At 51.6% G+C, this 111,982-nt stretch carries 121 protein-coding genes and 16 pseudogenes (1 of these 137 cut by a window edge); 64 read left to right on the forward strand and 73 right to left on the reverse strand.

Annotated features, from left to right (window positions below; all coding sequences use genetic code 11):
* From repA to ACQG03_RS22530, 3 genes are all read left to right on the forward strand, one after another.
* Nucleotides 1–1,053 (forward strand): plasmid replication initiator RepA, encoded by a 1,053-nt coding sequence (gene repA, locus ACQG03_RS22520; protein ID WP_045617600.1) that lies wholly within the window; start codon nt 1–3, stop codon nt 1,051–1,053.
* Between the two features lie 1,075 nt (nt 1,054–2,128).
* Nucleotides 2,129–2,572, forward strand: a complete 444-nt coding sequence (locus ACQG03_RS22525) for a ProQ/FINO family protein (protein ID WP_157843898.1) — start codon at nt 2,129–2,131, stop codon at nt 2,570–2,572.
* Nucleotides 2,569–3,186 (forward strand): DUF2913 family protein, encoded by a 618-nt coding sequence (locus ACQG03_RS22530; protein WP_032650436.1) that lies wholly within the window; start codon nt 2,569–2,571, stop codon nt 3,184–3,186. Before ACQG03_RS22525 ends, ACQG03_RS22530 begins: the two co-directional genes overlap by 4 nt.
* A 44-nt stretch (nt 3,187–3,230) precedes the next feature.
* On the opposite strand, the gene ACQG03_RS22535 is transcribed toward ACQG03_RS22530, so the two are convergent.
* Entirely contained in the window at nt 3,231–3,836 is a 606-nt protein-coding gene (locus ACQG03_RS22535) for a hypothetical protein (protein ID WP_032650439.1), read from the reverse strand.
* Between the two features lie 275 nt (nt 3,837–4,111).
* On the opposite strand from ACQG03_RS22535, the gene ACQG03_RS22540 reads away from it, so the two are divergent.
* The 10 genes and pseudogenes from ACQG03_RS22540 to msrA all read left to right on the forward strand — a co-directional run bounded on the left by ACQG03_RS22540 (nt 4,112) and on the right by msrA (nt 9,213).
* Nucleotides 4,112–4,642 carry a hypothetical protein gene (locus ACQG03_RS22540; RefSeq protein WP_045617579.1) on the forward strand — a complete coding sequence of 177 codons (531 nt, stop codon included), beginning with the start codon at nt 4,112–4,114 and terminating at the stop codon, nt 4,640–4,642.
* 11 nt (nt 4,643–4,653) lie between these two features.
* Nucleotides 4,654–5,358 (forward strand): IS6-like element IS26 family transposase, encoded by a 705-nt coding sequence (locus ACQG03_RS22545; RefSeq protein ID WP_001067855.1) that lies wholly within the window; start codon nt 4,654–4,656, stop codon nt 5,356–5,358.
* Nucleotides 5,359–5,378: 20 nt separating this feature from the next.
* Nucleotides 5,379–5,729: pseudogene (locus ACQG03_RS22550) on the forward strand (IS110 family transposase); the annotation flags it as partial.
* A 373-nt stretch (nt 5,730–6,102) separates the two neighbouring features.
* Nucleotides 6,103–6,369: a YdgH/BhsA/McbA-like domain containing protein gene (locus tag ACQG03_RS22555; protein ID WP_001567383.1), complete on the forward strand. Its 267-nt coding sequence runs from the start codon at nt 6,103–6,105 to the stop codon at nt 6,367–6,369.
* A gap of 96 nt (nt 6,370–6,465) precedes the next feature.
* Nucleotides 6,466–7,023 carry a TetR/AcrR family transcriptional regulator gene (locus tag ACQG03_RS22560; RefSeq protein ID WP_001567382.1) on the forward strand — a complete coding sequence of 186 codons (558 nt, stop codon included), beginning with the start codon at nt 6,466–6,468 and terminating at the stop codon, nt 7,021–7,023.
* Between the two features lie 212 nt (nt 7,024–7,235).
* A complete protein-coding gene (locus ACQG03_RS22565) occupies nt 7,236–7,496 on the forward strand; it encodes a DUF1471 domain-containing protein (RefSeq protein ID WP_001567381.1) in 261 nt (86 codons plus the stop codon).
* Nucleotides 7,497–7,526: 30 nt separating this feature from the next.
* Nucleotides 7,527–8,033, forward strand: a complete 507-nt coding sequence (locus tag ACQG03_RS22570) for a DUF417 family protein (RefSeq protein WP_001567380.1) — start codon at nt 7,527–7,529, stop codon at nt 8,031–8,033.
* Between the two features lie 73 nt (nt 8,034–8,106).
* The gene (locus ACQG03_RS22575) at nt 8,107–8,244 is read left to right on the forward strand and encodes a hypothetical protein (protein WP_021243014.1); all 138 of its coding nucleotides are present in this window, start codon (nt 8,107–8,109) and stop codon (nt 8,242–8,244) included.
* Between the two features lie 23 nt (nt 8,245–8,267).
* Nucleotides 8,268–8,729 carry a peptide-methionine (R)-S-oxide reductase MsrB gene (gene msrB / locus ACQG03_RS22580; RefSeq protein WP_001567378.1) on the forward strand — a complete coding sequence of 154 codons (462 nt, stop codon included), beginning with the start codon at nt 8,268–8,270 and terminating at the stop codon, nt 8,727–8,729.
* Complete coding sequence (gene msrA, locus ACQG03_RS22585) at nt 8,719–9,213, forward strand: peptide-methionine (S)-S-oxide reductase MsrA (protein WP_001567377.1); 495 nt, start codon at nt 8,719–8,721, stop codon at nt 9,211–9,213. The genes msrB and msrA overlap by 11 nt, the downstream gene beginning before the upstream one ends.
* Before the next feature lie 721 nt (nt 9,214–9,934).
* On the opposite strand, the gene ACQG03_RS22590 is transcribed toward msrA, so the two are convergent.
* The 5 genes and pseudogenes from ACQG03_RS22590 to ACQG03_RS22610 form a co-directional block, all read right to left on the reverse strand.
* A complete protein-coding gene (locus ACQG03_RS22590) occupies nt 9,935–10,939 on the reverse strand; it encodes an IS110-like element IS5075 family transposase (protein WP_000427614.1) in 1,005 nt (334 codons plus the stop codon).
* 78 nt (nt 10,940–11,017) lie between these two features.
* Nucleotides 11,018–12,790: pseudogene (locus ACQG03_RS22595) on the reverse strand (Tn3 family transposase); the annotation flags it as partial.
* 275 nt (nt 12,791–13,065) lie between these two features.
* A pseudogene (locus ACQG03_RS22600) lies at nt 13,066–13,993 on the reverse strand (IS110 family transposase).
* A gap of 99 nt (nt 13,994–14,092) precedes the next feature.
* Nucleotides 14,093–14,406: pseudogene (locus ACQG03_RS22605) on the reverse strand (Tn3 family transposase); the annotation flags it as partial.
* 26 nt (nt 14,407–14,432) lie between these two features.
* On the reverse strand, nt 14,433–15,185 hold the full coding sequence (locus ACQG03_RS22610) for an alpha/beta hydrolase family protein (RefSeq protein ID WP_004729622.1): 753 nt from the start codon (nt 15,183–15,185) through the stop codon (nt 14,433–14,435).
* Nucleotides 15,186–15,425: 240 nt separating this feature from the next.
* Here ACQG03_RS22610 and ACQG03_RS22615 point away from each other — a divergent pair, with 240 nt between their 5' ends.
* Together ACQG03_RS22615 and ACQG03_RS22620 are read left to right on the forward strand one after the other, a co-directional pair.
* Nucleotides 15,426–16,295 carry a DMT family transporter gene (locus tag ACQG03_RS22615; protein ID WP_001567390.1) on the forward strand — a complete coding sequence of 290 codons (870 nt, stop codon included), beginning with the start codon at nt 15,426–15,428 and terminating at the stop codon, nt 16,293–16,295.
* Between the two features lie 133 nt (nt 16,296–16,428).
* Nucleotides 16,429–16,623 carry a hypothetical protein gene (locus ACQG03_RS22620; protein WP_001567389.1) on the forward strand — a complete coding sequence of 65 codons (195 nt, stop codon included), beginning with the start codon at nt 16,429–16,431 and terminating at the stop codon, nt 16,621–16,623.
* Nucleotides 16,624–16,755: 132 nt separating this feature from the next.
* Here the strand turns inward: ACQG03_RS22620 and ACQG03_RS22625 are convergent, their stop codons facing one another.
* Complete coding sequence (locus tag ACQG03_RS22625) at nt 16,756–17,406, reverse strand: TetR/AcrR family transcriptional regulator (protein ID WP_223168447.1); 651 nt, start codon at nt 17,404–17,406, stop codon at nt 16,756–16,758.
* Between the two features lie 110 nt (nt 17,407–17,516).
* Here ACQG03_RS22625 and ACQG03_RS22630 point away from each other — a divergent pair, with 110 nt between their 5' ends.
* The 6 genes from ACQG03_RS22630 to ACQG03_RS22655 all read left to right on the forward strand — a co-directional run bounded on the left by ACQG03_RS22630 (nt 17,517) and on the right by ACQG03_RS22655 (nt 23,130).
* Complete coding sequence (locus tag ACQG03_RS22630) at nt 17,517–17,783, forward strand: DUF1471 domain-containing protein (protein ID WP_001567387.1); 267 nt, start codon at nt 17,517–17,519, stop codon at nt 17,781–17,783.
* Between the two features lie 92 nt (nt 17,784–17,875).
* Nucleotides 17,876–18,352: a DM13 domain-containing protein gene (locus ACQG03_RS22635; RefSeq protein WP_001567386.1), complete on the forward strand. Its 477-nt coding sequence runs from the start codon at nt 17,876–17,878 to the stop codon at nt 18,350–18,352.
* Between the two features lie 338 nt (nt 18,353–18,690).
* Nucleotides 18,691–19,251, forward strand: a complete 561-nt coding sequence (locus ACQG03_RS22640; protein WP_021242984.1) for a recombinase family protein — start codon at nt 18,691–18,693, stop codon at nt 19,249–19,251.
* Nucleotides 19,235–20,896 (forward strand): IS481 family transposase, encoded by a 1,662-nt coding sequence (locus tag ACQG03_RS22645; RefSeq protein ID WP_033488203.1) that lies wholly within the window; start codon nt 19,235–19,237, stop codon nt 20,894–20,896. Before ACQG03_RS22640 ends, ACQG03_RS22645 begins: the two co-directional genes overlap by 17 nt.
* Complete coding sequence (locus ACQG03_RS22650) at nt 20,829–21,854, forward strand: ExeA family protein (protein WP_370375586.1); 1,026 nt, start codon at nt 20,829–20,831, stop codon at nt 21,852–21,854. Before ACQG03_RS22645 ends, ACQG03_RS22650 begins: the two co-directional genes overlap by 68 nt.
* Before the next feature lie 199 nt (nt 21,855–22,053).
* Nucleotides 22,054–23,130 (forward strand): MalY/PatB family protein, encoded by a 1,077-nt coding sequence (locus ACQG03_RS22655; RefSeq protein WP_020277916.1) that lies wholly within the window; start codon nt 22,054–22,056, stop codon nt 23,128–23,130.
* Nucleotides 23,131–23,315: 185 nt separating this feature from the next.
* Here ACQG03_RS22655 and ACQG03_RS22660 read toward each other — a convergent pair whose 3' ends face one another.
* The 3 genes from ACQG03_RS22660 to ACQG03_RS22670 form a co-directional block, all read right to left on the reverse strand.
* The gene (locus tag ACQG03_RS22660) at nt 23,316–24,089 is read right to left on the reverse strand and encodes an SDR family NAD(P)-dependent oxidoreductase (protein ID WP_020277917.1); all 774 of its coding nucleotides are present in this window, start codon (nt 24,087–24,089) and stop codon (nt 23,316–23,318) included.
* Nucleotides 24,090–24,154: 65 nt separating this feature from the next.
* On the reverse strand, nt 24,155–24,856 hold the full coding sequence (locus ACQG03_RS22665; protein WP_020277918.1) for a DsbA family oxidoreductase: 702 nt from the start codon (nt 24,854–24,856) through the stop codon (nt 24,155–24,157).
* Nucleotides 24,857–24,921: 65 nt separating this feature from the next.
* The gene (locus ACQG03_RS22670) at nt 24,922–26,028 is read right to left on the reverse strand and encodes an alkene reductase (RefSeq protein WP_006687059.1); all 1,107 of its coding nucleotides are present in this window, start codon (nt 26,026–26,028) and stop codon (nt 24,922–24,924) included.
* Nucleotides 26,029–26,241: 213 nt separating this feature from the next.
* Here ACQG03_RS22670 and ACQG03_RS22675 point away from each other — a divergent pair, with 213 nt between their 5' ends.
* On the forward strand, nt 26,242–26,571 hold the full coding sequence (locus ACQG03_RS22675; protein WP_426726160.1) for a thioredoxin family protein: 330 nt from the start codon (nt 26,242–26,244) through the stop codon (nt 26,569–26,571).
* Nucleotides 26,572–26,600: 29 nt separating this feature from the next.
* Here the strand turns inward: ACQG03_RS22675 and ACQG03_RS22680 are convergent, their stop codons facing one another.
* The 6 genes and pseudogenes from ACQG03_RS22680 to ACQG03_RS22705 form a co-directional block, all read right to left on the reverse strand.
* The gene (locus ACQG03_RS22680) at nt 26,601–26,939 is read right to left on the reverse strand and encodes a carboxymuconolactone decarboxylase family protein (protein ID WP_020277919.1); all 339 of its coding nucleotides are present in this window, start codon (nt 26,937–26,939) and stop codon (nt 26,601–26,603) included.
* Nucleotides 26,940–26,943: 4 nt separating this feature from the next.
* Nucleotides 26,944–27,525, reverse strand: coding sequence for a TetR/AcrR family transcriptional regulator (locus ACQG03_RS22685; protein WP_020277920.1), 582 nt, complete (start codon nt 27,523–27,525; stop codon nt 26,944–26,946).
* 141 nt (nt 27,526–27,666) lie between these two features.
* Nucleotides 27,667–28,224, reverse strand: a complete 558-nt coding sequence (locus ACQG03_RS22690; RefSeq protein ID WP_000108589.1) for an OsmC family protein — start codon at nt 28,222–28,224, stop codon at nt 27,667–27,669.
* A gap of 184 nt (nt 28,225–28,408) precedes the next feature.
* Nucleotides 28,409–28,888 (reverse strand): annotated as a pseudogene (locus tag ACQG03_RS22695) (recombinase family protein); the annotation flags it as partial.
* A 52-nt stretch (nt 28,889–28,940) separates the two neighbouring features.
* Nucleotides 28,941–29,645 carry an IS6-like element IS26 family transposase gene (locus ACQG03_RS22700; protein WP_001067855.1) on the reverse strand — a complete coding sequence of 235 codons (705 nt, stop codon included), beginning with the start codon at nt 29,643–29,645 and terminating at the stop codon, nt 28,941–28,943.
* Nucleotides 29,646–30,518: 873 nt separating this feature from the next.
* Complete coding sequence (locus ACQG03_RS22705; RefSeq protein ID WP_009486461.1) at nt 30,519–30,806, reverse strand: thermonuclease family protein; 288 nt, start codon at nt 30,804–30,806, stop codon at nt 30,519–30,521.
* 292 nt (nt 30,807–31,098) lie between these two features.
* Here ACQG03_RS22705 and ACQG03_RS22710 point away from each other — a divergent pair.
* From ACQG03_RS22710 to ACQG03_RS22720, 3 genes and pseudogenes are all read left to right on the forward strand, one after another.
* A pseudogene (locus ACQG03_RS22710) lies at nt 31,099–31,535 on the forward strand (IS66 family transposase); the annotation flags it as partial.
* A gap of 189 nt (nt 31,536–31,724) precedes the next feature.
* Complete coding sequence (locus ACQG03_RS22715; RefSeq protein WP_001348195.1) at nt 31,725–32,099, forward strand: cupin domain-containing protein; 375 nt, start codon at nt 31,725–31,727, stop codon at nt 32,097–32,099.
* Between the two features lie 23 nt (nt 32,100–32,122).
* A complete protein-coding gene (locus tag ACQG03_RS22720; RefSeq protein ID WP_001097412.1) occupies nt 32,123–32,686 on the forward strand; it encodes a chlorite dismutase family protein in 564 nt (187 codons plus the stop codon).
* 250 nt (nt 32,687–32,936) lie between these two features.
* Here the strand turns inward: ACQG03_RS22720 and tnpC are convergent.
* The 5 genes and pseudogenes from tnpC to vapB all read right to left on the reverse strand — a co-directional run.
* Nucleotides 32,937–34,034: pseudogene (tnpC, locus tag ACQG03_RS22725) on the reverse strand (IS66 family transposase); the annotation flags it as partial.
* Nucleotides 34,035–34,087: 53 nt separating this feature from the next.
* Nucleotides 34,088–34,792, reverse strand: a complete 705-nt coding sequence (locus tag ACQG03_RS22730; protein WP_001067855.1) for an IS6-like element IS26 family transposase — start codon at nt 34,790–34,792, stop codon at nt 34,088–34,090.
* Between the two features lie 64 nt (nt 34,793–34,856).
* A pseudogene (locus ACQG03_RS22735) lies at nt 34,857–35,075 on the reverse strand (AAA family ATPase); the annotation flags it as partial.
* Nucleotides 35,076–35,148: 73 nt separating this feature from the next.
* Nucleotides 35,149–35,565, reverse strand: a complete 417-nt coding sequence (locus ACQG03_RS22740; RefSeq protein ID WP_016236302.1) for a type II toxin-antitoxin system VapC family toxin — start codon at nt 35,563–35,565, stop codon at nt 35,149–35,151.
* Nucleotides 35,562–35,792, reverse strand: coding sequence for a type II toxin-antitoxin system VapB family antitoxin (vapB, locus tag ACQG03_RS22745; protein ID WP_001261282.1), 231 nt, complete (start codon nt 35,790–35,792; stop codon nt 35,562–35,564). Before vapB ends, ACQG03_RS22740 begins: the two co-directional genes overlap by 4 nt.
* Between vapB and ACQG03_RS22750 the strand changes: the two are divergent.
* From ACQG03_RS22750 to ACQG03_RS22775, 6 genes and pseudogenes are all read left to right on the forward strand, one after another.
* Nucleotides 35,749–36,219, forward strand: a pseudogene (locus ACQG03_RS22750) (hypothetical protein). The gene vapB and the pseudogene ACQG03_RS22750 sit on opposite strands and share 44 nt — an antisense overlap.
* A gap of 149 nt (nt 36,220–36,368) precedes the next feature.
* Nucleotides 36,369–36,698, forward strand: a complete 330-nt coding sequence (locus ACQG03_RS22755) for a hypothetical protein (protein ID WP_032650498.1) — start codon at nt 36,369–36,371, stop codon at nt 36,696–36,698.
* Between the two features lie 31 nt (nt 36,699–36,729).
* The gene (locus tag ACQG03_RS22760; protein WP_032650499.1) at nt 36,730–37,059 is read left to right on the forward strand and encodes a hypothetical protein; all 330 of its coding nucleotides are present in this window, start codon (nt 36,730–36,732) and stop codon (nt 37,057–37,059) included.
* A gap of 29 nt (nt 37,060–37,088) precedes the next feature.
* Nucleotides 37,089–37,820, forward strand: a complete 732-nt coding sequence (locus tag ACQG03_RS22765) for a hypothetical protein (RefSeq protein ID WP_032650500.1) — start codon at nt 37,089–37,091, stop codon at nt 37,818–37,820.
* Between the two features lie 10 nt (nt 37,821–37,830).
* Nucleotides 37,831–38,178 (forward strand): hypothetical protein, encoded by a 348-nt coding sequence (locus ACQG03_RS22770; RefSeq protein WP_032650501.1) that lies wholly within the window; start codon nt 37,831–37,833, stop codon nt 38,176–38,178.
* Nucleotides 38,175–38,954, forward strand: a complete 780-nt coding sequence (locus ACQG03_RS22775; protein ID WP_032650502.1) for a site-specific integrase — start codon at nt 38,175–38,177, stop codon at nt 38,952–38,954. The genes ACQG03_RS22770 and ACQG03_RS22775 overlap by 4 nt, the downstream gene beginning before the upstream one ends.
* A 97-nt stretch (nt 38,955–39,051) precedes the next feature.
* Here the strand turns inward: ACQG03_RS22775 and ACQG03_RS22780 are convergent, their stop codons facing one another.
* Both ACQG03_RS22780 and ACQG03_RS22785 read right to left on the reverse strand, forming a co-directional pair.
* Nucleotides 39,052–39,330, reverse strand: coding sequence for a hypothetical protein (locus tag ACQG03_RS22780; RefSeq protein WP_032650503.1), 279 nt, complete (start codon nt 39,328–39,330; stop codon nt 39,052–39,054).
* Nucleotides 39,330–39,968, reverse strand: coding sequence for an AAA family ATPase (locus ACQG03_RS22785; RefSeq protein WP_032650505.1), 639 nt, complete (start codon nt 39,966–39,968; stop codon nt 39,330–39,332). The genes ACQG03_RS22780 and ACQG03_RS22785 overlap by 1 nt, the downstream gene beginning before the upstream one ends.
* Nucleotides 39,969–40,206: 238 nt before the next feature.
* On the opposite strand from ACQG03_RS22785, the gene parM reads away from it, so the two are divergent.
* A complete protein-coding gene (parM, locus tag ACQG03_RS22790; RefSeq protein WP_032650507.1) occupies nt 40,207–41,178 on the forward strand; it encodes a plasmid segregation protein ParM domain-containing protein in 972 nt (323 codons plus the stop codon).
* Between the two features lie 4 nt (nt 41,179–41,182).
* The gene (locus tag ACQG03_RS22795; protein ID WP_032650508.1) at nt 41,183–41,572 is read left to right on the forward strand and encodes a plasmid partitioning/stability family protein; all 390 of its coding nucleotides are present in this window, start codon (nt 41,183–41,185) and stop codon (nt 41,570–41,572) included.
* Nucleotides 41,573–41,575: 3 nt separating this feature from the next.
* Here ACQG03_RS22795 and ACQG03_RS22800 read toward each other — a convergent pair whose 3' ends face one another.
* Both ACQG03_RS22800 and umuD read right to left on the reverse strand, forming a co-directional pair.
* Nucleotides 41,576–42,847 (reverse strand): Y-family DNA polymerase, encoded by a 1,272-nt coding sequence (locus tag ACQG03_RS22800; RefSeq protein WP_032650509.1) that lies wholly within the window; start codon nt 42,845–42,847, stop codon nt 41,576–41,578.
* Entirely contained in the window at nt 42,847–43,275 is a 429-nt protein-coding gene (gene umuD, locus ACQG03_RS22805; protein WP_032650510.1) for a translesion error-prone DNA polymerase V autoproteolytic subunit, read from the reverse strand. The genes ACQG03_RS22800 and umuD overlap by 1 nt, the downstream gene beginning before the upstream one ends.
* A 378-nt stretch (nt 43,276–43,653) precedes the next feature.
* On the opposite strand from umuD, the gene ACQG03_RS22810 reads away from it, so the two are divergent.
* A complete protein-coding gene (locus tag ACQG03_RS22810; protein WP_032650511.1) occupies nt 43,654–44,427 on the forward strand; it encodes a hypothetical protein in 774 nt (257 codons plus the stop codon).
* Nucleotides 44,428–44,747: 320 nt separating this feature from the next.
* Here ACQG03_RS22810 and ACQG03_RS22815 read toward each other — a convergent pair whose 3' ends face one another.
* Entirely contained in the window at nt 44,748–45,329 is a 582-nt protein-coding gene (locus ACQG03_RS22815) for a serine acetyltransferase (protein WP_050489293.1), read from the reverse strand.
* A gap of 479 nt (nt 45,330–45,808) precedes the next feature.
* Between ACQG03_RS22815 and ACQG03_RS22820 the strand changes: the two genes are divergently transcribed.
* From ACQG03_RS22820 to ACQG03_RS22835, 4 genes are all read left to right on the forward strand, one after another.
* The gene (locus ACQG03_RS22820; protein ID WP_032650512.1) at nt 45,809–46,276 is read left to right on the forward strand and encodes a hypothetical protein; all 468 of its coding nucleotides are present in this window, start codon (nt 45,809–45,811) and stop codon (nt 46,274–46,276) included.
* A 513-nt stretch (nt 46,277–46,789) separates the two neighbouring features.
* On the forward strand, nt 46,790–47,482 hold the full coding sequence (locus ACQG03_RS22825) for a DNA methylase (RefSeq protein WP_022650030.1): 693 nt from the start codon (nt 46,790–46,792) through the stop codon (nt 47,480–47,482).
* Entirely contained in the window at nt 47,479–47,700 is a 222-nt protein-coding gene (locus tag ACQG03_RS22830) for a hypothetical protein (RefSeq protein WP_032650513.1), read from the forward strand. Before ACQG03_RS22825 ends, ACQG03_RS22830 begins: the two co-directional genes overlap by 4 nt.
* A gap of 55 nt (nt 47,701–47,755) precedes the next feature.
* Nucleotides 47,756–48,178 carry a DUF1380 family protein gene (locus ACQG03_RS22835; RefSeq protein ID WP_032650515.1) on the forward strand — a complete coding sequence of 141 codons (423 nt, stop codon included), beginning with the start codon at nt 47,756–47,758 and terminating at the stop codon, nt 48,176–48,178.
* Here ACQG03_RS22835 and ACQG03_RS22840 read toward each other — a convergent pair.
* Nucleotides 48,148–48,522 carry a hypothetical protein gene (locus ACQG03_RS22840; protein ID WP_210114635.1) on the reverse strand — a complete coding sequence of 125 codons (375 nt, stop codon included), beginning with the start codon at nt 48,520–48,522 and terminating at the stop codon, nt 48,148–48,150. The genes ACQG03_RS22835 and ACQG03_RS22840 overlap by 31 nt on opposite strands.
* Nucleotides 48,523–48,540: 18 nt before the next feature.
* Between ACQG03_RS22840 and ACQG03_RS22845 the strand changes: the two genes are divergently transcribed.
* Nucleotides 48,541–49,320 (forward strand): hypothetical protein, encoded by a 780-nt coding sequence (locus ACQG03_RS22845; protein ID WP_047642125.1) that lies wholly within the window; start codon nt 48,541–48,543, stop codon nt 49,318–49,320.
* Nucleotides 49,321–49,472: 152 nt separating this feature from the next.
* Here ACQG03_RS22845 and ACQG03_RS22850 read toward each other — a convergent pair whose 3' ends face one another.
* Nucleotides 49,473–49,718, reverse strand: coding sequence for a hypothetical protein (locus ACQG03_RS22850; RefSeq protein ID WP_032623563.1), 246 nt, complete (start codon nt 49,716–49,718; stop codon nt 49,473–49,475).
* Between ACQG03_RS22850 and ACQG03_RS22855 the strand changes: the two genes are divergently transcribed.
* The 11 genes and pseudogenes from ACQG03_RS22855 (at nt 49,711) to ACQG03_RS22905 (ending at nt 58,382) form a co-directional block, all read left to right on the forward strand.
* Entirely contained in the window at nt 49,711–50,211 is a 501-nt protein-coding gene (locus ACQG03_RS22855) for an antirestriction protein ArdA (protein WP_045617594.1), read from the forward strand. The two genes, ACQG03_RS22850 and ACQG03_RS22855, sit on opposite strands and share 8 nt — an antisense overlap.
* Nucleotides 50,212–50,253: 42 nt before the next feature.
* Complete coding sequence (locus tag ACQG03_RS22860) at nt 50,254–50,445, forward strand: hypothetical protein (RefSeq protein ID WP_022650025.1); 192 nt, start codon at nt 50,254–50,256, stop codon at nt 50,443–50,445.
* Nucleotides 50,446–50,606: 161 nt separating this feature from the next.
* On the forward strand, nt 50,607–50,861 hold the full coding sequence (locus ACQG03_RS22865; protein ID WP_022650024.1) for a DNA polymerase III subunit theta: 255 nt from the start codon (nt 50,607–50,609) through the stop codon (nt 50,859–50,861).
* A 697-nt stretch (nt 50,862–51,558) separates the two neighbouring features.
* Entirely contained in the window at nt 51,559–51,804 is a 246-nt protein-coding gene (locus tag ACQG03_RS22870; RefSeq protein ID WP_032623592.1) for a DUF905 family protein, read from the forward strand.
* A 68-nt stretch (nt 51,805–51,872) separates the two neighbouring features.
* Nucleotides 51,873–53,858, forward strand: a complete 1,986-nt coding sequence (locus ACQG03_RS22875) for a ParB/RepB/Spo0J family partition protein (protein ID WP_045617592.1) — start codon at nt 51,873–51,875, stop codon at nt 53,856–53,858.
* 42 nt (nt 53,859–53,900) lie between these two features.
* Entirely contained in the window at nt 53,901–54,323 is a 423-nt protein-coding gene (gene psiB / locus ACQG03_RS22880) for a conjugation system SOS inhibitor PsiB (RefSeq protein ID WP_022650021.1), read from the forward strand.
* Nucleotides 54,323–55,054, forward strand: a complete 732-nt coding sequence (locus ACQG03_RS22885; RefSeq protein ID WP_032650522.1) for a plasmid SOS inhibition protein A — start codon at nt 54,323–54,325, stop codon at nt 55,052–55,054. Before psiB ends, ACQG03_RS22885 begins: the two co-directional genes overlap by 1 nt.
* Entirely contained in the window at nt 55,045–55,275 is a 231-nt protein-coding gene (locus ACQG03_RS22890; RefSeq protein WP_218834430.1) for a hypothetical protein, read from the forward strand. Before ACQG03_RS22885 ends, ACQG03_RS22890 begins: the two co-directional genes overlap by 10 nt.
* A gap of 223 nt (nt 55,276–55,498) precedes the next feature.
* A pseudogene (locus ACQG03_RS22895) lies at nt 55,499–56,862 on the forward strand (IS3 family transposase).
* 179 nt (nt 56,863–57,041) lie between these two features.
* Nucleotides 57,042–58,073 carry an ISNCY family transposase gene (locus tag ACQG03_RS22900; RefSeq protein ID WP_426726161.1) on the forward strand — a complete coding sequence of 344 codons (1,032 nt, stop codon included), beginning with the start codon at nt 57,042–57,044 and terminating at the stop codon, nt 58,071–58,073.
* A gap of 160 nt (nt 58,074–58,233) precedes the next feature.
* Nucleotides 58,234–58,382: pseudogene (locus tag ACQG03_RS22905) on the forward strand (hypothetical protein).
* Nucleotides 58,383–58,767: 385 nt separating this feature from the next.
* On the opposite strand, the gene ACQG03_RS22910 reads toward ACQG03_RS22905, so the two are convergent.
* The 7 genes and pseudogenes from ACQG03_RS22910 to ydfV form a co-directional block, all read right to left on the reverse strand.
* Nucleotides 58,768–59,058 carry a hypothetical protein gene (locus ACQG03_RS22910; RefSeq protein WP_426726162.1) on the reverse strand — a complete coding sequence of 97 codons (291 nt, stop codon included), beginning with the start codon at nt 59,056–59,058 and terminating at the stop codon, nt 58,768–58,770.
* Nucleotides 59,059–59,060: 2 nt separating this feature from the next.
* Nucleotides 59,061–59,348, reverse strand: a complete 288-nt coding sequence (locus ACQG03_RS22915; RefSeq protein WP_426726163.1) for a hypothetical protein — start codon at nt 59,346–59,348, stop codon at nt 59,061–59,063.
* Between the two features lie 135 nt (nt 59,349–59,483).
* Nucleotides 59,484–59,756, reverse strand: coding sequence for a hypothetical protein (locus tag ACQG03_RS22920; protein WP_426726164.1), 273 nt, complete (start codon nt 59,754–59,756; stop codon nt 59,484–59,486).
* Nucleotides 59,757–59,984: 228 nt separating this feature from the next.
* The gene (locus ACQG03_RS22925; protein WP_426726165.1) at nt 59,985–60,590 is read right to left on the reverse strand and encodes a hypothetical protein; all 606 of its coding nucleotides are present in this window, start codon (nt 60,588–60,590) and stop codon (nt 59,985–59,987) included.
* A 10-nt stretch (nt 60,591–60,600) separates the two neighbouring features.
* Entirely contained in the window at nt 60,601–61,098 is a 498-nt protein-coding gene (locus tag ACQG03_RS22930) for a hypothetical protein (RefSeq protein ID WP_426726166.1), read from the reverse strand.
* A 157-nt stretch (nt 61,099–61,255) separates the two neighbouring features.
* On the reverse strand, nt 61,256–61,690 hold the full coding sequence (locus ACQG03_RS22935) for a hypothetical protein (RefSeq protein ID WP_426726167.1): 435 nt from the start codon (nt 61,688–61,690) through the stop codon (nt 61,256–61,258).
* Nucleotides 61,691–61,892: 202 nt separating this feature from the next.
* Nucleotides 61,893–62,000 (reverse strand): annotated as a pseudogene (gene ydfV, locus ACQG03_RS22940) (protein YdfV); the annotation flags it as partial.
* 24 nt (nt 62,001–62,024) lie between these two features.
* Between ydfV and relB the strand changes: the two are divergent.
* The 7 genes from relB (at nt 62,025) to ACQG03_RS22975 (ending at nt 65,533) form a co-directional block, all read left to right on the forward strand.
* Nucleotides 62,025–62,264, forward strand: coding sequence for a type II toxin-antitoxin system antitoxin RelB (gene relB / locus ACQG03_RS22945; protein ID WP_000534858.1), 240 nt, complete (start codon nt 62,025–62,027; stop codon nt 62,262–62,264).
* Nucleotides 62,264–62,551, forward strand: coding sequence for a type II toxin-antitoxin system mRNA interferase RelE (relE, locus tag ACQG03_RS22950; protein WP_000323025.1), 288 nt, complete (start codon nt 62,264–62,266; stop codon nt 62,549–62,551). The genes relB and relE overlap by 1 nt, the downstream gene beginning before the upstream one ends.
* Nucleotides 62,552–62,622: 71 nt before the next feature.
* Complete coding sequence (locus ACQG03_RS22955) at nt 62,623–62,781, forward strand: type I toxin-antitoxin system Hok family toxin (RefSeq protein ID WP_014063856.1); 159 nt, start codon at nt 62,623–62,625, stop codon at nt 62,779–62,781.
* Between the two features lie 853 nt (nt 62,782–63,634).
* On the forward strand, nt 63,635–63,907 hold the full coding sequence (locus tag ACQG03_RS22960) for a hypothetical protein (protein ID WP_032650601.1): 273 nt from the start codon (nt 63,635–63,637) through the stop codon (nt 63,905–63,907).
* A 45-nt stretch (nt 63,908–63,952) separates the two neighbouring features.
* A complete protein-coding gene (locus ACQG03_RS22965; RefSeq protein WP_032650535.1) occupies nt 63,953–64,312 on the forward strand; it encodes a hypothetical protein in 360 nt (119 codons plus the stop codon).
* 87 nt (nt 64,313–64,399) lie between these two features.
* Nucleotides 64,400–64,663 (forward strand): hypothetical protein, encoded by a 264-nt coding sequence (locus tag ACQG03_RS22970; RefSeq protein ID WP_022650015.1) that lies wholly within the window; start codon nt 64,400–64,402, stop codon nt 64,661–64,663.
* A 39-nt stretch (nt 64,664–64,702) separates the two neighbouring features.
* Nucleotides 64,703–65,533, forward strand: coding sequence for an N-6 DNA methylase (locus ACQG03_RS22975; protein WP_032650540.1), 831 nt, complete (start codon nt 64,703–64,705; stop codon nt 65,531–65,533).
* A gap of 18 nt (nt 65,534–65,551) precedes the next feature.
* Here ACQG03_RS22975 and ACQG03_RS22980 read toward each other — a convergent pair whose 3' ends face one another.
* Entirely contained in the window at nt 65,552–65,848 is a 297-nt protein-coding gene (locus tag ACQG03_RS22980) for an XRE family transcriptional regulator (RefSeq protein WP_426726168.1), read from the reverse strand.
* Between the two features lie 714 nt (nt 65,849–66,562).
* On the opposite strand from ACQG03_RS22980, the gene ACQG03_RS22985 reads away from it, so the two are divergent.
* Nucleotides 66,563–66,805 carry a hypothetical protein gene (locus ACQG03_RS22985; protein ID WP_047642136.1) on the forward strand — a complete coding sequence of 81 codons (243 nt, stop codon included), beginning with the start codon at nt 66,563–66,565 and terminating at the stop codon, nt 66,803–66,805.
* A gap of 83 nt (nt 66,806–66,888) precedes the next feature.
* Entirely contained in the window at nt 66,889–67,455 is a 567-nt protein-coding gene (locus ACQG03_RS22990) for a DUF5983 family protein (protein ID WP_050489295.1), read from the forward strand.
* A gap of 91 nt (nt 67,456–67,546) precedes the next feature.
* Here the strand turns inward: ACQG03_RS22990 and ACQG03_RS22995 are convergent, their stop codons facing one another.
* Entirely contained in the window at nt 67,547–67,855 is a 309-nt protein-coding gene (locus ACQG03_RS22995) for a hypothetical protein (protein ID WP_047625726.1), read from the reverse strand.
* Nucleotides 67,856–68,085: 230 nt separating this feature from the next.
* Here ACQG03_RS22995 and mobA point away from each other — a divergent pair, with 230 nt between their 5' ends.
* From mobA to ACQG03_RS23015, 4 genes are all read left to right on the forward strand, one after another.
* On the forward strand, nt 68,086–68,421 hold the full coding sequence (gene mobA / locus ACQG03_RS23000; protein WP_032650554.1) for a plasmid mobilization protein MobA: 336 nt from the start codon (nt 68,086–68,088) through the stop codon (nt 68,419–68,421).
* Between the two features lie 21 nt (nt 68,422–68,442).
* Nucleotides 68,443–71,142 carry a relaxase/mobilization nuclease domain-containing protein gene (locus ACQG03_RS23005; protein ID WP_045617586.1) on the forward strand — a complete coding sequence of 900 codons (2,700 nt, stop codon included), beginning with the start codon at nt 68,443–68,445 and terminating at the stop codon, nt 71,140–71,142.
* A 428-nt stretch (nt 71,143–71,570) separates the two neighbouring features.
* Complete coding sequence (locus ACQG03_RS23010; RefSeq protein ID WP_032650368.1) at nt 71,571–72,062, forward strand: type III toxin-antitoxin system ToxN/AbiQ family toxin; 492 nt, start codon at nt 71,571–71,573, stop codon at nt 72,060–72,062.
* A gap of 64 nt (nt 72,063–72,126) precedes the next feature.
* Nucleotides 72,127–72,876 (forward strand): hypothetical protein, encoded by a 750-nt coding sequence (locus ACQG03_RS23015; protein ID WP_032650370.1) that lies wholly within the window; start codon nt 72,127–72,129, stop codon nt 72,874–72,876.
* 90 nt (nt 72,877–72,966) lie between these two features.
* On the opposite strand, the gene ACQG03_RS23020 is transcribed toward ACQG03_RS23015, so the two are convergent.
* The 28 genes and pseudogenes from ACQG03_RS23020 to ACQG03_RS23155 all read right to left on the reverse strand — a co-directional run.
* On the reverse strand, nt 72,967–73,236 hold the full coding sequence (locus tag ACQG03_RS23020; protein ID WP_032650372.1) for a hypothetical protein: 270 nt from the start codon (nt 73,234–73,236) through the stop codon (nt 72,967–72,969).
* Between the two features lie 73 nt (nt 73,237–73,309).
* Nucleotides 73,310–75,610, reverse strand: coding sequence for an F-type conjugative transfer protein TrbC (gene trbC / locus ACQG03_RS23025; RefSeq protein ID WP_063613185.1), 2,301 nt, complete (start codon nt 75,608–75,610; stop codon nt 73,310–73,312).
* 3 nt (nt 75,611–75,613) lie between these two features.
* On the reverse strand, nt 75,614–76,870 hold the full coding sequence (locus ACQG03_RS23030; RefSeq protein ID WP_108695864.1) for a thioredoxin fold domain-containing protein: 1,257 nt from the start codon (nt 76,868–76,870) through the stop codon (nt 75,614–75,616).
* Nucleotides 76,851–78,059 (reverse strand): hypothetical protein, encoded by a 1,209-nt coding sequence (locus ACQG03_RS23035; protein WP_032650374.1) that lies wholly within the window; start codon nt 78,057–78,059, stop codon nt 76,851–76,853. Before ACQG03_RS23035 ends, ACQG03_RS23030 begins: the two co-directional genes overlap by 20 nt.
* 320 nt (nt 78,060–78,379) lie before the next feature.
* On the reverse strand, nt 78,380–79,012 hold the full coding sequence (gene excA, locus ACQG03_RS23040) for a plasmid IncI1-type surface exclusion protein ExcA (protein ID WP_032650376.1): 633 nt from the start codon (nt 79,010–79,012) through the stop codon (nt 78,380–78,382).
* A gap of 61 nt (nt 79,013–79,073) precedes the next feature.
* A complete protein-coding gene (locus ACQG03_RS23045; protein WP_058673439.1) occupies nt 79,074–81,233 on the reverse strand; it encodes a DotA/TraY family protein in 2,160 nt (719 codons plus the stop codon).
* A gap of 57 nt (nt 81,234–81,290) precedes the next feature.
* Nucleotides 81,291–81,833: a conjugal transfer protein TraX gene (gene traX / locus ACQG03_RS23050; RefSeq protein WP_058673440.1), complete on the reverse strand. Its 543-nt coding sequence runs from the start codon at nt 81,831–81,833 to the stop codon at nt 81,291–81,293.
* A complete protein-coding gene (gene traW, locus ACQG03_RS23055) occupies nt 81,830–83,032 on the reverse strand; it encodes a conjugal transfer protein TraW (RefSeq protein ID WP_032650382.1) in 1,203 nt (400 codons plus the stop codon). The genes traX and traW overlap by 4 nt, the downstream gene beginning before the upstream one ends.
* 12 nt (nt 83,033–83,044) lie before the next feature.
* Nucleotides 83,045–83,617 carry a conjugal transfer protein TraV gene (locus tag ACQG03_RS23060; protein ID WP_154816375.1) on the reverse strand — a complete coding sequence of 191 codons (573 nt, stop codon included), beginning with the start codon at nt 83,615–83,617 and terminating at the stop codon, nt 83,045–83,047.
* Nucleotides 83,614–86,667 (reverse strand): conjugal transfer protein, encoded by a 3,054-nt coding sequence (locus ACQG03_RS23065; RefSeq protein WP_032650385.1) that lies wholly within the window; start codon nt 86,665–86,667, stop codon nt 83,614–83,616. Before ACQG03_RS23065 ends, ACQG03_RS23060 begins: the two co-directional genes overlap by 4 nt.
* Nucleotides 86,668–86,753: 86 nt before the next feature.
* Nucleotides 86,754–87,479, reverse strand: coding sequence for a hypothetical protein (locus ACQG03_RS23070; RefSeq protein ID WP_065189124.1), 726 nt, complete (start codon nt 87,477–87,479; stop codon nt 86,754–86,756).
* A 183-nt stretch (nt 87,480–87,662) separates the two neighbouring features.
* Nucleotides 87,663–88,067, reverse strand: a complete 405-nt coding sequence (locus tag ACQG03_RS23075) for a DUF6750 family protein (RefSeq protein WP_022649996.1) — start codon at nt 88,065–88,067, stop codon at nt 87,663–87,665.
* Nucleotides 88,068–88,101: 34 nt separating this feature from the next.
* Nucleotides 88,102–88,626 (reverse strand): conjugal transfer protein TraQ, encoded by a 525-nt coding sequence (traQ, locus tag ACQG03_RS23080; RefSeq protein WP_032650389.1) that lies wholly within the window; start codon nt 88,624–88,626, stop codon nt 88,102–88,104.
* Complete coding sequence (gene traP, locus ACQG03_RS23085) at nt 88,626–89,399, reverse strand: conjugal transfer protein TraP (protein ID WP_426726169.1); 774 nt, start codon at nt 89,397–89,399, stop codon at nt 88,626–88,628. The genes traQ and traP overlap by 1 nt, the downstream gene beginning before the upstream one ends.
* The gene (gene traO, locus ACQG03_RS23090; protein WP_032650391.1) at nt 89,380–90,687 is read right to left on the reverse strand and encodes a conjugal transfer protein TraO; all 1,308 of its coding nucleotides are present in this window, start codon (nt 90,685–90,687) and stop codon (nt 89,380–89,382) included. The genes traP and traO overlap by 20 nt, the downstream gene beginning before the upstream one ends.
* Entirely contained in the window at nt 90,687–91,667 is a 981-nt protein-coding gene (locus ACQG03_RS23095) for a DotH/IcmK family type IV secretion protein (protein WP_032650394.1), read from the reverse strand. Before ACQG03_RS23095 ends, traO begins: the two co-directional genes overlap by 1 nt.
* A gap of 10 nt (nt 91,668–91,677) precedes the next feature.
* Nucleotides 91,678–92,295 (reverse strand): DotI/IcmL family type IV secretion protein, encoded by a 618-nt coding sequence (locus ACQG03_RS23100; protein ID WP_179297403.1) that lies wholly within the window; start codon nt 92,293–92,295, stop codon nt 91,678–91,680.
* An 89-nt stretch (nt 92,296–92,384) separates the two neighbouring features.
* Nucleotides 92,385–92,735 carry a hypothetical protein gene (locus tag ACQG03_RS23105; protein ID WP_022649990.1) on the reverse strand — a complete coding sequence of 117 codons (351 nt, stop codon included), beginning with the start codon at nt 92,733–92,735 and terminating at the stop codon, nt 92,385–92,387.
* 1,283 nt (nt 92,736–94,018) lie between these two features.
* Nucleotides 94,019–96,295, reverse strand: a pseudogene (locus ACQG03_RS23110) (LPD7 domain-containing protein); the annotation flags it as partial.
* A 71-nt stretch (nt 96,296–96,366) separates the two neighbouring features.
* Nucleotides 96,367–96,654: a hypothetical protein gene (locus ACQG03_RS23115; RefSeq protein WP_022649988.1), complete on the reverse strand. Its 288-nt coding sequence runs from the start codon at nt 96,652–96,654 to the stop codon at nt 96,367–96,369.
* Nucleotides 96,651–97,796: a plasmid transfer ATPase TraJ gene (gene traJ, locus ACQG03_RS23120; protein WP_032650567.1), complete on the reverse strand. Its 1,146-nt coding sequence runs from the start codon at nt 97,794–97,796 to the stop codon at nt 96,651–96,653. Before traJ ends, ACQG03_RS23115 begins: the two co-directional genes overlap by 4 nt.
* A gap of 27 nt (nt 97,797–97,823) precedes the next feature.
* Nucleotides 97,824–98,630, reverse strand: a complete 807-nt coding sequence (locus tag ACQG03_RS23125) for a type IV secretory system conjugative DNA transfer family protein (RefSeq protein ID WP_032650398.1) — start codon at nt 98,628–98,630, stop codon at nt 97,824–97,826.
* Nucleotides 98,627–99,100, reverse strand: coding sequence for a DotD/TraH family lipoprotein (locus ACQG03_RS23130; protein WP_032650400.1), 474 nt, complete (start codon nt 99,098–99,100; stop codon nt 98,627–98,629). Before ACQG03_RS23130 ends, ACQG03_RS23125 begins: the two co-directional genes overlap by 4 nt.
* 70 nt (nt 99,101–99,170) lie before the next feature.
* Entirely contained in the window at nt 99,171–99,587 is a 417-nt protein-coding gene (locus ACQG03_RS23135) for a hypothetical protein (protein WP_127348461.1), read from the reverse strand.
* A 108-nt stretch (nt 99,588–99,695) separates the two neighbouring features.
* A pseudogene (locus ACQG03_RS23140) lies at nt 99,696–100,902 on the reverse strand (conjugal transfer protein TraF).
* Nucleotides 100,903–101,007: 105 nt separating this feature from the next.
* Entirely contained in the window at nt 101,008–101,844 is an 837-nt protein-coding gene (locus ACQG03_RS23145; RefSeq protein WP_050489291.1) for a hypothetical protein, read from the reverse strand.
* 146 nt (nt 101,845–101,990) lie between these two features.
* Nucleotides 101,991–102,467, reverse strand: coding sequence for a hypothetical protein (locus ACQG03_RS23150; RefSeq protein WP_052686698.1), 477 nt, complete (start codon nt 102,465–102,467; stop codon nt 101,991–101,993).
* A 19-nt stretch (nt 102,468–102,486) separates the two neighbouring features.
* A pseudogene (locus tag ACQG03_RS23155) lies at nt 102,487–103,068 on the reverse strand (tyrosine-type recombinase/integrase); the annotation flags it as partial.
* 50 nt (nt 103,069–103,118) lie between these two features.
* On the opposite strand from ACQG03_RS23155, the gene ACQG03_RS23160 reads away from it, so the two are divergent.
* Nucleotides 103,119–104,266 (forward strand): IS3 family transposase gene (locus tag ACQG03_RS23160; RefSeq protein ID WP_085949497.1). Its coding sequence is split into 2 segments (ribosomal slippage): nt 103,119–103,356 and nt 103,356–104,266, totalling 1,149 coding nucleotides; the frame shifts between segments, so codons are not numbered across the junction.
* 4 nt (nt 104,267–104,270) lie between these two features.
* Here the strand turns inward: ACQG03_RS23160 and ACQG03_RS23165 are convergent.
* From ACQG03_RS23165 to pilP, 8 genes and pseudogenes are all read right to left on the reverse strand, one after another.
* Nucleotides 104,271–104,879, reverse strand: a pseudogene (locus ACQG03_RS23165) (tyrosine-type recombinase/integrase); the annotation flags it as partial.
* Nucleotides 104,880–105,918: 1,039 nt separating this feature from the next.
* Nucleotides 105,919–107,115, reverse strand: coding sequence for a shufflon system plasmid conjugative transfer pilus tip adhesin PilV (gene pilV / locus ACQG03_RS23170; RefSeq protein ID WP_052682659.1), 1,197 nt, complete (start codon nt 107,113–107,115; stop codon nt 105,919–105,921).
* Nucleotides 107,112–107,786, reverse strand: coding sequence for a prepilin peptidase (locus tag ACQG03_RS23175; protein WP_032650404.1), 675 nt, complete (start codon nt 107,784–107,786; stop codon nt 107,112–107,114). Before ACQG03_RS23175 ends, pilV begins: the two co-directional genes overlap by 4 nt.
* Nucleotides 107,771–108,328 carry a lytic transglycosylase domain-containing protein gene (locus ACQG03_RS23180; RefSeq protein WP_032650405.1) on the reverse strand — a complete coding sequence of 186 codons (558 nt, stop codon included), beginning with the start codon at nt 108,326–108,328 and terminating at the stop codon, nt 107,771–107,773. The genes ACQG03_RS23175 and ACQG03_RS23180 overlap by 16 nt, the downstream gene beginning before the upstream one ends.
* Before the next feature lie 9 nt (nt 108,329–108,337).
* The gene (locus ACQG03_RS23185; RefSeq protein WP_032650407.1) at nt 108,338–108,952 is read right to left on the reverse strand and encodes a type 4 pilus major pilin; all 615 of its coding nucleotides are present in this window, start codon (nt 108,950–108,952) and stop codon (nt 108,338–108,340) included.
* 13 nt (nt 108,953–108,965) lie between these two features.
* Nucleotides 108,966–110,060, reverse strand: coding sequence for a type II secretion system F family protein (locus ACQG03_RS23190; RefSeq protein ID WP_032623575.1), 1,095 nt, complete (start codon nt 110,058–110,060; stop codon nt 108,966–108,968).
* Nucleotides 110,053–111,612 (reverse strand): GspE/PulE family protein, encoded by a 1,560-nt coding sequence (locus tag ACQG03_RS23195; RefSeq protein WP_032650411.1) that lies wholly within the window; start codon nt 111,610–111,612, stop codon nt 110,053–110,055. The genes ACQG03_RS23190 and ACQG03_RS23195 overlap by 8 nt, the downstream gene beginning before the upstream one ends.
* 2 nt (nt 111,613–111,614) lie before the next feature.
* On the reverse strand, nt 111,615–111,982 hold the 3' portion of the coding sequence (pilP, locus tag ACQG03_RS23200; protein ID WP_080298886.1) for a type IV pilus biogenesis protein PilP. 148 nt of this gene lie beyond the right edge of the window; 368 of the gene's 516 nt are visible here — the last part of the coding sequence; its start codon lies off the right edge, out of view; its stop codon occupies nt 111,615–111,617.

Genomic DNA, 111,982 nt, shown 5'->3' on the forward strand with positions numbered 1-111,982 from the left:
GTGGTTAAGCATACTTCAGACAAAACTACATTTTATCGCCAGGTAAATAATTCCGGACAGCACTGGAGCCAGTTAGATCCCCAGGAACAAATTCGATTCTGGCAGGATGTTGATAACGGCAACAACAGCTCTTTCCTGGTTCCCGCAGAAAAGAAGCAAACCAGGCGTCGCCGTGGCGAGCATCCCACAAAAGCAAAATGCGAGAAACCAGTATGGTTCCGACCGGCACATTATAAAGCGCTGGGAGGGCAACTGGGTTATGCCTACAATCGCCTTGTTAAAAAAGATAAAGAGACCGGGCAGATCAGCCTTCGCATGCATATTTCACGACATCCTTTTTATGTGAAGGAACGTAAACGTGCAGGCCGTAAGTATGCATTCCGTCCTGAGAAGCGTCGTCTTCTTGATGCTTTCTGGCCTCTTGCTGTCAGTTTCTGTGATGCAGGGAAACATACTTCAGTGATATGTGTTTCCAGGCTTGCAGCGGAACTCAGCCCGAAAGACAGTAAGGGGAGGGTGATCCCTGAAACGGAAGTCACCGTATCCCGTTTGTCCCGTCTCATCGACGAGCAGGTCAGGTTTGGTACGCTGGGCGTTTCAGAAGAAAAACAATGGGACCGTGAAAGCAAATCCTGGCTGCCAAAATATGTCTATATCACGCTTGTTGGTTTTCAGATGCTGGGCGTTGATCTCGTTAAACTGGAAGAACAGCAGCAGAAGAAACTCAAAGAAAGTGAGGAACGCCGCGCACTTATCCGGGAGGGGTTACTGCGTGAGGATGAAGAGCTGTCCGTACATGCGGCCAGAAAACGCTGGTATGAACAGAAAAGTCTTGAGGCCCTGCGCTACCGCCGGCAGCAGGCTGCGGCGCGCAAGCGTGCAAACCGTCTCGAAAGGTTGCCGCGCGATCAGCAAATAGAAGATATCTCACAGTGGCTTCTGAAGACCATGCCGGCAGATGAAGCCTATTACTGTTCAAGTGAACGCCTTGAAAAACTGGCTGTTCAGCATCTTTACCAGCTGAGACTGGCGCTGGAGGCCCCGCCTCCCTGACAGGTAAGCTCTTTTTTCATTTTATCTTTCTTTCAGCCCCCCCCCGGGGCTTTTTGTGCTGGAACCCATCCGACACTCATGTCTGCTTTTTGACCACTCCCGCCAGTTCTTGTCCCCTCAACGATAATATTCACTTCTGAGCATCCACGCTTTCATCTTTATCCACAAAAATCCGCAAATGAATAACTGAGAGAATCAGCAAATGAAAAATATGAAAGCCGCATAATCTTCTTAAACATAGTTTTTATTCCCCTGCATTCTTCGCTGCAGGAAGATCCTTTATCCCTGAAACATCTGTGAACAAAACAATGAGGCCTTCGCTTGCAGCGGCCAAAGCCGCGCCGCTCAGAAAATATGTACCTCCCGTCACTCTGTGACGGGCCCCGTTCAAAATTCCTCAGCAGCAGTAACCTCTGCATTCACAAAGCCTCCCACCACTGAAAAGCGCCGCCGCCCGGGCCGAAGGCCCGGAACAACATCGCTTTTAATGATGGATGTTGTAACTAGGTTCCAAGTCGCTTTAATTCATACTGCGGCAGGTCCTGTGTAACACGCCCGTAAGCGGTCCTGACGGCCCGCTAACGCGGAGATACGCCCCGACAGCGGCTACGCCTTGTCGTGACCACTCCGACGGCGCACATCATTTCCTCTGCCACCTGTCAGCGGGTTATGGCTTAGCAGGGCGAAGGGGTGGATTGGTGGAATCTATCAAAACTGTAACCGGCTGCGCCGGGCTACGGCGCCATTTACACGAGAGCAATATTCAGCGACAGAGGGCGCCTTCATGCGCCTTCGGCGCATTTATTGAATGCCTGCGCGCTGCTCGGCATTCTCACCCCAGACATCAAATCTTATTACCGGTTACACCGGGCGATCCGACGGAATAACCCCCGGTGATTATTCCAACACTCTTTCTGCCGTCACCGTCATGTGCCTGGCGGCACATAAAGAATGTCCGCTGAATCGGGCCTTCTGGGTCATATTATTAATATAAAAAACCTTATTTAACATTCAGTTAAAAACATAAGCGCGCTATAATTAAACAGATACAGATACCTTTAAGATGAGGTCCTTCATGAGTATTCCCGGGCAACCATCCTCACCTGAAAAGATGACAAAGAAAGAGCGAAAAAAACACGAGCTCAGCCAGATGCTGAAAAAAGTGTGTTCCCGCTGGCCCGGGCTGTGGCCAGAATGGAAAAAACGGAAGTTCCGTCCAGTAGCTCTTGGCGTGGGTCAGGAGATGCATGACCAGCTGAAGGCGAATCCCGATCCTGACCTGACCCATCAGGATATTGCCAGGGTTATGTTTTATGTCACGGGAAGTCTGAGTTACCTGGAGCAGGTTAAAGCAGGTTCCTACCGCTATAACCTGGACGGCCACCCCGTCCAGCAAGTGACGGCAGAGGACGAGAAATACTCTCTTCTGCGTATCAAGGAAACGCATCAGCGTATAAAAGCGCGCGCCGCCAGGAAAGCTGCTGATCAGAGGATTTCTGAAAGGACAGGTTCACCATGACAGAACCCACCTCACTGACGACCCTGGCCGGCAACATGGCCTGGTGTGCCCTGGTTGCCCTCCATCTCGCTCGTATGGACGGCGTGGTTAAAGGTGAGTCACAGGAAAACCTGTTCCTGACACGCTGGCTTGCCACTGCGATGAAGCAAAAACGTTTCTCGCGTGAAGTGGCGCCGGATATAGAGTGGCTGCTGAAACAGGGGCGCCTCTACGGTGTCAGGGCGAAGCTTGCCAGTAAACTGGAATACCTCTGGCACGCCTGTACGGGGGAAATTTCAGCGCAGAGCGATCTGTTCCGGCTGACCTACGCCATTGAGACCGCAAAGAGCATGCAATGGACATACCGGCTGCTCAGCGAGCGCGAATGGAGTGGCCGCCGTGCCTTGCCGCTGAATCACGTTATAAACTGCCTTTATCTGTCTAAATCTTCTCTCGATGCAGCGTTTGATGAAGACGGCAGACAGGAAGGTGAGCTTCTGGCCAGAATCACCGGTAATATCGCCGGTCTTTCAACTCTGCTGTTACGCTTTGGCTGGAAAGTGGTACCCACAGAGACCGCAGGGACTGACTTCCTTTTTCATTTCCGTGCCGAAACGCGCTGCACGTTTGAATAAGGCTGGAGGCGGGTGATGCCTGAAGGATAACGCTGTTGGATATTTCAGCTCTGACATTGTTCATTCTCGTGAATTTCTATGCCGACTGAGTCGGTAAGCAGGCTTTCCTCTTTTTCGTCATTAACTACCGGTACGATCGACATGTCCATTGACCAGTCATGGCGGTTGACGATACCTTTACACAGGATTGATTTTTTAATCAAATGCCGGACATCCGGACTGAGTGTATCCCAGTGAACCAGCGTTATTCCCAAACTTTCGTAAGTCGCCCCCTTCTTGCGTAACATGCTGTTTTCTTTCGTTGTAGTAATGTTGATAGCTGACCAATTTTTTATGGACTCTTCAAATAACTCAAAATTCCACTCACCGGTTTCACGCATCCTTTTAACCAACTGAGTCAGCTGTGCCTGAATCCTGTGGGGGTGTTCCCGGATAACGCGGTGACCCTGATAGCTCCCCTTCATATTTTCGAGTGCTTGCGCAGCTGATTCGGAAACCATTCCAGTAAACCGGGTATAGGGGTGGAGTGTGCGGGGAAACAGGTGCGTAACCATTCCCCGCATATCTGTGTCAGTGACCTGGGGTTTGAGCTGAATGCATACCTGAATCAGTTCAAAAACATCTCTTAGTGTCATTTTTTTGGCTGTCATGTCCGCTCCGGTTCTGCATGTGCTTGCGTGGAATTATAGACCTCCTTATCCCTGAAGTCGGTGTCAGTTCTGATGGCGCTTTGATGCGAATGCGGCGCATTTTCTGAACGTCTGCATGCTGCTCGGCCTTCTGACATCCGAAGCTGGTCGCTGCGTTACCGGCTGTGTCGGGCGGCGGCGCCACTGACCTTTATTTTCATAGTTAACATCCGCTGGCTCCTTCAGGTGGCCAGGCGGCATAATGGTTCATACGTTTATGATCGGAGATATCATTAATGCAGCTTTTTCACGGAACAAGACAGCGTTTTGATAAGTTTGATGTGGCATACAAAGGAACTGGTGAGTCTGGAAACATCGCTGCCAGCTGGTTTACGGATAATTTTAAAGGGGCCAGCAATCATGCGTTATTAAAAAACAGAAATCCCGGACTGCCACTGGTTTATCGGTGTGAACTGAAAGCCGGGGCGATTATCGCTAATCACCGCCAGCCGCTCACAGAGCAACCCGAAATTGTGGATCGTTTTAAATCAGGATTACCTGTGGACATCGAGTTCGGAAATGGACTAAACCGATTTGTCCTAAAAAAACCTTGTTATACAAAGTACAAAGGGAAGATGGTTTACTCCGGACACACTCCTGTGGAAACTGATGAACTTATTCGTCTTTATCTTACCTGCGGTATTCAGGGGGTTTATGACTGGGAGGGGGAGTTTACGGACAGCTATCTCCACGGGACAACTACAGTGATATTTGAGGCACTGTTGCAAATAGTCGGTGGTGATAAACTTATCATCCCCTTTTGCTGATGGAGCTGCACATGAACCCATTCAAAGGCCGGCATTTTCAGCGTGACATCATTCTGTGGGCCGTACGCTGGTACTGCAAATACGGCATCAGTTACCGTGAGCTGCAGGAGATGCTGGCTGAACGCGGAGTGAATGTCGATCACTCCACGATTTACCGCTGGGTTCAGCGTTATGCGCCTGAAATGGAAAAACGGCTGCGCTGGTACTGGCGTAACCCTTCCGATCTTTGCCCGTGGCACATGGATGAAACCTACGTGAAGGTCAATGGCCGCTGGGCGTATCTGTACCGGGCCGTCGACAGCCGGGGCCGCACTGTCGATTTTTATCTCTCCTCCCGTCGTAACAGCAAAGCTGCATACCGGTTTCTGGGTAAAATCCTCAACAACGTGAAGAAGTGGCAGATCCCGCGATTCATCAACACGGATAAAGCGCCCGCCTATGGTCGCGCGCTTGCTCTGCTCAAACGCGAAGGCCGGTGCCCGTCTGACGTTGAACACCGACAGATTAAGTACCGGAACAACGTGATTGAATGCGATCATGGCAAACTGAAACGGATAATCGGCGCCACGCTGGGATTTAAATCCATGAAGACGGCTTACGCCACCATCAAAGGTATTGAGGTGATGCGTGCACTACGCAAAGGCCAGGCCTCAGCATTTTATTATGGTGATCCCCTGGGCGAAATGCGCCTGGTAAGCAGAGTTTTTGAAATGTAAGGCCTTTGAATAAGACAAAAGGCTGCCTCATCGCTAACTTTGCAACAGTGCCGATTGGCGACGGGAAGCAGTACGCCAGCAGCCGTGACTTTGCGGCGGCAACAGGGCTTGTACCTCGGCAGTACAGCACGGGAGGTAGGACGACATTGCTGGGAATTAGTAAGCGAGGTAATAAAAAGATCCGAACTTTGTTGGTTCAATGTGCCAGGGTATTCATACAAAAACTGGAACACCAGTCTGGCAAATTGGCCGATTGGGTCAGGGATTTACTGTGCCGGAAAAGCAACTTTGTCGTCACTTGTGCTCTGGCAAACAAGCTGGCCAGAATAGCCTGGGCCCTAACGGCACGACAGCAAACTTATGTAGCATAACGGCAGAAATACACCGGTTTAAAGAATTACTGATCTGGTTTTGCGAATACTGATATTGATGATACTAACGGCCCACCGGCCTGTTGAGGAACCTGTAAAACGGAAAGGCTCATTGAAGCCGTATATTTTCTGGAGGTTCATCAGGCGCGGAACTCATCAAGGCGCGGGAATAAAATCCCATTCAGACGCCGGATAGATTCAAGCAAGCCAACTTGTCGTCAAAATCGGTGTTGCAAAAACGGGAGTGACCATAGATTCGTTTTCCAAGCGGACCCCAATTAACACTTGCCAACCTATCTACTGGTTGGTATATTTGATTTTAACAACACGACACACAAACAAAAACACACAACAGAACATCAGGAGCGTCATCATGAAAAACATCATCAAAACCACCCTTGCCATCATCGCCCTGTCCGCCAGCGCACTGAGCTATGCCGCCAGCCCGCAAATGGTTTCCCGCAGCGAAGCAGCATCGCTGCAAAAAATTGGGGTGGTCTCTTCCGGTGGCTTCACCACCCTGGATGACCTGGTGGCCTCACTGGATATGAAAGCCGCTGATGCCGGGGCCACACACTACCGCATCACCAGTGCCACCGGTATGAATAAACTTTCCGGTACCGCTGTCCTGTATCGTTGAATACCCGTTACCCTCGCAACTGCGCCCGGAACCCTTCTGGTTTCCGGGCGCAGTTGTGTCTGAATAACAGGCACCCGCAGGTGCCAGGAGAACATTATGTCCACCCATGACAGTCTGATTGAACTGACTGATACCCTTATCCAGCAGAACGGCTACCAGGGCTTCAGCTATGCTGATCTCGCTGACGGTCTGGGAATACGGAAGGCCAGTATCCATTACCATTTTCAGACCAAAACCGACCTCGGGCTTGCCTATTGTGAATACAAGGAGGCCAGCCTGCTGAAACTGGAAGCTGCCCTGTTACAGCTGCCACCGGGTAAAGCCCGTCTGCAGGGTTATATGGACGCATTTCTCAAATGCGCCGACAGCGGCCAGATGTGTGGCATTCACGCCATGCTGTCCGACAGCGCCCTGTTTGAAGAACCTCTTCAGAAAGCCACCTCACGACTGGCACAAACCGACCTGCGCATCCTGACCAGTGTGCTGGTTTCGGGTCGTGAAAGCGGTGAACTGGCTTTTACTGCTGAGCCGGCTGACGTGGCCATTATCATCGGCAGCGCCATTAAAGGGGCCCTGATGCTCAATCGGATCCCTCCTCATGATGCCTGTTCCCGCACCATGAGCGCGCTTATTCAGCTACTCTCCCGCCCGTAAAGCCACGCCTGTGGCTGCCCCGGTTTAACCGGGGCAGCCAGCACTCAAAAAAATCACCGCTGACAACGCCTGTATTCCGGGGGCCTCAGAAGACATTAAGACTTTCCTTGCGTTTAATTTCCAGTTACCCCTTGCCAATCTATCTACTGGTAGGTAGAATAAATATTAACAACACGACAACACAATAAAACAGACATGCAGGGGGCATCATCATGAAAGCACTTATCAACGACGTTATCGCTGTCTTCACCCGTAAAGCCCATGGACCGGTCATCATCAAATCCGATCTTACTGAGGAAGAAAAAGCAGCTCTGGTACCGGTCCGTACACTCTCTGTTGGCTGGGTGTCTTCCGTGGATGAGCTGGAGCGGGAGGTTATCCGCGAAGCCCTTGAACATGGCGCTGCCGCTTATCTGATTTCTGAGCTTGAGCAGGCCCGTTTCGTTCATGCCCGCGCCACGCTGTTTGCATAAACACAAAACGAAAATAAAAGGACACACACCATGAAAAATAACGTCGAGACACAACTGCGCCGGTTACTTCGTAAAACGTCAGGCCTGGACATTATGGTTCTGCGGCTGTCAGTGATTTTCATCTTCGCCCTGTTTGGCACCTACAAATGGTTTGCCTTCGAGGCCAATGCCCTTCACCACCTGCTGCCAGGCACCTGGCTCGGTGCGCTGTATCCGGCTCTCGGCGTTCAGGGGCTCAGCTACGCACTCGGCGTGGTGGAAAATATCACCCTTCTGGCCCTGATTGCCGGATTTTTCCGGCCGGCAGTGGGTGCAGCAGGCGCCCTGATGGTGGCAGGCACCGGCATCGTCACCCTGAGCCTTCTGCCGCAGCTGGGTCGCATTGACAGCTTCATTATCAAGGATGTTCTTCTGATTGGGGCTGGACTGGTGCTGTTGCGTCATGACCTGCGACGGACACTGATTAACCGGAGGGCGAAGCAACTCAGCGCCGTGCACAAACCCCGCTCGTCTGACGCATTGTCAGCCATGGGGTGACCCTGAATTACGCAGCAGCCTGATATTTCTGGCCAGCAAATATGACACCACTCCCGGGTTCATGGTGAGAGGCATGGAAGCCGCCTTTCGGGCGGGGATCACTCCCCGCTACTTTTTAGAGCGCTACCTGGAAAATAAGTCGCTCCCCGCCAACCCGGACTTTGAAAAACACTATCTGGATCTTATTCATGAGCAGGACCCGTCCCGGTGAGTGAGATTTGTCAGGAGAGCGATATGAACAAACCGTATAAAAAAGACCCACAGACCATTCAGGCACTGACGGAACTGCAGTTCAGCGTCACCCAGAAAAGCGCCACTGAGCGCCCGTTTACCGGAGAATATGACGACCACTTTGAGGACGGACTGTACGTGGATATCGTCTCCGGTGAGCCACTGTTCTCGTCGAAGGACAAATTTGATTCGGGCTGTGGCTGGCCGGCATTCAGCAAACCAGTGGAAAACAACGTCCGCAACCTGAGCGACCTCAGTCACGGCATGGTGCGTACTGAAGTGCGTTCCCATCACGGTGACAGCCATCTGGGACACGTCTTCCCTGACGGGCCACAGGATACCGGTGGATTACGTTACTGCATTAACTCGGCTTCACTGCGTTTTATCCCGAAAGGCGCTCTGGAAACAGAAGGATACGGTGAATTTCTTCCCCTGTTTGAGAAAGGAGATAAGCATGAAAACTGATGTGGCAATCCTTGCCGGTGGTTGTTTCTGGGGTGTCCAGGAGCTGATCCGCAAACTCAATGGCGTGGTCAGCACCGAAGTGGGCTATACCGGCGGACGTAATGATAACCCGACATACCAGCACCACCCAGGACATGCGGAGGCGGTGAAGGTGGTGTATTCCCCGGATAAACTGAGCTACCGAAAACTACTGGAATATTTCTTTAGTATTCACAACCCTACAACAATACTTCGTCAGGGTAATGACGTCGGCTCAAGCTACCGCTCAGCCATCTTTTTCACCACAGAGGAGCAAAAGCAGCAGGCAAACCAGCTTATCCGTGAAATAGATGATTCAGGAGTCTGGCCCGGAGTCGTGGTGACAGAAGTAGAGCAGGCCGGTGAGTTCTGGTCTGCAGAGCCAGAGCATCAGGATTACCTGCAGCATAATCCCAACGGCTATACCTGCCATTTTGAACGACCTGACTGGACGCTTCCGGGATAAGTCACCGTCGCAGACTCGCAGCATTCAGCCCCGCCCATGTGCGGGGCTTTTTTGTTCATATGCAGAAACGAGAATGGGATCACAAACAAATTTCTTTAGTCCATTTCTTGCATACAAAACAATCAACATCCTGATTTTAAGGGGCATATTAGAAAAAAGATGAGGATGATTAGGGTCAAAGGGACAAAGGGACAATGTTTAGAATTATGCTGACCGTTATCGCAGGATCGTTATTTTACGGACTCTCGGCCAGTCTGTGTTTTGCCGGGCTTTTTCGCATACACGCCCCCAGTGCCTGCACAGCCTTCTGTCTGACTTATAACCCAACAGCCGGCTATGTCATGCTGGTTACCGGTATGACACTGTTTATCGTATTTTTGCTCAGCCTTTTCCGGACAACAAAAGCCCCTATTTAACATAAAGGCTTCATTGTACGCACCGCTAGGGGTCGTCTCAGAAAACGGAATCTATGGTCACTCCCGTTTTTGCAACACCGATTTTGACGACAAGTTGGCTTGCTTGAATCTATCCGGCGTCTGAATGGGATTTTATTCCCGCGCCTCGATGAGTTCCGCGCCTGATGAACCTCCAGAAAATATACGGCTTCAATGAGCCTTTCCGTTTTACAGGTTCCTCAACAGGCCGGTGGGCCGTTAGTATCATCAATATCAGTATTCGCAAAACCAGATGAATGATTGTTTAAACTGGTGTATTTCTGCCTTTATGCTTCGTAAGTTTGCTGTCGCGCCGTCAGTGCCCAGGCTATTCTGGCCAGCTTGTTTGCCAGAGCACAGGTGACGACAAAGTTGCTTTTCCGACACAACAACTCCCTGACCCAGTCGGCCAACTTGCCAGACTGGTGTTCCAGTTTTTGTATGAATACCCTGGCACACTGAACCAACAAAGTTCGGATCTTTTTGTTGCCCCGCTTGCTAATCCCTAACAATGTCGTCCGACCTCCCGTGCTGTACTGTCGGGGTACCAGCCCTGTTGCCGCCGCAAAGTCACGGCTGCTGGCGTACTGCTTCCCGTCGCCAATCTCAGTTGAAATAGTACTGGCAGTCAGCGTTCCAACGCAGGGAATACTCAGCAAGCGCTGTCCAACCTCATCTTCGTCCAACTTTCGTTTCAACTGAGATTCCAGATCTTTAATCTGCTCAACAAGATAGTGATAATGCTGTTGTAATTTCAGCAGTAACTGGCTGAGATAAAGAGGCAAACTACTGTCCTCAAGAAGGGTACTCAGTCGACTAATAACGGCAGCACCTCGCGGAACGCTGATACCAAATTCCAGCAGAAAAGCATGCATCTGATTAGTTGTTTTCACCTTATCCTGAACCAGGGATTCACGGACACGATGCAGAGCTCGCATTGCCTGCTGAGATTCGGTTCTGGGCTGCACGAAACGCATAGATGGACGTGATGCTGCTTCACAGATAGCTTCAGCATCAACGAAGTCATTTTTGTTGCTTTTAACGAATGGGCGGACAAATTGCGGTGATATCAGCTTTGGAAAATGCCCTAACTCTGCCAGCTTGCGTGCCATAAAGTGAGAACCGCCACAGGCTTCCATCGCGATGGTTGTTGCCGGGCATGTCGCCAGAAATTCGATTAGCTTTGGTCGGGTGAATTTTTTACGGTAAACGGCCTTCCCACGATGATCCTGACAATGAATATGGAAAGAGTTCTTACCCAGATCGATACCAATAAGCGCAATGTTTTCCATGATGGTTCTCCGAATGAAAGCCTGTCCTCAGCATAGTACTGGGAAGGAGGGAGTGACCATCTCATTAAATAAAGCACGTTAAGCCGGTGGCAGTGGTCGCAACGGTCTGAACTTGCCTGCGCCGACCTTGGTGCTGCTGCGCCAGAGGTAATCGCCGGTCAGATTGATGTGTTCCCACCCCAGCGGTGACAGGTATTGAAACAGCGTCTCGTCTACCGGTTTGCCGTGCCCGTTCAAAGCATTGGTTGCCCGTTCCAGATAGGCCGTGTTCCAAAGCACGATGGCCGCCGTTACCAGATTGAGGCCGCTGGCCCGGTAGCGTTGTTGCTCAAAACTGCGGTCGCGGATTTCGCCCAGTCGGTTGAAGAACACCGCCCTGGCCAGCGCGTTGCGCGCCTCGCCTTTGTTGAGTCCGGCCTGCACGCGGCGGCGCAGCTCCACGCTTTGCAGCCAATCCAGTATGAACAGCGTGCGCTCAATGCGCCCCAGCTCGCGCAGTGCAACGGCCAGTCCGTTCTGACGCGGATAGCTGCCGAGCTTGCGCAACATCAGCGAGGCCGTCACCGTACCCTGTTTGATCGAAGTGGCGAACCGCAAGATTTCATCCCAATGGGCGCGTATCTGCTTGATGTTCAGCCGGTCGCTGCTAATCATCGGCTTGAGCGCGTCATAGGCGGCATCGCCCTTTGGGATGAATAGCTTGGTGTCGCCCAGGTCTCGGATACGTGGCGCGAATCGGAAGCCCAGTAGGTGCATCAGGCCGAAGACATGATCAGTAAAGCCCGCTGTGTCGGTGTAGTGCTCCTCGATCCGCAAGTCCGACTCGTGGTACAGCAGGCCATCGAGCACATAGGTTGAATCACGCACGCCGACGTTGACTACCTTGGTGCTGAAGGGCGCGTACTGGTCGGAGATATGGGTATAAAACGTCCGGCCTGGACTGCTTCCATACTTCGGGTTGATATGCCCGGTGCTCTCCGCTTTGCTGCCGGTTCTGAAATTTTGGCCATCCGACGATGACGTGGTGCCATCGCCCCAGTTTCCGGCAAAGGATTGCCGGAACTGCGCGTTGACCAGTTCGGCCAGCGCCGTTGAGTACGTTTCATCCCGGATGTGCCAGGCTTGCAGCCACGACAGCTTGGCGTAAGTCGTGCCTGGGCAGGATTCGGCCATCTTGGTTAGCCCGAGATTGATGCCATCAGCCAGGATCGTCGTCAGCAGCAAGGTTTTGTCCTTGGCCGTGTCGCCGGTCTTCAGATGCGTGAAATGCCGGGTGAAGCCTGTCCACTCATCAACTTCCATCAGCAGTTCGGTAATCTTGACGTGTGGCAGCAGCATCGCCGACTGGTCGATTAGGGCTTGTGCGGTCTCCGGCACCGCCGCGTCCAGCGGCGTGATCTTCAGGCCGGACTCGGTAATGATGGCATCCGGCAGATCATTGGCCGCCGCCATGCGGTTGACGGTGGCAAGCTGCTGTTCCAGCAATGCCAGTCGGTCGTGCAAATACTGATCGCAATCGGTGGCCACTGCCAGCGACAATTCGTTGGCCAGCTTCAGAGTAGCGAACTTCTCGGCCGGCACCAGGTACTCATCAAAGTCCTTGAACTGGCGCGAACCCTGCACCCAGACATCGCCTGATCGCAGCGCGTTCTTTAGCTCTGACAGGGCGCACAGCTCGTAGTAGCGCCGGTCAATGCCATCGTCCGTGAGCACCAGTTTCGCCCAGCGTGGCTTGATGAATGCGGTCGGCGCGTCGGCGGGCACCTTGCGGGCGTTGTCGCTGTTCATGCCGCGAAGCACCTCGATGGCATCGAGTACGCCCTTGGCGGCTGGTGCCGCCCGTAACTTAAGGGGTCCGCTTGGAAAACGAATCTATGGTCACTCCCGTTTTTGCAACACCGATTTTGACGACAAGTTGGCTTGCTTGAATCTATCCGGCGTCTGAATGGGATTTTATTCCCGCGCCTTGATGAGTTCCGCGCCTGATGAACCTCCAGAAAATATACGGCTTCAATGAGCCTTTCCGTTTTACAGGTTCCTCAACAGGCCGGTGGGCCGTTAGTATCATCAATATCAGTATTCGCAAAACCAGATCAGTAATTCTTTAAACCGGTGTATTTCTGCCGTTATGCTACATAAGTTTGCTGTCGTGCCGTTAGGGCCCAGGCTATTCTGGCCAGCTTGTTTGCCAGAGCACAAGTGACGACAAAGTTGCTTTTCCGGCACAGTAAATCCCTGACCCAATCGGCCAATTTGCCAGACTGGTGTTCCAGTTTTTGTATGAATACCCTGGCACATTGAACCAACAAAGTTCGGATCTTTTTATTACCTCGCTTACTAATTCCCAGCAATGTCGTCCTACCTCCCGTGCTGTACTGCCGAGGTACAAGCCCTGTTGCCGCCGCAGGGAATGCTCAGCAAGCGCTGTCCAACCTCATCTTCGTCCAACTTTCGTTTCAACTGGGATTCCAAATCTTTAATCTGCTCAACAAGATAGTGATAATGCTGTTGTAATTTCAGCAATAACTGGCTGAGGTAAAGAGGCAAACTATTATCCTCAAGAATGGTACTCAGTCGGCTAATAACGGCAGCTCCTCGGGGAACGCTAATGCCAAATTCCAGCAGAAAAGCATGCATTTGATTGGTTGTTTTTACCTTATCCTGAACCAGGGATTCACGGACACGATGCAGAGCCCGCATTGCCTGCTGAGATTCCGTTCTGGGCTGCACAAAACGCATAGACGGACGCGATGCAGCTTCACAAATAGCTTCGGCGTCGACAAAGTCGTTTTTATTGCTTTTAACGAACGGGCGGACAAATTGTGGTGATATCAGCTTTGGGGAATGCCCCAACCCTTCCAACTTGCGTGCCATAAAGTGAGAACCGCCACAGGCTTCCATTGCGATGGTTGTAGCGGGGCATGTCGCCAAAAATTCGATCAACTTTGGCCGGGTAAATTTTTTACGGTAAACAGCCTTCCCGCGACGATCCTGGCAATGAATATGGAAAGAGTTTTTACCCAGATCGATACCAATGAGCGCAATGTTTTCCATGATAGTTCTCCGAATGAAAGCCTGTCCTCAGCATAGTACCGGGAAGGAGGGAGTGACCATCTCATTAATTATCCCACGCTAAGACTATATTTTGTACAGCAGTGGAGAAGGATGAGAGACCAGCAGTTCATTAACAGGGACTCCTTTTTGCTTAAGCGGCTCAATGGTTCTTTCTATATAAACCGTATTCCAGAGTGTTATCGCCGCCGTATGTAGTGTCAGCGCCGGTGGCGTGGTAACGCTGATCCTCCCACCCCCAGATCCCTGATTTCATTCAGCCGGTGCATGAAGGATGCTCGCCCAAGGGCCTCACCCTTATTCAGCCCCGCCTGTATGCATCGGCCTAAGCCTTTATCGCAAAATCAGTCCAGCATAAACAGCGTCCGATCTCTGCAGAAAATCGCCCTCTGCGCTACGAGTTTGAACGCATTTACTCTGTTTATAGGTAACATTCGCTCCACGATATAATGATATCGGCAACGTATTCAGCATCCTGAGCATGAGTCAGAAGGTGATCCGCCTTACCCAACGAAATGAAACTCTTGGGATGCTTTGCTGCTTTGAATATTTTTTCGGCCTGCTCAATTAACACAGTATCATCTTCAGTCGCATGAAAAATAAGCAGAGGCTTGTTCATGGCGAACACCTTATGAGCGATTTTGTGTTCCTGAATATTGTCCAGCATCTGTTTCTTTAAGGTAAATACCCGCCCGGCCAGCTCAACGGGATAGGCTCCATGCTGGTTAATGTTTTCAACATCATCCTTAAAAAGACGTTTTACGTGTGTCAGTTCTCCGGGTGATCCTATGGTGACAACGGCCTTTGCCTCAGGAACTTCGCCGGCAATAGACAGAATGGCCGATCCCCCCAGGCTATGGCCGATGAGCAAAGAAGGCGCTTCGTACTGTCGGCGGAGATAATCTACCGCGCAAAGCAGGTCCGAAATATTGGATGAGAAGTTGGTGTTGGAAAAATCCCCTTCGCTGTTTCCCAGACCAGTAAAATCAAACCGGAGAACGGCGATAGCATTCTCTGTCAGTTTCCGCGCAATACGCGCCGCGCCTTTGAGGTCTTTGCCACACGTAAAACAATGAGCTAACAGCGCAAACGCTTTAGGATTTTCAGGAAGTTCAAGCAATCCGGCCAGTTCTTCACCAGCCGCATTTTTGAACGTAAATTTTAGTTTTTTCATAGGATATTCCAGGTCTTAAACTGATTTCATATGTTTGATCGCAGGGAAAAATAATCTTCTGCTCTGCATCTGGCATTACGCGTTTTCCTTCCTCTACTGGGGATGTGAAACAGAATTCATTCCGAATGCCTGTCCTCACCTTCCAGTTTGAAAGCTGATTATTGCTTCCTGTTCGGTGATCACTTACGCTATGCTACCAACTAGATGGTAGTTTACAAGAATTTTATGAGGTCTCACTGAATGGCCAATTGCGCGCTCATTCTTAAAATATCCCTGGCAATGCTGGCGTTTGCTGCAAACTCTATTCTGTGCCGTCTGGCCCTGCAGGGAGGCCACATTGATCCCCTTTCATTCAGCAGCCTCAGGCTGGCCAGTGGTGCACTCGTCCTGTCACCTTTCTTGTTTTATCACGCAAAAACTACATTATCGCTGTGGCGTCCGCTGAGCGGATTTTACCTCATGGTGTACGCAGTGCTCTTCTCTGTCGCCTATATCCATCTCGATACCGGGGCAGGTGCGCTGTTACTTTTTGGTGCCGTACAGTTTGCGATGGTGATCCACGGATTATTTAAAGGGGAATCACTCTCCGTTATGCGGGCTTGCGGTTTAGTTATTGCTCTGGCAGGAATTGCTGCCCTGCTGTTACCCGGGGCGAAGGCACCGCCGCTTTACAGTGCACTTATGATGATCGTTGCCGGATTAGCCTGGGCCGCCTATTCCGTCAGGGGGAGGGCGGGCCAGGCGGCCGGGGCTTCAACGGCGGCAAATTTTGTACTCGCCACGCCGATGGCTCTCGCTCTTTCGTTGCTGTTTATGAAGCAGGGTCACTATGATGCTGCGGGCATTGCTTTGTCATTGCTGTCCGGTGCCGCCGCCTCAGCCGGTGCATATGTATTGTGGTATACCCTTTTACCCTCTCTCGGCTCTATCACCGCCAGTACCCTTCAGCTCAGCGTTCCCTGTCTGGCAATGCTAGGGGGTGTGGTATTCCTGGATGAATCACTGACGGTCAGAACGATATTTTCTGCCCTGGCGGTGCTGACTGGCATTGTGATGGTGACACGCGAGAAATCCCCCCGTCAGTCGATGACAAAGGCGAGAGAACCTTAATAACGCAATTAATTCATGCAGTTGTGATGATTCTCTTATGTTAATCACACGAGCCAGTTTTCCCGCTCCGGCATCAGACTGACAGTAATACTGAGGTCGACGTTTCTGACTACACCTAAGGCAGGTTTATGAAATGAAATATGATTTTGATGAGTACGTAAGCAGAGAGAAAACAGACAGTCTCACCGTGGACGGCTGGCGGGAATACCTGTTTTCGGGACAGTCCGAATTTGCAATGCGGTATCCGGCAGAAGGGCTAATTGTAACGGCTCGCAATCGAAATCCTTCGGGCTCGCAATCAGCGCAATTTTCGGCTCAGATTAAGTGACAATGAAAATCCTCACAGGCTCACATTAAGTGATAATGAGCTCGCGTTTATCTTTTCCGGCTCGCCATTCATTGCCTCGGGCTCACAATAAATGCAAATGAAAATTCTCCCATTGCGTCACCAGTAGATAATTTATTGCTTCTTATGCTGGCGAAACAGGGCTGTCAAGACCCTTTCAATCATCTCTTTCACCACCTCAGATTTCGGACGCTCCAGCGCCGTCAACGCCAACCCTTTTTCCAGTGTGATAATAAAACAGGCAAACGCTTCAGGAGCAAGGTAAGCAGGCAGCTCTCCACATTGCTGCGCCTCTCGCGCTTCGTTTTCCAGCCACTGGGTAAATGCCTGCCTTTCATCGCGTAATTGTGCGGCAAGGCCTCCTTCATCAATCTGGAAAGCCAGTGCGGAAAAGGTCATGGCGCACCCCAACGGTTTACCGTCACAACTGAACAACGTAAAGGCGTCATGAAGAAAATGACGCATCCGTTGTTCGAAAGTTTGTGTTTGATCCTGCAGACACTGTTCCAGCCCCCCCAACCAGTGCTGGCGGTAATACATAAGCGCCGCCGCATACATCCCCTCTTTGTTACCGAAGGCCAGATACAGCGATGGAGGTTTCATTCCGGTTACATGGGTCAGGTCTGCTATCGAGGTTGAGGCATATCCCTTTTGCGCAAAAACCTGAAATAACGCCTCCGCCAGCTTATCTGATGAGATGAGTTTTGGCCTGCCAGTTTTTTTCTTTTCAATCATGGAGATAGCCTTATCTTTTAACTTAATCATTATGTTCATAGTATCATGTTTTATAGTTATCGCTAAAAAACAATTGCATCACTGAAATATTTACCTTATATTTTTTATTGATCACTACAAAATACGAACGGGATAGGCGTATGAGAAAGTTCATTATTGCTGCAATATTGAGTCTGAGCATCCTGCCCGTGCTGACACAGGCATCAACCGAAATCAACAATTCTCACCAGTGCGAATTGCTTCGCCTTGGGAGCATCAGTGTTTCAGGTGGCACGATTGATGAGTTGACTAGCAAGCTTGCAGCAAAAGCAGAAAAATCAGGCGCCGATTATTTCCGCATCACTTATTTAAATACCAATGCCCATGGATATGCCACTGCAACGCTATACGACAATGCAGGCGCTTAGCTGCAACATAAATTTGACAAGTTAATCTGTTACATAAGGGATGTGTGGCTACAGAACCCTTATGGCTTTTTACATACGCAAAGGAAAATATTATGAAAACAAACATTAAAGCGCTGTTTTTTGCTTCGCACCTGGCTTTATTTGGCGTGGGTTTCGGTGTCGGTATCTATGTACTGCCTATCCTCACCGCTGAGAAAAACTCCAGTGCTGATGAAATTAAGGAAGTTAAAAATAATGCCCGCTACACGGGGGCATTTTTTAAAAACCAAAAAGGGAGTAATGCTGTTCACTGGGTTGATGGAAAGCTGTATGTCTCCGATCAAGAAATCGCATTTGAAGGTAGCATTGCTCCAGGTCCGGATTACAAGATCTATCTGACCAAAACCCAGGCTGATGATCGTAATTCATTTTTAAAAATAAAAGAAGAATCATTATATATAGGTGATTTGAAAAACTACGGCAACTTCAAAAAGAACCTGCCAAATGGTGTCAATATTGATGAATACACCACTGTGCAAATCTGGTGCGAAAAATTCGAGCAATTTATTGGTTCAGCCCAATACAGGTAGTGGGGTAAAACACGGGTTACTGGAGTTATTTTCGCAAACAGATCATGACGCTCTCTGTGTGACTGGCGCAATGATCACCGGATACGCTCGCAATTAAGGCTATCGGACCTTAAGACTCTGTCAAAATAGATAAACTGGAATATCCATTTACCCATATGGGGTCGTCTGGCGTACTGCAATTCAGTCAGCAAATCTCATGGAGTAAAATCGTATTTTATGGGTGCACCCAAAGCATACAGTTTGGTGAGACAGTTTTTCTGTCTCATTTGGATTGTTTTTGTCTCATCTGCATGTTACGTTTTCCTCATCTAGAGTCTAACGAGACATTTTTCATAACAATGGCTTTTTACGGTTATGCCCGGGTTTCAACCAACGACCAGGATCTGGATTTGCAAATACAGACGCTTCGCGCCGCTGGCTGCGAAATCATCCGTTCAGAAAAAGCGAGCGGGACCAGCCGCGATGGACGAACTGAGCTGCAACTGTTGCTGGATTTTCTGCGTAAGGGAGACACGCTGATTGTCACGCGAGTCGATCGCCTGGCCCGTAGCATTAAAGATTTGCAGGATATCGTGTATGCCCTGAATCAGCAGGGCATTACCCTCAAGGCAACAGAACAACCTGTGGATACGCGCACCGCAGCAGGTAAGGCGTTTCTGGATATGCTGGGTGTCTTCGCTGAGTTTGAAACCAACCTGCGCCGTGAACGCCAGTTGGAAGGTATCGCTGCCGCAAAAGCCCGCGGGGTTTATCAGGGGCGCAAACCGCGCATCGATCCTGTTGAGGTCCGTCGGTTGTACGTTGAAGAGAAAATGGGCGCAACGGCGATTTCTCGCCAACTGGGGATCGGTCGAGCCTCGGTCTATCGTGTGCTGGACCGCGATGAGCAGCCGGCGTAAGGCCATTCCAACCGATTCTTTGTTGCAACTGCGACAACGGCTTGACCGTCTGCCACCAAAAAGTCCGGAACGCGCGGCCCAGATCACCGCGATGGCGCTACTCTATTGCATTTCCGTCACCACCGTCTATCGTACACTCCGTGCCTTCCAGAAACCTCACATTGCACACCGGCGTGATCACGGGAAACCCCGGATACTGCCGCCGTCCGAACTCGAATATTATTGTGAACTGATCGCTGCATTGAAATTACGTACCACCAATAAAGCCGGTCGTCATCTGTCCACGACGCGTGCCATTCAGTTGCTCGAAGAACATGGTGTGGAAACGACTCAGGGGCTGGTTAAACTTCCAAAGGGGTTGTTGCGCAGGCCAACGGTTAACCGCTATTTGTCCCTGTTCCGACTCGATCACTCACGTCTGTTACGGGAGCCACCGGCAGCGCGGTTCCAGGCTGAGTGCAGTAATGACTGCTGGCAGTTCGATATGTCGCCCTCTGATCTCAAATATATCGAATGTCCTGAGTGGATTGATCCGGCCCGTGGACAACCTACCCTGATGTTATTCAGCGTGGTGGACGATCGCAGCGGGGTTAATTACCAGGAATACCGCTGTGTGTATGGCGAAGATGCGGAGTCTGCCTTGCGTTTTCTGTTTAATGCCATGGCGCCTAAAAGTCATCCGGAGATGTCTCTCCAGGGGCGACCGAAAATGCTGTACCTCGATAATGGCCCGGTGGCGAAAAGCCATGTCTTCCAGAATGTGATGCAGGCGCTGCAGATTGACTGGCAGACACATATGCCGGCAGGCAAGGATGGCACCCGCACCACAGCCCGGTCAAAAGGCAAGGTTGAGCGCCCGTTCCGTTCCGTCAAAGAAGCCCACGAAACGCTGTATCATTTTCATAAGCCGGAGACTGAACAGCAGGCGAATGAATGGCTCTGGAACTACCTGATACGCTATAACGCACAACGACATCGCAGCGAAAAGCATTCCCGTGAGGAAGATTGGCTGATGCATTTGCCACCAAAGGGAGTGCAGGACATGTGCACCTGGGAACAGTACTGTCGCTTTGCCCGGGAGCCGGAGTCTCGCAAGGTGGGTATCGATGCCCGCATAACGATTGACGGGACAGCTTACGAAGTCGAACCCGACATGGCGGGTGAAACTGTTATCCTGCTGTGGGGCCTCTTTGATGACGAAATGTTCGTGGAGTTTGACGGTGAAAAGTGGGGGCCTTATTTTCCTGTTTCCGGCCCGATACCTCTGCACCGCTATCGGGCATTCAAACGCGGAAAAGCAGCGGTGCGGGCAGACCGTATCCAGTCATTGGCTCGGCAACTGAACTTACCTATCAGCGCCCTGTCCGGTTGTGACCTCAAACTGGTGGCCGATAGCGTTCAGAGCACGCGGGTGTTGCCACATCAACCCTTCGAGTCCACAGCGTTTGAATACTGTTTTCCTACCCCGGTGGCAGCGAAGCTGGCTATTGCGGCTGATCTGGCCACACCGCTGGCGAAATTATCGGATGAAGACAAGGCGTTTATCGACCAAGTACTGACAGACACGCTGATCCGCAGTGAGGTATTTGCCCGGGTCAGGGAGTATTTCCGCAACACCCAATCAGGAGAGGATCATGCGGGTTGAGGTAATGGAACATTATGGACTGGCGCAACCAATCGATCAGGCCGGTTACTATGAGACGGCTCACCATAAGCAGCTTATCAAGGATATCCGCGGTGCTATCCACGAAGGCCGGTTAATTGCCGTTTGTGGTGTGGTTGGCAGCGGCAAGACAGTCACTCTGCGGCGTTTGCAGCAGCGTCTCAGGGAGGAAAATAAAATTACCGTAGCTCGCTCCCTGTCGATTGAAAAGCACAATATTAAACTGGCCACGCTCATCAACGCGCTCTTTTACGATTTGACGCAGGATAAACAGGTTCAGATCCCCAAACAGGGCGAACGACGCGAGCGTGAGTTACAGGAACTGGTCAAAAAAGGAAAGCGGCCAGTGGCATTGTTTGTTGATGAAGCGCATGACCTGAACGGGCATACACTGATCGGACTCAAAAGGCTGATGGAAGTTGTGGAGGACGGTGGCGGCCGGCTGTCGGTTGTTCTGGCCGGTCACCCCAAACTGCGCAATGACCTGCGACGCCCGACTATGGAGGAGATCGGTTATCGCACGGATATCTTTACGCTGGATGGGATCACCGGTAGCCAACGGGAATATATTCAGTGGCTACTGAAAACCAGTATGGGGAAAGGCAAGCCGGAAGACATTCTGACCGCCGACGCCCTCGACCTGCTGGCGATGAAACTACGTACCCCACTTCAGGTTCAACTACATCTGACGCTGGCCCTGGAGGCCGGTTATCAGACGGGAGAAAAGCCGATAACCGCCGCCCTGGTTGAATCGGTACTTTCCCGCCAGCTTGACGATTTGGAGCCGACATTAACGCGTCATGGTTATCGACTGAAAGACATGGTGGAGCAGTTTGATGCCAAACCGGCAGAAATCAGGGCCATGTTCAACCATCAGCTCGACCCTGCTCGAACAGCAGAACTGCGGGACAGGATGCTGGCGGTGGGGCTCCCGATATGACGAATTTCATTTGCAGTTATTGTGAGCCGAAGGAAATGGAATGCGAGCCGAAAAAGATAAACGCGAGCTCATTGTCACTTAATGTGAGCCCGGGAGGATTTTCATTGTCACTTAATCTGAGCCGAAAATTGCGCTGATTGCGAGCCCGGGGGATTTCGATTGCGAGCCGTTACAGCTAATCAACCTCTGGGTTGCTGACATGGCTTTTGCCACACCAGAGCCGATTCTTCAGGCCATCAGAGACCGTCTGGATAGAAAAATACTCGGCTACACTAAAATCTACGACGAAGAATACTATGAGATCTTTGGCAGCTGGTGTGAGCGACAATATGGTCACCGTTTCAAAACGGAAGACATTGTGCTGTCTCCGGGCATTATTCCCGCGCTGAACCGTCTCGTCCCGCTTCTGACCGACATGGATGACAGTATTCTTATTATGACGCCTTCATATGGCCCGTTTAAAAAGGCGGGTGAATACAGTCAGCGTCGCGTGGTGTACTCGGCGTTAAAAAAATCAGCAGGCGGCTGGGAACCTGACTGGGAAGACTTTGCACGCAAAGCCAGTCAGGCCGATTTACGTGTGAAAATTCTTTTCCTGTGTAATCCGCATAACCCGACCGGACGAGTCTGGCGGCCTGATGAACTTAAGCGGATTATTGAAATTTGCCTGGCCAATGACATCTGGGTGATATCTGACGAAATTCACTGCGACCTGTCCCGAAGCGGTATCGGTCATACACCGGCCGCCTCTCTTTTCCCTGATTCTACACGCATTATTACCTGCATGTCCTCGAGTAAAACATTCAATCTGGCCGGGAATTTGTTGGCAAATATCATTATTCCGGATCCCGGTGTCAGAAGCGAGTGGCGTCTCAGACACGACGAGTTCATCTCTCCACTGAGCCTGGCAGCAAACAAAGCGGCGTGGAGTGAATGTGATGACTGGCTTGTCCATCTGAGGGAATATATTGACGGCAATTTCCAGTACCTGCACGACTATCTCAAAAGCTATTTACCCGAAACCAGGTTCTCGATCCCCGAAGGGACATATCTGGCCTGGATAGATATTAGCCGCTACCTGCCCGACACCGCAGGTGAGGATTTATCGCTGTATTTTGCCCGGGAGTCAGGGGTCCTTCTTGAAGGGGGCTTGCTGTTTGTCGACAATGGGGACGGATATATCCGGTTAAATCTGGCCTGCCCACGGAGTATGCTGACAGCAGGGATGAAAAGAATTTCACAGGTACTGCGGATACCGGCTCCTCATCGTGTATAACCCCTTTCTCTCTGGCCGTTTTGTCCTGTCAGGATGTCGTCAGAACCCGGCATAACACCCTGTGCCGGGAACACAAAAGGCACGGATGAACAGGTCGTGAATATTCTTAGTGAAGCCTGCTGATGACATGTCTGGCGACAAAAAAATGCCGCCCTTAAGGGGCGGCTTATGCCAGCGTCACGGGGTTATCGTCTGACCGCCATGATGCCCGCATCGACATCCCAGATAGCGCCCGTCACCCATGAGGTTTTGTCAGACAACAGGAAGAGAATAGTGTTTGCCACATCTTCGGCAGTTCCGACGCGTCCCAGCGGGTGGAAATCGTTCAGCGACTTCATAGCATCTGCGATATCCGCTTTGTCCATGAAGCCTTCGTATATCGGCGTATGAACAATCCCGGGAGACACCGCGTTGACACGAATACCCGCGCTGGCCAGCTCAATCGCCAGATTACGCGTCAGGGCATGCAGACCCGCTTTTGCCATTGAATAGGCCGAGGCCGGCGAGTCACCCAGTGCAGCCTGAGCACCAATCGAACCGACGTTGACGATAGACCCTTCGAGCTTCGCGGCGAGCATGTTCTTCACGACATCCTGTGTAATAAAGAACGTGGCTCGGTTCAGCGAAAGATACATGTCATAATCGGCAAAGCTGTGCTCGGTAAATCCTTTGGGCATGAAGATACCGGCGGCATTCACCATCAGGCTGATATCGTGATGGTGAGCATTAATTTCCTGACGGATAGTTTCCATACCTTCTTCGGTCATCAGGTTCGCCGCGATGACCGCAACCGGTCCCAGAGGGCTCAGTTCTTTTTGCACCGCTTCGGCTTTGTCTTTTTTATTCCCGGTCAGCACGACACTGCCGCCCGCTTCCAGTACCATGCGTGCCACGGCCAGGCCCATGCCGCTGGTACCGCCGACGACGAGCAGTTTTTTACCTTTGAAAAAAGTGTTCATTTTCTGACTCCATTACTGGTGGGTAAGACGTTGCCGGCAGCGTGAAACTGCCGGCGGTTGACGGATTAAATACTGCAGCCATCCGTTCCGCAGGTCTGACCCGCAGTGGCTGAAAATTCGGTTTGCTGTTCATCCCAGACCTGACGCAGGGCATTCAAAAAGTTATCTGCTGCCTGAGCCCCGCTGATGGCATATTTTTCGTTCATCACAAAAACCGGAACGCCGCTGAGGCCAATAGACTGTGCGTGGGCTTCATCGTCGGAAACGGTGGCGCGAAAATCGTCATTTTCCAGGGCGGCTTCAGCGTCAGCTTTCGGCATACCGGCTTCTACGGCCATGGCAACGAGCTGCTGACGGTCAAAGAGAGAGCGACCTTCGGTGATACTGCCATGATAAAAACGTTCTTCCACCGTGTCCGCAATTCCGGCCTTACGCGCGGCAACCAGCAGGGTGTGTGCATCTTCTGTATCACCAAACATCATGCCGTCGAAGTTGTAGATCAGACCTTCAGATTTACCGGCGGTGCCCACCTGATTCATCATCAGCTCCGCTGAATGCTGACTGCCCAGCTTTTTAACGATGGCATCCTTAAAAGGCATCGCGGGAGTACCACCGGCCAGACGGTAGCTGTGATGGCGGATCACCACCTGGTCGCGAAATTCAAAGCGATTCAGACCCTGTTCAAATCTTTTTTTAGCAATCCAGCACCACGGGCAGACCAAATCTGACCAGATATCGATGGTAAGGGTGGGTTTCAGCGTTTGCATAATGATTCCTCAAAGACGTTGGGCGGTCGGTTCTCACTTATCAGAGAACCGCGACCGTATGGGATTTATTGCGCCTGCCAGACCGGGTAATCGGTATAGCCTTTTTCCGGGGAACCACTGACGCCGTAGTAGGTGGCGCGGTCACTTTCTGCCAGTGGCCAGCCGTTTTGCATTCTTTCAACCAGATCCGGGTTAGCGATGTAGGGCACACCAAATGCCACCAGATCCAGCTCATCATCTTCCAGAGCCTGCTCTGCGATATCACGGGTAAAACCGCCGGCAGCGATGATGGTGCCTTTAAACGTGTTGCGAAAACGGCGGCGGAAGCCTTCCGGAAGTGGCGCTTTGGTGTACACCGGCTGATAGTAAAGGTGTACGTAGGCCAGTTCCCGCTGACCGAGCGCGTCGGTGATGGCTGACCAGGTTTGCTCTTCACCTTCATACGGCGCGAGGTCATAAATGCGGCCGAACGGTGACAGGCGCACGGCAACGTGGCTGTTACCCACGGCTTCCGCCACGGCGTCAATGGTCTCCAGCAGGAAACGCTGACGATTTTCCACCGAGCCGCCGTATTCGTCGGTGCGGGTGTTCAGTTCGCTACTGAGGAACTGGTCAAAGATGAATCCGTTTGCCGCCATGATTTCCACGCCGTCAAAGCCGGCTTCCATCGCCAGGCGTGCGGAGTGCACGAAGTCTGCAGTGATGCGTTTAACTTCATGCGTTTCCAGCGCGCGTGGCTGGCTTGGTACAACCGGGCCCGGTTCTCCGGATTCGGTCAGCGCAAAAACGGTGGTATTGACCGCCTGAACGGTGCCCGCTGAAACCGGCGCTATGTGGCCTGGCTGAAGAGAGACGTGAGACATACGGCCGACGTGCCAGAGCTGCGCGAAAATACGGCCACCTTTGGCGTGAACCGCTTGTGTCACTTTACGCCAGCCCTGGACGTGTTCGTCGTTGTAGATACCAGGGGTATAAAGGTAACCCCGGCCTTCTTCTGAAACCGGCATCCCTTCGGTGATGAGCAGGCCAGCAGAAGCACGCTGTGCATAGTACAAAGCCACGACCTCATCCGGCACGTCATTCATGGTGCGGGTGCGGGTCATCGGTGCCATGACTACACGGTTTTTTAACGCCAGGCCAGACAGATTGTAGGGGGTGAAAAGCTTACTCATCGTATACCTCACAAAAAACAAAAAGGAGTATCCCGGCAGGGATTTGCACAGCCCGGCAGTATCATCGACTGGACGTCGCGCACTGGAGTTGCATAAACATCTGATGGGTGGCAATATGCCAACCATCTAGTAGGTAGGTCAATGGGTGTGTCGTATTTTTTTGTCATAACGCAGCCATTCCTGAATTGTCACTCATTTTGCGAGGTCATCACCATGCGTACATTAACAGTTTATAACGAAGATAATTTCCGCCAGATAGAGCAGTACAAAGGAATATCGGTGGTACGTTTCTCTGCACCCTGGTGTCCGCCCTGTCAGGCCAGCGAAGAAATGTTCAGTCAGTTTGCAGACCGGCTCGATAGAGATATTCAGGTGGGGAAAGTCAATGTAGATCAGGCGCCGGTGCTGACAACCAAATACGAGATCTGGGGGCTGCCGTCTGTGCTGATATTTCATGAAGGGCAATTAGTTAAACGCATACCGGGTGTGAAACCTGCATCGGTATATGCTCAGGCTATTGCGGACATAAAAAAAGGGCAGTAATGCCCTTTTAACGTGGAATTTATTAATGCTTAACCGCGTGCCTGACCGACGGCATCCAGAGTGCGGGCTGAATGAATGACCGCCGCGCCAGCGTTGAGGTTAATCGCCACGCCCAGCGCTTCAGCAATTTCAGCGTCGGTTGCACCGGCTTTCACAGCGGCGTCGGCGTGAAAAGCAATACAGCCGTCGCAGCGGGTTGTGACTGCGCACGCCAGGGCAATGAGTTCACGCACTTTTGCGCCCAAAAGGTCAGTTTTGTTACCTGCGTTGCCCAGGGCAACCACGCCTTTCATGGTCTCGGGGGTCAGTTTGCCCAACTCGCCTAAACGTTGCATTAACTCTGAGCGATAGTTGTTCCAGTCCAGCATAGTGTCATTCTCCTGAATGAGGGGTATTAAGAAGCAGTTTTATATACTTAAGGCTGTTGGCGAAGACTTCGGGTCTGGCCGTTGCATGCGCCACTACGCTTGAGCCTTCACAGACATTAATGATCATCAAAGCAATATCTGATGGTTCGGCATGGGATGAAAACTCACCTGACTCCATGCCCGCCCTGACGACTTTTGTGAGCCACTCGATTTGCATATCGAAATAAAGTGATGTCTGTACAGTAATTGCCTGAGGCAGATTGGCGGTCTCTGCTGACAACGCACAACACAGTGGCAGTAGCGAAGCTTTATGGCTTTGCGCGAAGATATCGATGTAAGCCGCAATTCTTCTCTCCGCGCTTTTCTCAGTCGCCTCTATCTGCTCAAATACGCGTTGTGTATCAGAGAACGCCTGTATTACCACCTGCTCACCCAGAATATCTTTGGTCGGGAAATGGTGATGAATACTGGCCTTGGTGATACCCACTATTTTTGATAAATCAGCATAGCTGAATACTGAATACCCTTTTTCGCGCATCAGGTGTTCTGCTTCGCTGAGCAGCCGTTCCCGTGTCATGGTTGTCATAATTACTCCATATAATCTACTAGTTGATAGATTATATTGTTGCTATTTTTCCGTAGCAAGTTGTATCACTGACTCAGTATCGTGCAGAGCTGAACGTCACTGCCATCCTGCATTCTGAATGGCAGCATTACATCTCTGACATCACGCCAGGCGTGTAATCATTTCAACCGGATTAGCCAGAGTATCGTGGATTGGCGAATTCTTTTGCATTTCGCTGACCAGCGCTTCTAACTCCTCGCGACTGGCGGTCTTGCTCGTAAGGTGAACATCGACGCGAATAGATTTCGCACCTTTACGCACGTTGCTGTCCAGCCCAAGGAAGCCGTTGAGGTTGATATCGAAATTAAGATCCAGCTCGATACCGTCCAGGTCGATCCCTTTTTCAGCAGCCATCATGGTAAGGGTGGCGGTATAACAGCCAGCCAGCGCCTGCATGATGTATTCAGTCGGGCTCATGCCGGTATCGGTGCCGAGTAAACCTGCGGGTTCATCACCGATATTAGAAAATTTCCCCACACGGCTGGTATCGATAACGCCGTTCTGGATTGTGGCGCCGGTCTCTGTGCGAACGGTTAATCCGCCGCTGGAACGGGCTTTCATCTGGAAAGTCAGGTTACCCAGGCCAGGCTGGCTGCGAACTGCTTCACGGGTATTGTGGATCGCAGCTGCGTCTGCAGAAGGTTTAACGGTAGTAGACATAATGGCTCCTGTAATTTCTTGATAAAAGGTATAGCTGGTGTAACCAGCACCAATCATCTAGTTGGTAGATTAGTGTCGCGAACCTCTTTTGTCTACTCTTTTATAAAAAATAGGGGGAAAAGAACCCAGCAGGCTGTTTTATTTCATAATAACCATTTGATTTTTTTATAATCTTCCCAGCCGCTCACTCTTGCAGCAATCCAGCCTTTACCCGAAGGATAGTCTGGCGGGTGGTATTAAATTCCCGGGCAATAGCACTGATACTGATGCCAGCATTTAGGCGCTCTGTCACTGTTTGCTTTTGTTCCTCGCTCAGGATGGGGGGGCGACCGAAGCGTTTTCCAGCCGCTTTTGCCCTCGCAATACCTGAATACGTTCGCTCAAGCAGCAAATCCCGCTCAAACTCCGCTACAGCAGAAATTACCTGCATAGTCATTTTTCCGGCCGGACTGGTCAAGTCAACGCCTCCGAGTGCGAGACAATGAACGCGAATATCTAAAGCCGCCAGTTGCTCTACTGTTTTTCGGATATCCATCGCATTACGACCCAGACGGTCAAGTTTGGTGACAATCAGTACATCCCCATTTTCCATGCGATCTAGCAACCGGATAAATCCGGGGCGTTCGCTGGCAGCAACCGAGCCACTGATATGCTCCTCAATAAGGGCACTGTTGCAAAGTTAGCGATGAGGCAGCCTTTTGTCTTATTCAAAGGCCTTACATTTCAAAAACTCTGCTTACCAGGCGCATTTCGCCCAGGGGATCACCATAATAAAATGCTGAGGCCTGGCCTTTGCGTAGTGCACGCATCACCTCAATACCTTTGATGGTGGCGTAAGCCGTCTTCATGGATTTAAATCCCAGCGTGGCGCCGATTATCCGTTTCAGTTTGCCATGATCGCATTCAATCACGTTGTTCCGGTACTTAATCTGTCGGTGTTCAACGTCAGACGGGCACCGGCCTTCGCGTTTGAGCAGAGCAAGCGCGCGACCATAGGCGGGCGCTTTATCCGTGTTGATGAATCGCGGGATCTGCCACTTCTTCACGTTGTTGAGGATTTTACCCAGAAACCGGTATGCAGCTTTGCTGTTACGACGGGAGGAGAGATAAAAATCGACAGTGCGGCCCCGGCTGTCGACGGCCCGGTACAGATACGCCCAGCGGCCATTGACCTTCACGTAGGTTTCATCCATGTGCCACGGGCAAAGATCGGAAGGGTTACGCCAGTACCAGCGCAGCCGTTTTTCCATTTCAGGCGCATAACGCTGAACCCAGCGGTAAATCGTGGAGTGATCGACATTCACTCCGCGTTCAGCCAGCATCTCCTGCAGCTCACGGTAACTGATGCCGTATTTGCAGTACCAGCGTACGGCCCACAGAATGATGTCACGCTGAAAATGCCGGCCTTTGAATGGGTTCATGTGCAGCTCCATCAGCAAAAGGGGATGATAAGTTTATCACCACCGACTATTTGCAACAGTGCCACAGAAAATTACCTGAACTGCGTCAACTCGGAGTCTGGCCGCGTGCGCGTGGAAGCAAAGCGGGCGAGCGAAGAATACGGGCGAGTGCTGCGGCGCTATCCGCTGAAACCCGGCGAGACGGTCGAGCGTCCGCAACGCGGGGAAGTCGTCAGCAGCTCCGGGGTTCTCCCCCCACTGGACCCAGGCGAATACTAAGCGCGGCGGTGTGTAATAGACGGAGCGCGAGGCGACTACTGGTCAGGGTTTGCGCAAGGCGGGTGTGTAATAGACGGGAGGGGATCGATCCGGCGATCCAGCCTGTGGATAGTCCGTCTATTACCCACCCGGTTCCGTCGTTTACCCACCCAACCCCGTCTATTACCCACCGGAAACCGTCTATTACCCACCGAGGGGTTCTATAAGCAACTGATAATGAAGGTAAATTTTGCCTTCTGATTCCCTAAAACTCTTTAAAACAAAAAAAACATATATAAAACGTGTAGCCCTGGGGAAAACAGCCCGTGGAATTATGGACAATCCGGCAAGCCGGATACCTGCCTAACCGCTTCGCGGTTCCCCATTGACAGGCCAGGGACAACCGCGAGCGGTTGCCCCCACCCTGCCAACAGGTCGGCAGTTGCCCACAATACCACCGGCTCAAGCAACAGGATTTTTTTATATTTTTGTTTTTAAAAGAAAAAAGCGGCCGTGCTCTAGTGGCATGGCCGCGTTACGTGGTCCTATCAGGGGCTTGTGGCTCTTGCGCCTCCTCGGATCGACACAAGTGCCGATCACTGCGGCGGGGCGCTCCTGGCTCAAGCTGAAAAGCGATCAGTATCCGCACCAGTGGCGACGGCGTTCCCTCCACGCATTCGGGCCGGGCCTCCACTCAACGGCTAACCCCTCGGCCATGAGGGTTTGCCCCACGTCCCGCCCGTCGATCAGCAGGTGAACAAGGCGGCGGTCGTACTTGTCGGCTTGGCCGGAATCGACAACCTCGATGCGCTGAGCGTTGGCAACCAGTTCGCGGAGGCGTGCGGTTGCCTCGCGGCCCTTCGTCAGCTCGGCGTCGCACCTGGGCTTGTAGGTTTCCGGGGTGTCAATCGACAGCAGGCGCAAGCGTTGACCGTTGTATCGTAACCGTCCGGTGATTCCACCTTGAGCCAAATCGCCTGCCGACCAAAAGGCTCGAAGCTTACCACCCGGTCGATTCCGGTCAGATCCAGAAACGCCTCGTCGATGGAGTAGACATCCACTCTCGATGCCAGAGCTTCCAGGGTCGTCATCACCCGCCGGCTTATATCGCCATTTGTGTGGAATAGAGAATCAATTGGAACGGGGGCTTTGCTCGCCCCCCCTTGAACTTCTCATACCCAACCTGTTTGGCTATAGCTACTGAGGAGATCGCGGTGGCCCACCAAATCTTCCGGTCATCCTGTTCAATTACACCGCTAGCCGTACCCAGGAGGTGCCGCAGCGCCTCCTGGAGGCAGAAAGGCGTCGAGCGTATAGGTTGCTGGGCATGCGCGGCGCAAGTTCATCAGAAAACTCAATCCAAGGGCAAGATCGGCCGAGCGGAGATGGCACTGACTCTTATCAACAAGCTCTACGGCATCGAGCGCGACATGGAAGAGGCGGGCGATGCCCAGCGATACCAGACGCGCCAGTCGCAAAGCCAGGCTTTCCTGGAGCAACTGAAAGCTAGGCTGGACAAAACCCCTCCCCAGGTCACGTCGTCAAAGTGCCTTGGGCAAGCAATCAATTGCCTTGCGAGCAACTGGTTAAAGCTGATCCGCTACATCGAAAGGGGGACACCTGCCCATCGACAACAACCCTGCCGAGCGGGCGAGCCACCTTCTCATGTACATATGACCAAAGCGTCGCCCGTCTCCTCCCGTTATGTCATGCCTACCCACGACGGAGTATTGACGGTCTCTGTGCGCCAGAGCATAGTTTTCCCGAAGGGCGCTTAGGTACATATCTTCATGTGCTGTCCAGGCGCAGTTGCGTTTAGAGTACGTGTCCAATCAGTTTTAAATGGGTGTGAACATGAGAGCAGAAACTGAATCGCGGATTTTTTCGGTGGATGAATATGTTCGTCCGTCTAACGGCGAACCGATTCGTTCGGTTGTTCTGGAAACCAATGACTCTGTCGTCGTTGTTTGGCACGCCCACCCTGGGCAGGAAATAGCTTCCCATGTACATCCTCACGGCCAAGATACTTGGACGGTTATCTCAGGTGAAGCCGAATATCATCAAGGTAACGGCATAGTCACTCATCTTAAAGCTGGAGATATTGCGATCGCAAAACCTGGGCAGGTACATGGTGCAATGAACTCTGGCCCCGAACCTTTTATATTTGTTTCAGTGGTTGCGCCGGGCAATGCCGGTTTTGCGTTGGCTGAGAAATAGGCGAAAGGCCTGAGAGGAAACTGATGAATACACGATTATTTACGTTCGCTGGTGGAGAAACGGGTGTTTGGCGCGTTGTTCGGATGGATGCCGTGGCGGGAGCCCCTCTCCCTGGAATCCCCCGGCTCGACGTAGCCGCTGGCTCTGTTTCGCCGCAGCCTTTGGGCACCAAATGGCTTCTTCGCGGGATAACGAGTAACGAGCGTTATGTCGTGCGTGAAGAGAAGGATCGTCTCGTGGCGAAGCAGCCAAGTTTGGGTCGAGCAGAGGCCACCTGTGCCGCCCTGATCCCTATCCGGAAAAACCCCTCATGGTGGGGACTGGCTCAAGACGAACGCCGGAAGATTTTTGAGGAGCAGTCCCGTCACATTCACATTGGGCTCCAATATCTCCCTGCTGTGGCCCGTCGTCTCCACCATTGTCGGGACCTGGGCGAGAGCGAACCCTTCGACTTCTTGACGTGGTTCGAATATTCCCCGTCTGATGAGCCGGGCTTTAACAGGCTTTTGGCCGAACTCCGGGCCTCGGTGGAGTGGAAGTATGTCGACAGAGAAATCGACATCCGGCTAGTGCATGAGCCGGCCTAGTATCAGGTTTAACTGCGATCTCCGTGCGGCATACACCTGCGACACCCGCAGCCCAGCAAAGCCCGGAAAATCTAGTGTGTCTAATAACTTAGGAGTAACACGACACGTATGCCTAGCGAGCCACCAGTCGCTTGGGAAATTTTCTACTTATGGCCTCCTCTTTCTCTCATCGATCTCCCAGGGCATATCCTGCCGTCTAGAGTTGGCACCTTGTCCAGCTTTCGAAGAAGGCTCTCCATACACGTCCGGCCTACACCTTGTTAGGTATGGCCGGTTTCCAGTTGTGGGGCAATAGCTCGTCGATGGCGTTGTTCTTCTGTGTCGGCAGGCGAGTCAGCACATCCTTCAGGTAGGCATAGGGATCATGCCGATTCAGCTTCGCTGACTGTATTAGGGTCATGACCGCAGCCGCACGTTGACCACTGCGCAGTGAACCCGCAAACAGCCAATTGCTGCGCCCCAGCGCCCAGGGTCGGATCTGGTTTTCCACCCAGTTGTTGTCGATGGGCACAGCGCCATCGTCCAGGTAGCGCGTCAGCGCTTCCCAACGTTTGAGGCTGTAATCCAGGGCTTTGGCCGTGCCGGAGCCATCCGGCACTTTCTGGCGATGGGCCAGCATCCACTGATGCAGCGCATCGGCAAGGGGTTTGGCTTTGGTTTGCCGGATTTCCCGCCGCATATCCGGTGGCAGATCTTTGGTTTCCCGCTCGATCTCGTAGAGTCCACCGATGTATTCCAAGGCCTTGGCCGCCAATTCGCTCTTGTTGGCCTCGTGCAGGTCATAGAACTTGCGCCGGGCGTGGGCCATACAGCCGATTTCGGTAATGCCGTTGCCGAACCCGGCCTTGTAGCCAGCGTAATCATCACAGACCAGCTTGCCCCGCCAGTCACCCAGGAAGGTTCGGGCGTGTTCGCCTGCACGGCTGGGTGCGAAGTCGTAAATAGCTGCCTTCAGGTCGGCAAACGGTGTGGTGCAGTAGGCCCAGACGTAGGCCTTGTGGGTTTTCTTCTTGCCCGGGGCCAGCATGCTGACCGGGGTTTCATCGGCATGCAGAACACTGTGTTCCAGCAGAGTATTTCTCAACGCATCCACCAGCGGCTGCAACTGCACACCACAGGCACCCACCCATTCGGCCAGGGTGGAGCGCGGGATTTCCAGGCCGGCACGGCCGAACATGCGTTCCTGACGGTACAGCGGCAGATGGTCGGCATACTTGGCCACCAGCACCTGGGCCAGCAGGCCAGCGGTGGGGATGCCTTTGTCGATCACCTGCGGTGGCACCGGTGCCTGGATCAACGTCTCGCAGCTGTCGCAGGCCCATTTGCCCCGGATGTGACGTTCAACGGTGGGCACTGTTGCAAAGTTAGCGATGAGGCAGCCTTTTGTCTTATTCAAAGGCCTTACATTTCAAAAACTCTGCTTACCAGGCGCATTTCGCCCAGGGGATCACCATAATAAAATGCTGAGGCCTGGCCTTTGCGTAGTGCACGCATCACCTCAATACCTTTGATGGTGGCGTAAGCCGTCTTCATGGATTTAAATCCCAGCGTGGCGCCGATTATCCGTTTCAGTTTGCCATGATCGCATTCAATCACGTTGTTCCGGTACTTAATCTGTCGGTGTTCAACGTCAGACGGGCACCGGCCTTCGCGTTTGAGCAGAGCAAGCGCGCGACCATAGGCGGGCGCTTTATCCGTGTTGATGAATCGCGGGATCTGCCACTTCTTCACGTTGTTGAGGATTTTACCCAGAAACCGGTATGCAGCTTTGCTGTTACGACGGGAGGAGAGATAAAAATCGACAGTGCGGCCCCGGCTGTCGACGGCCCGGTACAGATACGCCCAGCGGCCATTGACCTTCACGTAGGTTTCATCCATGTGCCACGGGCAAAGATCGGAAGGGTTACGCCAGTACCAGCGCAGCCGTTTTTCCATTTCAGGCGCATAACGCTGAACCCAGCGGTAAATCGTGGAGTGATCGACATTCACTCCGCGTTCAGCCAGCATCTCCTGCAGCTCACGGTAACTGATGCCGTATTTGCAGTACCAGCGTACGGCCCACAGAATGATGTCACGCTGAAAATGCCGGCCTTTGAATGGGTTCATGTGCAGCTCCATCAGCAAAAGGGGATGATAAGTTTATCACCACCGACTATTTGCAACAGTGCCCCTGAAACTGCCTTACTGCTGACTGGGACAGGAGCGATTCCACACCCAATGCCTCGACCCGGTGCCGGCTGTCACTCAGCACAAGGTCAAGGGCCAGCAGAATCGTGCTTTTCCCGGACTCATTGTCCCCGACCAGAATGTTACGGTCATGAGTGAAGCGCAGGTCCAGTTCCGGAAACTTTTTAAAGTTTTGCAGCATAAGCCGCGTGATCAGAGGCATCTTTTATTCCTTTATATACCGCTGACTGAAAGAGTGTCCGGCTGCGCCAGACCGCCTGTTTTGTTTTACAGCGTTATCTTACCCAGTCTTCCAGCACAAGACCCGGTACCCGCTCAAATTCCCGCGTATTATTCGTCACCAGCACGGCACCGGCGGCGATGGCGTGCCCGGCAATGGCCGTGTCGTTCGGGCCGATCGGCGTCCCGGCCATTCGCAGCGCCACCTTAATCTCCGTGGTGGCGTCCACCGCAGCGCGATCCCAGGGCAGGATGGCATCGAGGCGGGCGCAGAACGCGTCGACCAGCTCGACGTGGCGCGGGGAGGCCTTCGGGCCGGTGGCCCCGAAGCGCATTTCAGAATAAGTGATGGCCGAGACAACGATGCGCTGGCCGCGCAGCACCGCCAGCTCCAGGCGCTTCAGGACGGCTTCCGGCTGCTCGCGCATGATGAACGAGCAGATACAGGTGTCGAGCATATAGGTCTTGTTCACAGGTTAAATCGTCCTTCGTCGCTGACAACGTCCTCGCGCTCCGCCATAAAGTCCGGGTCTGCCTTCTCGAACTGCGCGAACGAGCCCCAGGTCGGCCGGACGGGACGCAAAATAATGCTGTCCCCTTCCCGGACGATCTCCAGCTCGCTCACTCCCTCAAAATCCAGATCGCGGGGCAGACGAATGGCGCGGTTATTGCCGTTTTTAAAAATGGATACAGTTCTCATCATTTCCTCCTGGCCGACCGGCCTGTATGACTATGTTCAGTATATGCAGATGCAAAGCATATGTATAGTCATAGCATATGCAGATGGTAAGTATATGCGTATGCCACACCTATGCAGATGCCCGGCATATAGATATGTTGAACCTATGTTGTATTCTCTCTTTTCCCGGTCAGATCCGAAAAAAGCTAGTTCCGGATCTTCTTTCCGGCCCCCGGCGCGCTGCGGCCGCCGCAGGCCATATATTGTGGTCACCGTCGTTTTCCCGCCGAGGCGACACCCCATATGTTGTGTCTGACCTTTTCCCTTCCCCTCCGGGATGCACACAGGAAAACAGCGATATGATTATTTCGTGTGCGTGGTACACTTCCGGAAAGTGTCAAATAGCGCAAAAGTCGGATCTGCCGGAAACGGTCCTACGGTAATTTAACGGCGTGGCTATATGTCTGCTTATTATCAGCCTGCAAATGATGACGGAAGGGAAAAGTCATCCGGGTGACAGACGCAGGGTTGTGCGAAGCTGATTATGCCTCGCGTCATAATTACTCTGAGTGACTATTTCAGCGAAAAGGAAGTGAAGTGCTTATCAAGAAAATTATAAATGTGGGCATTATTGTGTCCCTGACTGTCGCGGGAGTTAGTCTTTACCGCTACCTGCAGGAACGCGGTGACGGTAAGGGCATTGTTTCCTGCTCCCTGCCGACGGGCAACATTGAGATCATCCCCCGCGATGGTCGCCTGAATGCGGTGAACACGGAAACCGGCATGAAGCTCGGGGTCCCTGAGCGCTGGCCGGACGGGCAGATCATGATCACGGCGAACGGTGGCCGGATGATTAACGCCACAGCCTGTCTTGGTCAGCACAGCAGCTGGTTTGCGGTGAAGGAGCCTGCTACTCAGGCCCGGTAGCGGGGCGGGACTTCTTATTAAAGGAAAGGCTATGTGTGATTTATGCAGGGCGGACGGGAATTACTTCCATACGCCGGAATGTGTGTATGACCAGCTGGTCAGTGAGTACCCCGTGATGTGGCTGCGGGACTCGACCCGGATCGGCGCCTGCTACACCCTCCGTGAGCTGCTGTCGCCGGAAGGGATGGTGCTGGCCATACAGAACACGCCTCCCGAGACGGGATGGCGCCTGCGCATGCGGTATAACGAGGCCACTGACGAAGTGATTAACCCGCAGTGCGGGGACTGTATCGAGCTGCCCTCCAGGGCGGACGCCATGCGGGCCTTTGAGCCGTTCCGTGGTAGCGCGGCGTCAGTATGACCGGCGGGATTTAACAATAAGGAATGAACATGGCTGACTGGTTTATTGCGACCGAAGGCGTGAAGGTGGTGAAGGACGGCGCCAGTCTGGCACCTCAAATCATCACGGCAGTAACGTCGATTGGCGCGGCCCTCGGGGGCGTCGCGCTGACGCATTACTTCACCCGCAAGCGTGAGGAAAGAGCGGCAGAAGCGAAACAGGCCAGTGAACGACTTTTTATTGCCACAGAGCTTGTCTTTTTGCTCGAACAATTTGCCGAAGCCTGCGCCGGGGTCGCAACCGATCATGGCTACTCAAATCAGGACAGGATTACCGTACCGGAAACCACTGTTCCGAATCTCAGTTACTCCGCAGTCACAGGCGACTGGCGGGTTTTACCGGCGAAGCTGATGTACCACATCCGGGAATTGCCGGTTATTCAGGGAGAGGCCGATCGCGCCATCGCCGCTGCTGAAGCTTACCCTCCTGATTACGACGAATTTTTTGAGGCACGGCAGTACCAGTACACCCGCCTCGGCCTCAAAGCCATCATCCAGTCGCGCCGTTTGCGACAGTTCGCAGGCTTACCTGACACTCGCCTCGATGCTTCTCCCTGGTCGGCGCAGAATGTGCTCTGGAAGGAGTGGCGTCTTGAAAGAAAGCGGCGACATGCGCATGCGGTGCTGATGGCTCAGTCTCTGGCGACGTTCAGAATTGTGAATAAGCTGCGAGATGACAAGAGGAAAGGCCCTCAAGCCGTTGAAGGTGATAATGAGGAATAAAGGAAAATCAATGATAACAGATCATCTGAACACTCCACATGCAAACGAGGGCGCCGATGACGTCATTGCCTTACTGAAACTGTGCCAGCAGCTGCAGTCAGAAAAGGACGGCAGGGTACGGCCGGAGCCCGGGGCTTATTCCCGCGATGAGGATGCGTTTGCCGATCGTATCCGCACAGCGTGCGGTCATGCCCTGCAGCTTCGCCGGCTGCTGCCGGTGATGACGACCCTGAGCGCCATCGGCGCCGAGATGGAACGCCGGGGAGAAATCAGTGTGCTCCCGGGCGAGGATTACGCGCAGAAAGCACTGTCTCGACTTACAGAGCAATACCTGTCCGGCAGGGGCAACAAGCAATGATGCCGGCAATACCAGGCCAGGGCGTTTCCTTTTCGGCCGCGCAGCTGCCGGTGGCCATCGACTACCCTGCCGCACTGGCCCTGCGCCAGATGGCGCTCGTTCAGGACGAACTGCCGAAATATCTGCTGGCACCGGAAGTGAGTGCCCTGCTCCACTATGTACCCGATCTCCACCGCAAGATGTTGCTGGCAACCCTCTGGAATACCGGCGCACGCATTAACGAGGCGCTGGCGCTGACCCGGAGTGATTTTTCTCTGGCGCCGCCCTACCCGTTCGTGCAGCTGGCCACACTCAAGCAGCGGGCGGAGAAAGCGGCCCGAACGGCTGGCCGCTCGCCTGCCGGCAGTCAGGCGCATCGCCTGGTTCCGCTTTCTGATTCGAACTATGTCGGTCAGCTGGAGATGATGGTGGCCACGCTGAAAATACCTCTTGAACGACGTAACAAACGCAGCGGCAGAACCGAGAAGGCGCGCATCTGGGAGATTACCGACCGGACTGTCCGCACCTGGCTCAGCGAAGCGGTGGAAGCCGCGGCGGCCGACGGGGTGATGTTCTCAGTACCGGTGACGCCCCATACATTCCGCCATTCCTACGCGATGCACATGCTGTACGCAGGCATACCGCTGAAGGTGCTGCAGAGTTTAATGGGGCATAAGAGCATCAGCTCGACGGAGGTGTATACGAAGGTGTTCGCGCTCGATGTGGCTGCACGGCACAGGGTACAGTTTCAGATGCCGGGTGCTGATGCTGTGGCATTACTCAAAGGAGCCATTTAACTTCTCTGCAAGCTATGAGGAACTGTTTGGTATTGAAAAGGCCGCAAATGCGGCCTAAATCATACTTCACATATCATACTTATGATGTGGTGTCTTTTTATCCGCCAGTTTTCTGAAAGTACAGCTCAAGGGCTTCTCTGACTATTGCACTGACGTTTTTAGGATCCTTCCCGTTACGCTTGTTCCGCAGTGCTATATCTTCGACCTTCACTAACATTGACTCCCCTAACGAGATTGTCGTGCGGCACTGTTTTTCAGGTTCCGGTTTTTCTGGTGCTCCGTAGGGCTTATCTGCAAGGCGCTGCGCGAGGGCTTCAGCTTGTTCTGCCGTGACACCTGTTCTGGTAGTCGCTTGCTGGCTCGGCTTTTTAACCATTATCCGAATACCTCTTTCATTAATTGCATTATTTCTGCTTTCGCCGCTTCATTATTCGTTTCTACGACACCAGTTCCGTTGCTCATGCAATCTCGATAGACCTTGCGGAAACAGATTACTGTTTGCAGCGTTTCAATAGTTGGAAACTCTTCCAGGTACTCCAGAAACTCCTTCCGCTCATTTCCTCTTAGCACTGGGTTCGTAGTCGCCATGCTTTGTAAGCAATAGACTTTTAACTCAGGGTTGAGATCTCGCATAGCTTCAATTTGCTGAGCAAGTTCTGTCAATGTATCAAGGTCGGGCTGTGAGCATTGTAATGGTGCAATGATCTGATCTGCGACGACGCCACTAGTAATGAATTCTCTTGAGTTCCTGCCAGCTACATCCACGATTACATGATCATATTTTTCGTCTAATCCTCGAAGGGTCTGTGTCAGATTATCGAATTTTTCGATGAGCGTGAATGTTGGCTCTATTCCCGATGCTTCACGTTCAGCATGATGTTTAGCGGCCGTCCGTTGTAAGTCTCCATTTAACAGGCATACGTCGTGGCCCTCATGGGCTAGAGCTATTGCTAAGTTTGACGCCGTTGTAGTTTTACCTGAGCCGCCTTTGTTTCCACCTACGACAGTAATCATTTCTGCCTCATAAATGTGATGTGTGAAGTATGATTTATTTTGTCACATACGTAGTTATAGTCAATAACTGCAATCAAAAAAATGTGAAGTATGAAGTATGATTTGTGAATTATTTTATAATACATCACAAATAATACTTGTGTTTTAATATTTCACACTTATGATTTAATACTCAATCTGAGTGTTTAGACACTTAAGTTCAAACATTTTTCTCAATTTGAGTATCAAGGGGTTCGGGATGAAAGTGTATTGTGATGATGGTTCAACAACTGTAAAACTTGCATGGCTCAACAATAAGAAACTTTATAAGTCATTGTCATCTAACTCTTTTCGTCAGGGGTGGAAGGTGGAAGGTATGGGCGTACGTCAGACCTTCAACTATGAGCTTGAAGGTAAAAAATACACCTATGACGAAGTCAGTAATGAATCCATTCTTACTACTCATATTGAGTATCAATATACCGATGTAAACCTTCTGGCGGTTCACCATGCACTTCTTAACAGCGGGCTTAAACCTCAGCCTGTCTCACTGACTGTGACCTTGCCTATCAGTGAGTTCTACACCAGGGATTGTCAGAAGAATGAGCTGAATATTCAGAGGAAAATCGACAACCTGATGCGTCCGGTCAAATTGAATAAAGGCGAGGTGTTTACCATTGAGCACGTCGAAGTCATGCCTGAATCCTTGCCTGCCGTATTTGAACGCCTTGTGAAAGACAATGTAGGGCAGTACGAAAAGTCCCTGGTGATTGATCTCGGGGGGACAACTCTCGACGTTGGCGTTATCGTTGGCCAGTTCGACTCTGTCAGCGCGATACATGGAAACTCTGATATCGGCGTATCGCTGGTAACGAACGCTGCACTCACGGCGTTAAAAATGGCATCCAGCAACACGAGCGCTATGGTCGCCGATGAACTTATCAAACAGCGTACAAACGCTGACTTCGTCCGTCAGGTTATTAACGATGAAAGCAAGACAGCACTGGTGTTGGATACCATCGATAGCGCGATCGCTACACTGGGTGCCCAGGTGGTCGATGACCTGGCAGGATTCAAGGACGTTAACCGGGTTTATATTGTTGGTGGCGGTGCGCCACTGATCGAGGATGCTGTTAAAGCTGCATGGCATCATCTGGGCTCGAAGGTTGTCATGATGGATTCGCCGCAAACATCACTCGTTGAAGCCATCGCTGCATTTAAAGGGGAATAAGACTGTGAGCGAGGAACGGAAGAAGTTAACGGTTTATCTTCATCCGGACCAGGTGGCGGATAATGTGTCTTTAGACATTATTGACTCTGTCCCACGGAACGATAGAGGGGATTTATATAGGAAAGCGCTTATCTCCGGCTTAGCACTTCACCACCTCGACCCGCGGCTTCCTGGCTTACTAGCACTGTTGTTGGATAAGAGTTTCACTGCTGATAGCCTGGTGGGTTTACTCAGTCAGACAACGGGATGGAAGCCATCCCAGGCCAATATTCGTGATGTGCTTGCAGAACTGGGGGCTGGGACATTTGATTCTGCAACCAAGCCTGAAATCGTTGAAGATGATGAGAAGCGGCGACTGGAAGAGGCCCGGATCAAACTGAAAGGCCTCTTCTGATACTCAAATTGAGGCTCTGGGGATATCGGACCACCTGGTAGTGTATGCCGGAGAAAGCATCTCTCTTTTCATTTGCCATTCTGGTGCAATTCCACGACCAGCAAACCATATCCTCCCGAGCCCTGAATGGTTTATGCCATCCAGGGCTTTCATTAGCTCCTCGCTTCGTTCCTGCGGCTTAGCGTCATCGAAAAGATTTAACTGTGCTACTCCCGTAGGGGTGAAGTCATTCAGCATTACGCCAGCCTTTGCATATCTATGCCCGTCGAGCCAGATACGGTCCAGGGCTTTTACTGCCGCATTAATGATGTCCCGGGTGTCGCGGGTAGGTACGAGTAGCTTTTCGCTGGCCACGTTTCCGTAATACGCTTCGTTGACTGCAAAAGGGGAGGTTTTGATAAAGACCGAAATGTGCCGGCAGAACTGATGCTCTCCGCGCAGCTTTTCAGCCGCGCGTTCGGAGTACTGGCAGATAGCCTGCCGTAACGCGTCGTAAGTCGTGATGCGCTCCCCGAATGATCGGCTGCAGACAATCTGCTGCTTCGCGGGCGGTGCTTCTTCAAGAGATATACAGGCCTCACCGTTCAGCTCGCGTACTGTTCGCTCCAGCACCACGGTAAAGTTCTTGCGTATAAACGCAGGGTTCATGCGCGCCAGCTGCAGTGCAGTCGTAACGCCGTATGTATTCAGCTTTTTACCTATGCGTCGACCAACCCCCCAAATTTCCTCCACCGGCTGAAGTGAGAGCAGTTTTTCCGTCCTACGGAGATTGTCAGTGGTCAGAGCCAGCACTCCCCCAAATTGAGGCCACTCCTTAGAAGCCCATTGTGCTGATTTTGCGAGTGTTTTTGTTGGGCCCATCCCGACGCCAATTGTCAGTCCGGTTCCGATTAGGACGTGCTCGCGCAGCTGTCTTGCGAAATCTTCAAAGTCAGTACAGCCATCGATGCCGCGAATGTCCAGGAACATCTCGTCGATGCTATACTGCTCAACGCGGGGTGCCAGTTCTTCCAGATGTGCCATGACCCGGTTACTCAGACTCGCGTAAAGCTCATAATTGCTGGAAAACGTAAGGATTTTCTCCGGGAACTGCATTGCCTTCAGCTGGAACCAGGGGATCCCCATTTTGATCCCAAGCCGCTTCGCTTCCTTCGATCTGGCTATTACACAACCATCATTATTGCTAAGAACGACCACTGGTTTATCACGTAAGTCAGGACGAAAGACCTTCTCACAGCTCGCATAGAAGCTGTTCACATCTGCCAGGGCGAACATCAGTCATGTCCCCGGGTTTTGTGTACAAAGGCAGTTACGACCCCGAAAATTTGTAGCTGCTCAGGCTCTGGCCATAGAGTGGGGTAGGCTGGATTCATTGCCTGTAACCCTGGTCTCGGTTTCAACAGTAATCGTTTAACAGTAAATTCACCCTCAATCTCAGCTATAACGATATCGCCGTGGTGTGCCTTTTCGGCCTTATCAACAATCAGCAGATCGCCAGAATGTAGCCCAATATCAGTCATGGAATTACCAATAGCTCGCACAAAGTATGTCGAGCTGGGTCTGGATATACAGTAATCATTGAGGTCAAGTTCGGCTTCGACATAGTCCTGCGCCGGGGACGGGAACCCCGCCGGGCACCTCTCGCTATAAAGAGGGATGGGTATAATTTCCGGTTCGCAATCAACACGCAATAATTCAAACATAGTCACCTCTATACTGTTTTTATATACAGTATTATTGCCTTATTCAGCATACTTTCAAGTTTTTGATTTCACCATTTCCTAATCCCCTGTTTGTTAACGAAGAATCACGCTCATGCAGTCCTAAGAGCTCCTCTTGATTATCTCCTGCCATCGCTCAAAAGGTCGCACCGTGCAGGTATAAGTCAAGCCGCCAGCTGCTGCACCCGTTCGCGCGCCTTCCCGCTGGTCAGTTGCTTGCGCTGCGGCTTTGCATCCGGGGCATGACTTCTACCTCATGGCACGTTGCCACCCTTCGCTTATGGCAAAAGATAACAACCAGCCTCCAGAAAGCGGACGGCAAAAGAAATCATTTCTAATAGAGAAAATAAGGAGAAAGTAATGAATCTATATGCACTTCTGACTGCAACCCGTGTATGCCAGATACTGGACAATCACGGCTGGCCTGCTCTTACAGTTAATGTCGAGGAGAATGGCTGGATGATGACCATGAAAACTACAATGACCACGGATGCCCTTGTGAAATTAATTTCGGCAATGATTGAGCGGGGCCGTATCGGCAAAGAGGCGATGGCTGGTTTAACTCTGTTGTGCGATAAAAATTTGGTGGAGGCAACCATCAGTGCGGAAGTTTGTGGTCGCGACATTTCCATTGAGGTCAATTTATCAGGTATCCCTGAGTCTCAGTGCCTGTGCCATGATTACCTGAAAATGGTCCTTGAAGATGATCTGCGGGTTATCTGCGGCGACGTGTGGCGGGATGCAGAAACTATTCTGCTGCATACTGGTGCCCGTTATGAGGGATCTCATGTTTTTGAACGTACGAGCCGGAATTTTATCGTCGCAGCGGAAGTGTTGCCGGAACTTCCTCCAATGTACCGCCCAGGCGAGTTGCTGCTGCAGGCATGGCTAACAGAAATTCTGGTATATAGCTCTGATGTCCTGACGATCGGCCTCGTTGTATATCGTGATTATGGTATGGTCCGGATGAGCGAATTCTGTCTGCCTGAAGTCTGCGTTATTCGTCCCAACTCACTCGTCAGGCACTGGCTGAACCGTCATCACGTCACCACTGTAACAGGTATGGCACGTAACCTTATTGCACTTGAGAAGAAAATTTATTCGAGTTTTGTCCATAAACGCAAAATAAATTGATTTTAAAAGCGCGTCTGTTTTAATTTAAAGGCAATAAAGCCATTAATTTTGATGGCTTTATTACCTTTTAGTGCTGCTAATATCTGGAGTCGTTAAGATACATCACTTTTGAATTTATCTGCTCACTGAGCTAAATAGAACACTGCACTTCTATTTGATAGACGACAGAATCCAGATTTTTTTAAATCTGAAACTATCAAGAATGTTTAATTTCCATCTAACGTTCCAGTGTTATAGTTATTGTAAGCTATTTTTCTAGATTATTTAGTTGCATAGGGTAGGGTTGTAAAAGGGTCGCGGTTGCGACCTTTTTTCTGAAATTATTTGGTTTTTATTACCGATGTAACTGGGTTGTAGATAATTGAGTTGTCGGGAACATCTTTGTTAACAAATGTCATTGCACCTATTGTTACGTTATGTCCAATATGGATATCACCTATGATGCAAGAATGAGCACCAATATCTACATTATCCCCAATTACAGTCATGCCGATTACATCATTGGACGTTTTCCTTCCAATCGTCGTGTTCTGACGAATATTTGCATTTTTCCCTATCTTACATTCAGAACGGATAACTATACCTACATAGTGATTGAGTTTCATGCCTTCACCGATTTGCGCTTCGATACTAATGTCAGCACCATATTTGCAACGCAGATTAGCATTTATCTTCCTTGCCCACTTCTGATATCGTCTGGACGGTGTCTGATTCATGTAATTAGCAAGTCGCCACCAATAGTAAAATCTCTTTTTATGGCTAAAAAGCACACGGTGAAAGACCTTAAACCATGAAAATTTCTTTTCTCCATTCCGGTTTATGACTTCTAACCTTAAACATTCTTTAAAATGGGAAAATGCGTCTCTGGAATTAAAGTCTACGGGGATGCTGTTATCAGTCATTAAAAAATACTCTGGCAATATAAGGGACTATAGTTATTAACGACAGATTTTGGGAAAGCTTTAATAATATCAATGCGATCGTGCTTGATAGTATGATATTTGCTCATCTACCCATGTATTACGGGTATCCAGCGGGTCATGGGTAGTGAATATCACACTGGCTGCTGGCGACATGAAAAGGAGTACCGACAACATTCCGGAACAGAGTACCCTGTAGTTATGCAAAATGGGAGTGAACTCCCCCTTCGTTTCCCTCCTCTCAGTGGAATGTTCAACGCCGTGCCTTCACGCTAACCCGGCCGCTGCGGTCACAAGGGTTCACGATGTCTCCGTCCTCACCCGTTCGCACCTTTCACGGTGCATTCGGCCCGTGAAAGGCTTGCGCTGCGGCTTGCGGCGTCGCCCCTGCGCCCTCCGCTTTTCGCCGGGTTTTTGTGGCGGCACGGCGCAAGAGGGTGCCGGATGCTGAGGATACAACCATGTTCAGACTGACCTGTATTGAACTCAATAACGGCGCATTCGCCGTGTATATCAACAACCATTATCTGTGGAGTGAGGATGCCAGCGGGGAACGACTCTACCTGGGTGAGGTGCTGGAGCAGCTTTCCCTGATGCCGGGTGTAGAAACCTGCACTATTCACGAGGCAGTTCCGGAGGACGAAGAATGGTGCTGGAATGACATTGCCGATCGCGTGTTGCCGTCGCTATCCTCCAGCCGCGAGGGTGTCACCGTGGCAGCTCTCATCGCGCGGTTACAGCAGTATCCGCCGGACGCACTGTGTATGGGAACGTTCTGGCTGGCTGATGATTTTCTGTCGCTCGATGGCAGTCTGTCGGAGGAGGAAATTGCGGAAGCCATGCGTGTCTGTTATCGCAGCCACGATGCCGGCATCGGTTTTAACTGGGACACACTGCAGTTCGCTATCGACCACGTAAAGGGGCGCTGATGAAAAAAAGGACACCTTCCGGGAACAGGGTGTCCTGAAATCATGCAATCCGTTTTAAGAGAAAACCCTTCAGTTATAGCCCTTGTATTGTTGCATGCTTCCTGACCATTCGCACCTGCCATATATCGGACTTAAAAAAAACGCCACCGGCCGGAGGCGTCCCAAAACATACCAGGCTTATGATCCAACAAATTGCTGTACTGACACGTACTTATGGTCATTCTGTCATACACGGGGGGCATCTTCAGCTACCAGAATCAGTACCAAAAGATGTCGGTACCCTCCGCCTTTCTGCCGCCAGCCGGCGGCGTGTTCAACGCCGTGCCTTCACGCTAACCCGGCCGCTGCGGTCGCAAGGGTTCACGTTGTCTCCGTCCTCACCCGTTCGCACCTTTCACGGCGCATTCAGCCCGTGAAAGGCTTGCGGCGTCGCCCCTGCGCCCTCCGCTCAGAGCCGGGTTTTTGTGGCGGCACGGCGCAACAGGGTGCCGCATATCAGAGAGGAGTGTGTTTATGTCCCGTTATATCCTGGGTGACTGCGTGCAGGTGATGTCCCGTTTCCCGGCACGTGCCGTCGATTTTATTCTTACCGATCCCCCGTATCTGGTTGGCTTTAAGGACCGTACCGGCCGCACTCTGGCCGGGGACAATTCGTCGGAATGGCTTCAGCCAGCGTGCCACGAAATGTACCGCGTACTAAAAAACGACAGTCTGATGGTGAGCTTTTACGCATGGAACCGCGCAGATCTGTTTCTCAATGCGTGGAAATCGGCCGGGTTCCGCGTTGTTGGCCATATCGTTTTTGCGAAGAGTTATGCCTCCAAATCAACGTTCGTGGGCTACACCCATGAAAACGCTTACCTGCTCGCGAAGGGGCGACCGCAAACCCCGGACCGTCCCATCCCGGACGTGATCCCCTGGAAATACACGGGCAACAGACACCATCCGACGGAAAAGCCGGTGCAGAGCCTGCGACCACTGATCGAATCGCTCACTCGTCCGGGGGCCATTGTCCTTGACCCCTTCGCTGGCAGCGGTTCCACCTGCGTGGCCGCCGCCGAAGCCAGCCGCCGCTATATCGGGATCGAGATGCTTGAGCAGTACCACGCCGCCGGCGTTCGCCGTCTGGCACAGGTTGAACGGGCGAGAAGGATGCCAGCGGCCAATGACGGTACGTTTTACCCTGATTATCCGGAGGCGGCATGAACTACCCGGGCCTTGAATCCCTGCGCGCGGACGTGGCCGCGCTCAGCAATGCCATGTGTGACGTGCGGATGCTGCTGAACCGCCTCGAATCGCAGCACCGGCACGATGCGGCAACGCTGGCTGAACGTATGGCCGCCCAGACCCTTCGCCGGATCAATTCCCTGCTTCTGGAAGCCTACCGGGAAGCCCTGGTGCTGGACGAGACCTTTCAGGACTGACTGACCCTGCCGGGCTGATGCCCGGCCTGTAACCACTTACGAGAGAGATAAAAAGATGTACGGAACCCGCGAAGAACTTTGTTTACAGCTTGAAAACATGTTCACGTCTGACGAACCCCTGGTCCTGCTGGTCTGGACGGAAGAGTGGATTAGCGTGGCCTGCCGTGAAACCCAGCCAGAACCGGACGAGGCTGAAATCCGGGCGGTGATGAAGGCGCTTGGTGAAATGAAAATGACGCAATACCGCCAGGAGGGGGTAAATAATCTGACTGTCAGCGATCTACTGACCCATCAGCGGGAAGCGGCAAACCGTCAGGTGAGTGTACCGGCAGCTTTACTTGCACGCGTCCTGCGCGACTATGAGTGTGAGCTGGAGCATCGCGCTGGAATGGCCTGGGAGGCCGGGCGGCCTGAACCCGATTCCGTAAAGGAAGCAAGGAATGACGTCTACGCACTGAAAGACGCGCTGGTAGCCTGAGAACGGGCCGGGGGAGCGTCCCCGGCAACCGGTGACAATTCACAGCGAAAGAGGATGTCGTTAACTCCGCTTTTTATGCCGCGCTGGCGCGGCGGATGTGAGCGCCGTGCCTTCACTTTAGCCCGAACGCTGCAAATGCAAGGGTTCGCTACGCCGCCATCCTCGCCCGGTCGCAGATTTTTACGCCTGATGCCGTTCTTCCCGTCGTTCTCCCGCTCAATATTCGCGGGAGAACCGTCCAGACCGTCATCGCTGTTTATCTGCGCTGCGGCCTCCGGTGTCGCCCCTGCATTTTCCGCTCGATGTCGGGCTGTCGTGTCGGCACGGCGAAGACGTCGCCGCATTCAGAAGAGGAGAATATCATGACCATTGCTTACCGCTTTATGCACCGTCATACCCGAAACACACTCGTAGCCCGCGGCTGGCCAGCCAACATGGATATCGATACAAGCCTGAATTACTCCAGAGGAGAAGGCGTTGCCTTCTATGGCCAGCTCGATGCTTTACAGTTGCAGCGTCTGTTACCTGAGATTGCACTGCGTGGTTTGATGTCCGATCAGGCAATGAAGGTGCTGCTGCCATTACTGGCAGGAAGTGAACTGATTGTCCGCCTTTATCGTAATTCGCTGGGGCATCGTAAGGCTCATGCCGGAACCATTTCGCTTGAATATGATAATTGCCCTGAGGGTATGTCCACGAAACATATCCTCTGTCTGCTGAAAGCCCTGCGTGATGAGATTAACCACGTCTGTAGCTGCGTGGCATCCGCCGGATACCGCCTGATGGAAGCCTTGCGCCCCGCCGCTAAACCGCTGGTATTTACCCGCCGAACCCGTAATTTCCTCCTGACAGTAACGGAAGTGGAGCAGGTGCAGGATGATGCGCAGTGGGATAATGAGACGCTCGACGCGCGTCTTAAAGCGGTACTCGACGGGAAGGAAACCTTTCGCCGTCTGCAAATCCGTCTGGAATGCAATGGCCGTACAGTCGGGCAGACCCACGTGCCTTATGCCCTTCGTCACCCTGACAGCCCATCCCGCGACTGGTTTGACAGACACTGGCTGCGGGATGTGGTCAGCAGCGCACGAACCGAGATTGACGCGATGATGAAATCCTTCTCCGGCATCCGGATTGCCGCCTGATTTTGGGCGGGGCAGTGCGCCCCGCCTTATTGCGAAAAGGATGTCGCACGCTCCGCTTTACCGGCGCCCCCTCCACGATGTTACGGGGACGCAGGTGAAAACGTCCGTGCGGTCTGCGGCTAACGCCGTGCCTTCACTTTAGCCCGATCGCTTCAGATGCAAGGGTTCGCTCCGCCGCCATCCTCGCCCGGTCGCAGATTTTTACGCCTGATGCCGTTCTTCCCGTCGTTCTCCCGCTCAATATTCGCGGGAGAACCGTCCAGACCGTCATCGCTGTTTATCTGCGCTGCGGCCTCCGGTGTCGCCCCTGCATCTTCCGCTCGAAGTCGGGCTGTCGTGTCGGCACGGCGTAAGCCGGAACTCAGACGACACAGACACTGGAGGAGTTTTATGAACACTACCACCCCGGCGATTTATGTAGGTACATACCACAAATACAACTGCGGTAGCCTCTACGGTAAATGGTTTGACCTCACCGACTTTGATGATAAAGCAGAGTTTCTGGAAGCCTGCTACGATCTGCACTCCAATGAATCCGACCCGGAACTCATGTTCCAGGACTGGGAAGGGATCCCGTCAGCATTTGCATCCGAATCTTCCGTTGACTGGAATTTCATTGAAGCCTACAAGCGCGCAGTAGAGGACGGTATGGATGCTGCATTTATTGCCTGGGTGGAATACTCCGGAGAGTGTGATTATAAGGCCTTCGAGGATGCTTATTGCGGAGAAGCTGAGAGCGAAGAAGACTACGCCTGGACAATGGCAGAAGAGTGCGGCCTTCTCAACGACATTCCGGAATCGCTGCGTTGCTATTTCGATATGGGAGCCTGGGCGCGGGATTTGTTCCTGGATGGTCTGGTATTTCTGGATGGCTACGTGTTCAACGGTTGATGTCAGAGGCGGGGCAGGGCCCCGCCACAAAGTAGAATAAAAATGAAACTTGATCCACAGACCCGTGACATCCTGCGTCAGTACAAAAATATTATTAACGCCCGCCGACGTGAAAATGGTCAACGGGAATTAAGAACGGAGCAGGTGATCGACGAAATATGCTATTACATGACCTGCCAGCGTGCGGTGTATATCGGCGGTCATTTCATTTTGCAGGGTGGAAAAGGTAACTGATAACCTGGCAGGCGGTATCATCCGCCTGTTAGCCCGCGCGAAAACCCTGGCAGGCTTTGCCTGCCGGCGGTTGTTACCGCGCCTGCGGCGCAGCAACAAACCGCCCCGGCAGAAAAAGTCAGCGACGATCTCGTTGCAGGCGCGTGAAAGGGAGGAAAAACATGAGCGAATTTAATCTTTCGGTACGTTCAAAAGAGGATCAGGACAGGATCGCCGTAGACCTGGCCGCGTCAGGTGTGGCATTTAAAGAGCGGCTAAATCAGCCAGTGGTGCCGGAAATTGTGGCACGAGAGGTGCCTGAAGAGCTTCGCGAATATTTTCTGGAAAGGTTGCGCCATTACCGCCAGCTTAGCCAGCAGTTGCCGAAAGCCAGCGATCCACAATATTCAGAAATGGCTGAGGCAAATAAAAAGTAATTTTTTCAGTAAGATATGCTGTAAATCAAATTCATTGCCTTTGTTGCAGTGGGCGTCCGGGCGGGCTGTCATGCTTCGCACAGAGCCAGCAAAGCTGTCTCTGCCCGGCCCCTGCGGGGCAGCGGGTGTCCATCCCATGACGCAACCCCCATCGCTTGCAGCAGCCGTTCCGGCTGCGCCGCTCAGTCGCGCCGTTTCCTGCGCTCCCTGCATCACGCCGTAAATACCCCGTCGTGATGTAGGGGGCAATGTCGTTTCGCCGCGCGCGGCTTCCCGTCATTGCGGCGTGTCCCTGCCCATTCCATCCGGTCCTTTTACCCCCCTTTGAGTCCCTCCTCCGGGTGCTGAGACCGCCACAGTCCTCGTGGCTGTCCAGGGTGAATGCTGACGCACGGCCACCAAAACTTTTTGCAGGCAAAAACTTTTTGCGTCCGCCCCGGACATCTGCCTCGGCCGGTGTCGTTTACGCACCTGCGGCGAAGGTTCTCAAACGGGTGATGTTTTATCCCCCGGGAAAGTTCAGCAGGTTCCCGCGAAACGTCAAAACCGCGGCTCCCGTAACTCAACGGGTGATGGGTTTTAAAACCAGCCACTTTTTTAAAGGAAGTATTCAGTGGGAAAAACATTACAGGAATTTCTGAATCAGCCAGTGCTGCTGCGCGAACCCACCGCCGAAGAAAACGAACTGGCGGCTCTATTGAATGGCAGTACCGTCACTGCACCCGTGGTGCTGCCTCAGGGGCCGTTTACCCGTGAAGAGGCGACCGCTCTGGTGGCGCAGTACACCAACGTCAGTATTGAGAACGATCAGGGTACTTATTTTCAGCTTGTTGTGCGGGGTGAGGAAGGGTTTTTGACGAAGTGCGCGTGGAACTTTGAGAACGACGTGGGGGCATTGCTTAACCGCGCCCTTGCCAGTTACAGAGCCAGAAAACAGCAGTAAGAAGGTGCCCTGTCGGAGCTGTCACTCCGCAGGGCAAGACAATCATTAATACTGAGAGGTACTAAATCATGACAGTTGCAGATGTTAAATCAAAAGCACCAAAAAAAACCAGTAAGAATAAAACTGCCGGAAACGAGGCGCTGAAAGCTGCCCTCGATGCGGCAGTCATTGAATATGTTCCGCTGACCGATCTCATTAAATCACCGCTGAACGTGCGCACGATTCCCTACACCACCGAGAGCGTTAAGCGACTGGCTAACTCCATTGAAAGCCTCGGACTGCTTCACAATCTGGTTGTCCATGCCCTGCCCGAGGGAAAATACGGTGTGGCAGCAGGTGGTCGGCGTCTGACTACGCTGACGCTCATGTCTGAAATGGGGCGTATCAAACCGGATTATCAGGTTCCGGTTAAACGTGTCAGCGACGAGCTTGCTGTTGAGGCTTCTTACGCCGAGAACAACGAGCTTGAAACCATGCACCCTGCCGAGCAGATCACAGCGTTTGGTACGCTGGCGGCACAGGGAAAAACCCCCGCGCAGATTGGTGAGGTGCTTGGGTACGGTTCCCGCCACGTCCAGCGCATGCTCAAACTTGCCAGTCTTGCACCGTCACTGCTTGCACTTCTGGCAGAAGGTCAGCTTGATGTTGAACAGTGTCAGGTGTTGTGTCTTGAAAGCGATCCTGAGCGTCAGGTTGCTGTTTACGAAAGCGTAAAGGAGGAATGGGGACGCACTACCGTAAACGCACTTAAAAATCGTATTACGGAACGTGAAATTTCTGTCTCGCATCCACGTTTCGCATTTATCGGGCGGGAAGTTTATGAAGCCGCAGGCGGAATTGTCCGTGAAGATCTGTTCAGTGAGCAGGAAGGGGACGGAACAGTAGACAGTCTGCTTGTTGAACGTCTGGTACTGGAAAAACTTGAATTGATCGCTCAGGAAATCCATCAAAAAGAGGGCTGGATGTGGGGTACCGGACGTCTGGCTGCAATTAACCTTTACGGACCTGACGGAAAGGACTACCGCATTCTGCCGGAGCCAGATGCAATCTACAGCGAAGATGACAGCCGCCGTATCGATGAACTGTCCGACAAATTTAACGCTCTGGATCCTGACAGTGATGAAGCCGAGGTCATTAGCAGCGAAATATCCCTCATTGAACATGCCGCTGAGCTTCGTGGGTGGACAAAAGATCTAAAAGCAAAATCAGGCGTGGTAGTGAGCTTCATGCACGGTGCGCTTCGTATTCAGCGTGGTATATGCCGCATGTCTGATTTACCTGACCATGACAGTAACGGGGAGGATTCCGCGCAGTCTCCTGCCGTGACTCATATGCATCGACCTGATGCAGCAGAAGGGATCAGCATCCCGCTGCTCACCAAAATGTCATCCGAGCGCACTCTGGCGGTACAGGCCGCGCTGATGCAGCAACCTGAAAAGGCTGTGGCGCTTATGGTCTGGCGTATGTGTACCTGCGTCTTTGCTGGATGTGTGACCACGCCGCATCCGTTCCGTATCAACCTGACCGTTTCTCACAGCAGCCTCACTGAGAACGCCCCGTCCGGTAAAGAAGGCGCAGCGTTTGAAGTCCTGATGACCGAAAAAGAGCGCCTGAAAACCCTGCTGCCAGCAGGATGGGAGAAGGACTTCACGACCTTCTTCGCCCTGAACGGAGAGGTACTGATGTCATTGCTGGCCTTCTGTGCGGCTTGTTCCGTAGATGGTGTACAGACGCGTGATAATGGACACACATCACGCAGCCCTCTCGATACGGTTGAGGCCGCGATAGGTTTTCACCTTCGCGACTGGTGGCAGCCTACAAAAGAGAACTACTTCGGTAGCCTGAAACATTCACAGATAGTCACTTCACTTAAAGATGCAGGTCTGACTGGTGCCGCTGCTGACGCAGAAAAAATGAAGAAAGGCGACGCGGCAGTGCATGCGGAGTTCTTTATGAAGCAGAACCGTTGGGTTCCTGCATGGTTACAGTCACCGCAGCCTGATGCAAAAGACAGCACCGATACCGACACTGACAACGCGGCAATTGCCGCTTGATAAGGATAGCCGCCCTGCGGGGCGGCAATAAGGAGATACCTGATGAATATGCCAAACTTTAAGCTCTCCTCCATGATCGGTGAAGATTTCGAAACCTGCCGCGCCGCTGGTTACTCCTACCGCCGTGAGATGACACACGCTGTTATGGGGGCACTGAGTGCGCCTGAAAACTGGGATGTTAACGGGGAGTATCGTAGCGAGTTCGGGGGCTTATTTCCCGTGCAGATCCGTTTTTCGCCCACTCATGGCCGATTTGAAGTGGTTCTGTGTAGTCCTGGTGAGTTTAGTCAGGACTGGATCATGCTGTTGGTCTGGAGAAAAGGGCAGGAAGTATCCTGTATCCGCTCATGCCCACAATTTGACGCTGCTGTGATAAACCATGTGCTGAGCCTGACCAGCAGGCTGGACAGTGATGGATACTCAATATTCGATATTCTCTCAACGCTGCGCATGGAGGTGGCCTGATGATCCCTCGTCACCTTTCTCTTGTCACGCAACTGCCGGAGCGTGAGGCAGCGTTACGAGCCATTATTGCCGTAGAAGAGGGGGGCGGGCGGTACGGAAGCCGACACCCGCAGCCGTATCCCTATGCCAGAGCATTTTTCCGGTTCCTGACTGGTAGCAGTAAAATTAGTGGAAAGGCGATCAACCAGGTGCGCGGGGCGTACTGGCTGAAGGGCGATAAAATTTCTCTGGCCCGATATGAAGAGGCGTTTGACATACTGATCAGTAGCCGCGGTCGCCTGTGTTACCCTCCGCTCGGTACCGACATGGTGCAGAACCTGTTTCCGGAGCAGGCGTTCAGCATCAGAGAACGCCACACGCAGCGGGAAGTGCGCGAGGATAATCTTTATTCCCGTCAGGAATCACGGCGACACCGTGAAAAAGAAGAGAAGTACCAGAACCGCGTAGGGCAGGCTGAAATCGACCTGGCATTTCAGACACCGGAGACACTGCGGGCATGGTATGAGTTCTGGTCCCAGCAGGATATACGGGACTATGACATCCAGCGAATGTTGTGGGCGTGGACGGAACGCAGCCCCTCGTTGTCTCATCTGGTGAAGGCTTACTACGACCGTGCGCAAGACATTGTTCTCGATGTACATGATGTGGCGGGCTCCTCAACACCGGCGGAGAAAGAGCTGGAGCGCTGGATGGTACCGAACAAAATCACGCTGAGGTCTATATGGCCGTGAGAAACAATCCGTGGAAAACGGAGCTGAAGGTTGCCCGCAGCCAGCGCAATAAACTTCGGACTATGTCGGAAAAGCTGAAAGAGATGTGCTGTGAGTGGGACGGGTTAAGTGGCTGGCTGGAGACTGAAAGTGAGCGCCTCGCAGAAAGTATTGACCAGCATCTTGTGGCGCTCGACGAACAGATATACGCCTGGTCTGCCGGCAAAAGTGAGCCTGAGTGAATCAGACAAAGGTGAAGATTTATCCAGTAATCAGGCTGTTATTCCTGGGCAGAATCGGCTCGTCGGGATATAATGGCGATGGCGCTTGAGGCTTTTTGCCTCATGACGTGAAGGTGGTTTGTTGCCGTGTTGTGTGGCAGAAAGCAGAAAGCCCCGAAGTTAATTTTCATTAACCATGTACTGCACCCATTTTGTTGGACGATGAAATGGAATAGTCCCTGATATGTCAAAGCCAAAATACCCCTTCGAAAAGCGCCTTGAAGTCGTGAATCACTACTTCACAACTGATGATGGTTACAGGATCATCTCTGCACGTTTTGGTGTGCCTCGAACCCAGGTCAGGACGTGGGTTGCCCTCTATGAAAAACATGGAGAAAAAGGTTTAATTCCCAAACCTAAAGGCGTTAGTGCTGATCCAGAGTTGCGCATTAAGGTCGTGAAAGCCGTGACCCAGCAGCAGATGTCCCTCAATCAGGCTGCTGCTCACTTTATGCTTGCTGGTAGTGGTTCTGTAGCCAAGTGGCTGAAAGTCTATGAGGAGCACGGAGAAGCTGGTTTACGCGCACTCAAGATCGGCACCAAAAGAAACATTACAATGTCAGTTGATCCAGAAAGTGGTGTTAGCATTGGAGCTGTCGAAAGACCGACGTATTGAGGATCTTGAAAGACAGTTTGATCCGGCTTACGTATCTAAAAAGCTGAAAGCCTTAGCTCATCCCGCGAAAAAGTGAAAGTACTCAACGAGCTAAGGCAGTTTTACCCTCTTGATGAGCTTCTCAAGGCAGCGGAGATACCGCGCAGTACGTTTTATTACCATCTAAAGGCTCTCAGCAAGCCTGATAAGTATGCGGATGTTAAAAAGCGTATTGGTGAGATTTATCACGAGAATAAAGGTCGTTACGGATACCGTAGGGTAACGTTGTCTCTCCATCGAGACGGGGGAACGGATTAACCATAAAGCCGTTCAGCGCCTGATGGGAACCCTCTCGCTTAAGGCAGCGATTAAGGCTCAAACGATACAGCTCCTACAGAGGAGAGGTAGGGCAAACCGCCCCCAATGTTCTCCAAAGGGATTTCAAGGCTACACGGCCAAACGAGAAGTGGGTTACCGACGTTACTGAATTTGCAGTCAATGGGCGAAAGCTGTATTTGTCTCCAGTAATAGATCTCTTCAACAACGAAGTTATTTCTTACAGCCTGTCGGAAAGACCTGTGATGAACATGGTCTTCTCTGAGAATATGCTCGATCAGGCATTCAAAAAGCTTAAGCCTCACGAGCATCCTATTCTGCACTCTGACCAGGGATGGCAGTATCGTATGAGAAGGTATCAAAACATCCTTAAAGAACAAGGCATTACACAGAGCATGTCCAGAAAAGGCAATTGTCTGGATAATGCAGTCGTGGAATGTTTCTTTGGAACCTTAAAGTCGGAGTGTTTTTATCTTGACGAGTTCAGTAATATAAGCGAACTGAAGGATGCTGTTACGGAATATATTGACTACTACAACAGCAGAAGAATTAGCCTGAAATTAAAAGGTCTGAGTCCAATTGAATATCGAACCAGACCCTATGTGCCTCGTGTTTAACTGTCCAACTTTTTGGGGTCAGTACACCACGAGGCTTAATCTGTATGCCTGAACAACATCAGATTAGCCGCTTACCTGCCGAAAGGCAAGGAGAAGTAAGCTATGTGTTAACACCAAGCTGTAATGTCCCCTTTGAACCATTCTAAAATGTCCCCAGACAATTCTCTGGGGGATTTTTCATGATCAGAGACCGTCAGACCATGAGTCATAAGGAACTCGACCGACTTCACATTATTCAGGAGTCACTTGGTCGCCATATTACTCAGGAACAAGCTGCGGCACGCATTGGCATTTCTATTCGGCAGGTTAAACGTCTGGTGCAACGGTATAGAAATGAAGGGCCTTCTGGTCGAGTTTCCCGCCGACGTGGAAAGCGTCCCAATAATTCCTTTTCTACCGAATTCAGAGCAACAGTAATTTCACTCCTCAAAGGCCGCTACGCTGATTTTGGACCTACGCTTGCGTGCGAAAAATTGCGCGAGATACACGGCTTGTGTTTATCCATTGAAACTCTCAGGAAGTGGATGGTAGAGGAGGGCATATGGCGCGAACGTCGTCGTAAGTTTGCCCGAATTTATCAGCGCCGGATGCGGCGCCCATCCTACGGTGAACTCATCCAGATTGATGGCTCGCCTCATGACTGGTTTGAAGGTCGGGGCCCCAAATGCACACTGATAGTCTTTATCGATGATGCTACCAGCGCTCTGATGGCGCTACGATTCGCTCCTGCAGAAACAACCCGGGCTTACATGGAAACCCTCCGGGGTTACCTTAATGATCATGGCGTACCACTGGCTCTCTATTCTGACAGACACAGTATATTCAGAGTAAATAACCCGGAGCGGGAAGGAGAGTTGACTCAGTTCACACGTGCGATAAAGACACTGGGCATCGAGCCAATCCATGCCAACAGCCCGCAGGCAAAAGGGCGGGTAGAGCGTGCCAATCAGACACTGCAGGACAGGCTGGTCAAAGAAATGCGGCTTCAGGGTATCAGTGATATTGAAACAGCAAACGCATGGTTGCCGACCTTTATTGAAGCCTATAACAACCGGTTTGCTACGCCGCCTCGTATTGCTGATAACGCCCATCTTGATGTACACCATTCTGAAGAGGAACTGGGTTATATCTTCAGCCTCCAGGCGAAGCGCGTTCTCTCCAAAAAATCTCACTTTCCAGTACAAAAGCAGTGCGTTTCAGATTCGCAGTGAAGGCCGGGGATATCGACTTCGGCATTCGGTTGTCACGGTATGCGAAAGCTTTAACGGTGAAATTAAGGTTCTGTATGATGGGAAAGCGTTGGGATGGGAAAAATATGTTGATGGCCCGGAGCCTATACCATTGGATGATGAAAAAAGTGTCCATGAACGTGTGGATAATGCCCGTTTTGATTTACGCTCAAAATTCTACGTAAAACCTAAAGCTGACCATCCTTGGCTGACGCGCCGCACGCAAGTAATCAGCAAGTGAAGCCCCCTAAATTACCCAGAAAGAAGGCTGATCCCGATAAAATGGACTGAAACCAGGCGTTATTCAGTTGAGTGCATATCCAGTCATAGGATAGATTCTTACGTAGCGTTTCTGGCGTGCATTTTCGGGTGGTTTGTTACTGTTTTTAACGGGGACACGTCAGAAACGCGCTCAGGCCGTCTGAGCGGTACGCGTAATGCGGCGTTATGGTAAATAGCCTATGCTAATGTCCGCTAAGAGCGAAGAGCGGACATTGCTAACAGCATCCTATGTGAATCATTACGATCAAATCAATGACTAGATAAGCACAAACCTAAAGCAGGCCTACTGACGAAGTAGGCCTGAGTTCCTTATATATTTCACAAAATTCAGAGAGTTTCTAAGATGGATAAAAGTGTTGGAAGTTGACTCTCTCTCACACGGAATCTACCCGTCCTAAGATAATTCCGTTTCAATTCCGTTAACGAAGAAATGTACGGAATCAAAAACGGCCGAGCTATTCATATATTTATTCTGATAAATTTCTTGGAGATTCTTTGAGCTTACTATTTTTGTCTTTGCTAAAGTAAAAGGATCAACAGAGATATTAGATAGAGACATGGATTTTATCTTGAGGTCAAAGCCCTCAGAAAGACCATTTACAACTTTCCTCAGATCAAATTCTACTGGTCTCAATCCACTATCTTCACCAAATAGTTTTTGCACCATAGTATAAGGCATTTTCATACTTAATGGAGGGTTAGTGGCATATAGTATAATTTTTTTCCTTGTCTGACGCCAAAGTCCACATTTAAGTAAGTTGCTATTTCAACCTCTGAATGCTCGCCATTAGCATATTCTAAGCTTTGCTTACTAATGCTTCTCATGGTAAATCTTAGTTCAAGCACTTCAGAGTTATTAATGATTTGAAAACCATATCCTTTATCTTCATCATAGAGGTTGTCATTTACTTTGTGTAATAACTCACTTTTAGTTATATCTTTTTCTGCTTTATAAATTTTTACCTTTATCATCATCCAGCCTCCTGATTCAAAGTCTCGCAAGACATAGCTTTCGTTACTGGGTATCGCTTGGTATGCTCTTCGATAATAAAGTCATTAATCAAAAATATTTTTTCTTCTAATTGTTTCATGACTTGATCAAAGTCTGCGTCACTGAGTTTTTCTCTCTGCGGATGCAGAGTTGCTTTCTTTGTATAACGCTCTGAATTTTATATTTTTTCCAAGATATTTATCATCAAAACTAAGTTCAAAAGTTATAGTATGGTTCTTAACAACTGAGGAAAATGACTTCCATCGAATTAAGCTTCTATAAAACCCATCACTGCACAGCTCCTTAATTTGAGGAGCGTTCACTAATGATAGGCCATCATACGCGGCATTATTAATGTTAAAAGTTAGGTTTTCATCATCGTCAGATGCCATTTCCTGATTATTAATGTCATCATCATTTTCGTTATCTGTAGAAGGTGAAATCTTGTTTAATAATTCTTGTGTTTCTTCGTTAGCATTTCCTTCAGATTTCTTCCATTAATATCCAGAGATGTTTTTATTCTGCTTACTCTAACCTTTTCATACTGAGCATATTGAAGTCCTGTTTTTTTATAATTTCCATCAAAATCATAAAGATGAACAGCGAAAATGTTCCTAGATTCAAGTATCAACGATGCTTGATAAATCTATTTCGTTGACAATTATGTTGTTACAAACCGTTGATGAATATGTATCAATTATTTGCTTGAGAATTTCTGAAATGCGTGGTGTATAGTTATATCTCACTGAAACATATCCTTTTTTTACTATGAAAATTATACTCCCACTGAACAATTTTTTCTGCTGAAATTTACCCCTTCTAAAATCAAATTCAGTGTAATCAATAGATATATGGGAGGTTTGCAACCCTGAGTAATGATCAATTTTCTCATGCCCTAGCAACTTGGGTCTATTTTCTTTCACTTTGTTTACAACGTCATAGAGTTTCTCTATATCAAATTCTTCATATATACGTTTTACTGAGAAGACGTCTTGGCTGGGTTTGGTTGCCAGTTTATCTTGTACTTCTCTGATGTGATTATATGAAAATGGCAGGTCTGATATTTTTTCTATCAATACCTCTTTTGATAAGTCAGATGGGAAAATTATCCCTCGATTGAAGGCGATCTTCCTTAATGTAACATCTGTGATTTTTGCACTGTTAGAGTGGAGGGCAGTATAAATGTCACTTTCGTTTGAAAACAACGTGGCTTGATATTTATTCATGTCATACTCCTTATGAAAAGTGACATTTTCTATTCACCTGCTTGCTGGCAACTTGGTACTCAAATATAGATAGCTTTTGATTAACAAAAGGAATGGATACTATTTTTTCCCTTAACGTTTCGATATGAGATTGAGTGAAAGAATATATGCCTATGTAATCATTAATGGCGGATGGCAAATGAACGCTTGAGTGTGATGAGAACGGAGTTATAACAAATATTTTGTCAAATTGATTGAGTAATTGATAGTTAAATATATACTCTAAAAGAAATATAAAGTGATTACTGGAATCAACCTTTTCTTTCCAGAAAATATTCAATATTTTATTTCTTATTCTATCGCCATCATCATTTCTAATATATTCGTGTTCATATGAGTAAAAAATCATGCCAGATGTTATCATTTCAATTGTGGCTGGAAGGATTTTCCCTTTCGTTGCTATTTTATTATGCTTGTCAGGGTAAAAATATGTGCAGTTCTCATCCTCAGGAATTTTTTGCCATAACATATTTGTTTCTTGTGTTACTTTGTCAGTAATCCCCCTTCAGTCTCAATGTGTTCTGTAACATCTAGTAAAAATCTGATCATAGTTGGGTCAAAAACTGCAATCAAAGAGTTCTCTGGAAAATCATAACTTGCTGTGGCGGCTCCATTTAATTTCTCAATTAAATCAGAGTCATATTTATTGTCATGATTATATATAAAAGTAGGCCGTTAACTTGATATTTCTCATTTGTACTGTCAACAAGTAGACGCCGCCACTGAGGACTTCTTGGCGCGCAAGCTACCTGTTGTGATAAACTTCGTAGAGCGCTCAATATTGATTTTGTACCGTCAAGCGTGCTGGCACAATAAGATTTTAAATCTGTTTGTATATACTGAGTTATATCTGAATAAGGATCTCTATATTTGAAGACTACATCCGTAGGGTGAGTTTTTTTTGGATTTTCAGATAAAAGTTGTTTAGCGTTTAGATGAGATCTCAAACAACAGTCCCAACTTATATCCGTTGTTTTTTGGGTTTTCCAGCCTAATTCATCAAAAATTCTACTGGAAATGATACCTGCAATCTCATCAATATTCTTAGTTTCGCCGCCCACGCTTCCTCCATAGTTCGTTGTTTTATATAGGGAAGATTCGATTCATGGTTTTCCAAGCTCATGCGAAAACGATCAAGTAAAATAGGAATAATCTCAATCAATTTAATCTTTTTTATTTGAATCATCAAGAGCCCCATTACTGATAGGCATCAGTAAGTGGCATCGCTGCTCAAGCTTCAGTAAAAATCCGGTTAGCAACTTCCGCTGTTCTCGGCACAAAGCGGACAGTGATCACCGTTCTTACGACTACTTTCTGACTTACTTCGTGACTTGCCCTAAGCATGTTGTAGTGCGATACTTGTAATGACATTTGTAATTACAAGGGGTGTAAGACATGGGTAGCATTAACCTACGTATTGACGATGAACTTAAAGCGCGTTCTTACGCCGCGCTTGAAAAAATGGGCGTAACTCCTTCTGAAGCGCTTCGTCTCATGCTCGAGTATATCGCTGACAATGAACGCTTGCCGTTCAAACAGACACTCCTGAGTGATGAAGATGCTGAACTTGTGGAGATAGTGAAAGAACGACTTCGTAATCCTAAGCCAGTACGTGTGACGCTGGATGAACTCTGATGGCGTATTTTCTGGATTTTGACGAGCGGGCACTAAAGGAATGGCGAAAGCTGGGCTCGACGGTACGTGAACAGTTGAAAAAGAAGCTGGTTGAAGTACTTGAGTCACCCCGGATTGAAGCAAACAAGCTCCGTGGTATGCCTGATTGTTACAAGATTAAGCTCCGGTCTTCAGGCTATCGCCTTGTATACCAGGTTATAGACGAGAAAGTTGTCGTTTTCGTGATTTCTGTTGGGAAAAGAGAACGCTCGGAAGTATATAGCGAGGCGGTCAAACGCATTCTCTGAACCAAAGCATGACATCTCTGTTTCGCACCGATGGTGACACTTCTGCTTTGCGTTGACAGGAGAAGTAAGCTATGAAACTGCCACGAAGTACCCTGCTCTGGTGTGTGTTGATAGTGTGTCTCACACTGCTGATATTCACTTACCTGACACGGAAATCGCTTTGCGAAATCCGGTACAGGGACACGAACAGGGAGGTGGCGGCTTTTATGGCCTACGAATCCGGTAAGTAAGCTACCTGGAGGCGGGGGAAACCCCGCCTTTTCAGGGCTGAGTTGCTCTGACATGCCTGAAGCGCCTTTATGAAGGGGTTGCCGGTTCGCCGGTAGCCCCTTTTTCCATCCCGACGCGACCGCACGCCTGAACTTCCGGGACGGACCGTACCCCTGCGGGGTTCGAGGGAAGCGGGGCGCGCCTCCGGCGCAGCCCCTCTGCTCCCTCCGGTTTGTCCTGTTCATATACGCAATTGTGATTAGTCTGCTGAAGCTGTGCTTCAGGCAGGGCTTCTTCGTATGCCTCTCCGTGACCGTTTTGAACGGTTTCCTGCTGGTTAATTCTCCTGACAGCAGTTCCGTGATGGACTGAACCAGAAAGACGGGCAGGGCAATGGCCACCTTCGGCTCCTGGCCCGCGTGGCGGTCCAGTCGTCGAGCCCCACTCCGCCAGGCAGCTGCTTACGCACCTGCCAGTCTCCGCCGAACCCGCAAGCGGTTTCGGGCTATCGCTAGGGTCTGATGGCAAAGGTCAACAACTGCGGCTTCTCCGGCCGTACCGTCCGGAACGCCTTCACCGCGCCAGCAAAGCCGTCGCTCTAATGGCGACACGCCGTTCCGACGTGTCGGGTGTGTGCAATCCTGTTCACCCGCGTGAGTCCATCCCCCGTGTGTCCTCACGCGGAGGGCTGGTCGTAGCACCGTCAGGTCGTCATCCAAAGGGTTAAGTGAACGCCGCCAAAACTTTTTGCAAGGGACTGCAAAAACTTTTGTCTGCGCCCTTTTCCTGCCGCCCCGCCGTCGCTCCTTTGCCCTTTGCCGCGAGAGAACTCACCTGGGAGATGGGCAACCATCACCACAGGAGAAAACCAGGATGCACACACGAAACGTCAACGTCAAAACCGCCGCTCAAGAATCTTCCAGGAAGATGGAGGAAGAACAAAACCTTGTTTCTGTCGCGAAGGAGTGGGTGGCTCAGGCCACTGCGCTGAAAGCGGGCGTCACTGTCACCGTGTCCGATGTGTCCCGATATGGCGACGTGCAGGTGGAGATCCGCACCAACGGAACGCTTAACTGGCGCGCCTGGTCGTTTCAACCGGATTTTCTTTTTGAACTGAAACGCAACCTGCAATACGTACAGCTGTAACCCCACGCCGGATATCCGGCTTGTACTGATAAAAGGAGATAAACCATGCATTTACACACGACTGATTCTTTCGATTCTCTTGATTCCAGCGCCAGCGCCGAATCGGAAATGGCCTACTGGCTGAGCCGTGAAAAGTCCGCACTGATCGCCCCCGTGGAAATCGATGTGAACAAATTCCACGATGCGGCAGGAATGCACCCGCCGATGATCAACTGGCGTTGTGATACCGCGCAGGACACTGAAACCTTCATGCTGGCAGAGATGATCTGTATGAACGTGACGGACATTTTTGTCCGTATTGGAAAGCGTTATTTCCGCGTACGTGATTACAGCAACCTGAATCACGCCGATATCGTGGCGAAGGTGAAAGCAGCATTCAGCCCTGAGAGCCAGAGCCAGAAATGAAAAAAGCAGGCTTACGCCTGCTCCATCCACGCCGGATTTGAGCGATTCCAACGAAAAAATCCGGCTTTCACTAAAAGGAACAAACCCATGCAATTCAGTGAAGTTTCGATTGTTACACCAACCGCCCTCTATGTCCAGATGCAGGAGGCTCAAAACGCGCCCGTGAAAAAGCAGGTGCGTATCAAACGCGGTGAAATCGCCTGCAATGCCCTCAGTCCGGAAATGCGGGCACTGGGCCGTCATATTGCGCACTGCCGGAAAAAGGGGCGATCCGTACGTATTCCCGCCATGCGCGGGAGCGAGTGGGGTCATGTGCTGCGCACGCTTGAACTGAGCCGCGCCTGTAACTGACAACAACGCCGCCCCTGACGGGGCGGCAGGAGAAAAACCATGACCCAGATTAGTTTTGCCGATTTCTTCAATGAGACAAAAAAGCGCGGAGCCGCCCGCCCTGTCGTGCAGGCGGCTCCGGCTGTCCAGTCCGAGCCAGCCCTCCCGCGCCTTATCAGCATCGACACCGCGCGTAAGCAGTTTATCAGTCTGTTTAACCAGACTGCCCGCCACCTTCACCGCTGGGATGTATTCAGCGATTTTGTCAGACTTGCCGCGAGCGAACTGGATATTGCGCGGGTGAGAACGCCAGAGAACGCGGAAAACTGCCGGAAGATCTGCGCGCGATACGACGCTGACGATATCCGCAATTTTCATGAGTTGTTCCGCCTGATGGTGTGTGCGCTGGAGGCTAAATTCCATGACTTCATCGGCTCAATTTTTATGGAGCTTGAGCTGGGATCGGGAGGTATGGGGCAATATTTTACCCCCTATTCTGTCCAGTCAATGATGGCCAGAATGCTGGTTTCCGGCATTAAAGAGACGGTCACGCGGGAGGGTATCGCGACGATAAGCGATCCGGCCTGCGGTTCGGCAGGAATGATTATTGCCTATGCTGAATGTCTGCTTGAGGCTGATATCAATCCGTCCGCGCACCTGTTCGCCAGTTGCATCGATATTGATCCGGTTGCTGCCGATATGGCATTTATCCAGTTGTCTCTTTTGGGGATTGCGGCGGAGGTGGTGACAGGGAACACGCTCACGATGCAGTTCAATCGTGTACGTTATACGCCTGTTTACTATCTCAACGACTTTGAAGCGAAGCTGAACACTCAGCGCAGACTTAAAGCCATGATGGACTTTATGCGCGATATATCGAAAGCCGCCTGATAAGGACAGGGGAGGTGCTCAGCGCCTCCCGATGAGTCCAGCTGCGCCGGTTAGTGTCTGGATCATGGTAATTATCTTTTCTTTGGTGGTTTTCCGGTGTCCGAAGGAAGGAACAGCAGCAGCGATAGAAAGTGTTACGGTTGCCAGCTCTACAACCCGCGATACCTTTTCCGACTTCTCGTAAACTTTCCATGTTCGCAGGCTGACTCCAAGCTCTTCGGCAGCCCTGTCACTGCTCCAGTTCATACCTTTTCGCCATAAACGAAGTTCGTAACCCGTCATTTTCTGATACCTAAATAAGTGCAGATTCTGCACTTATTTTAGTGTTTTTTTTGTGGAAAAGTACATATGAAAAAAGTGCAGATCCTGCACTTTTATGGATTTTTTTTGTGGATTAATTTGATGCTAAATGACGACGAAAAGCATGTTGTCAGGACTGACATCTGGGTACCTTCGGCTCCCCGTCGCTGCCGGGTCGTCGCCTGCACTTCGCGTGGTGGCCGTACGCCCACCGCGCTACGCGGAGCCGCACGCGTCTCCGTCCTGACGGATAGCAAGCGATACCTGAACCTATCCCGCTTGCAGCTGCCGTTCCGGCAGCGCCGCTCCCACTGACCGCCACGGCGGCCGCAAGGTAACGCCGGATTAACCGGCGCCTTCTGCCGTCCTGTCCGTTTCTGCCGTGAAAGCCTTTCATTACTTATGCACTCTGACAGAGCGCCTCTGTTCAGCAAGGGACGCTGACGCTTTCCGTCCAGATTTTTTCTCGCAGGCTCCAAATAATCTGTCCTTCACCCCTGCTTTCCATCGTCACCCTGTCAGGGCATTAGCGTAATGAAGGCATTTCCCTCATTGCAAGAAAACGGAAAAGGACGACGGCAGAAAAGGCCGGATGGCCTGCAAGATTTGCGTCGTAAGACGCGCAGGATATTGCCGGAAGACTGGCAATAAAAAAGCAGGGCGGGTGCCCTGCCTGTTTACACGGGCTGCTGTAACAGCTCGTTATCACAATGACTCTGAGGAGGCACTATGAAAGACCAGTTCATCGTCGCATGTCGCGAATACTTTGTAAAGGAGAGGGTAAAAACACGTCATCCACGGAAAATCCGTGAAACGTTGAAACCAGACGCTATCGCGCCACATCTGAAACAACTGGGGACATCACTTGTCCGTTGTGGGCGTATTCATAAACCGATCCATACTCCAGCACTTAACGGGGCTGAATGGGATCACGTCCTGAGTACACTTGAGCTTTCCCGCGCGTACACCTGATAACCACCGCCCTGCAACGGGGCGAATTTTCATAAAAAAAAGTGCCGGAGTATTATCCGGCACATTTTTGAAAGGAATTGAACATGCCTCACTACATATCCCGTGCGCCTCATGGCGTCGCCTGTATCCGTCTTGATAACGGTGATGAAGCTCTCTTTGTGAATGGAGAACTGATTTCCTCATGTACAGCCAGTGAACTTTATCCGCGTATTATTGCCTCAGGGTTGAACCTGTCGACGGCACTTAGCTTGCCATTTAAACAGCTTACTGCTCAGGTTCCTGATAACCCTAAATGGACATGGGAGGATGTTACTGCATCGCTAGGATGGGGACAGCGTACTGAACTTAATCACAAAATTTTGCGTTCTGTTCTGGAATGTAGTCTGAGCCATATTACGCGGAGGGATAGCGAGATTCTGAGCGAACTATGTCACGCCGAGTATGAAAGCGAATGGATCCATGAATCCGATCTGGGTTACATCATTCGTGTTGATGCCGTCAGTTATCCGCTTCTAGTTCTGAAACGTCATGGTATTTCAAAAGCGGCGAGAATAGTGATTTACACTGCCATGATAAAGGCTGACATCAGCATGGTTCATTTTACTTCATGGGGAGAAATGCTGGCAGACGTTCCGACGTTTGAATGGTAATTTCTACATCATTTTCCTTCTTACCAGGTTGAAAAAATAATTCATCCTGGTAAGAAAAATATCAGTACATCACATCTTCAGGATGCAGGAATTATTTCGTTGGTGATGACGAACTTCCTGCCGTCGACCTGCGATTTTTACGGGCTGGTTTGTTTTTATCAGCATCACGAACGATTTCACGAAGTGCTCTCTCACTGATTTCATACCCCGTGGTTTTTAGTGTCTCTTTAATGTCTGAGACCGTGTAACCTTTGGTCTTGACCAGTGCTAACAGGTCATCACGGATTGCATCCAAAAATTCCTTTTGTGATTTGCGCTGAGGTGTCAGATCCGGTAAACCAGCCAGAGCAACCTTTGCCAGCTCGATATCTTCATCTGAATAAAACGCCTTCTTACTCATCTTCTTACCCCTTTCAGAATATTGTCATCCAAATCATAACATTGACCACTAAAAAGTGGCAGTGCTCCGCACTGCCTATGCCGTCAAATCGCCACTAGGCGAAACAGCCAGCGAAGCGTATAATGTCTTAAAAGACGGGACAGGATGTGCATTTGTAATACCGCGCACGCACGATATTACAAATGCCACCTGGTCAGGGCTCCGCCCCGACACCCGAGTAAGGAGCACACATGAGCGACAAAGCATCCCGAAGGGGAAGTGATAAACGGCAGAAAACCGTAATCAAGACCCTGAGATTCACGCCGGATGAAATCGAAGAGATTGAACAGAAAGCGAAAGCAGTGGGGCAAAGCGTATCGGCTTATATCCGTAACGCAGCGATGAACAGAAAGATGATTTCGCTCATCGACGACAGCTTTATGACCGAGCTTTTAAGGCTGGGGAGACTGCAAAAGCATCTCTTTGTTGAAGGGAAACGAGTGGGGGATAAAGAGTACTCCACGGTCCTTGTCGCAATAACAGAACTGTCGACCACGCTCAGAAACAAACTCATGAGTAACGATTAGCACGGAGAGAAGAACAACATCATGATCCCGGTTATTCCACCGAAACGACAAGACGGCAAGTCCTCCTTTGGGGACCTGGTGTCGTACGTTTCTGTTCGTGATGAACCGCGCGATGATGATTTAATGGAAGCCGTGAAAGCTTCCGGAACAAAGCCAGAAATGCCGCACAGCAGTCGCTTTTCCCGTCTGGTTGACTACGCTACTAAACTGCGCGATGAGTCGTTTATCTCGCTGGTTGACGTGATGCCTGACGGCGGGGAATGGGTGAATTTTTACGGTGTGACCTGTTTCCACAATTGCACATCAATTGAAAGTGCAGCTGAAGAAATGGAGTTCTCCGCACGTAAAGCGAAGTTTGCCCACAACAAAAGCGACCCTGTATTCCACTATATTCTGAGCTGGCAATCGCACGAAAGCCCGCGTCCTGAACAGATTTACGATTCGGTCAGCCATACACTTTCCCGTCTCGGTTTAGCGGGCCATCAGTTCGTTGCTGCCGTTCACACTGACACGGATAACCTCCACGTTCACATCGCTGTAAATCGCGTACATCCGGAGACTGGTTATCTTAACCGTCTTGCTTACAGCCAGGAAAAACTGAGTAAGGCCTGTCGTGAACTGGAGCTCAAACATGGGTTTTCACCTGACAATGGTTGCTATGTGATTGCCCCTGATAATCGTATTGTTCGTCGTACTTCTGTTGAACGCGATCGTCAAAGTGCCTGGAAACGTGGCCGTAATCAGAGCCTGAGAGAATATATCGCTGACACGGCAATAGCTGGTTTACGGGAGTCACCGGTGACCGACTGGCCTTCTCTCCATCAGCGATTTGCGAAAGAAGGTCTGTTCCTGACAAAGGAGAGCGGCGAGCTAAAAGTGAAGGACGGCTGGGAACGTGAACGTCCTGGCGTTACGCTTTCTGCGTTTGGACACGCCTTTGATACCGATAAACTTATTCGTAAACTGGGTGAGTTTATTCCTCCTGCACAGGACATTTTCTCGCAAGTTCCGGCTGTCGGCCGCTATGAACCAGACAAGATTATTATGCCGTCTCGCCCTGAACGGATGACAGAGAAAGAATCCTTATCGGACTATGCGATCGCACGTTTACGGGCGCCGCTGATTGCACTTGATCAGGATCCAACGCAGCGAACCATACAGTCAGTGCATACGCTTCTGGCACAGTCTGGACTGTATCTGAAAGAACAGCATGACCGTCTGGTAATCTGTGACGGGTATGACTCAACGCGTACACCTGTCAGGGCGGAACGTGTGTGGCCTGCGCTAACGAAGGCTATTCTGGACTCGTATAAAGGAGGCTGGCAGCCGGTACCGAAAGACATTTTCCAGCAGGTTCCCCCTGCGGAACAGTTCACCGGCGGCGGTCTGGAAGCCACCCCAGTTTCCGATCGGGAATGGCGAAAACTGCGAACAGGTTCGGGCCCACAGGGGGCGCTGAAACGTGAGATTTTCTCTGATAAGGAAAGCCTCTGGGGCTATGCGGTTTCACACTGCCGTCAGGATATTGAGACGCTTATCAGTAGTGGTGAATTTACCTGGGCACGCTGTCATGAGCTACTGGCGCGTCAGGGGCTGTTGCTGATGCGCGAGCAGCAGGGCCTGGTTGTGATGGATGCTTACAATCACGAACAGACCCCTGTAAAGGCCAGCCACGTTCATCCTGATCTGACGCTTGCGCGTGCGGAACCTCATGCTGGTTCGTTTGTTTCGGTGTCGGCAGACATCTTTGAACGTGTTAAGCCGGTCAGCCGTTACAATCCGGAACTGGCCGTGAGCGACCGCGATATTCCGGGTATGAAACGTGATCCTGAATTGCGTCGCCAGCGTCGCGAAGCGCGCGCAGCTGCGCGAGAAGATCTGAAAGCCCGTTATGCAGCCTGGCGGGCTAACTGGCAGCGCCCTGATTTGCATGGCCGTGAACGTTACCAGGCGATTCATGACGAATGCAGGATGCGTAAAGCGCGCATCCGCATCGAACATCGTGACCCTCTGGTGAGGAAGCTGCATTATCATATTGCAGAGCTTCAGCGCATGCAGGCACTGATTGCGCTGAAAGAAACCATGAAGGCTGAACGAGCTGAGCTTATCGGGCAGGGGAAATGGTATCCGCCGTCTTACCGGCAGTGGGTTGAAGCTGAAGCGGTGAAAGGTGACAAGGCTGCGATATCGCAGCTGAGAGGATGGGATTACCGGGATCGTCGTGGTAATGCGGTGAAATCCACAACAGACAACCGATGTGTCGTTATCTGTGAGCCAGGCGGAACGCCGATGTATTCTGGTGTTCCTGGCCTGCGGGCTTCACTGAAGAAGAACGGTCGCGTCCAGTTCCGCGATCCGGATACAGGCCGCCATATTTGTACCGACTATGGTGACAGGGTTATTTTCCGGAACAGTGGCGATTACGATGCGCTTAAGCGGGATATGGTCAAAGTCGCGCCAGTTCTCTTCAGCCGTTCTCCGAGCGTCGCGATGGCGCCAGAAGGGAATAATGAACAGTTCAATACAGCTTTTGCCAAAATGGTGGCATGGCACAATGTGAACCATGGCGATGATGGTGAATACCATATCGCGCGGCCGGATGTAGACCAGCTGCGTGTTGAGCATGAGCAACAATTCACAAATGTGTTGAATCAAAGCAGTTATGCTCCGGATGCCAAAGCTTCACATCAGAATACCTGGGAACCTCCGACACCAAGATAGTCAGTGTCAGCATCCAGTATTAAAGCTTTTTTTAACGGGTGATTTCGTTATTAAAGGAGGTTTTAATAACTATCAAGCACTCTCGTAGAAACCTCGTTGTATATTCTATTCCCACAGGAAGAGGCCTTCCGTGAAGTCCTGGTCAGAATCTGTCGGTATGAACGGTAAGGGTTGACTTTTTTACACAAAGTCATATGATCATATCGAGGAACGGCAATAGCCCATTCTGAAGGTGATACGCTACCACTAAGTGCGAACTCGAAAATCAGGTGATACGCTACCACTAAGTGCGAACTCGAAAATCAGGTGATACGCTACCATTAAGTGCGAACTTGAAAATCAGGTGATACGCTACCATTAAGTGCGAACTCGAAAAAAACGGAAAAGTGGCTTTTTAGCCACTTTTTTTTTGCCTGAAGGATTTTGGGATGCAATTCTACACAGTCAGCGATTCATACATTGCACATCTAAAAGGTGTCGAAGCCCGCGTGCCTGATAACTATGGTGGTAGCAGGGCATTTGTCGGTATTGTTCTTGAGATCAATGGCCTTAAATATCTAGCCCCATTGACTTCTCACAAACCCAAACAGGATCGGATTCCTTCTTCTGCACCAAGTGCTTTCAAGCTGCACGAACGTACCGACCCGACCAACAAGCTTGGAATGATATGCCTCAACAACATGCTGCCTGTTACTGATGACGTTATCGAGCTACTGGATATTTCTGCTCAGCCTGCGCGCTATCAAAGGATGCTATATAAGCAATACGAGTACATTAAAGTGAATATCACAGAAATAGAATCCCGCGCGCAGAATTTGTACAAAATTGTGACAGTTGATCAGAATAAGTTCTTTACAAGTATTTGTTGCGATTTCAAGGTCCTTGAAGAGGCTTGTAATAGTTTTAATCGTCCCACTTGATTTTTTTCTTTGATCACGACGAACGTACGAAACCTCTGGATTTGTGTTTTCCAGGAGATAACTTTTGAAATCGGTTGAGAATTTTTTTTGGAAGATTTTTCGCGTTTTTTTCCCAGAACAACGTAAATGGGCCTCCAGGGTGCTGATAACCGCAGGGATATCGATGTTGTCGGGGCCACTCTGGGTTCCCTATGTGAACGCATTTTTGTCCAGATACGTACGCATTGATATACCAGATGCGAGCACGACTGGATGGGTATGTCTGGTGCTGGGGCTGCTCTGTTTGATAGCGAACGAAGCACTGGACCGCTGGCCATTTAAACAGAAGATGACTGCAGAGGACAAGGAAGACAAGAACACACTTTATGAGTTATTCAGCCAGATGCATTTGCCTACTTATGACTGGTTTTTCCATCATGGGAAATCATCAATGGTTTATATTCCGGCCCTGCATTACCACCATGGCGTTGAGGGGTATATTCAGGCAACCCAGTTCCACCTTCATGATCAGAAAATCAGAGAATCTGTCGAGTTGTTTTACCAATCATGCTCGCGTGCATTTTCTTATGGATTTTACTTTGCTGAAACCAGTAACCCCAATTTGCAGAAGTTCAGCAATCAGCACAATGTTCATACTGATCCGAACGCAAAGGCTGCTCACGATGATTTCCTGAATGCGGTATATGAAGCAGAAGGGCATCTGAAAGACCTGTACAAAGCGGTTAAAACTAAATATCCGGACTTTGATATGGAGGCAACGAGTAAGGCCGCCAGGGATGAGCAGCGGGCTCTATCCGAAACAACTGGGTTTTGAGTCTGCATATTGCCCAAGTTAATAGTATTACCAGTTTTCCTGCAACCTCCGTTGCATAACTGAAAAAAAAGGCCGCTTTCGCGGCCTTTTTTAGTTTAATGCAAATTGTCGGACTTCTTCCCATTCAGCATGGTCATTCTTTAAAACACATTTGTATTCTGAATGACCATGTTTTATCTGCAGCCCGACGGTATATAGCTTTTCGCCATCGGAGCAAGCATACACCTTCTGCTGGTTCGCGAGGAGGATGTTACGGATTTCAGTCAACTGAGTCACAGCATCGGTGTCGATAACAGGCTGTGGCGCTGCAGCGGCAACGCATGAAAAACCAAAGAGGGCGGCAAATAGTAGCTTCTTCATTTCATTTCCTTCTGTTCTATATCATTTTGTTTATCGGCAGCGGTTCCTGAAACAAGACAATTTTTTTGAACTATCACTCTGGCCACTCCATATCCGGATGTGGTGAATCAGGCAGTTTCGGGGAGATAAATGGCTCGTTTCGATATCTGGAAGGCGGAATATAAGCCGGCTGCGGGAGAGTCAGCGTTCTCAGTATCGCATCTGGTGCGAGCTGAATTTCTTCAGCGCTTACTTGCGTCGGTTCCGATTCCGGCTTATTAAGCGTGATGTACCGTATTGTACGTTCCGCCATAGTGGTTGTTCTGATTACCTCCAGCGCTTCTTCCCAGAGGTTTTCTTCCCGTCCATGGTGGTCCGTATCATATTCAGTCATCAGATTATGCGCTTCCTGGCGATTGGCCAGACGCTGCTGAAAGGTATCGATTATCTTCCAGGGTTCAGCTTTTGCCGCTTTACCCCGACGCGAGGGCTTTTCTGTCAGAACACCAATGATTTTGCTGACGTTCTCCGGAGCCGGAAGACGGCGCTGCGCTGTTCGTGGAACAAGTTTACGTAGTTGCTTAAGGTTCGGTGGGTTAATCGTGATGTATCGGTTGATAATGACGGGTGCATTGCACGTTTTGTCCTGCGGCTCGATGTAGAAGGATGCTCCCGGAACCGGATCGCCCTGAAACACCGTGTAGTTCTCACCTGGCTGCAATTTAATCAGATCCTGCACATTGATTTTGTTCTCCATCTGAATATTGATGTGGTCGCCATCGATCCAGGAGGTACCAATGATACCGTCACGCCGTTGCAGGCTGACCATGTTCGCCCGGGCTTCCTGTCCTGCGGCATTAGTGATTGTCTTTGCCGTTTTATCATCACTTACGATTTTACCCGCAACCTTAGTGCCGGCGTTTTGCATCAGGGTGGCAACGTTTGTGGCTGAAGTCTGGCTTTCAATGCGCTCCTGGTCCTGGCTCATCATGACGATAGAAAAGTCTAGGGAACGTACCTGTGTGGCCTGAACGGCAATACGCTCGGTATAATAGGCTCCCACCTCGTCGAGATAGTTCATGTAGGGGAAGGGGCCTTTGTATTTGGTGATTTCGAGAGCTTCGGAATCTAGCCCTTCCAGACGATGTCCCAGGTCCCGGGCCAGTATCATGCTCTGCTGGGTAACAAACATTCTCCCCAGTGCAGAGGTTGTGTGCTGAGAGGTGTTCATTGCCGGGATAAGCACCAGGAGTATCCGGTCGCTGTGAATGCTGTCGCGAATATCAATGTCACCGGCATCCTCAGCGAAGATATTACCGAACGTTTCCGTAAATGTGTTGAAGGTTTCCAGAAACTGCCCAGTCAGGTAGCTGTGCTGCTTGCGCGGCTCTTCTGTCCAGGCTGAAGGCTGACGAACGGTGGCCATATCGAAACCCGGTACGTCTACCAGATAATTATAGAGTGGAGAGACAGCTTCCTCTGGCCATTGATCGTCTATGGCACGGCAGTAAAGCTCTGCCAGTTTCTCCAGTGGCATAAACTCGCGCAGCAGCTGCAACGACATGGTTTTGTTTTCACGGACGCAATAGAACTTTGTGCCAAAAACCAGCGCCTTGTTCATTGCAATTGCTCTGGACTGCCATTCTCCCCCCTGTACGTTGGTCGGCAGCATTGATTGCATCGTCTCAGCAACAAAGGCCTCAGTGCTATAGCAGAAGGGGTTCCACTGGTGAGACTGTGGCCGACTTTTATCACCGTTGTGGATCATCTCACTGCGGGACATGCCGCTATTCATGAAGTTGATGTACTCCACATCATCCTCACGCCCAAAGCGGCGGGCCAGGTAGTAGCAGGTGCGCGCCGTGTCGTTCTGCGCCTTACCGTCAACAAAGGTGAAGCCCCGACCCCAGCAAAATGAATTGAGCATCCACGCATAGATGGTTTCGGTTTTCCCTCCACCGGTCGAGGCAAAGAACATCACATGACGGGTCAGGTCATCAATGGTGAGCCAGAGTTCGCGACCGATATCATTCATTCGCCTGTAGCCGAGATAGAATATTCCCTTACCTTTACTTTCCTGCGTTGTTTCATACTGAAACAGTGAGGGGAACCTTCTGAACAGGCTGCGCCGTACCTTCCGGTCTTCAGAGGGGTCTACTTTATTCAGGTGGACAGGCATTCGCATGGGCATACGCCAGCGGTGTGTTCCAAAGCTGATGCTGGCCACGATGGCCAGCAAAAGCAAAAGCGGTATGGCGAGTGGCCAGATAAACCCCGCCACCACACTTCCTGCCATAATGCCGGCATACAGTAGGTGGTCGCGTAAAAGCTCAAGAACAGGGGAGTTCCAGGCATTGCGCTTCATGAGCGCCTGGTTTACGGGCGTATAATTCATGGTTTACTCCTGGATACTGAGGGAACTCACAAAGCGGTCGACCTGTTCTGGTGACATTGGATCTGTAATTTTCAGGAAGTGATCAATTTTATCCGGCGCGGTCAGCATGCCCGTTGCCAGGCGAATGCCCGAGTCAGTCAGCACAGTCGGCGTACCTGAAAAACCAAAGGTGCGGAAGCCAGTATCGTTTACGGCTACTACGGCCTGAGCCGACGCGGAACAGTCTGAGCTCACCTGTGGAGGTGTTGTCTGTCCCGGAACCAGCATACCTGCGTCCGGTCGGAAAAGATCACTCCATGCAACAGCACGAGCTGTCTGGTCCTTCTCGCATAAAACCGGAATGATCTTCTCTACAGCATCGCCGCCGTCATTCACGACTGATACAGGGAATACAACAACGTTGTAACGCTGCGCCAGCTGTTCGATTGCCGGCTCCATACTTCTGCAGACCGCACAGGTTGGATCGAGGAATGCATACAGCGTACGCTCATGCCCGGTTGAGAGCTGGATGGTGAACAGACCGCGATCGGTACTGCGCTTCAGTATTTCCACCATCTTCTGTCGCGCTGGCTGTTCCGTCGCTTCTTTTTTTACTGATGTGGTTGACGTTACCGGTGCCGGTGCTGTTTTCATGGCTTCAGAAGGTGAAGCCGGTAAGGATTTATGACTTTCCTTCATAATATTCTGCATGTTGTCGGATTCAGCCTGGGCAGCCTGAATGACTGTATTGACTGCCGCCGGGTTGGCTGGCTCCTGAACAGCAACAGTCTGCCGCGGCCGGGCCGGTGCGATTGCGCCTGGTTCTGCCGGGATAGTCATTGTCTGGTTTCCCACATTGAGTGAGAAATGGTTGTCCGTACCCAGGAGCCATAACGAAGATGCTATCAGCGCGCCGCTCACAAACAGGGCAAGGGACTTAATACGGCGTTTCATTATTGCCTTACTCTGGGTTTTGAGGTGCCGCGCTATGGTGTTGAAGACTTCCGCCGCATCGTGCATCGGGTCATCAAGAAGTGTCACGGCTTCTGCTGAATATGGATAAAAAGCGATGAGCTTTTTATCGTGGATGGCCATACGCTGAGGCTCACGAAAGGTCAACAGGGCCTGAGGAACACCGTGTCCGTGTTGATGTAAAACCACAATGGTGTCGTTACAACGAAAGGTGGTGTAGGTGCTTTCCAGCGACATAATGAGACTCCAGTAGACAGTAAGATAATTAGCGTCAGAAATGAGCGAAATTTCAGAAGATGAGATCGTCATCGTCACCCGGGCGAGTGATGACGTCTTCCGTGAGTGACCAGTTGGTCCGGATACGACGCCTGCGGTCGCGGTCTGGCTGAGGTTCGTTCCAGATTAGCCCCAGGGACAGCATATCGATGCGCAATCCCTCAATGGCTTCATCGACGCAGGCTTGCGGGCAGGGGAGGCCAAGTCGGATAGCCTCGCTCTCGGTGCGGGCGACGGCGACGATACCTGCACCTTCAATAAATCCTTTGGTGGTGTTTGCCCGGTGCAGGGCATAGAAGAGTGGGCGGTCTACCCCCTTTAGCCATAGCCAGTTAGGTGGTGTCAGCCGTAAATCATGCGCGTACAGCCAGACCAGACCACTTCTGACGTAACGGTGCTCACGCAACCACTGTTTCGCGCCTTCGCTCTGAATGACGCGCTTAAAAGCGGTTCTCGCCAGCGCATAGACCGGAACTGAGAATTTCCCCTTATCACGGCGGCTTTTTATCCGACAGGAGCGGTTCAGGGCATCCATTAATTGACGTGCGGCCGGTCGGTCGTCCAGGAAAAACTGAAGGCCGAATATTGCGAATAATGCCTTTTCATGAGGGGCGAGACTTTTCCATCCATTAAGTGGACGCCCCAGCTGGGCCATAAAAACAGCCCTGCAGCGGGCAACATCGAGCTGCATATTACTGATGAGTTCATGCTCTTCAGCGAAACCCTCAGGGCTTTGTGCCGGACGTCTTTCTGGACGACGTTTATCAAGCAACAGGCGACTGGAATCCCCCTCATTAAGAATGGGGGCAATTGCAGGAGAAATGGTTTCCATAGCGAAGGGCAGCGTGCTGATATTGAGTACCCGTCGCGTTTGCCAGTTTCGTGCAGGATGGCATAACCAGCTCCACAGCGAAGCGGTAGACAGGGGAATGAGGAATATCATCAGGATCACCGTCGTTTGCTTCATCACGTTGATCCACTGATCGTAAGTGATGTTTTCGGCATTGTTGGCGGTGACGGCCAGCAGGTTATAACGCGGTGCGGCCCAAGTGTGGAAGGGGCCAAAATCAGCCATGCCCCACAGGGTATGCAAAATGAAACATGACCAGTACACAAACTCAGGCAAGAACAGCCATGCAACAAGCAGAAGCATAATGCCCAGGATGGCGAGGGCTCCAAGAAATTCAAGCGGGTCAGTCGTTCCCGCGCGAGCGGATGTCATGGAAAAGCTCCCTAAATAAAAACGATGAAGACTAACTGAATAAAAGAGGGCAGCAGAGCCCGAGCTTACGAAAAGTTAGCAAGCATATTTACTGGTGATAACGGCAGGTGAAATTATATTGATTGGTTAAATATTAGATTGTTGAGGATCTGATACGGATCTCCTTTGTTTTAGTGAGAACCATTAATAAGATGGGTTGTAGTTTTTATTATCATCATCTGTTTTAAAGTGAATTTTCAGAGCAATGATCTGCGTTAATGAAATCAATGAAAATAGCCGGCAATTAAACCGGCTATTTATTGGAGGGTATTTGATGTGTTTCAGGCAAGAACGGGAACAGGTAGCCCTGTCAGAGATTCGATCTCGGCACGTTTTTTATTCACGACATCGTTGAAGTTGAAGTTATAGGTGTATCCTTTGTTGTTCATTGCATGCAGATGGTTAGCAATACTGGATGCAGCACCGGTATCGATAGGAATCATCGGCAATGATGTGAACCTAGTAAAGAGACGCAACTTTGAATCTTCAACCTCTGTACGTGTCAGGCTGTAAGCATCGAAGCCAATGACATCCATTACATTGCCCGGGTAGATTCGGACGTACAAAAAGGTTCCTTGCTGAAAGTCAAAACCCAGGTAGGTACTTTTCCAGAAGAGCCAGCCCTCAGAAGTGCTTTCCGGGTTGAAATGCCCTGTCTCCTTGATTTTCTCAACAACAGCAAGGATCTTTTTTTTGCGTTTCTTGGCTATAACATAATTGATGGCAAATGGACCGAATAACAGTAAGCAACTTGTTATGGCGTATAGATATGCCTCCGGGCGTACGTGCTCATCCATGATGATTGAAATGGAGCATAGAAAAAAAATCAGCAAGAAAGAGATTATACCGAACTTTAAAAATAAAGACTTTGCAACAGAGTATAAAACCCACCACTTAGGGAATCTATCTTTCACAGTAAACCCTCCTTAGGTATTTCACTCAATGTTATAGCACTACTGGATAGATGTCCACATCTCAACTTTTTATTCCATCATTATTTGTTTCCCCAGGACCATTCATACCTTTCGTATTAACGCCAGGGGTATGCCGTATATTCCTCCCACCGGCTACGAACATATCTTTGACAGAACCAGCCATGCTTCCAAGAGTATTTGCTGCATCTCTACCGCCAAGGAACGAAATGACGTAGTCAGGTAAATATGCCTGTAAGGCAAATATGCTAGATACCAGTGTCGTGCAAATTCGAGCATAGATCATTAAAAAACCAGCCATGCTGAATAAACCTGTTAACGAGTTGGCTTGAACATTGACCAGTGCGACACCAAAAAGTGCATGAAGGATAGTTCCAGTAGCAACAATCGCAACAGATGCAAAGAAAAATCCAAAAACCATGAGTGCGGGACGAATCATGGTATCTATAAAGTAAATGTAACCATAAGCCGCACGACTGCCTCGATCCTGAGACGTACCTAGGTGAGTTGCCCCCCATAGAGGTCCCGCTGCGCAACCTACCAGAACACTGACAATCCAGTTACCAATACCAGTCATCCAGAAGATAAACGGAATAAATGGCAAATAGATTGAAAGTGTAAATCCCGCGCTAAACATAAGTAGTAACAAGAAATATACTGCTGGCGAAATGGCATCAAGCCCTTTATCTACAGCGCTAATTGCTCCTGTCATATTGGCAACCTTCCCGAGAAGGGATGACTCTCCACCCGCAACAGCAGCCCGTATGACTGTGTATGCTGTTAAAGTTCCCTCCGCTGCAACCAGCGTGTAATCTCCAACATTTTTCATTTTAACTAATGGGTTTACCTGCCCCGTTGAGGTTCCTGTCCCACTATAATTTGTTGCGATGTTGCTGGTTAAACTGACGAAAAATGGAGCGAACGAGTTCATTAATATGCTATTTGGGTCATTACCTTCAGAAGCACTTAACTCGTTTTGTGATGTTGCTGTACCTGCTGGAGGTGCATAATTAGAGTTTTGTAACTGGGTACGGTAGGCGCTCATTACCGCACTGAACAGGTCTCCGCTGCCAATTTCCCCAAGAGATGACATTCCACTGGTTGCAGGCGCGCGACTGGCAACTTCTGTCAGGCGTTGATTGGCCGTTGCAAAAGTCTGGTACCAGGCACCGAGAGCCGCCCAGCCATATGTGTCGAGGTAATTCCTGACAGCGTCCTGTATGCCATTTTGTTCACTCTGCGCCGGTAATGCGCGCTGAACAGTTTGTTCGTACGTACTGGCTGCTCTCTGAATGCGGGTTTCAATATCCGGGAGTGTGCCGTTGCCGGTTGTTCGTTTATTCATAAACCCTGCCATAAACTCGCTGGCCGCGCTGTCCATATCCTGGATCATTGCTTCCATAGCTTTGTTTTGCGCATCCACCACTTCACTTGTATCGCGGTTACTGAAGGGGTTAAAGAAGCTTCCGGAACCAGACGAGGAGTCCGATTTCTGTTGTTCCGGTATCGTCGCCGTGCCGCACACACCGCTGCCATTAGTGACCCGGTAGGTATAATTCCCTCCAGAAGAACCGGATATCCCTGCCATTCTGGCTGTGGTCGAGCTTGCCGTGCTGTTGTAATCGTCCAGCGCAGTATTGATGGCATGTCTACAAAGCTGCATCTCAAAAATACCGCGTGCAGAAGTGCGGGTCGAAGCCTGTGTGGGCTGGACAGTCAGGGAGTAGCCGCTGGCAATATCACTGGCAGCTTTGGACACCATCAGGTTGGCAGAACCTACGCCCATAATCGACGCGCCCCAGAGGATGATTAGCTGGGACATGCTCCAGCCATTGGCGGTCGGGATAATCATCAAAAATCCTGACACTGTGCTCAGTGTGCTGGTGATATCGCGATCCCCGCTGAATACCTTGCCCTGATGCCCCGTTTTATTAATGTGCTTCAGACCAATAAATACAAACCACACGACGGCAAGGACGGCGATAATTCCGTTAAACAGAGCAAACAGATTCCCGATCATCGTGGTATTGCCGGCGGCGAGAGGGTCCAGCACCACATCGCCGAAGATAGTGACCAGTGCCTGTCGGGAGAGGTCCTGTGCATTGGTTGCAGCAGAGACTATGTCATCGTAAGTGACACCTGCGCGTGCCGGGGTAACAGAGATAAGCAGCCCTGCACAAAGCGCACGAATGAGATTTTTCACGGTAACTCCGGATAATGCATGAATGCCGGGATGTCGGCAGGAGGCAGAGAAGGGCAGCTATTTCCCGAGAATGGCATCTCGTACGGCATGGGTTTCCGCCATGAAATGCTGAAAGGTGCCTCTTTCAGCAAGACTTACGCGACGGTTGCGTAACTGCCACAGTCGGTAGGTTACGATTAGCGCTTTTGACCATGCTACGCCAGCACCGGAAAACAGCACCACACAGGTGCTGATCTGGTGCGCGGAGATACTCCCACCAATAATGAATGGTGTCAGTGCTGCAAGCGGAACCGGTATGGCCATAAGCCAGAACAGCACTCGCCAGCGCCTGCGCTGGCTCACATACCCCTTATCCAGCTGTGCGGGGGTACAACCTGATTCCGCAACGGCTTTTTCCCAGTCAGGAGAAGTCGGCGGTTTGTCGTCAGTAATGAGCTCCGGAAAAGCATCACGCATTCGCTCAATATTTCGTGATGTCATGTGCCGGGCAGCCCGCAAATACCACTTCGTTTCCTGCAATGGCAGAAATATGCTCAGCAGTCCCCGGGTAATACGTCCAGGTAGTCCTTTTTTCCGTGCGACTGTTTTTTCCAGTGTCATTTGGCAGCTCCCTGGTTCATGGCTGATTCGAGCTGTTTCAGACGTGGGGCGTAGGACTGGCGGGCAAAGGCGGCGAGCAGCTGGCCGTCGATCACGTTCCCTTTGCGCAGCAACTCTTTAATGTCGTTAAGTTGCCAGTTCATCTGTGCCGTAGTTCGGATGAGTTCGCGCATAAGGTTATCCCCGTCCATTTGCTGTAGGTCGGAGAGATAGGCTGTGTTGGCATATCGACGTCCGGCCTCAAACGATTCAAATTCCCGCTGGCTCATGTAGCCCTTCGCCTTCGCCTCCGGCGAAGCCACATTGTCAAAATACTGCGCTGCGGAAGGTGACTGCAGTGCTTCTTTCAGGGCATCACGGGTAGTTTCACTGGTCTTACTGTCGGCAATCAGCGAGAGCTGAGGTTCAGACGCGGCATCGATGATACCGTTGTATTCGTTGAGCAACCCTACATACGTACGACCGGTAACAGTGTTGACTTCACCTTTGCCAGGCGTGCGGCCTGCTGAAGGGCGAGCCGTGTTTTTCATGTAGGCCATAGCGGCATCAATCTGTTCCTGTGACCAGGAAAGTGCCGGTGCCTGCCCTTCAGGTCCCGCGCCGCCATAGATGGAGCGTACCTGACTGTCACCTCCGGGCAAATTACTGACGGCAGGGCAGATACCGGTTCCGCCAAAGCGTTCATATTCTGCTGCCGTACAGTACGCGGCATGTACGTTCGCACCGTCATAAGCGTCTCGGGCCTGTTCTTCCGATGCTGTAGAAATCCTCTTCCGCACCGCTGAACTGGAAACACCTTTGCCTGATGAGAGTTTTGACGCGGCGCTGCCTGATGCACTTTTACTTTGTGCTGCCACACCGGATGCAGAATCACTACAGATCGAATCCGGTACCGAAAAACTCTGCCGTGCCTCCTCCAGACGTTGGGTTTCATTATTGAAAATCATTTGCTGGCGAGTAGCCTGCCCATCCTGATTAATCAGGGCGCCGAGCTTGTCGGCGTTCTGTGTGATGGCTGTACCAGTGGCCTGTTGCATCTGTAGTATTTCGACCAGAGTTGCCTGGATGGTGGCCATCTCAGGCAGAACCTGAGTCGTGATCGGAACGCTGGAGTTCACGTTGACCGTTAAAGCACTGGCAACAGTGGGAAGGCTGGACGCGATGGCCAGCGCCAGCGCGGGGAGGTGACGTTGTATCATGAAATTCTCCGTTTATTTGAGCGGGGTAAACACGTCGGGAAGGCGGGGTGACTGTGTGCCGGGGGCGAGGGCGACCAGAGGGAAGGTCTGAAAGCGTCTGCTGATACGTCCTTCCCGGCTGCGGGTGTCTATGATTGTGAGCCCACGACGCGTGATTCTTGCATGAGCTGGAGGGGTGATATCTAGTACCGGCCAGTCTCCTGGGCTGAGTTGTGGGGTATCTGCCCCCTCCGGCCATAACCAGGTATCATCTGTTAACACCGCCACTGTATTTTCAGGTAGCAACCACTGGACCACATGACGCGATTCCCGCACCGGTTCGCCTGGCTCATTGACCTGCCAGATGGCCGTTGTGACCAGCTGGCGTGGTCGCGCTTTGAGCGAAAGAAGCACGCCACAGGCCTCTTGCGTTGCCCGGCGATCGGTCGCGTATACCGCCCGGGAGTTCACTGCACTGTCTGTACGGAAGTGCCGGGACGGCAGTACGAACTCCACGCCGTCGGCATCGATCACCAGGCGGGAAAGACTGACCTGGCCCTTTACCGGGCGGCGACAGCGTGGCGTCAGGTGGATGGAACAAATCAAAGGTCATACCCCAGCTCATTTATCATTTCGTCTGCCATCAATTCGATGACGCCCTTATCACCACGGGCGCCACTGTTACGCTCCCTGTACTCAATGAGTTTTTTTGCGGATCCGCGAGGGAACTTCTCCGCCAGTAACTGACGGGCACGGGCAGTACCGATCGTATCCGAGAGATTTCTGCGTAGCGCGCCGTCTTTTTTGTCTGAGTTAAGCGACCACAGCTCCAGCGGTCCGAGCGTAAACCGGACAATGCGTGCCAGCGTCCCCTGGGTTGTGCGCATCATACATAGCATCGGTACGCCACTACCGTCTGCAGCCGGACCAGCTGGCATACGCAGGAATGCATGAAGATTGTGTTCGGGGATCTTAAAACTGTCCCGTAAAAGTGGAATATCTTCCTGGCGGAAGCGCAGCAGCCAGAGGGTGTTGGCAGAGTCGAGCAGGCTTTTCGGATAGTCGGTAAGGAACTGGGTACTCAGCACCGTGCGGATACCAAACTTACGTTGTTCACGATCCTGCGTATCCAGTGCTTCGAAGATGAAATCAATACCTTTGACGTTGTGCAGTTCGTCATAGATTTTGGTTTTCATTTCACTATCGAGCTGGTTGATGCGTCGCATAATGCCCGGGAGGTAGGCTTCCGGCAGTATTTGCATTACCTCATCCTGATACTGCGGCAGCAAAAAATCACCCGCAGTGATGTGGCCAGCAAAGAGGAACATGATGCCGGTTTTCAGTCTGCCTGCCGGGGTCTTATCGCCGGCGACGTTGTTTAAGTCTACGGCAATAATGCGTGTGTTCGGGTTCAGCGCAAAACGAGTCCGACTGGCCATCATCGGGTAGTCCTGTCGGGCCTGAATCATGCAGCGCTCAATGTACTCCACCAGGGGCTCCTGTGAGCCGTTACGCTGTATTCGGCCAAAAGTTTCCTGAATGACCTCACTGCGTAGTAGCGCGGGCATATCAGCAAGTTCTGGTACCGCCTGGTAGTGTGCCCGCTGAGCCGCAGATAATTGTCCACGTTCATGCAGGAGGTCACGTACTTCGTACCATGGTGTCGCGGTCCACCACTCCGGATCGTGCTCACCCCACAAACCGGATGACTCCAGTGCCGCATCCACTTCTGGCTCTACGTTTGAACGGAACATGTTTGGCTCAATACCACTACGCATGTCATACGCCAGATCAATCAGGCGGTTCACTATTTGCCGGGTATCTGTAGGGTTAGGCGGGGTCCCTTTATCCGGTTCGATACAGAAGGCCGTCAACATGGACGCGATAAATTGCTTCTCTGGTGTCACTGGCTTACGAGCGCCATACAGGATGTCGAAGACATTGCGTGACTTAGACGGGTCGTTGCTGAGTATGATGCCGACTGCTTCGTCCTTTCGCTCTTCAGGCAGACTGTCACGTATCAGCTGGATTAACCCCATCGCGCTGAATCCTTTATCAATGTGAGCCACATAAGGAAGCGAAACCTGGGCGGAAGATACCTGTATCTCCGTCAGGGTATTAATCAGTACCGATTTACCCAGACCCGAATCGCCAGGGGCAAGTTCGGTATGCTTGTTCTGGCGAGAAGACCCCAGCCCGACTTCCCAGGCGCATCCGTCTTCCGTGTGCAGCATCAGGTTGCCTTCCCCTCGCCAGACGGTACCTGGTCGGTTGAAGGGCAACATCGATAGCGCATGGGAGAGTGGAGGGTAAAGCGGAACAGGGCCGGAGCCCGCTGACGCGGCCAGCATACTGTTGACCCATCCCCTGCGAGGATCACCGAATGTGGTGGTCGTGTTACAGACTCCCCAGCCCTGCAACGCTGATTCAAGCAGCATCTGATTACGGGAGCATATTTCCCGGGTATGCCCCCAGGTGGACGCCACAATGGTCATCACGCAGACCGGATCGCGTTCATCCGTTGCAGCCAGCTGTGTGAAAGCGTCGTAAAGTGGCCGAATAGAGGGAATAAATTGTCCAAATGATGAAATAGTTTTTTTCCAGCCCAGCGCTTTCATCCCACCAGGCATGATGTCGATTCGTATGCGCCAGGGAACGGAACGTGGAACCAATTTCACAAGCTCATTGAAGGGGCGTGGATGCTGAGGCGGAAGTGTTATGGCCACCATGCCGTGCCACAGCCCCCCTGCATGCACCAGATTACCTTCTGTTTCTGGCGTACAACCAAATACCTGAAGATTCAGGAAGGGAGCAAGCAGTGCCGTAGCGTCGCCCTCCTGAAGCGCCCCCGCTGGCGCAGCCTTCCCGGGTAATGCCGGGCGCCATGCGGCCGATGTGCTGTTGCGTGCTGTTTCACGTCTGATTTCATTACAGAACTCAGGCACATCAAGTAGGCGGACAAGCAAGCCGTCTCCACCGCGTACGAGTGCTTTTTCAAGAGTGGTGATAAAGCTGTCGTGCCGGATCTTCAGACCAGACATTTGCCAGCGCCAGGGCTCCTGACCAAAGCGCGCGACAGGTGCTTTATCCTGAATGGCCCGAACGGTGGCGTTAAAATCGGTTCTTTCCTGATGACTCACCAGTGTCGGAGAGCTCCAGACGGCAAGCCAGCAGCGCTCACGAACAAGCCACGGAGAAATGACATTGATCTTCTCATTAAGCAGGTCATCCAGCTGGACGCCGATGTGCTGAATTGAACGCATTTGCGGGGCGATCATGGCGCTGACTTCGTCACGCCCTTTTTCCGGGTCTCGTTCGAAAATGAAGGCCAGTTTATGGCCGATATTTTTCCAGGTGGTGCTGAGCGTGGACGCGAGGTGCGCGATCATTCCTTCAAACGCATCCGGATGATCGTCTGAGGCTGTTTCCGACATTTCACGTAATGCCCCGGATATTTCGAATACAGAAAGGAAATAGCCCTGATGGGTGACACCTATATAAGGCGCTTCCAGCCAGGGTCTGAGCTCCAGATCTTGTTTGTCCAGTCCGATCACCGTACGAATGTCGCAGTAGTCGACAAAGTCAGCAGAGACGGCGAAACGGGAACAGGTATTCATAACGTCTTCAATAGTGAAGACAAGGCGGTTGATATTCATAGCTGCGAAGACTCCACCGGAATGGCGTGTATTGATGGGCGAGGCGCTTCTGTGGGCGCATCTGCGGGATAAGGCTTGCGTTAGGTTTACGTGACAGTGGTACCAGATGACTGTGAGGATAATATTGTTGTCTGCGAGGCTCCTGACAGAACGTCACTGTCCGTCACTGAATCAGGTGTCAGGATTAACGCCACTCCGTTCATTTTTTGTCGCATTTCATCGCGCATGACTGGCGGGAAACGTTTAAGCGCATCTGCATAGTCAGCTGGTCGCCATCCCCCGAAACGTTCTTCCAGAGGAAGACGATGGCGGGTCAGTTCTGACAGTACCCGACGGCCTTCCCGAACCTCGCTTGGTCTGGTGCTGAAGACGGCCTGCAGGGCTTTTCGGTTCAGGGCAACAACATTACGTGGGTGCAGGTCCGGTAGCCAGACCATGACCCCCTGAGCAGCAGCAAATCCGTTGAGGGCATGCCAGGCATGGCATAGGTAACAGAGGTGAAACGGTGTCGTTAGCCGTTCTAATTCAGCATGTTCGCTGTCAGACAGGAGACTGGTGTCGGTCAGCAGTGTTTTGGGGATGTGTCGCAACGCAATCCGGCGGGCGGCAAGTGATGCGTGCTGCATCCCGGTTCGGGCAGCTTTCAGAGCCCGGGCGTGTTTCTCATATTCAACCGGTACCTGCGGGGCGGGGCGTGACTCCAGCTGAGCCAGCGTGTCTTTCGCTCTGACGAGTCGGGTCCTGGCATCCTGCGCGTCTTCCGCAAGTCGGGATAGTGGCAGGGATTCCGGTAACGCAAACAGATGTTTCATGTCAGCATTACAGCAATAACACAGCCCTCCAGAAACGCTCTCGGGGGGAGGAAGTAAAGGGGCTGTGGAATGGACAACATCAGGAACCGGAAGCGGATGTAGCCATGGACAGTGAGGTGTCTTTTTCTTTTTGCTCATCGTTTTCTCCTGAAAGGGTCGGTAAACACCGACCCTTTCCTGTGGTTAGCTGATATTGACAGAGCTGGTACCGAGCTGTTTCTGGGTTCGTCCCATAATTTCAGGGACTACGGCCAGTAGTGCGCCGATGGCCAGACCTGCACAGCAGCGGCCCACAGTGATCTGCGGATTGGTGCCCACTTTTTTGAAGGACAGCAGGGAACCGATGAAGATGAACACACCGATCGCCTGGGCAATTTCCAGACCGGAAGTTTTACCGCTTTTGGCACCAGAGGCGGCGCTACCGAACATATCGGCGAGATCGCCATCAGCGAATGCCATGCCGGGTAACAGGAACGTGACCAGAGCACACAGCCCCTGAATCATGCGCTCGCGGCACTGCATCATGGTCAGCTGGCAGAAAATAACGACGGCATAAAGACGCGCGGAAATAGCACGGAAAAGTGACATAGTGTCTCCTTGGGTTATAAAAAAACGAAGTGTGTTAAAAAGAGAGGCCGAGAGTGGCAAGTGCGGCATCGATGAGCTGAGGTGAAAAGACCATACCGGTCCCTGCAAACAGTTTTACTGTCGCAGCGCGAATGCTTTCACTTGAACTGAGTGCGGTGTGCCCCTCAAGCTCTGATCGTCGAAACATATCGAGTGCCGTATAGACAAATCCCACTCCTGCTAGCCGAACCAGAGAAAGTACGGCGTTAGCAGCCCCGGCAGCAACGCCATAGGTGGCGGGTTGCACATACGCGATTGCATCAAAAGATGTGGCGCCAAAGCCAAGCTGCGCACCACTGGCATTAATGATGGAGGGGAGAGATACCAGCGCGGCGCAGGAAAAAAGGCCAATAGCAAACTTGCCCGGGGACAATGGACTTCGACTGGAACGTTGCCGGGTCAGAAGTGCGATGAGGCCAAAAAAACCAATCATCTCGGACCAGCTGAATAATAAATCCAGCCCAGCGGTGAAGATGCCCGAAGCAAGATTCTCTATTAGCGTGACGGCATCCAGTGCCATTAGCGCAGGGTTCCTCCGGTTGTCACCACAGAGCGCGTGGCAGGATCAATCTGACGAATAGTGACTTTACCCAGCGTATCCCCCTCCCGGACTGACCAGGTACTGCCCTGCCATTTGATCCACGCCATTCCTGCTTCCAGCGACATGATTTTCATGCCTGCAACAGCACTGGTTGTCTGCCGTTTTTGGGGCCGGGAAGCTGTTTTTGAGGCATCAGAGGTGCTTACGCGGGTTTCCAGAACAGCCAGCTTCTGTGTCAGCTCATTAAGCTGTGCACGCGTTTCTACTGCGTAAGCCTCATCCCTTTTGATAGCATCAGACAGGCGCGTAACGCTGTCTTTAAGCGACGTCAGAGAGTCATTTATCTTGCGGTCACGATCGTTCAGCTCGTCACGGATATCCGTCATCATGCTCGCCCTGTCGTCCTGAGCCATTGGCAGGGACGTATGTGCCGCCGGTTGCGCCGCGGCTGGCGAGACAGCCTGCTGCGGAACAGACTCAACCGTACTATGCTGTGCACCGTCGAGTGTATTTTCAACTTCACTGAAGCTGGTTTCAGACGGCGTATTATTCGTCAATGACAGTGATGGACCGAACAGGTGCCAGAGGCTGGCCACTGCCAGAAGCGTTATCCCGAGAAGCCACGGCAGAGAATAGCCAAACAGCAGGTCTCGCTTCCAGAAGGGCGGTTTCTCGCGAGGATCTGGCGCGCCAAAATCATCCTCGCTTTCCAGTGTTTCTTCTTCAGGCATATCAATTTTCTGGTTCATCATTGTTCCTCACGGGTACGGTATCGCCATACTGACGACGGATTTCAGCCTGGCGGCGCGCGATGGCTTCCTGCAGGCGGGTTTCGGTTTGCTGCTCTGCGGCAGCGGGTGCTGATAAGGTGCTATTGATTGCGGGGCGAGCCGCTTTATTGCTGCTGACAATGTCGTCAGAAGTAACCGAGTCAACGAAGAGAATGGAGATAACTTCTTTCTGCTTCACGGTGACCTGGCGGAACGGCTCACGGGCCATCTCCTGTTTGATGACTTCCGCCCCGGTCTGGGCTGTGCCGCCAACCATTACGCCAGCCACTGTGCTGCCATCAGGTTTACCCACTCGTCCGGTGACGGTACCGACACTGGACTGCATAACCTGAGTGTTAGCATCCTTGTACAGACCGCCAAGATCACCAAGACCTCCCAGTACAGCGGGCAGAACGATGTGTGTTCCCCATCGATGGTTAACATCGGAGGCCACAGAAGACATCAGGTTTTTCTCACTCTGTGCGCTTGCATTGACGTTCAGCTCCATGCCGTTCCAGCTCATACTGGTAAATCTGATATCCAGTCCATTGCCGGCAAGTTTTACTGACGAACTGTGAAGTCTTGCGCCAGCCAGCGGCCCGGCAGGAATAACCGCAACAACCTCTGAGTTGGGGTTATCTGAATCCACGGCAGTCTCCATATAACCGGCCGCACGCGTAAGTGCGTGGATGAAGACCTGTGCACTCTCTGTTTCAGTTTTTGTCTCTGCCAGGTTTCTTGTGCCATTCGCTGGCGATGTCTGCGTAACACTTGCCAGGGCAGTTGCCAGCACCGGTGCATCGCCGCCAGTCTGTGCGTCACTGATCCGCTTAAGCAGTTTTTGCAGTTGAGCCTGGCGCTTTTCGTTTGCCTGCTCTTCTCCGGCCGGGTTTTCCGCATGGCGTGATGCTGCTGGCGGCGGAGGTGGCAGGTCCACCGGTTTTGTTTCTGGCACCTTATCCGGAGGGGGTTCCGTGACTTCAAGGCCGACCGGGAGACTGGCGATGAAGGATGAATCGGTCCGTGCGGCTTCCTGCGCGCCTAAATCGTTTGAGGCTTTAAGCAGTTCACGGTAACGCGGGCTCTCCGTCGTGGTGGTTACGGCACTTGAGGCCGTACCGTTAAGGTTGACGGCAGAATCTGTTCCTGAAGGGTCATGTGTCAGCCACGACATGGCCAGATAACCCGCGGTCACTAAAACCAGGGCACTAAATCCAATTATTGAAAAAAGTTTTTTGCCGTTCTTACCGGCATCCTGTTCTGCGCTCATTACTGAAGCTCCGGCGTGACGTGAACGGATTTCCCGTTTACTGAGAAGGTCAGTAACGGGGTGACGGGGAGTTTCCAGAGATGCGTACCATCCGCTGAAGAGAGTGTCTGTTCAAACTCGTCGCGCAGCATTGCGCGGGAACGGACCATCAGATCATCACCGCTTTGCCAGATCGCAGTGTCAGGGACGTTGCCCTGGAATTTAAGGCGACGGGCATCTTCTGGTGGTGTGCCATCCAGAAAAGCCTGCAACGTGGCGCTGTGGAGTGCGATTTTATCGACGGGTACTCCCGGGGCTGCTGAGCCAGGACCCAGACGCGGGACGCGTAAATCCAGCCGACTGTCGATCTCCTGACTGGCAGTACGGGTGTCTGTCTCACCACTTGTCACATTGATCATGATTGGAACATCAAGCCCTTTCAGATATACGGAAATATTCCCCGCAGCCCACGGGCGCAGTGGTGTTATGGCCAGCATGTTGGTTCCAGCATTGAACTTCACATCAAAACTCTTCGGGCTGGCATTAATTGGCGGATCTGACTGTGGCCACGGTGCGCCACTGATGTCCGTCAGGGTGACGACGCTCTGGTTATTCATGGCCGTGCGTACCAGCGGGATACTGGCGCCTGGAGAAAGATTGAGGGTTAATGAACTGATACGCGGAACCACGCTTATCATTGGGGCATTTACAGAACGCTCGTTGTCGGTCAGTCGAAGCCTCAATTCGCGTATCTCATCCGCTGACAGAGGCGAGTCTAAACCTGCTGCCTCATCTACCAGCGGCGAGCTTTGTTCCGGGGGCGGGAGCTCTCCACTAATCCGGGTTGCCGGTACACCTGTTGTTTGCGCTTCTGCCCCCTGAGGAGCGGCGGCAGTTGTTGCACTAGGCGTCCTGGCATCCTGCCAGCCAGTATTGTCAGCGGCGGCTACGAGGGCCGGACCACACAGCAGTAGTGTGGTCATGAGATAACGAAGTTTCATGGCGGGAGCCTCAGAGGTTGCGGGGAGCGTTGCGTGAGATCATCTGGCGGATTTCCATCCCGACGGGTTTCTGTCGTGGATCTACGCGCTGGATGGTAATTTCGAAAACAAACGGTTGTTCAGGCTTGCTGGTCGTCTGCCCAACCAGGCGCAAACGTACCGGATACTGCATTGTCCAGAACCAGGTTCCGTCAGACAGACGCCCACGCCGGATGACGACACCAGCCCCTACGGAGCCGGTAAGATTCATACGCTCGCGTTTCAGGGCATCGTAGATATTGGAGTTGGTTAGCGCCTGGATGTAACTGGCGTGTCCTGCTTCAGAGAACAGCGATGCTGTAGAGGATACCTGTTCACGATAATGAACGAAGTCCAGGTTAAAGGCCCGCATCAGAGCCTTGCTGCCAAAGGCGATGGCATCGTCCTGGCTCCATGCTGGTTCGGAAGTGGGAGCCAGGCGAACCAGGCGCCCACTGTCGGTGGCAAAGTAATCCCGTGGCTGTTGTATCAAAGCCCAGGTCAGGCCAGCATTGAGGATGATGCTGATAAGCAGGCCACTCCCCAGCAGGAGGTTACTCTTCATCAGCTCTGGTGCCATTTTCTGGCGTTTTTCTGCCGTTTTCATCATGTTCACGGCGTTTTTCAGCGGATCCTCCGCAGGGGAGGGGGCCCGCCCCTTTGCAGGGGGGGCTGATTGTGTCTGTTTTGTCATAGGTTTCAGGAGTTGAAGTTTTTCCAGGGATCGATGTTGTCTGGGATCTGTTCGTTGACTTTATCCAGGGCCGCTTCGCAGACCTTATTTTCCAGTTGCGAAATGATTTCATCGAGCCCGGGGAATTGCGGCAGGGTCACCTTGACGTTCTTGATACGGGACAGACAGGACTGCAGGGAGGATGAGACATTGCTTTCGCGCTGTTCCCAGGCTGTTGCGGCCGCCCTGGCTCGCTCATAACCAGCCTGGCTACCCGCTTCAGCAGCACTTCCTGCACGGCAGGTTGCCGCCGCAGCGGCGGCAGAAAAAAGCATGAAGCCGGACAAAAGTCCGGCTTTAAGCATGTGATATCGCATTCTCTCTCCTTATCGGCTTAGCGGCCGGGGCTGTGGGAGTGTTCCTGATGAAGCGCTTTTTCCTGTCTGCCCTCCGGCTTTCGGGCGTCATCCCATTGTTTCCAGGTCTGTTCAAAACCGAGGCGCTGGAACAAGGTATCTGCCTGTTTTTCCGGTGTGTAGAGCCGGGCGGGAAGCGGTGTATCCTCTTCCCGACCTTTCAGGTGGAACGTCATCAGCTGAGGTGCGGCACGGGTGGTGCCGTCGGGTTCGAAATTCACCGCCTGTCCGTAGCCTACAAAGCGGGGACCGTCATCGGTGATGGCATTAATAACCAGCTGACTGTTGTCTGTGGTTGGCGTGGCCAGTGCCGGATACAGCGTGCCATCCAGACGAACCATCCCCTGCAGGTGTTCTCCCGCAGACTGGACAAGCAGCAGATCTAACTGGTTTGACTGTGTGTCCATAGAGGCCATGACGGGTACCAGCCTGTCTGGTGCTTCCGTGGACGGTGGCGAAATGCTGGCCGCGGCTACCGGTGACTTTACAGGATGCCTGTCTTCGCCCAGATAAAACTGACGCTCTTCCAGGCGAGGTGGCAGCTTCAGGTCTGTGGTGTACTCAGGCCAGGCCTGTCGGATTTGCTGTGTGAGGCGGCCAAACGTATCGACCGGGAAAGCCTGAAGGGGCTGTCCCTGCTCCGGTCGATCATGTGCCACGGCAAGACCTGTTGAGGCGGACGTCAATGACCAGTTATTTTTTACGCGCTCTTTTTCCTCACCAGGTACCTGCCAGCTGTCACGGGAATTGAGCGTCAGCGTGACCACATCGCCGGTTTTGTGGTGCGCGATCAGCTCCCGTAAATCCTGCCCCCAGTAGGTATGACTTCCACCGCGGTTCTGTAGCTCGATAAAGAAGCTCTTGCCCTTTTGCTCTTTATTTTCGTACATCGCTTCACCAAAGTTCTTGAGGACCGCCGTGACGCTCTGGCCTGGTTTCAGTGCAGAGGGGGCTGGCTCAGCGGGCATATCAGGGACCCGGATGCTGTCGGCCTGCTTAGGCGCTACAGGCTCTGTTGAGGGTGAAACGGCAGGCTGCTTTGCGGCAGTTGCCTGTGCTGACGGCGTCGGTGATACGGGGGGCACTGGTATGCCCGGAGCGTCAGGGGTAACAGCTTCGGGGGCGGCTGTTGCCGGTGACACTGGCGATGCGGCATCAGTTAATGGAGTCTGTCGGTTCAGGTCCGGCGTAGGAATATGCGTTGTGACTGAATCCCTGGTTGCCCCAAACTGTTGCCGCATAGCCTCAAGCTGCGCGCGCTGCGCAGGCAGCTTCATTCGGATATCGAGGTCATATTCAATAATGATCCGCATGGCCTGCTCTTTAAACTGCGTACTGCCGGTGAGCTCCACCACGCCGCCGTAATAGCGTGATGCCACGGCCAGCGCGGCGAGCACCTTGCGCTTGTCCTCACTCGCACCGTTACACATTTCGAGACGGTTGCCGAGATCGTGAAACGCATCTTCCCCGTCGAGACGGTAAAGCACCTTATTGTCACGCTGTTCTTCCGTTGACAGGGCTTTAATGATTTCATCGAGATCTTCTCGCTGAAGCGGTTCCGGCCTTCGCGGTCCGTAGACAAGCCCATCCGCTTCATGCATCTCACTCTCTGCCGTTTCCTTCCTGCCCGGGGAGGGCTCTGACGTGTTTGGATCCACATCGGCAGTTTGCGTCTGCTCCTGTTTTTGCCCGGTTGATGTTGCTCCGGGGGACTGTGGAGGGATTGGTAATTCAGGAACGATCGGCTCCGGAGACTCAGCGTCTGTTTCATGTGACGCTGCCTCAGGCTTCAGGGTTTGTTTGCCCGTTTCTGACAGTTCATGGTCTGTCTGTCGTTCCTGAGCAGGCATATGGGGAATGTCAGCAGACTGACTGTTCACCCATTCAGCAAATTGTGGGTCGTCCATCTGCGCGCGTATGTCTGCATAATCATCGAGGCCAGGGACCGGTATATTCGATCCTGATTCGATGGCACTATGACTACGCTGACCGGCATCCGCAGAAGATGTCGCGATCGTCACGTCCGTGGTGCTCTGCGTATCAGGAATTAAAACATCAGCGTCTCGCAGGGACGTGGGGGCGGGTTCATCGTGTTCAGCCTTATTCTCAACCGGTGCCGCACTGATACTGGCTTCATCGGGCGGCATCACCGCTGCCGGAGAGATTATTTCAGGTTCAGGCGGGGCGGGAGGCGCTGGTTTTACTGAATCATCCTGCCTGTGGCTTTCAGACGGAATAACGACAGGTTCATCCGGGGCAATCGAAGACTGGCCGGATTCCTGGCTTTCCAGATTTTCCATTTTTGGGTCCTGTTGTGAGAGAAATTGTGCATCGTTGGGTGCGTAGTCTGTCCGGATATCGATGCCGGCAGACCTGAGGCGGTCGCTGATGTGCTCACGGAAGGCTTCTCTGCCCCTGCTGGTATCGAGATCGTTGAAGTCCGTCAGCAAGCGTGCTTTTTCTTCTTCGGTGAAATCAGGAACGATGACTCTGCCGCCCGTGAGTTCTGCCGCTTTCTCAGCGCTCAGGATGCCCTTATTTTCAGGTTGTCCTGTCTGCGCATTCTTCAGCTGATGATCATTGTCTGCACAGAAAATAAAAGGACTGTCAGGCCAGACGGCACGAGCATTCTGGCCAACGGCGATCATGTTTCCCGCATCAACCGTCATCAGTACCGGCAAACCTGATGCCTCATGCAGAGAGGCTGCTGTGGCATATCCTTCAGCAAACAGCAAAGGCAGGCCATTCTGTGGCGTCCCCAGTGCAAACCAGTTACCTGTTTTTTCACTGTCTTTAAGGATGCGGGCGTCTTTTCCGCCGGTGAGCGGAATACGCTGGTAAGAGCGTATGTCGCCATGCGCATTGCTGAAGGGGATCACAAGTTCTTGCTTATCGTTGATTCTTATACCCGGCGCAGCCGCCACACCCTTACGGGTCAGATAGGCGTTCGTTGTAGCCTGCGGGTAGCGGTCAACATATCGGGCGGCGTACTCTGCCTGCCGGTTGTACTGTTGCTCCAGAGCACGGGCATTGTCTTCACGCGTTTGCTGGGCGTGTGCACGGAGATGAAGACGCGCAAGCGGATCCATCTCGCCACCACCTGAAAACACCCACTGCGTCGGTTTAGCGTCGGCGCTGCGATAATCGCGGTACCATCCAGCAGGGCGCCCGTCCAGGTAAGCCTTGTAAGCTCCGCTTTTCGAACCTTTCTTGTCCTGTTTCGTCGGTACGCGCTGAAGGCTTCCATCCATCACGGGGAGCCCCTTAACCAGCAGTCCTGCTTCTTCAAGTTTTTGAGCAAACTCTGTTACCGGATCGTCCGCATTCATCGACAGTTCATGGGGGCGGGGCATCCATCGCTCGAACCTGGTCAGGTCGGCTCCTGGTCGGGCATACCAGAGGCGGTGCTCATCGTCCCATTTAAGGGCTTTCTGCCCATCGCTGAGACGCGGGTGGGCGTTGATGGCGTCGTCCTTCTCTTCGTGAGGTACGGCAAGCCATACGCGGTGACTTTTTTGCATGGTCACATTCCTGGAAGATATTGAGGGAGTAGCGCGGGAGCGCTATGGGGAACGAACGGGTTACATCGGGTTCAGAGACCAGTCCAGTCTCGTGGTTTTTCAACAAAATGCCGGTACCACCAGGGGCGACCGGAGGCAATCTTTCCCCTGAAGGTACTTATTACGCGCAGGCAGATAGCCCGTACACTCCAGCCAAAGAAATTCAGGGCAACAAAGAATCCCAGAATGGCGGAACAGATATACAGCGTCTTCATGGACGGCCAGCGAAACCAGACCAGATACAGCAACAGGAACGGCAGCGGGATACCAAAAAAGGTGACAGGCGGGGTGGCATAGCGCCAGAATCCTTCTCGTTTCAATGTCTAAGCTCCTGTGTCGGTAGGTAGAGTGCCGCTTCGTGTCTGTCTATATCACCCGTTACGTAACCTTCACGCACTTGATCGACAATGCGCCTTTTCTCCAGTCTCAGGATGTTATCGATGTGGGCCGGCCACTTCTCTGACGGGAGATTCTGTAGTGCATCGCGTAGCTCATCGTCGAAGACGATGTATTCCCGGAGAGCCCGGCGTTTGCCGTCTGTCGTTCTGACAAGTACCTGGACTACGATAAACCGTAACATCCCAAGCATCTCCCAGGCGCGTGCATCACGAATCTGAGGCGGGAACAGACCAAGCAGTCGGTTCAGGGTTTCACCTGGTGATTTAGAGTGCAGTGTACCGATGGTTAAATGTCCGCTTTCACCGGCCTGGACAGAAGCCTCTGCTGTTTCCGTGTCACGAATTTCCCCGATACCGATGACCTCCGGGTTTCGGCGCATTGCGGAGCGAAGCCCATCTGCAAAACTTGCGACGTCACGTCTTACCTGAGCCTGATGCGGCGGCAGAAGGTCGTCGGGGCGGCCGAGAATGTACTCTACTGGATCTTCGTAGGTCACAATTTTGCGATCGGGCTGTGTGTCCTGGCAGTGGCGATACAACGACGCCTGCAACGTTGATTTACCCGAACCCGTTTCACCGCAAATAAGACCCAGCCCGGTTTTTGGCAGCATTGCCGCCGCCAGATCGGGCTCGATACCCAGCTTCAGAAAATCGGGAATGATGTGGGGGATCACACGCAGAGTGACGGAGAGAGCCTTTTCTTCCCGGGCAGATGTCCCCTGGATGATGTGCGCGCGTAGCCGCACGCGTTCCCCCCTTTCCAGGCCATATCGCCCATGCATGTCGCCGTCGATTTGAATGGCTCTGTCCAGCGGTCTTCCACCCTGCACTCGGGGGCGCACTTCTGGCCCCAGCAGGTCGTCAAGCATATTTCCCAGCATGATATTCGGCAGTATGGTGTCTGAGACTCTCTCACGTCGGCCATAACGACTCACTGAAACTGGTGAGCCGCCAACCAGATCCACATCACTGACTCCATGTGCCGAACACCAGGCAAAAAATGTCCTGAACTCGTCGGCGGTATAGGCACCGCTGAACGGGAAAAGCCCGAACGAGTCAGGGATAGCTGATATGTTCACGAGGAAAACTCCTTACTGGATGGTAACGGACGGGCGCCAGCGTGATTTCTGTAGCTCAAACGAGGCATGTGATTTGAGTCGGCGAACACGATCGCCGGTAACGAGCTTCTGACCACTGCCAGTAACAGTCTGCTGCTGCTCGGTGACTTCCGGCCGAGAAATCATGCCCCGTCGCCAGAGCAGGGAATAAAGCATCATGCCGCGATAGTCCCGGGTGAGTTGATTCATGCTGGCCTCAAAGGTCAGATCGGCATTTTCGCGACCTTCCTGCCAGCCTTTTTTCAGTGCGTCTTCCCAGACCTTTCTCTGGGCGCTGTCTTCCGGCACAACCAGACCTTCTGTGCCAGGGGTTGCCGTGGTGGCCAGACCGCGTAGTAACCAGCTGCGCCAGCTGGGCGGGTTACTGACGAATCGCTCCGGTCGGATGATGGTCCAGACTTTTGAGGCTGTGCGAATTTGATCAGGAGTGATGTGTGCTACGTCCTGCGCTTCATCAATAACCGGAGGAAGCCAGCCTTCAGGGCTGATAAGTGGACGGAAATCGTAAAGGGCATTGAGGGTGGATTCGCGGGCGTTGAGTGCCTGGGTTAACTCCCATGCCCGCTGGGATTTTCCTCCTCGGAATCCCAGTGTTCTGCCAGCATCAGTAAGCATCTGCCAGCGCGTTTCGGACAGACCTGCTGGTCTTTGTCGCTCCGGGTTGAGCCAGGCCTGCATATCCGGAGGTGGTGCCCCTGTATCTGTCGGTGAAGCCGGCCGCTCTCCTGCACACCCAGTCAGGAGCAGAGCAGGGAATAGTAACAAGAGAAAGCATTTCATTTCTTTCTGGTCTCCGGTTGCATGAAGTTGAGCTGGAGCAGCCCAGGGTACTGATTCAGGGTTGCGCGCCATGCGGTCTGCGCTTCGATAACGCGCAACACATTGCTGAACGTCATGCCACGAACGTGCAATGTTACGGGCAAGGGCAGGCGAACGCCGCTGTAGTTGAACTGCAGGCCACGTGCCCGCGCCAGTTCATCCAGTAGCTCCACAGCATCACCTTCCCAGTCGAAAGAGACGTCAGCGCTGTTGGATCGAATGATCTCCATGGATGATGGCGCGGTTTTCGAACCGGACCAGACACCGTTATTCCACATCTGATACTGTGTGTGACGGGTAACGGCAACGGATGAGGCCGCGCCGTAACGGTCGGGGGAAGGAGAAACTGGAGACGTTGATGGCGTAGTCCAGGACTGGCAGCCGGCGAGCAGGGAGATGGCCAACACGCCGGGAAGCATTAAATAATTCATGGTAGTTACCTTGCCGGGGGGCGACGGAGATTAAAGCCAGAAGATTCAGTGGGCGAGGCTTATGATGCCGTTAATTTTGATGTTTACTTTTCCTGCGTATCCAGCCAATTAATTCAGATGGTTGATTATTTGCGGTCATCCAGAATAAAAGTCCGAATACAGAGAAAGTGAGATAAAACTGCCTGATGGTATCGTCAACACGCTCTTTCCAGTCATCCTCACCAATTAATACCGTTTTGCATACCTGAGGCATTACAAGAGGAGATGGCGGGCCGCTATCGTTTGATTGTTTACATTCTCTTACCATGCCTGGTGGTGCATCACCGGTAAGTGATCGGGCCTGTTCAAGGAAGGTGTCGGCGAGCGAGTGGTTGAATCCAAATAACATGAACAGAATAAAAAACCCGGTGGCTGGCGCAGTTATCAGGCTGCTGAAAGCAACACTGCTGATCTGATGCAATACATGTACATATCGGAAAGATTTCATCTTCAACGGTCTCAGCGGGAGAAAGTTCGGGGGGATTACAGCCAGTGCACAGGGGATAACACACAAAGAAACGGCAGAGGAAGCCCATTGCGGGCTTCCCCTAAACTATCAGAACGTGAACTGCAACTGTGCGACCGCACCGTAGGTACGATCGGTTCCTGCAATACCGGTCAGGTCCAGATGTACTACGTCGAAAGGAGAGAAGCCCAGACCCGCAGTGAAAGCGTTGCCCTCGCTGGAGACCATGTTCTGACGATAACCCGCGCGTACCTGCATCCAGTTCCAGGCATTCAGCTCGGCACCCACACTGGCGAACTGGCGTTTGTCATCTCGCTCAAAGCGGCTGGCTTCGGTCAGATCCACATCGAGAGCGGTGGTCAGGATACTGTTACTCCATGCCACGCCTGCAGTGGCCTGTGGTTTTACTTTGAATGTTTCTTTCTCACCATTCACTGCTTTAGTGTCAACGGTGCGGGCGATGATGTTCTGTACCGCGAGACCCAGCATCCAGTTGTCGCCGAGGTTTGTTGCCAGACCGATGTCGGCGTTAAATCCGGTTTTAGTATTGCGGTAGTCATCCGAATTCAGGTCATTTTTGTCGAAGTCGTTTACCTTTGCGCTGTAGTTGAAAAGATCGATGCGTTGATACTTGGGCGTGATCCCCAGTGACCAGCTATGTCCCGCTGTTTCAAATTCGTGCGCCATAGCCACACCGACATCGGTGATAACGGCAGCCCGACCATAAGCGCGGGACGTAAGTGCATCCTTGTCTACCATATCTGACGGGATGGCGCCGCTGGCGATATTATCGAGATACTGTAGATCAGTGATCACTGACCTTGCCGTTTACGGAAACGGTGCCCCAGGACTTCACGACAACCGCAAATGGAAGCACCTTATTAGGAGTGGTAGCAATGACAGATGCCCCGACCTGTCCGTTTGCTTTTACGTCCTTCAGGTCTTCCAGCTTGTTGCGTAATGCGGCTGCACTTTCGCTGACACCGCTCTGGCGGTCAACTGCATTGTCAAAATTGTTCCACAGATCCTTTACGTCATCGGTATTATCGATGGCATTATCTGGGTCTGCTACCTGGACACCTACGGACGGCAGCACCAGGCTGAAGTCATCGTTCGCGCCAAATTTCGTCAGGAGTGCCGGGTTGGATAAGGCAGCTGTACCGTAATGTGCGGAAGCTACGCCAGTCCCGCCCATCGCATCGCTGCGGGCTTCCATATAAGAGGTTGCTGCTCCTGCATGAAATGCCATCATGACGGCGGAAGATATCAGTGTTTTTGCAATGTGAGTCTTTTTCATAAGTAAATTTCCTGTAGTCCTGTCTGGATTTAGGGCAAAAGAAGGTCCTGATGCGGCAGCATCAAAATTTTCTTTTTCTTTTTTAATTCAGATTTTCAGCGTGGTTTAAAGCTGTCTGAATATAAGTACGGGTAACGTTGTTCCGTGTTCAAGTGCTGTTGCCAGCCCTGCACCTAAGGTGACGGGGCGGATAGTACCTGTTGCTGCGTGTTCCCTGAGGAGTCGCTCTTTCCAGCATTCCTGCTCTGTATTCAGGGTGCGCGTAATAATGGATAGCACCGGAAAATATGTCAGCTGAGATGAAGATATTTTCTTCTTAATTAATATGCCGTTTCGTTCCTGATCTTTATCCTCAGTTGTATTTTCAGTCTTCCAGAAAATAATGCTGTCATTATTGTTTTCGGCTGAAGGAATAATTACCTCCCGGAAAGTTTCTTCCGTTTGTGGCCATTGATGACTCGCGCTGCCTGTGTCGACAGGTGGAACGTTGCTTCCAAGCAACCAGCCAGGCGAAACGAAAAACCAGTCAGCGAGCGCCTGGAGAAGCGGGGTGGACAGATAGTCCATTGTACGTTCCCTGTCCTGTAGCACACTAACCCGAACATTCCATGACGACAGCAGTTCTGCGATGTCCGTCGGGCTAAGCTCGTGTGACTGCATCAGTAGCTCAAAGCGGTCTATAACGCTGATTGCAGTATTACTGAATGGCAGGAAGATATCGCGAAAAGAGCCTTCAATTACCATATTCAGCAACTCTGACTGAGAAACTCCAATTTTGCCTGACAGCTCATCAATCAGTTGACGGGTACCAGGTCGCAACCGAAGTGATGTGGTCTGCATGGGCTTCTTATCATTGCGCTGAAGCAGTTCTGCAATCCTGTTCCGATCAAGGTCGGGGAGCGCCAGAAGCGAGGTGAAAATTGCTGTAAGACTGTTTGCCACATGGCCCCCTTAAGTGAAATTAAACTTTGTTACTCAGTGGGTTAAAGAATAATTAATCGTGACGCGTATGTATAACGAGTTAATTCGATCGTGTAGATCGACTGCGTTTGCGTGTTCGTTTTAATTACGTTTGTGTATTTGCTTTTTTAGCGCTCTTTCCGGCGCGGCCGAATGAGTACAAGCACGCCGGTTTCAGGTACGGTTATCCAGCGCCATTCCTGTAAAAATGTTTGCAGCCGTATCCCGTTTCTGATGGCTGGAGGTATCGTGACTGTGGTGCTGCGCCAGCGGTGCGTTTCCCCCATTTTTGACATCAGGATAGTCATGCTTTTCAGGTGTGCCGGTCGCATCAGATGGGATGTGAAGTACACCGGCGTGCTGTCTCTTTGTAGCGCCAGCTGCAACGTGGCCAGAAAGCTCCGGTGAAAGCGTGCCGCACGTCGGAGATTAAGATGGCCAACCCGGTCAAATGTCGACAGATGTAGGGTTGTGTAATGCTTCTTACGATGTCGAACCAAGGCCGTTCGGAACCCTTTCCAGGGCGTCACGGCACTGACGATTGTCATTATCGGGCAATACAGCAGTAGCGTTAGTGGTACCGCTGAAAGGAGAATCAAAAACACAGCCCCTCCAGAAGAAAAGTTATACCAGGGCCGACAGTGCCTGGTCGGGGTTAAGCGGACATATCATGATGTGATTGTTTGTCCTGACAGGAAGCTCCCCCGGCGCGGGGACTCGTTCGCCGCGCTGGGCTGCAAGAGCCAGTGTCCGCAGTAGCAGTTCGCTGGCGCGGGCCAATGCAAGTTCGCGAGTAGGCGCTGATACCGTCAGATTTTCGAAATCGCATAGCATTACCTTGATGTCACCTGACTCTTCGCTGTCCTGCTCAACCTGGGCAGGATAGGGCACGAAGTAGGGGGCGATCTTTTGAGTCTGGCGCCGTCGCGCGTCCAGCTTGCTGACCAGCTGGTAAGCTCTCAGATGGGTGTAGCGCTTTAGCATATTCATCGAGCGGTGGCCTGATATAGCTGCGACCTCCATAACGTTCAGCGTACCGAGTTCGAAGAAACGGCTGATGGCCTCGTGCCGAAGATCATGAAAATGCAGATTTTCGATAGAGAGTTCCTTGAGAGCATTTCGCCAGGCGTTTTTGAAACCGGATGACGTATAGGAAAACAACTTACCTTTTAGCTGGGCCGGCATCATCTGAATGAATCGCCACGCGTTTAACAGACACCTCAGAGTCATTTAAGATGACTTAAAGAGAGGTGCCCATGAGCGGTAAGCGTTATCCTGAAGAGTTTAAAACTGAAGCAGTCAAACAGGTTGTTGATCGCGGTTATTCTGTTGCCAGCGTTGCAACACGTCTCGATATCACCACCCACAGCCTTTATGCCTGGATAAAGAAGTACGGTCCGGATTCTTCCACTAATAAAGAACAGTCAGATGCTCAGGCCGAGATCCGCCGTCTCCAGAAAGAGCTGAAACGGGTTACCGACGAACGGGACATATTAAAAAAAGCCGCGGCGTACTTCGCAAAGCTGTCCGACTGAGGTACGCCTTTATCCGTGACAACTCCTGTTGCTGGCCTGTTCGCCTGCTCTGTCGGGTGCTGGATGTTCATCCCAGTGGTTTTTACGCCTGGCTTCAGCAGCCGCATTCACAACGCCATCAGGCAGACCTGAGACTGACAGGACAGATTAAACAGTTCTGGCTGGAATCGGGATGCGTCTATGGTTATCGCAAAATCCATCTGGATCTGCGTGACAGCGGGCAACAGTGCGGAGTAAACAGAGTCTGGAGACTGATGAAACGTGTCGGAATAAAGGCTCAGGTCGGATACCGAAGCCCGCGGGCACGTAAAGGCGAGGCCAGTATCGTGTCACCCAACAGGCTCCAGCGACAGTTCAATCCGGATGCTCCTGATGAGCGTTGGGTAACGGACATAACCTACATCAGGACCCACGAAGGCTGGCTGTATCTTGCCGTTGTTGTTGATCTGTTCTCACGCAAAATTATCGGCTGGTCCATGCAATCCCGGATGACAAAGGACATTGTCCTGAACGCACTGCTGATGGCTGTATGGCGGCGTAATCCCGAAAAACAGGTGCTGGTTCATTCGGATCAGGGCAGTCAGTACACAAGCCATGAGTGGCAGTCGTTCCTGAAATCACACGGCCTGGAGGGTAGCATGAGCCGTCGCGGTAACTGCCATGATAATGCGGTTGCAGAAAGTTTTTTCCAGTTGTTGAAACGTGAACGGATAAAGAAAAAGATCTACGGAACGCGGGAAGAAGCCCGCAGTGATATTTTTGATTACATCGAAATGTTTTATAACAGTAAGCGTCGGCATGGTTCTAGCGAACAGATGTCACCGACAGAATATGAAAACCAGTATTATCAACGGCTCGGAAGTGTCTAGATTATCCGTGGCGATTCAGAAGGATGTTACGAGCCTTACGTGAGAGAGGAACATCTCGCGATGAGCCATTCTTGGTATCGGGCAGATGTGCTACGCCGTGCTGCAGGTCAATGTATTCCCATTGCAGGTTAAGGATTTCACCCTGGCGCATGGCTGTCTCAAGCGCGAGATGAAAAATTATATACAGCATTAAGTTTCGTTCGCGGAAATAACGGGACAGTCTGCGCTCTTCACTGGATGTCAGGCGGCGATCGCGACCTTTGGATACTTTAGGTTTACGCACCAGTTCGACCGGATTGCTACGACATGTCCCCCATTCCACTCGTGCAATTCCAAAAAGTGATGATAACAGCGCCAGTTCAAGCCTTACTGTATTGCCAGAGATAGGGTTCCCAGTCCTGGGGTTGCACTGCGTCAGCCTTTCATCACGGTAGGCTGCAATATCAACTGTGGTGATCTCATCCATGTTCCGGCTGGCCAGTGGGTGCCGTTTAATCACATTGACCCGGTAAAATTCCTGAAGATGGCCCTTTTTGTGAACTGATACCGACTCGTAATATTTATCGAGTCCCCGACTGAGGGACATTTTTCTTAAACGCGCAACAGAAGACATTATTACTCCCAAAAAGGCGAAGAAAATAAAGCCTTGCGCGAAAAATGCAATAACACTGTCAATCCGGTGCGTGGTCTGGGATGGGTATTGGCGACGTTTCTTTCTCTCAAACGGTCAGGCAAGGACAGTCCGTCAATATTGGTGTTCATACCTTCTGTGCTTTGTCGCAGGCATCATATGACTACAACAACTGGCGCTCTTGCCAGATAACACGTAATAGCGATAGTTCCTGGCAATTAACAGGTGCCAACGTTGGAAATGGTGAAGCGACATGCCGGGCTGTTTGCTTTTGAAGGATATCTCATTTACTGGAGCATATAGCAAATACGGTGAGCTCCTCCCTTGGGCAAGCAGCTGCCCATCCATTCCCATTAGGATTTGACCATTTAAGCCTTTCCTTACCACTGGGATTACATTGAGCGCCGCCGCCAGTCAGATGTTCGTCACTGTTGCAGCTAACAGATATGGTTTCATACCCGGAATTTACCCTTGTAACAGTTTTAACACTGCTTCCACTCCAAGTACCGGATTGACAGTTACCAATCCAGACACATTGCAGTCTCACTGCCGTCCTTAACGTTGATTCGCCAAGACCCGTCAGACAATCTCTCAACACCTCTCCAACTGTCATCGCGGTCGTTTTCATTACCGTACTGAGAAGTACAGAAATCGTGAACTCCGATACCGTAATAGTTGTGTGACGAGTTGTAGTTTGTATACGTGTATTCCGTCATTTTTGGTTTACCTGCAGAAGAACTCCAAGTACCGGATTGACAGTTCTGCACTCAGTCGATACAGCTAACCCAACAACGTTGCGTGCTGCTGCCATTGTAACCAACCATACTAAGGAGCCAGGACGAACCTGACGGGTAGATTTGGCATGTACCATTGTCACCAGCGGACATTAACCCGGAAACTAAACAGTATTTATGAGCCCCGGGAATCTGGTAAGTAACCCCTCTGGTGGATGTTGTTTCCCAAACTCCCATTTCTACATAACGCCCAGAATTTGAGGCTTGCCACGCACCGGATTGACAGGTTAATAATCCAGTATGATTTTCATACAGCTACAGTAACCATTGGGTTCCTGTCCAGGTTGGATGACGGGACACCTATCATCCGTTCGTGGGGTGAATCCCACATAGTCATCAGACCGACCTTTATCAAAGGATGTTCTGCGGCAGTAGTATCCGGGACGTCCAATTCCTGGAGATACCCACGCACCGGATTGACAGGAAAGTACGCCGCCATTGGCATCACGGCTTATCAGCCCGTTAGGGTAACAGGCCATGCCTGCAACGTTGACCTGACCCAGTTGCAAAACACCGCCAGCCGAAAGGTTGCCTGACGCTTTAACTGTGGCACCAGATACCTCGTTTGTTGCCGTAATATTTCGTCCTGCGCTGATGTCGCTTTCGGCACGTACCGTAGCTCCTTTTACTTGTGCTCCCGCTGTAATATTTTGGGTGAAATTACCGTTCGCTCCGCTGACGTTACTGGTGAATATTCCGTTTGAACCACTTACATTTCCACTGAATGCTCCTGTCTGTCCATTAATGGTGCCAACGCTGTTCAGGTTATTTCCACCCATATCGATGGCTGTGTGCATCTTGTTCAGGTCGGGGCGGCCATTAACCTGAAAACGGTACAACCTGTCGTTATCCTCCTGTGCACCAGATAACTCATCTGTTGAGAGAAGCACGACGATATGCCCGTTTCCGGAACTAGCTCCGTAGCTACTCAGCGGGATTTTCCACGTCCGTAAGGCACCAGTGGCAGTTTTACCGTCATCGATGTATCCTCCGAATCCGGTTTTGATATCCCGCGATATCAGCCTCAATGCTTTGGCCGGATATACACTTCCACCGCTTGATACCACCATTCCCTGCAACAATTCCGTGTTTTGCCCGTTTCTGACCAGGTACGTGTTCATACGCTGGCCCTGGCTGTTTGTTTCGGTAAAACCGGACGGCAGAAAACCGGTATTTTTAAGCATGGCTGTGGTGATCACTGTCGGCGCGGTAGTGCTGGTTGCACTTAACAGCGTCGCATAGTTTCGCCCGACGTAGCCACGCGCTGCTGCTGCGTAGGTACTGATATGGGCTGCTTCAACCTGCCAGTTTTTCTCCTGTTGCCAGTCCTTGTATTTAGTGAGCCCAAAGACGGCCATTGCCATCACAACCAGGAGCGACAGAGCGACATCAAGATTTGCCCAGCCACGATCATGCTTTTTCATAGAATCGATATCCATACAGGTTGATACAGAAGAGTGAGCTGGAAAATACTCCCGCTAAGACAAAGCCAGGGTCCCAGCGGTCCCTCTTTTTTCCCCGATACATGCCAGGTTAACAGCCAGAGAACAAAGGCTGCTGCTCCAAACAGAGTGACCAGGGCAGCATCTTTCCCCCCCATCCAGGCAGTCAGGCCAGTTATCAGCCATAAATCTCCCTGACCCAGACGCTGAGTGCCCCGGTTTACCAGGACACTCAGTAGCGCCATCAGACTGACTGTTGCTGCGATCTCCGCCAGTTGTGTAGATATACCTTCAACTGAAACGTCTGATGCTGCTCCCCAGAGCAATCCCCCAAGTAAAAGCCGTACTGTGAAGGTTCGTGGCAGATATCCACTGACTGCGTCTGTGCTCCCGGCCTGAAGAAGGAAGGCCATCATCACTATGGCAGCTGCCCGATCAGCAACAGGAACCGGTGCAAGGGCGGCGATCATACTGAAAGTAGCGAAGAGCCAAATCCCTGCCGTCAAGGTTGTTTTCTGTCCCTTAACGTTTATCGGGTGCTCTTCCAGAAATTCGAGCACGCGGCACATCAGGCCTCTGCCAAGGAGTGCGAACCCCAGTAGTAACGGCAGACTCCATGCTGTCGTCAGACTCGTAACTATGATGGTTCGCATATTCGCTTTCCTTTCACCTGTCGACAGACTCGAAGACCTTTCAGCTCCAGATAGAACCCCCAGATACGGTTGGCATATTGCTCACGAGTTTCGTGCCGATCCTTACGGAATCCAGCGTTGTAAGACCCGAGGCAATTCCAGGTCACACCACATACCTGAAAGTGGCTGGCCAGGATCCACGCCCCTATCTGAATGTTCAGACAGGGGCGCTTCAGCAGGTCTTCTGCCCCCTGGATGACACCCATCCGGACGAGCTTCGGCACATGGGTTGAGTTAATCTGCATCAACCCATAGTCCGTGCTGACCGGATTACCCTTTTTATCCCGGTTGGTATTTGTGACCCATGGACGGAACGAGGACTCCCCTTTGGCCACAGCCTTAAGCAGCAGTGGCTCGATCTGGTATCGGGCACCGGCATTGTTAAAGCAGGCATCAAAAGTCGCAGGCGGGGAGTTCGTGCTGGCCATCAATGGGCCGGAGGAAAAGGACAGAATGAGCAGCGTCATTAACAGGTGGCAGGAGAGAATGCGTTCTCTCCGCATGTTGTCTCCTTAGCTGTTCATCGTGAAGATCAGCTTGTTGGTACCTGTGCTGCCATTGTCAGCTGTGCATTGCGCGCTGGCTTCTTCAGTTGTCACGACCCCATCACTGTGCGCCGTGGAGTTGACGGTGATCGCATCAGCAATTTTGGCGCGACTGAGTTGTGTGACTAGCGAGACGCAGGCGCCCTGAGGAACCATTTCGTAGGTCAAAGAGAACCCATTTGAGAACCCGGAGACTGTGACAGGTGACAGTGTCACGGCTCCACCCCATCCATTATAAAGCGTGGCAGTCCCGGAAGAGGGGGTACCACGTACAGTCATACTTTTAGGCTGAAGTTTCATCTGGATAAGCGAGCCCATCATTTTGGCACCGGAAGTGAATGTGTATCCATCTCCTCCTTTCATCATGTTTTGGGTGCTTGTGATGAGCGACTGAATGTTCGACGACTCCTTACCTACGTTGACGTTATTTTTGAGGGCGAAGTATCCCGCCAGGACGATCCCGATGACGACCAGTACGATTAGCGCGATGCTGCCCTGCTCCAGGAAGCCCCAGCCGCGGTGTTGCGAAAGCGCCTTAGTTGGTTTGTATGGCTGAGAAGTTGGTTCAGAATTAAATTGCATGATGTTTCCTCATTTAAAAAGAGCCCGACGAGCTGTTAAGGGCATTAATATCCATAACGACAAGGACCAGAAGCAGAAGCATCAGGATCATTGCCAGGAACATGAGTCCGCGGATTACAACAGCGCGCTTTGCTACGCGCTCCAGGGTTTGTTCAAGCCAGCGCTGTCCGTAGTTAATGATGATTTCATCGTCTCCATCACCCTGCAAAAGGGAGAGGAAGTTGGCCGCTTCCTGCGACGGAAAATCGTAACCACAGTCCTTCAGAGCCAGTCCGAAATGTTTACCTTCACGCACATGTTCGGTAATCGCATCAATACGCACAGCAAGCCAGGGGGATGCCGTTTCCAGCAGGATCTCCAGCGCGTCTTTGGTTCTTACGCCGGACTGTAGCAGTGCACCGATGTTCAACAGGAAGGTCGCGCCCTGAATATCCTTATAAACCGACCATGGCATCAGCCCGTCGAATATACGACGAAGCCTGTCAGGGCGATGCCAGCGCGGGAGTGACCAGACCGTCCAGATAATTAAAGCGGTGGCGGCGATGCCGGTTATCACTCCATACTCACTGAAATACACTGAGATCCCGTAAAGAAACCCTAGCGCCCCGGTCCAGTTCTCTGGCGGGCTGATTTCTGTCAGCGTGGGAAGTAGCTCGGCATTCAGTACATAGATGGAACTGGACAACATGATGGCAAAACCAATCGGATAGATGGCCATCTGCCATACAGCTGCGCGAATACGCTTACCCGCGTGGGTCAGGGCACAGGCGTATCTTAGTGAGCGTGGAAGTGACTCACTGCGTATGCCGGCGCTTATAACGGATGCTTCTGCGGCAGGTAGCCACCGGGTGAGTGTACGCTCCAGCGTTTTTTCGCCGCTGTTTTCCCTTAACGCATCAATACAGTCGTCCGTCAGCTCAACGTAGGGATGCCAGTTCTGGCCGAAGTTCGTCCATGCATTGCGCATTTTCTCCAGTGAAGGCTTTAGTTTCTGCCGGTTTTCAATCAGAAACCGCAGCGCATCATAGAACTGAACACGATACTGACCGCTGAACGTCTTACGAACCAGGTTATATCGGAGTCGTTTCAGGAAGTGCATTTCACGCATCATCCACCTCCAGACGTTCATCTTCATCGAGTGGAATGATCCGGTTGGCCATCAGCGGGTCGACCAGCCCCTCGTTGATTTTATGCAGAACGTGCCGGACACGACTGATCCCCTGCATGTTGTTTATCCAGAACTGGCGAGCCGCGACCTTGCCGTCAGTTTTCAGCAGTTTAAAAAGACGGTTATTGGTCTCGATAACCTCGGCAATGACGGTACGTCCCCTGATACCCTGACCGACTTTGCCACGCACCTGGCCGTTGATCTCCACCACCTGTGTGCATGCTTCACACCCGTCCGGGTTATGGAAATAGAGCCTGTCGGTCGAGCAGACGCCTTCAATATTGCAGTATTTCTCCAGCCAGTTCTTTTCCTCCTCACTTAAGGTGTTGACCTTATCCTGCCAGGATATACGACATTCTGGACATAGCGTGGGTACCAGACGCTGACTGATTAGCCCGATTAAAAGTTGGGCATCACACAACAGATTTTCGTTAACACCGAGCGTAACCATACGCTCCGGGATGCCAAGTGCTGAGTTTGTGTGCAGGGTGGTCATCACCAGGTGCCCGGTCTGGGCGGCATAAATGGTGGCCAGCATCGAGACAAGGTCACGCATTTCACCCTCCATAATGGCGTCCGGATCCAGTCGCAGCGCTGACGAGATAGCTTTTCCCCAGGCGATACGTACTGCTTCCTCATCTGATTTGTCGCAGATGATCGGTGTCTGAACTGCTCCCACGACCTGCCCCTCAAGTGGGTCTTCGATGGTCAGAAGGTGTTGCCCGGGGTTGGTATCCAGATATACACGGCAGGCGGTACGGAGTGTGGTGGATTTACCGGAACCAGTTGGTCCCGAGAGGATGATCTTCCCTTCAGGTCGGTCAATCATGCGTTTAAGCAGCTTGATTTGTTCGGGTAGATAACCCAGTTGCAGGAAGTCAGGTACGTTGTTACCGTCATCCGGAATAAGTCGCATAACCGCAATCAGCCCATCGCCAGTTGGACGGTGACTGTAGCGGGCACCAAACAGTCCTATTTTCCGCATCATGGCCGGGGAGAGTCGTGCATCCTGTTCCCGGTGTGGGTAGAAGCTGGTTTCTGACACATCCGACATCGAGAGAATACAGGTGGCACAGAGGGACATTCCTTCCTCCCGCCGACGTTCATCCACCACATGTAAATAGCCGTGGACACGCATTTTGACCTGGAAGAGCGAATCAGAAATCAGAAAGTGAATATCTGAGGAACCGAGCTTTTTGGCCACTGAAAAATAGTTCAGGATCCGTTGCTCACTTTGGCTGCTGTCTCCATCCAGGTCTGCCAGAGTTAATCCTGTCTTGGCGCTGGCCTGCGGTTGAGCTTCCTGCTTTTTCCGTGCCTCTCGTAAGTCTGAGAGAGTGACAAACCGATGTTTGATCCCCGGGTGTTTGTTCATTAAGTCCATCAGCGCGGCCTGTACACTTGGGACGCCTCGCTGGTTGGTATCGATGAGGATTTCTTTCCTGTCACCGTCATCAAACAGCAGAAGAGATTCTGCAGTAATAGCGCTCATGGTTAGTCCCCAAAGGCAAGCAGTGTGCCATCGCTGAGTGTGACGCCGGCTAGCGTAATGCTCTTGACTGTGCTCTCCATCCCTGGAATACGGCTTCCCGGCGATACAACCAATGACTGTCCTGATTGGAGTTGCAGTGTGGCGCGGAGGTTTTTATCGCGGCCGTTAATCTCAAGAACGACAGGGCGATTATTCATGGTAACCGGGCGTGCAGGCTGACCGGGCAGTGAAGTATCGCCGAAGGAGGCACCGGGAAGAGCGGTGGCAGGAGTGCTGGCGCTGGATTGATTTTCCTCAAGCTGGCGCTGCAGTTGCGCCCCCTGAACTTCTGCCTGAAGAATAACGTTTCGTATATGCAGCTGTTCAAGCT

The organism is Enterobacter cloacae complex sp. 342H5, from assembly GCF_050030905.1.
Lineage (GTDB): Bacteria > Pseudomonadota > Gammaproteobacteria > Enterobacterales > Enterobacteriaceae > Enterobacter > Enterobacter intestinihominis.

Bases quoted from the DNA above. Each gene is read 5' to 3' on its own strand.
- traX (WP_058673440.1), bottom strand. From the start codon at position 81,833: ATGACACTGGAAAAAACAGTCGCACGGAAAAAAGGACTACCTGGACGT.
- ACQG03_RS22620 (WP_001567389.1), top strand. From the start codon at position 16,429: ATGAAATATGATTTTGATGAGTACGTAAGCAGAGAGAAAACAGACAGT.
- ACQG03_RS22825 (WP_022650030.1), top strand. From the start codon at position 46,790: ATGTCCCGTTATATCCTGGGTGACTGCGTGCAGGTGATGTCCCGTTTC.
- ACQG03_RS22815 (WP_050489293.1), bottom strand. From the start codon at position 45,329: ATGACTGATAACAGCATCCCCGTAGACTTTAATTCCAGAGACGCATTT.
- ACQG03_RS22615 (WP_001567390.1), top strand. From the start codon at position 15,426: ATGGCCAATTGCGCGCTCATTCTTAAAATATCCCTGGCAATGCTGGCG.
- ACQG03_RS22535 (WP_032650439.1), bottom strand. From the start codon at position 3,836: ATGACAGCCAAAAAAATGACACTAAGAGATGTTTTTGAACTGATTCAG.
- ACQG03_RS22545 (WP_001067855.1), top strand. From the start codon at position 4,654: ATGAACCCATTCAAAGGCCGGCATTTTCAGCGTGACATCATTCTGTGG.
- ACQG03_RS22685 (WP_020277920.1), bottom strand. From the start codon at position 27,525: ATGACAACCATGACACGGGAACGGCTGCTCAGCGAAGCAGAACACCTG.
- ACQG03_RS22590 (WP_000427614.1), bottom strand. From the start codon at position 10,939: ATGGAAAACATTGCGCTTATTGGTATCGATCTGGGTAAGAACTCTTTC.
- ACQG03_RS22715 (WP_001348195.1), top strand. From the start codon at position 31,725: ATGGGTGTGAACATGAGAGCAGAAACTGAATCGCGGATTTTTTCGGTG.
- traW (WP_032650382.1), bottom strand. From the start codon at position 83,032: ATGATACAACGTCACCTCCCCGCGCTGGCGCTGGCCATCGCGTCCAGC.
- ACQG03_RS22900 (WP_426726161.1), top strand. From the start codon at position 57,042: ATGATCAGAGACCGTCAGACCATGAGTCATAAGGAACTCGACCGACTT.
- ACQG03_RS22765 (WP_032650500.1), top strand. From the start codon at position 37,089: ATGGCTGACTGGTTTATTGCGACCGAAGGCGTGAAGGTGGTGAAGGAC.
- ACQG03_RS22985 (WP_047642136.1), top strand. From the start codon at position 66,563: ATGAAAGACCAGTTCATCGTCGCATGTCGCGAATACTTTGTAAAGGAG.
- ACQG03_RS23075 (WP_022649996.1), bottom strand. From the start codon at position 88,067: ATGTCACTTTTCCGTGCTATTTCCGCGCGTCTTTATGCCGTCGTTATT.
- ACQG03_RS22960 (WP_032650601.1), top strand. From the start codon at position 63,635: ATGCACACACGAAACGTCAACGTCAAAACCGCCGCTCAAGAATCTTCC.
- ACQG03_RS22680 (WP_020277919.1), bottom strand. From the start codon at position 26,939: ATGCTGGACTGGAACAACTATCGCTCAGAGTTAATGCAACGTTTAGGC.
- ACQG03_RS22780 (WP_032650503.1), bottom strand. From the start codon at position 39,330: ATGGTTAAAAAGCCGAGCCAGCAAGCGACTACCAGAACAGGTGTCACG.
- ACQG03_RS22810 (WP_032650511.1), top strand. From the start codon at position 43,654: ATGAATCTATATGCACTTCTGACTGCAACCCGTGTATGCCAGATACTG.
- ACQG03_RS23035 (WP_032650374.1), bottom strand. From the start codon at position 78,059: ATGACATCCGCTCGCGCGGGAACGACTGACCCGCTTGAATTTCTTGGA.
- traO (WP_032650391.1), bottom strand. From the start codon at position 90,687: ATGAGCGCAGAACAGGATGCCGGTAAGAACGGCAAAAAACTTTTTTCA.
- ACQG03_RS23190 (WP_032623575.1), bottom strand. From the start codon at position 110,060: ATGCGTGAAATGCACTTCCTGAAACGACTCCGATATAACCTGGTTCGT.
- ACQG03_RS23065 (WP_032650385.1), bottom strand. From the start codon at position 86,667: ATGAATATCAACCGCCTTGTCTTCACTATTGAAGACGTTATGAATACC.
- ACQG03_RS22690 (WP_000108589.1), bottom strand. From the start codon at position 28,224: ATGTCTACTACCGTTAAACCTTCTGCAGACGCAGCTGCGATCCACAAT.
- ACQG03_RS22785 (WP_032650505.1), bottom strand. From the start codon at position 39,968: ATGATTACTGTCGTAGGTGGAAACAAAGGCGGCTCAGGTAAAACTACA.
- ACQG03_RS22970 (WP_022650015.1), top strand. From the start codon at position 64,400: ATGCAATTCAGTGAAGTTTCGATTGTTACACCAACCGCCCTCTATGTC.
- pilV (WP_052682659.1), bottom strand. From the start codon at position 107,115: ATGAAAAAGCATGATCGTGGCTGGGCAAATCTTGATGTCGCTCTGTCG.
- ACQG03_RS22910 (WP_426726162.1), bottom strand. From the start codon at position 59,058: ATGAAAATGCCTTATACTATGGTGCAAAAACTATTTGGTGAAGATAGT.
- ACQG03_RS22700 (WP_001067855.1), bottom strand. From the start codon at position 29,645: ATGAACCCATTCAAAGGCCGGCATTTTCAGCGTGACATCATTCTGTGG.
- ACQG03_RS22835 (WP_032650515.1), top strand. From the start codon at position 47,756: ATGTACGGAACCCGCGAAGAACTTTGTTTACAGCTTGAAAACATGTTC.
- ACQG03_RS22845 (WP_047642125.1), top strand. From the start codon at position 48,541: ATGACCATTGCTTACCGCTTTATGCACCGTCATACCCGAAACACACTC.
- ACQG03_RS22840 (WP_210114635.1), bottom strand. From the start codon at position 48,522: ATGCGGCGACGTCTTCGCCGTGCCGACACGACAGCCCGACATCGAGCG.
- ACQG03_RS22555 (WP_001567383.1), top strand. From the start codon at position 6,103: ATGAAAAACATCATCAAAACCACCCTTGCCATCATCGCCCTGTCCGCC.
- ACQG03_RS23180 (WP_032650405.1), bottom strand. From the start codon at position 108,328: ATGCGGAGAGAACGCATTCTCTCCTGCCACCTGTTAATGACGCTGCTC.
- ACQG03_RS22865 (WP_022650024.1), top strand. From the start codon at position 50,607: ATGAGCGAATTTAATCTTTCGGTACGTTCAAAAGAGGATCAGGACAGG.
- ACQG03_RS22890 (WP_218834430.1), top strand. From the start codon at position 55,045: ATGGCCGTGAGAAACAATCCGTGGAAAACGGAGCTGAAGGTTGCCCGC.
- ACQG03_RS23005 (WP_045617586.1), top strand. From the start codon at position 68,443: ATGATCCCGGTTATTCCACCGAAACGACAAGACGGCAAGTCCTCCTTT.
- umuD (WP_032650510.1), bottom strand. From the start codon at position 43,275: ATGTTTGAATTATTGCGTGTTGATTGCGAACCGGAAATTATACCCATC.
- vapB (WP_001261282.1), bottom strand. From the start codon at position 35,792: ATGAGAACTGTATCCATTTTTAAAAACGGCAATAACCGCGCCATTCGT.
- ACQG03_RS22800 (WP_032650509.1), bottom strand. From the start codon at position 42,847: ATGTTCGCCCTGGCAGATGTGAACAGCTTCTATGCGAGCTGTGAGAAG.
- ACQG03_RS23195 (WP_032650411.1), bottom strand. From the start codon at position 111,612: ATGAGCGCTATTACTGCAGAATCTCTTCTGCTGTTTGATGACGGTGAC.
- ACQG03_RS23105 (WP_022649990.1), bottom strand. From the start codon at position 92,735: ATGCGATATCACATGCTTAAAGCCGGACTTTTGTCCGGCTTCATGCTT.
- ACQG03_RS22965 (WP_032650535.1), top strand. From the start codon at position 63,953: ATGCATTTACACACGACTGATTCTTTCGATTCTCTTGATTCCAGCGCC.
- ACQG03_RS23020 (WP_032650372.1), bottom strand. From the start codon at position 73,236: ATGAAGAAGCTACTATTTGCCGCCCTCTTTGGTTTTTCATGCGTTGCC.
- relE (WP_000323025.1), top strand. From the start codon at position 62,264: ATGGCGTATTTTCTGGATTTTGACGAGCGGGCACTAAAGGAATGGCGA.
- ACQG03_RS22665 (WP_020277918.1), bottom strand. From the start codon at position 24,856: ATGCAAACGCTGAAACCCACCCTTACCATCGATATCTGGTCAGATTTG.
- ACQG03_RS22720 (WP_001097412.1), top strand. From the start codon at position 32,123: ATGAATACACGATTATTTACGTTCGCTGGTGGAGAAACGGGTGTTTGG.
- ACQG03_RS22575 (WP_021243014.1), top strand. From the start codon at position 8,107: ATGGAAGCCGCCTTTCGGGCGGGGATCACTCCCCGCTACTTTTTAGAG.
- ACQG03_RS23125 (WP_032650398.1), bottom strand. From the start codon at position 98,630: ATGAAATGCTTTCTCTTGTTACTATTCCCTGCTCTGCTCCTGACTGGG.
- ACQG03_RS23095 (WP_032650394.1), bottom strand. From the start codon at position 91,667: ATGAAACTTCGTTATCTCATGACCACACTACTGCTGTGTGGTCCGGCC.
- ACQG03_RS22760 (WP_032650499.1), top strand. From the start codon at position 36,730: ATGTGTGATTTATGCAGGGCGGACGGGAATTACTTCCATACGCCGGAA.
- ACQG03_RS22995 (WP_047625726.1), bottom strand. From the start codon at position 67,855: ATGAGTAAGAAGGCGTTTTATTCAGATGAAGATATCGAGCTGGCAAAG.
- traQ (WP_032650389.1), bottom strand. From the start codon at position 88,626: ATGGCACTGGATGCCGTCACGCTAATAGAGAATCTTGCTTCGGGCATC.
- ACQG03_RS22930 (WP_426726166.1), bottom strand. From the start codon at position 61,098: ATGTTATGGCAAAAAATTCCTGAGGATGAGAACTGCACATATTTTTAC.
- ACQG03_RS22915 (WP_426726163.1), bottom strand. From the start codon at position 59,348: ATGATGATAAAGGTAAAAATTTATAAAGCAGAAAAAGATATAACTAAA.
- ACQG03_RS22645 (WP_033488203.1), top strand. From the start codon at position 19,235: ATGAGCAGCCGGCGTAAGGCCATTCCAACCGATTCTTTGTTGCAACTG.
- ACQG03_RS22675 (WP_426726160.1), top strand. From the start codon at position 26,242: ATGCGTACATTAACAGTTTATAACGAAGATAATTTCCGCCAGATAGAG.
- ACQG03_RS22570 (WP_001567380.1), top strand. From the start codon at position 7,527: ATGAAAAATAACGTCGAGACACAACTGCGCCGGTTACTTCGTAAAACG.
- ACQG03_RS22640 (WP_021242984.1), top strand. From the start codon at position 18,691: ATGGCTTTTTACGGTTATGCCCGGGTTTCAACCAACGACCAGGATCTG.
- traP (WP_426726169.1), bottom strand. From the start codon at position 89,399: ATGATGAACCAGAAAATTGATATGCCTGAAGAAGAAACACTGGAAAGC.
- ACQG03_RS22925 (WP_426726165.1), bottom strand. From the start codon at position 60,590: ATGAATAAATATCAAGCCACGTTGTTTTCAAACGAAAGTGACATTTAT.
- msrB (WP_001567378.1), top strand. From the start codon at position 8,268: ATGAACAAACCGTATAAAAAAGACCCACAGACCATTCAGGCACTGACG.
- mobA (WP_032650554.1), top strand. From the start codon at position 68,086: ATGAGCGACAAAGCATCCCGAAGGGGAAGTGATAAACGGCAGAAAACC.
- psiB (WP_022650021.1), top strand. From the start codon at position 53,901: ATGAATATGCCAAACTTTAAGCTCTCCTCCATGATCGGTGAAGATTTC.
- ACQG03_RS22990 (WP_050489295.1), top strand. From the start codon at position 66,889: ATGCCTCACTACATATCCCGTGCGCCTCATGGCGTCGCCTGTATCCGT.
- ACQG03_RS22565 (WP_001567381.1), top strand. From the start codon at position 7,236: ATGAAAGCACTTATCAACGACGTTATCGCTGTCTTCACCCGTAAAGCC.
- trbC (WP_063613185.1), bottom strand. From the start codon at position 75,610: ATGAATTATACGCCCGTAAACCAGGCGCTCATGAAGCGCAATGCCTGG.
- ACQG03_RS23135 (WP_127348461.1), bottom strand. From the start codon at position 99,587: ATGAAATCTTTCCGATATGTACATGTATTGCATCAGATCAGCAGTGTT.
- ACQG03_RS22540 (WP_045617579.1), top strand. From the start codon at position 4,112: ATGCAGCTTTTTCACGGAACAAGACAGCGTTTTGATAAGTTTGATGTG.
- ACQG03_RS23010 (WP_032650368.1), top strand. From the start codon at position 71,571: ATGCAATTCTACACAGTCAGCGATTCATACATTGCACATCTAAAAGGT.
- ACQG03_RS22610 (WP_004729622.1), bottom strand. From the start codon at position 15,185: ATGAAAAAACTAAAATTTACGTTCAAAAATGCGGCTGGTGAAGAACTG.
- ACQG03_RS23070 (WP_065189124.1), bottom strand. From the start codon at position 87,479: ATGAAACATCTGTTTGCGTTACCGGAATCCCTGCCACTATCCCGACTT.
- ACQG03_RS23130 (WP_032650400.1), bottom strand. From the start codon at position 99,100: ATGAATTATTTAATGCTTCCCGGCGTGTTGGCCATCTCCCTGCTCGCC.
- parM (WP_032650507.1), top strand. From the start codon at position 40,207: ATGAAAGTGTATTGTGATGATGGTTCAACAACTGTAAAACTTGCATGG.
- ACQG03_RS23175 (WP_032650404.1), bottom strand. From the start codon at position 107,786: ATGCGAACCATCATAGTTACGAGTCTGACGACAGCATGGAGTCTGCCG.
- relB (WP_000534858.1), top strand. From the start codon at position 62,025: ATGGGTAGCATTAACCTACGTATTGACGATGAACTTAAAGCGCGTTCT.
- ACQG03_RS22855 (WP_045617594.1), top strand. From the start codon at position 49,711: ATGAACACTACCACCCCGGCGATTTATGTAGGTACATACCACAAATAC.
- ACQG03_RS22655 (WP_020277916.1), top strand. From the start codon at position 22,054: ATGGCTTTTGCCACACCAGAGCCGATTCTTCAGGCCATCAGAGACCGT.
- ACQG03_RS22830 (WP_032650513.1), top strand. From the start codon at position 47,479: ATGAACTACCCGGGCCTTGAATCCCTGCGCGCGGACGTGGCCGCGCTC.
- ACQG03_RS22625 (WP_223168447.1), bottom strand. From the start codon at position 17,406: ATGATTAAGTTAAAAGATAAGGCTATCTCCATGATTGAAAAGAAAAAA.
- ACQG03_RS22730 (WP_001067855.1), bottom strand. From the start codon at position 34,792: ATGAACCCATTCAAAGGCCGGCATTTTCAGCGTGACATCATTCTGTGG.
- ACQG03_RS22955 (WP_014063856.1), top strand. From the start codon at position 62,623: ATGAAACTGCCACGAAGTACCCTGCTCTGGTGTGTGTTGATAGTGTGT.
- ACQG03_RS22820 (WP_032650512.1), top strand. From the start codon at position 45,809: ATGTTCAGACTGACCTGTATTGAACTCAATAACGGCGCATTCGCCGTG.
- ACQG03_RS22525 (WP_157843898.1), top strand. From the start codon at position 2,129: ATGAGTATTCCCGGGCAACCATCCTCACCTGAAAAGATGACAAAGAAA.
- ACQG03_RS22560 (WP_001567382.1), top strand. From the start codon at position 6,466: ATGTCCACCCATGACAGTCTGATTGAACTGACTGATACCCTTATCCAG.
- ACQG03_RS22660 (WP_020277917.1), bottom strand. From the start codon at position 24,089: ATGAACACTTTTTTCAAAGGTAAAAAACTGCTCGTCGTCGGCGGTACC.
- ACQG03_RS22885 (WP_032650522.1), top strand. From the start codon at position 54,323: ATGATCCCTCGTCACCTTTCTCTTGTCACGCAACTGCCGGAGCGTGAG.
- ACQG03_RS23030 (WP_108695864.1), bottom strand. From the start codon at position 76,870: ATGACGATCTCATCTTCTGAAATTTCGCTCATTTCTGACGCTAATTAT.
- ACQG03_RS22770 (WP_032650501.1), top strand. From the start codon at position 37,831: ATGATAACAGATCATCTGAACACTCCACATGCAAACGAGGGCGCCGAT.
- ACQG03_RS22920 (WP_426726164.1), bottom strand. From the start codon at position 59,756: ATGGCATCTGACGATGATGAAAACCTAACTTTTAACATTAATAATGCC.
- ACQG03_RS22670 (WP_006687059.1), bottom strand. From the start codon at position 26,028: ATGAGTAAGCTTTTCACCCCCTACAATCTGTCTGGCCTGGCGTTAAAA.
- ACQG03_RS22635 (WP_001567386.1), top strand. From the start codon at position 17,876: ATGAAAACAAACATTAAAGCGCTGTTTTTTGCTTCGCACCTGGCTTTA.
- msrA (WP_001567377.1), top strand. From the start codon at position 8,719: ATGAAAACTGATGTGGCAATCCTTGCCGGTGGTTGTTTCTGGGGTGTC.
- ACQG03_RS22630 (WP_001567387.1), top strand. From the start codon at position 17,517: ATGAGAAAGTTCATTATTGCTGCAATATTGAGTCTGAGCATCCTGCCC.
- ACQG03_RS22860 (WP_022650025.1), top strand. From the start codon at position 50,254: ATGAAACTTGATCCACAGACCCGTGACATCCTGCGTCAGTACAAAAAT.
- ACQG03_RS22530 (WP_032650436.1), top strand. From the start codon at position 2,569: ATGACAGAACCCACCTCACTGACGACCCTGGCCGGCAACATGGCCTGG.
- ACQG03_RS23185 (WP_032650407.1), bottom strand. From the start codon at position 108,952: ATGCAATTTAATTCTGAACCAACTTCTCAGCCATACAAACCAACTAAG.
- ACQG03_RS23100 (WP_179297403.1), bottom strand. From the start codon at position 92,295: ATGATGAAAACGGCAGAAAAACGCCAGAAAATGGCACCAGAGCTGATG.
- ACQG03_RS22775 (WP_032650502.1), top strand. From the start codon at position 38,175: ATGATGCCGGCAATACCAGGCCAGGGCGTTTCCTTTTCGGCCGCGCAG.
- ACQG03_RS22975 (WP_032650540.1), top strand. From the start codon at position 64,703: ATGACCCAGATTAGTTTTGCCGATTTCTTCAATGAGACAAAAAAGCGC.
- ACQG03_RS22875 (WP_045617592.1), top strand. From the start codon at position 51,873: ATGACAGTTGCAGATGTTAAATCAAAAGCACCAAAAAAAACCAGTAAG.